The organism is Weissella muntiaci (genome assembly GCF_008107635.1).
Classification (GTDB): domain Bacteria; phylum Bacillota; class Bacilli; order Lactobacillales; family Lactobacillaceae; genus Weissella; species Weissella muntiaci.
The window spans coordinates 132799-237743 of sequence record NZ_SDGZ01000010.1 but is presented as its reverse complement, the minus strand read 5'-3'; the positions used below and the strand labels follow the sequence as shown (position 1 = coordinate 237743).

The following is a 104945-nucleotide window of genomic DNA, read 5'->3' as shown; positions in this document are numbered from 1 at the left end:
CCATGACGGAGCGTTGGTCGTACAACCAACTGATCCAACCAACGGAAGTTGGGCATTTACAGGCTGGTATAGCGATGCGGGCTTAACGACACTATGGAATTTCACGAGCGATACGGTTCCCGCTGGGTTAGCGAATAACACATTAGCGCTGTATGCAGGCTGGCAGACAAATGTGACCTACGATGCTAACGGTGGAACTGGAGCACCAACGGATACGGCTAACTATGCGCCGAATGCAACGGTGACTGTACCAACAACCGTACCAACGAAAGCAGGTTATGATTTCACGGGTTGGTTATTACCTGACGGTAGCACGGTAGTCCAACCGGGCGGTAGTTTTACAGCGACAACTGCTAATCCAATTTTGGAAGCGCAGTGGAAAATGAGTGCTGTAGTTCAGATTGTGGATGGCAATTCTAGTGAAAGGATTGTGAATAACACGACCAGCAACTCTGCTAACTTAGCAGAATCAGTGCATGTGGATGGGATTGAGACTAAAGCAAAAGTACTTCCTGAGACTGGTGAGGAGCAAGGTGAAACGCTTGTATTTGCAGGAGTCTTGACGTTAGTTAGTGCGATCTGGTTGATGCTCTTAGGTAAGGATGTTTCTGAAAAAGGGCGGGATTAAAATAATTTGAAAGACTGGCTTGATGAATCGGAGATCGGTTTATTAGGCCTTTTGATTTACTTGGGAGTATCAGAATTGACTGACAGAACTACAACGTTCATTGGATAAATGAAAGCGTTTCAGATGGCAGTAATCATGAATATCCTAAATATCGTACTTTTAGACCAAATCGCTATACCAATTTATAGAGTTGAAAAGTTGGACACATTTATGACAAAGGTTCTATCTTTTTGATATTTCAATATTATAAATGTTGAACAATATATTTGTTTTTATTCAATGTATTGAAAAGCAAAAATAATCCGAGCAAAATGTAATGATAATCTATATACATTACCAAAGTGAGGTTGTATAACTATTATGCTATTAATAGTTTCAAGCAAGGGACGCTTTGTTTAAAATTTCTGATATTTTGCATGAGAGCATTTAATAAAGAGGAAACAACTATGTTAGGCATTAATAAGCGAAGTAACAATCAGCGTGATTACTTAAGAGAAGTTTTAACAGGAGCGGATGAGAGCGCACTTGAACAAAAACGACGTAATAATGGTGCGAATTCAAATGATTTAATTGATACGAAATTAAACTATTTATTAGACTTAATCACTGATGAAATGGGCTTGGATATAGATAGTGAAGATTATGATCTAGCAGGTATTTTGATCACTAGTGATGAGGCGTTGGCTGTTATAAAAGATATTTTGACGATTAAAATTGCATATGCCAAAAGCACTGAGTTGGCTGGAATTAGCTGAATTTAGAAAGTGACTAAAATAATTGGATCAGTTTAAGCAAAACGTGTTGACAAATCCATGAGAAAATTCTAATATAATTTTAATGATTAGCAAATAAACGAGTAAGTAGGAGAGTAGCTAAGAAGAATTTCTAAAGCGAGCGAGATGTTTGGTGAGAATCTTGTGGAAGGGAACTTAGTGAAGATGGCCTACCTATTGGCTGGTACGAGCGATGAGTAAGTTCCGGACGGGTTTGGTCACCGTTATCAAGACACACGTATAGAACGCCGGCTTTTGTACGTTGTGAGGGGTGGTCAGTGATGACTGCTTTAAAGAGAATGGTACCGCGTTTAAACGCTTCTCTATGTTGTTGGGTTCAATAACATAGAGAAGCGTTTTTTTGTTAATGATAAATAAAAGAATTGAGAGGTTTGAAGAAATGGAAGTTTCGAAACTAGAACGAACAAAATTCTTGCTTGTTTTTATAAGTATGTTGGGGTTGCTCTTGATGCCGTTAGTTGCCCATGCGGACAGCGATACGGTTAAAGTCGGTTTGGTAGGAACGGCAGATCGGCCAGTTTGGAATCAAGTTGCCAAGGCGGTTAAGAGCAAATACGATATTAATGTTAAATTCACGACATTTACAGATTATAATCAACCGAATCAAGCGTTAGTGAAAGGTTCGATTGACTTAAATTCATTCCAAACATGGAACTTTTTTGCGGATCAGAATAAACAATTAGGCGACAAGTTGGTAGGTCTAGGGAAAACTTATATTACGCCGATTAAGTTGTATTCTAAAAAGTTAACTTCGATTAAAGAGTTAAAACATGGCAGCACGATTGTTGTACCAAATGATCCTTCGAATGAAGTTCGGGCATTGAAGGTTTTGGCAGACGCTGGGTTAATTAAATACGATCATAAGATTACGTATCCGACAGTCAAAAATATTACCGATAATCCAAAGGGCTTGAGTTTCAAAGAGGTTGCGGATGATCAAACGGTGGCTAGTTTAGCATCTGAAGATGCGGCAATTGTTAATACGAACTATGCGCTTGATGCGAAGTTATCACAGAAGGAGGTTCTATACACTGAGCCAGTTAATAAACAAACTGCAGGATATATTAACTGGATCGTTGCCAAAAAGGATGAGCAGCATAATAAAACGTACGCAAAGATTGTCAAAATGTATCAAACGGCTGCGACCAAGCGACAAATGAAACAACTTTATGGACAAAATGAAATTGCTGCATGGGATATTACTTTAAAGTAAGGAGTGGATTTGTAAGATGACAGAAAAGATAGCAATATTTGCTGGTGGTTGCTTTTGGTGTATGGTTGAGCCATTCGAGAATTTGCAGGGAGTTAGGTTGGTTCGGTCAGGTTATACTGGTGGACATAAAGATTATCCAACTTACGCCGAAGTGAAGGCACATTTGACGGGGCACACAGAGGCAGTCAAGATTTGGTTTGATGATGCGATTTTGACTTATGAAACTTTGCTTGATTTATATTGGCAGAGTGCTGATCCGACTGATGCGATGGGGCAGTTCCAAGATCGCGGTGATAATTATCGACCAGTGATTTTTGTCAATTCAGAGGAACAAAGGTTGTTAGCTGAAGCTTCAAAGGATGCTTTGGTACAGTCTCAACGTTTTGGAGATGCAAAAATTGTTACCAAAATTGAAGTTTCTCAACCTTTCTGGGAGGCTGAAGAAGAACATCAACAGTTTTATCAGAAGAATCCAACATTATATGCGCGTGAGCATGCAAGTCGAGAACGGTTTTTTAATGAACATTGGCAAGAAAAATAATGTCAGATTTAAGATGAGACGTCATAGATTTTCTATGGCGTTTTTTATATGGATTACTCTCAAAAAACACTAAGGGGAGAAATTTGTCCGGTACTTTGGATAAAGAAGCTCATTTTTTTGATTGGGTAGATAATAAATTTGCGTGGTGAAAACAAAACGCTTTATTTAGCAAGTAGAAAGTAGAGGTTAATATTTATTATGATGAATCTATGGTTTGATGGTGGTTATGGCAGATTTGATTCTTTAGGTAGTAACTTGACGCTCTTACTGTTTATAATAATTGGCGTGATCATCTACTTGATTTGGCGAGATAAACGGCATCATACGGATTCGCAACATCTGAATACAGTTTCAACGAAAGATCTTGAAGATGAGTTAAAACGGCGTCAGAGTAACGCGGATTTGGTACAACAGATTGTGGATTTGAAGGGGCAGTTGCAATCGCTAAAGGATCAACAAAAATGAGATTAGCTACCAAGATTATTCTGACGATTATTTTGGCGGTGATTGCGATTGGGCTTCTAATGGGACAGTTCTGGGATTTGCTATTTAGTCCGTTTGCTGCAGCGGAAAAAGGAGCGACGGACCCATATAATATTACAAAAGTACGACCGCAGTCGAAATATACAGTTAATATTATTAATACGAAGATGAAGTTCAACAGCCAAACGATTAATCGGTATGTTTATTCAAATAGCCAAAATGTAATTTATCCCGCTGGTCAACCGATCGTCCTTGCGGCTGGTAAGCGGGTCACTGTGAATGTTAAGAACGCATCTGGTACAGCGACTAATGTTCATTGGCATGGCTTGACGATACCAAATAATATGGACGGAGCACTCGATAAGATTGATAATGGCTCAAGCAAAACTTTCGTATTTACACCAACAGAGACGGGAACATATTGGTATCACTCGCATTATCGTCCTGTTGAGACGCAAGTTGGGAAGGGGATGTTTGGACCTTTAGTTGTTAAGTCGGCGGTCGATGATAAATACAATTTGGATGAGTTGTTAATCTTATCTGACTTGCCAAATGGTTATAGCGGAATGATGGGCAGTCATGCTGATACAAACTTGGTTAATGGTCAATTGGTACCACCAGCTTTGCAATTGAAAGGTGGTCAGCTTGGTCAACTTCGATTCATTAACGCTTCTGCGGATAATTCGAAGACAGTTAAATTACCATTTTCAGTTAAGGTTACGCATAAGGATGGTTATGCCTTGGCAAAGCCTTATTCAACTCATACTTTGAAGCTTTATCCAGGGCAAAGAATTGACGTTGAGGTTGCTTTGGCTGGAACGGAGAATCGGCACTATCAAATTCTGGACGGCTCAGTCAAGATTAGCCTAGATTATATTGGTAATCATATCAAAAAGGGAAAGTCCCTCTTTACCCCAGCTAAAGCGAGTCCAGTTGATCAAGCGTTACTTGAGAAAACGCCTGACTTTACACTAGCTTTAGCGGGTAATATGAATGGGTGGACGATTAATGGTCAAGTCTATCCAAATTTGCCAACAATGCAGGTGAAGGTGGGGCAAACGTATAAGGTTCGATTTACTAGTCCGGATGGAATGATGAGCTATGACCATCCGATGCACATCCATGGAGCACATTTTCAGGTGATTGCGGTGGATGGACGAGCAACCAACGACGAGACTTGGTATGACACTTATCCGATGAAGGCTGGTAAAACAACGGATATAGCTGTTAAGTTTGATTTGCCAGGAGTTTGGGTGGTACATTGTCATATTTTGGGGCATGAGGATGCGGGGATGATGACGAGTTTTACTGCTAATTAAAATGAAAAAACGATTTGGAAACTGTTAAAGTTTTTCCAAATCGTTTTTTTGATATAAAAGATTCGATTGTTGAATTAGAAGGTAATCATACCAGTGAATAAGCCAATTAGGCCGATAATCGCTAAGGCGATTACGATCAAGCTAGCACCCCACTCAATCCCAGTGAGGTGTTCGCGACGCTCGGCCTTTCCTTTGAAGAAGAAAGGAAGTCCAGCTGACCACACGATTGCGGCCAACAATAGGTAACGTAACCCAGCGCCATAAATCATGAAGATTACAAAGCTGACGGCAATACCAGCAAAGATTCCTTCACGAATCCGACCATGATTATCTTGATAGCCTTTGCCGGAAATGGCTGACTTAAGTGCATAAATTGAAGAAAATAGGTAGGGAATCAAAGCCAATGAAGTTGAAAATGATAGTAGAACGATATAACCCGCATTCCAAATTCCAGCGATGATCATTAAGACTTGGGTAATCCCAGTGGTGATCCATAATGAATTAATGGGTGCTTCGTGACGATTGAGACCGTTAATCCACTTAGTGGTAGAACCACCGCGACCTGATAGGCGGACCTCTTCAGCGCTGAGTGTAACCCAGGCGATTAATGCCCCTAGAACGGAAATGATCAATGAAATATTGATGAGCATTCCACCCCAAGGACCAACCATTGATGACATCAAGCCGGCCATTGAAGGATGGTGAAGTAAGGAAATTTTTGAGGGAGCCATTAATCCTAAAGCGAGGACCGTTGTACCAACTAGTAATGTAATTACAATTACGGCACCGATCATGGTTGCTTTTGCGACGTCGCTAAGTTTACGAGCACGCGTAGCGAAGATTGTACCAGATTCAACACCAATCAAAGTCCACATTGTTGCTAAGAGGACGGAACGGCTTTGCGTGAAAATTGATGCATGTCCATATTTGCCAGTGACTGGATCTAAAATTGTCGTTGAGCCAAATGTGTTTAAGAATGTGTGCACATTGAAATGAAAAATTGCCAAGATTATGAATAATGCGATTGGAATGACTTTAGCGACCGTTGTAATGTTGTTTACGGTTGTACTTGAACGAACACCGCGTAATACCAAGAAGTTGATTGTCCATAGGACAACCGAGGCAACGATCACGGCAGGCCAAGTCGTTCCTTCACCAAAGAATGAAAAGGCACCGAAAGCACCTAAGGCGGAGAAGATGACGACTAGATATGAAGCATTACCAATTGCGTCACCAGCGCCATGCCCAAAAGCACCAATGAAACCACCGAAGTGTCCAAAGGCACCTTTAGACCAACCATAAATTCCATCGTCAATATCTGGTTGGCGTAGGGTTAAATTACGATAAACGGAAACTAAGGACAGCATCCCCATTCCGACAATTAGCCAACCAATCAAGATTCCTTCAGCATTCGCACCAGCCGTTAGTGTGGCGGGCAAGGCGAAGATTCCAGATCCGATTGATGAACCCACGATTAAAGCAGTCAGCCCAAATAAGCCGACCTTACCATCTCTCTTTTCCATGTTAATCAATACTCCTATAAATCAGAAAAAAATATATGTTTAAGTTCAAATGAACTTGGATTGTAGTAGATTGAAGACTTGTTCTCTCAATAAAGACCTCAATTAACGTAAGCGCTTACATTCGTATCATACGCTTTTAAAAAAGTTTGTAAATGCTTTAACATATCATTGATATGTTTTTCATTTCTTAAGATTGTTAATTTTGAGACTTGAAATAGTATTTTCTCGTTTAGTGGTGTATCTTGGATTGTTTTAATTAATGATTAATCAAAGCGAAGCATAATAAGGATGATTTAACGCGGTGTCTCTTTGGCATATCAGACTGTTGCTGAATTTTTGTGAGATTAAATATATATTTATTAAATAAATTTTATGAAAAAGTGTGGTATTATTATTTCTATATATTGATTATTTATCTTGGACTGAATATCAGGAATTATGTGATCTACTACGATGAATATAAAATGCTCATAACGGGGGGCGAGGGTTCGCTCGTTTATGACGTGAAACATAGTTAAGAAGTTCGCATAAATTTCTCATTAGAGAATGTACATAGCGTTTTGCGTGTACTTAAAGAGCGAATGGTGTAAAAAAGCAGTATCAGGCATTAAAAGTGACTTCATGGGTCGATTGAATACGTACTGTTTTGTATAAGAGGGTATGAAAGATGCATTTAATAGGATTATCAAAAAAACGTTCAATTCAAGCACTTGGTGTGATTGGCTTTTCAAGCTTTATCATCTTTTTTAAGTCGGACGTTTTTGCTGATAGTGTATCGACTGGTAACATAGATGGACCGGTGGCTGTTGCGACAAGTGAGGGCGGAGCGCCAATTACAAGTACTGTAGTGTTAGCGAGCACCGCGTCAACCACGGTTGATTCATCAGTGGCAAGTTTGGATAGCGCTGATTCATTGAAAGCAGCTAGCTTGGTTGACGCATCAGCGGCCGCAAATACTAGTTCAATGGCAGTTAATGGAGTCGCTACCAGTCAAGCGTCTAGTACACAGAGTGCTGCTGGTGCACTTAGTTCAAGCGTAGACTCCATAAATGAATTATCTAATGTTGCGAGTGCGATTGATTCAAATTTGAGCACCGATGCCGTTGGGGTTCAGGCAAATGGTAATGTTACCGATGATTTTACGGATGTAACATCTTCGACAGCCAGTTTGGACTATTTAGTTGTTGGCGATACAAATGACGCAAATACGATTCAGCCAGTGACGGCGACTTTAACAGATCAAACAACTGGTCAGATTCTAGATACTGAAAATAGCACTGCGTTTGTTGATAATGCCGGAAACGCAAGTGGAACCATGGCATTTAAGTTTGCCACGCTGGCGATAGCAGAGGATGTTCTCACAGCGACCATGGCATTTGCAGACCCGATAACGCCGACGGGAACCGCCAGTACAGCTCTAGGTTTGAATAATACAGGTTCAACCGGCATGGTTGGTGGAAGTGCTGACCCAAATAATCCAGTCTTTAGCCCGGGTAACTTTATTCCAGCAACGGTGTTGGCAGGTACCAACACAACTGCACCAAGTACGTTGCCGAGTTTTACGCAAATTACTTATTATAATTTTCTAATGAGTAACATTTCTTCTGGTAGTACAAAGACGAGTGCTGTGACAAATGCCGCTTCAACATCCACTTTAGGCGCAATTACGCCGATTGTTAATGCACTGGTTTATGTTAAAGATCCAGCTCAAGCAAGTCCTATTGAATTCGAAGTGAACTATCTGACAGGTGTTGCGACGCCAGTTACGGCAGCTGTTGATGGTGGTGTCTTAACGATGTCAGTTCTTAATCCAGATGGAACAACGAGTTCGACGATTAATCCACTTGTGGCAGGGGCCTACCAAGTTACCTACACCTATCAACCTGCAACGGGAGCGAATGCAGGAATAGCAGTTTCAACAGCTCCAAGTAATGCTGTCCATTCGACCACTCCGCTAACGATTCACGTTGTTGCTTCGCAAATCCAGTTTCCGGCATCAGCAATAACATATACGCCGGCAAAACCAATCAATGTACCTGGCACAATCATGGATTGGACTGGGGTTTCTGGAGTGGGTCCGGCAGCAGTCGAAGCACCAGTAAGTATGCCGGCAGGAAACTATGGTACTGAGGTTGCAAATGGTTTTCCGACCGGTCCGGCAGCAACCTTGACAGTGCTTGATGCAAATGGCAATGTGATGCCGTTGACTGTGGCGGCCAATGGTGTAGCTTCCTTTGTTCCGGCGGCAGCGGGTGCAACTTCTTATACGATTAAATATTCTTATCAATCAATTCATGACCTCAATCCGATTACTGGAACGCAGGTCATAAACGTTGCGCCAAGTTTTATTTATTCAATTTCACAGACCACGAGCACGGGTACGTTGGTTAGTTTTAGTTCCGCAACCTCGGGACAAATTGACACGATACCAACTTTAGCGCTTCGACAATTCGTATCAACATGGGTGGTTGGTTATGGAGATGGTGGATTATTGCCATATCCGACAATTGTAGTTAATGACCCTTATAATGGTTCCGCAGCAGCAGTTTCTTACACGTTGACTGCGTATGCAACTGGTGGGGTTGTAGCGCCACCAGCTGGTTTTACACCGGCAGATGGTGGTGTTCTTTCAGTGACGATTGCAGGGCCGAACAATGCAACAACCTTTAACTCCAATATTGCTGGCGTCTACACTTATACTGCAACTTATTCCTATACTGATCCGATTACAGGTTTAGCTCAGCAACGGGTGGTTGGTTCGTGGCCAGTTACTGTTTACGGTTCGGCGATTTGGGCGCCACCTACCGCTACAGCAACTGAAGGAGTCCCGGTTAATCTAGCAACCTTGGCTGGTACGACAAGTATCACGCCAAGTACACCAGTTGTTGCAAATGGGCATGTTACTTTACCAGCTACTAGTCAACCAAGTATTCAAGATTTTACTAGTTCAACCAGTACAAATATGTATGGAACTACGCCGGTGGTTGGCAATTATGGTGTTGAGTATACGGACGGTCAAACGCCAATGGCGCATGGAACAGGTGCCGCGGCAACAATCACAGTGACTGATCCAACAGGGAGTTTGGTTACTGTGAATGCTGATGATACATTTACACCAACTTTGCCAGGAAGTTATACCGTAACATATAGTTACCAATCGACAGCTGATACAAAGCCACGGACGGCCGTGACAGTTATTAATGTGGGGATCGCAAATGAGACGATCGCTGCAACTACGACTGGATATATAACGACAACTGGGCCAACTTCACTGACTTTTGATGATACTGGAGCAAGTGTTGATACAACCTTCACCGGCACAGATATTACGACCGGGGCAACTGATACAGTTGTTTTAAGTAAAATTCACTCATTGGGTAATCAATTGACGGCAACGTATACTGTGCTCGATGCTAGTGGAAATCCAATGCTTGATGCGAATGGGGCGCCGTTAGCAGGTAGTGCGGTTGCTTTGCAGGATGCAAATGGAAACTGGAATTTTAATTTGATCTATGTTTCTGCAAGTGGTTATGATGCAGTTGGACCACGACCTTACACGGTTGATCCGACCGGTAATACAGTCACCTACACAGCAAGTAATGGTCATATTGTGACTGAAGATGTTAGTGGATTAAAGGTTGGGGTGCCAACGGTGGTTGGTTACCAAGACAACACAATCAACTTAGCGGTAGCGAATTTTGGATCAATCACGCCTGCCTTACAGAGCGTCGTTACGTTGAATGCGGATGGGAGTTATACCATCAATAACCTGCAGGCAACATATGAGGGTGGGAGTACTTTGTATCCGCTCGTCAACGCGGCGCAAGGGACAACTATTGATAGTACCGGTAAGTTACTTACCGGAGTTCTTTTGTTGGTTGATGCACCGAACCCGTTAGAACCAGGACAAAATCAGGCGACGATTCAGTTAGTAGGTACTGATGCAGGTGGGACGACAAATACCTTCCAAATTGTTCCGGCGGCGCGTATTCAAAGTACGACAAATTATCTTGGAGACCTAAGCCAACAGCCGAATGCGGCTGATCTGATTCCGTATCGGCCGACTAATTTCATTAGTTCAGACAGTTACATTAACGAAATTGATGGCGTTGATAATTTTGTTGCACAAAAGGGGATCTTTACCAATAATTCGATAATCACAACGATCAATAATGGTTACTTTACAATGAACACTGCTGAGTGGGGGATGCAGAATCTGAACAACAATGGTTGGTTGAACGGTGTATTCTTCATTTCATCGAGCACTTCAGCCAATGGGTCGCAGGCGTATGCAGTATCGAATAATACTAGTATGGTTGGTGGATTACAGTCGGGTCCGGGAAATGTGGCTGGAATTACTTATTTACGTGATAGTAACGGGAATATTACTGGAGCAGAGCCATTGTTGGTCAATTTGATTCCGCTTGCAGCTGGACCAGTCTCTAGTCCAAGTGCTGCTGGTTATACCTATAAACTAACGCAAAATATGGCTGCACCAGTTGTTCCGGCAATTGGAACTTTTAATGCGACAACTGGTGTTTGGAGTTTTACAGCAATTAATGACGGTGTATTGTTATCGCAACCAACGCTTGCTGGTACTGTTAGTTTAGATGCAACGGCCAATTTGACTTCGGAAAATGACGCAAACTATATCGTGACTTACGATGGTCAGACTTACCAGATTGTTAATTCAGCAACTAATGGATTTGTCCCAAGTTATACGACTGATAGTACTGGAAAGATTGTAACTGGTGTTGCTTCGGGAGCTTATATGACGCCGGTCACCGTGTCTTCAACTGAGAGTGCAGTGATTAATTTCACGGTTAGCTATTCAGCAGTCAGCGCGAGCGGAACGGTGCTGGGTACTGGAACACTTACATCGTTGCCGATTTCAGCTAATGTTGACGAACAGGGTAACTTGAGTGGTACTCTGACAGAAACGGCACCTTATGGTGTCCCAGGGACTCTAACGTGGACGGTTAGCGGTACAACAGCAGCGCCGATTGTGACAGCAACCGTTAACACGCAAGCTAGTGGTGGAAATACTTATCCAATGACTGCGGTCAATCCAGTCGCAACGGTAAGTCTGCAAAAGAATTATGCGGCCGCAACTGGACCGACTTATAATGTTTCAGCTAATTTTGATACAAATAACAATCAGTGGATCTTTTCATTAGTTCCAACTTTAACAACTAGCAATGGAACGGTTGATCAGGGAACGACGGTAAATGTTGGCGATTATGGAATGGTCAATGATTTGAATGATAGTTTAGCTGGCACGACTTTTGGTGTCCCTGATGTAAATGGTGGCTTGGTTACTATCTCATATCAGGGACCAGATGATAGTACAAGCACGATCTTGCCATCTGGGGTAAGTAGCTTTGTTGCGAGTGAGTCCGGTAACTATACAATTACCTATAACTATTCCAATGCAACGACCGGTCAGGTGGCAACAACTGCGACTGCAACGGTTAATGTGATAGCGGATCAAGCTCAAATTACTGCTAATGACAGTACGATTGATCAATATAGTACGTTCGATCCCTTAGCTGATGTGACGGTTTTGAATTCAGACGGATCGGCCTTTGCTGTTAATGGTCTGGTAGTATCAAGCTCTGTTGATACAACAACCCCTGGCGTCTATCCGGTGACTTATAGCTTTACAGATCTTTTTGGCAATTCGATTAGTAAGACGGTTAATGTAACGGTGGTAGCAGTTCCAGCTACTACTGATATAAGTTATTTGAACAATGACAGTGCAAGTTCTGCGGTGGTTGATAATCCGGCGACAGTTGTCGGAAATGTTGGCGATACCATTTCGGTACCAGACGCTCCTGTTGCAACGACGGTGGTGCCAGGTAACAGTGTTGTTACTGGTAAGTTAGTATCAATTACTTATAATGGTGTGCCAGTAACGGTTGGCGGTAAAATCGTGCTAACGCAAGGCGGCGCACTTATTTATAATTACAGTTTTAAAGAGCCAGCGACAACGAATGTAAGTTATCTAGCGAATGGTACAACGGATCAAGCAACGACGACGCAACCGGTAACGATTACAGGGGATGTCGGTGATACGGTTATAGTACCAACAGCGCCCAACGCGACAATGGTAGCGCCCGACGGAAATACCATGACGGGCGAGTTGGTGAGTGTAACGTATAATGGCGTGCCAGTAACGGTTGGTAATGGTATTGTGCTAACACAGGGTGGTGAGCTTGTTTATAACTATACCTTCAAGGAACCAGCGGCGACGAATATAAGTTATCTAGCAGATGGTACGACGAACCAAGCAGTGGCGACGCAACCGGTAACGATTACAGGGGATGTCGGCGATACAGTTATAGTGCCGACAGCGCCCAACGCGACAATGGTAGCGCCTGACGGAAATATCATGACGGGCGAGTTGGTGAGTGTAACGTATAATGGCGTGCCAATAACGGTTGGTAGTGAAATCGTGCTGACGCAAGGTGGCGAGCTTGTTTATAATTACAGTTTCAAAGAACCGGCGACAACGAATGTAAGTTATCTAGCGGATGGTAAGACGGATCAAGCAACGACGACGCAACCAGTGACAATCACCGGAAACGTCGGCGATACGATTACAGTACCAACAGCACCAAATGCGACGATGATAGCGCCTGATGGAAATGCCATGACGGGTGAGTTGGTGAGTGTAACGTATAATGGCGTGCCAGTAACGGTTGGTGCGGGAATCGTGCTAACGCAGGGTGGCGAGCTTGTTTATAATTACAACTTCAAGGAACCGGCGACAACGAATGTAAGTTATCTGGCTAATGGCACGACGGATCAAGCAACGACGGCGCAACCGGTAACGATTACAGGAAACGTTGGCGATACGATTACAGTACCAACGGCGCCTAATACAACGATGGTAGCGTCTGATGGAAATACCATGACGGGCGAGTTGATAGGTGTAACGTATAATGGCGTGTCAGTAACGGTTGGCAGTGAAATCGTGCTAACGCAGGGTGGTGAGCTTGTTTATAATTACAGCTTCAAGGAGCCAGCAACAACGAATGTAAGTTATCAAGCCAACGGTACGACGGATCAAGCAACGACGACACAACCAGTGACAATTACCGGAAACGTCGGCGATACGATTACAGTGCCAACAGCACCTAATACAACGATGGTGTCATACGATGGAAACATCATGACAGGTGAGTTAGTGGGTGTAACGTATAACGGCGTGCCGGTAACGGTTGGTAGTGAAATCGTGCTAACGCAGGGTGGTGAGCTTGTTTATAATTACAGCTTCAAGGAACCAGCGACAACGAATGTAAGTTATTTGGCCAACGGTACGACGAATCAAGCAACGACGACGCAACCAGTGACAATTACCGGAAACGTCGGCGATACGATTACAGTGCCAACGGCACCTGATGCGACGATGGTGTCATCCGACGGAAACATCATGACAGGTGAGTTAGTGGGTGTAACGTATAACGACGTGCCAGTATCGGTTGGTGCGGGAATTGTGTTAACTCAGGGTGGTGAGCTTGTTTATAATTACACCTTCAAGGAACCAGCGACAACGAATGTAAGTTATCTAGCCAACGGTACGACGAATCAAGCAACGACGACGCAACCAGTGACAATTACCGGAAACGTCGGCGATACGATTACAGTGCCAACGGCACCTGATGCGACGATGGTGTCATCCGACGGAAACATCATGACAGGTGAGTTAGTGGGTGTAACGTATAACGACGTGCCAGTATCGGTTGGTGCGGGAATTGTGTTAACGCAGGGTGGTGAGCTTGTTTATAATTACACCTTCAAGGAACCAGCGACAACGAATGTAAGTTATCTAGCCAACGGTACGACGAATCAAGCAACGACGACGCAACCAGTGACAATCACCGGAAATGTCGGCGATACGATTACAGTGCCAACGGCACCTAATACAACGATGGTGGCACCCGACGGGAATATCATGACAGGCGAGTTGGTGAGTGTAACTTATAATGGCGCACCAGTAACGGTGGGCAGTGAAATCGTGCTAACGCAGGGTGGCGAGCTTGTTTATAATTACAACTTTAAAGAACCGGCGACAACGAATGTGAGTTATCAAGCTAACGGTACGACGGATCAAGCAACGACGGCGCAACCGGTAACGATTACGGGGAATGTCGGTGATACGGTTACAGTGCCAATGGCACCTAATACAACGATGGTGGCGCCCGATGGGAATATCATGACAGGCGAGTTGGTGAGTGTAACGTATAATGGCGTGTCAGTAACGGTTGGTGCGGAAATCGTGTTAACGCAGGGTGGCGAGCTTGTTTATAATTACAGCTTTAAAGAACCGGCGACAACGAATGTGAGTTATCAAGCTAACGGTACGACGGATCAAGCAACGACGGCGCAACCGGTAACGATTACGGGGAATGTCGGTGATACGGTTACAGTGCCAACAGCGCCTAATGCAACGATGGTTGCTCCTGACGGAGATATCATGACAGGCGAGTTAGTGAGTGTGACGTATAACGGTGTACCAGTGACAAGTGGTGCGGACATTGTATTAACGCAGAATGGCGAACTTGTTTACAACTATAGTTTCAAAGAATCAGCGACGACCAATATCAGTTATATGGTTGATGGCACGAGTAGCTTGGCGAATGTAGGGCAACCGGTAACAATCACCGGGAATGTTGGCGACGTGATCACGGTGCCGATTGCACCTAAGGCAACAATGATAGGATTGTATGGCATTGAAATCGGTGGAGTGTTAGTTTCTGTGAGCTATAACGGTGTAGTGGTTGAGCCTGGCTCTACCATAGTTTTGGTTCAGAATGGTCGGTTGGTTTACAGTTACTATTTTGCGTCCGCAATTCTACCTACCCCGGGCGGTGTTGGTGATGCGATTAGTTCTACACCTAACTTGAGTTTATCTGAAAAAGAAGCTGATCATCAAAATATCGCAGCCGAGGTGCACCGACACCAAGAATCGTTTATCTTGCCGAAAACGGGTTCTACCTCGGGTAATCGGTTTGATGCGATTAGATTGCTCGGGCTTGTATCAGCAGTGATTGGCGGTCTCCTGAACTTTGATTTAATCAAGACCCGTAAGAATGACGATTGATCAGTGTGGATCTAATTTAATTGTTGCAAAACCACTTATCATGTCATATTTGTTAGTGATGGGCATGATGCGAATAAGAAAATAGTTATGCAAAGCTGAACTCTTAATTTGAGTTTGGCTTTTTGTTTAGAAGGGATTTAAATAAGTTCTATGGTGCTGTCTGATAAAACAGACTTGGTTAGTTATGATTCATAAGAGATTTACTGATTATGATATGAATAATGCTAATCGCGGAACTGGATGGAACCTTGGCTTAATACCAAAATTACCTAAGCCAATAGTCAGATAAGTAAATTCCTTCTGCATATCTATTGAAGACGTCTTGTTTGTTTTGATTGATATGGAATATAACTAGTATTTTTATGATAAAATACAACGTGAAGTAATTCGGAATTTAAAAGACTGAATAGAGTGATATACAAGTCAGATATTATTTCGGCCCAAAAGTAGAAGGTTTTTGTTGTTGATGGATTGAAAAGGAGCAATGGTTATGGAAGTTGATGAGCAGGTGATGGTGCCGGATGAGGTTAAAGGGTGGAATTGGGGTGCGTTCACTTTTAGTTGGATTTGGGGGATTGGTAATAAAACATATTTGCCTTTATTATCACTGATTCCATTCTTTGGTTTCGTTTGGATCTTCATCGTTGGCGCAAAGGGGAATGAATGGGCGTGGAAAAAAGGCGATTATCGAGATGTTGAGACGTTCAAGGCGGTGCAAAAAACGTGGAATCTAGCCGGCTTGGTTGAATTCTTTTTGATTATTGGTTTGATTGTGCTTGAAATTATTTTCTTTGCTGTTGTTGGTAGTTTGATGATGAATGCATATCGGCAAGGGTATTAACTTAAAATAGAAAAACTAGCCAAACTTCGAGTGAGAAGTTTGGCTTTTTTGAATAAAAGCTTAATTAAAGAGGTCTATAAGCAGATAAGTGGCATTGAAATGTATGCGTAATTATACTGAAAGTAACCGTAGTAATGGAGGTGGAATGATGTTAGAAGCGTGGGAGATTTGTGAGCGTCCAGAAGTTACAGTTGCGGCCTTGGCTGCCTTCGAAGAGGCGCGTGATGGGCTTGAAGGAGCGATCGGAGAGCCATTTGCACTGTTGGCACAGCGCCACAGTGCGGATAGTGATGAATATCGGATGTTGTTCAAAGCCCTTTACCGCAAAAGTAATAATGAAATGGTAATGCGCTACGAACTGGCGGAAGTTGTTAAACATGCAACTGGCAAGGCAAAGTTCAAGATGATTGCAGGGTTGGATGATGAGTATGCAGTCACAAGTGATAATCTGACGATTAATTAGGGGTGTCGTTATAGTCGCTCTTCTGATGGGAGGTCGGTATGCATAAATTTATAGCCGTTTTACCAAAAATCTTAAATTCATCAATTTCAATCTTTATTTTTATTTTTCTGTTTATCTATTTAGTTATTTTTGGCTTGATTGGCATGGTGTGGCCAGCCTTACAGCCAAGTGCTGATGTACAACTGGTCCTGGGAAATTATACAAATGTTACAAGCGCTCTAGGCGCGGCAATTGCGGCGGGTGCCTCAACGGCTTCGCACCGTGCGGCAAAGCAAATGCGTAAAAGACATGATGAGTTGCAAAAGTCTGTGGATTTACTTCATGAAAAAATTGACCGTTTGTAGCCTAAAGTGGATTCTTACATATAATTTTAGTTATATCTAGCAATTCGAATATAAATGACTTAGAAAAATAAGTGTTTTGCTTGTTTTCTGTCAATGACGACTTTCATGGTGGAGTTATAAAACTGATTTGTTAAATAAATCAGCTTTGAAAAGTAGGTTAGTTTGTGAAAATCTCGTGTTAATAAGTTCACACAAGTAGTGGAATGTGCTATCATAATGCTAAGTTGTGTTTTCACAATGGTTTAAATAGTTTGTGAATAATAATTGAGATAAAAAAGCAGGAGGCACTACATGGCAGAACATGAGATTCCACGAGCAACCGCTAAAAGATTGCCGATTTACTACCGTTATTTAAAGTTGTTACTTGATTCAGGTAAAACACGTGTTTCTTCAAATGAATTGGCTGAAGCAGTCAAATTTGATGCTGCAACAATTCGTCGTGATTTTTCGTATTTTGGTGCGTTAGGTAAGCGTGGATATGGATATGATGTAGAAGCATTAATGAATTTCTTTGGTGAGATTTTGGATCAAGATACACTTGAATCCGTAGCGTTGATTGGGGTTGGTAATCTTGGTCAAGCGCTATTGAATTTTAACTTCCACCAGAGCTCAAATGCACGTATTTCAGCCGCATTTGATGTTAATGAGGATATTATCAATTCGATTCAAGCGGGCGTTCCAGTCTATGCGATGGACGACTTAGAAGATCAGATTGCCGCGCAACGCATTGAAGTTGCAATCGTAACGGTGCCTTCGGCTGCTGCACAAGAGTTGGCTGACCGGCTTGCAAAGGCGGGAGTACGTGGGATTTTGAATTTCACGCCGCTTCGCTTGGATGTGCCGGCGGATGTTCGAGTACAAAACGTTGATCTAACGAACGAGCTACAAACGTTACTATACTTCATTAATAATGTTTCGTTGCCTGCTGACAAATAAACATAATTCACTAAAAAGCACCTCGAGTTGAGGTGCTTTTTTATTGGCTTTGTAATATTTGTAATTAAGAGTCTCACCTGCATTATAATTATTGATTACTTATTTTTAGTCTATAGATAGAATAAGTTTTTGTTAAATATTTAGTTATAATAGGCCCTTTGTGATCGTATATTAGTTTAAAATAACTTTAAATATTACAGTAACGTAGATTTGTGTTTGATTAATGCCGTTGTTTTAAAATACATTTGTAACATTGATTCGCTATTCTTACTACAGTGATTAAAGCAATTAGTAGTAGAAGGAAAATTAAAATGACTAAAAAAATGTACAAAGCTGGTAAAAACTGGGTTATTGCGACTGCTTTAGCAGTAGTTGCGGCTGCACCATTATTGAATATGACAACGGCATCAGCTAACAGCACAGCTAATAAAAGTGCTTGGAAGGCTAATTCAGTTGCCGATGTCAAAAATTCGATGAGTAGCACTGATGGAACATATATTGTTAAGAGTGGTGATACGGTCTCAGCAATTGCAAGTGCGCGGAATGTGTCAATTGATCAAATTGTGACAGCCAATAACTTGGCAGACGCAAACATGATTTCAATTGGAGAAACATTGAACTTTACGGCGTCGCAAACTGCTAATAATTCATCAGACGCCAACGTAACGGCTACTGAGTATACTGTGGCGCAAGGTGACACTTTGTCAACAATCGCTGGTGCTACAGGACTTACAGTTGATCAGTTGATGGCTTTTAATGGATTGACTAATGCGGATTACTTATCTGTTGGGCAAGTGTTGGAATTGACTGGTAACAGTCAGACAACTGATGACACAAGTGCTACAGCGACAGTTGATAATTCAACAGCGACGGAGACACCATCAACACCGGCAGCAACCCCGGTTGCTCAAGTTACGACACCATCAGTTGCGACTAGCACAGCTGATACAACTAGTTCAGCTGATGGAACGTTGAATGCTTTGAACGCCTTGCGTCAAGCTAACGGCTTAGCACCGCTTCAGTGGGATGCAGGATTAGCAGCGCGCGCAACTTCACGGGCGGCTCAGACAGCCGCTTCAGGTATTCCTGCAGATCACTGGCATACAGGTGGTGAAGTGATCGCAATCGGATTTGCTGCAGGTAATACAGTTGTAAACGCTTGGTTCAACGAAACAAATATGACAACTGCAACCGGTAGCGGACACCATGATTGGGAAATGAATAGTGGCTATACACATGTCGGCTTCGGTTATGTTAATGGAGTGATTGTGGGAGAAGCCTACTAAGCTTTTGATTATTTGACTAAAAAACGTTCTGATCCTTTGGACCAGGACGTTTTTACTTTGTTCGAGAAATCTTGTTACAATGAAAGGAGTTAAAAACGGAGAAATTTTATGATTATATTACAAGCAAGTGATGTTGCTCGCCGATTTTCGGGAGTAACTTTTTTTGAAAATATTTCCTTACAGGTGCAGGACAAGGCGCGGATCGCGCTTGTCGGCCGTAATGGTGCAGGAAAATCGACTCTTTTAAAGATGTTGATTGGTGAAGAACAACCGGATGAAGGGGTTGTTTCAATGAAGAAAGGCTTGCGGTTGGCATATTTGGCGCAGAATGCAGGCCTAGAAACCGATCGTAGTGTCTACAATGAAATGTTGGAAGCATTTAGTGAAGTGATCAAGATGGAAACGCGGATGCGTGCATTGGAGACTAAGATTGCTAATGCAACCGACTATGAAAGCGAGCAATATCAAAGCCTACTGAGTGAATACGATCAGGTTCAGTACGACTTTAATATGCGCAATGGGTACGGCTATGACGCGACGATTCGAGCGGTCTTGCATGGTTTCGGCTTTGATGAAACTTTTTATGATCAGAAGGTAACATCATTATCAGGTGGGCAGCGGACGCGCTTGGCAATTGCTAAGCAACTGCTTGAGACGCCTGATTTACTGATTTTAGATGAACCAACCAACCATCTTGATATGCAAACATTGGCATGGCTTGAGCAGTATCTACAGAATTATCAAGGGGCTTTGCTGATTGTCTCGCATGATCGTTATTTCTTAGATCGAGTGGTTACAGAAGTTTACGATATGCATACAGGGCAATTGGATCATTATAGTGGCAATTATTCCTCGTTTATGGAGCAGAAAGCTCAACGACTTCTGAATGAACAGAAGGCCTATGATAAGCAGCAGGAAGAAATTGCAAAGCTTGAGGATTTCGTGAATCGTAACATTGTCCGTGCCTCTACGACGAAGCGGGCACAATCGCGACGGAAGCAACTAGAGCGGATGGAGCGCATTGAAGCACCTAAGAATGAAAGTGGTGTCGCCCATATCACTTTTGCTGCCAATGAAGACAGTGGTAAGGAAGTTTTGCAGCTAGCGGATGTTCGATTAGGCTACGATCTCACACAGATTTTGGCTGAAAATGTTACCTTTAACGTTGATAAACAGCATGCTGTTGCGCTGGTTGGCCCAAATGGCGTTGGTAAATCAACGCTGATTAAGACCATTTTGGGGCAATTACCCGCACTGGGTGGAACAATCAAACTTGGTGCAAATGTCACGGTTGGTTACTATGACCAAGAGCAGGCCACACTGGATCCAAAGAAAAGTGTCTTGAACTCAGTTTGGGATGAACATCCAATGGTTTCAGAAAAAGATATTCGTTCAATTTTGGGCTCGTTTCTATTTACGGGTGAAGCGGTTGAGAAAAATGTTGCTTCGCTTTCAGGTGGCGAACGTGCGCGGTTATTGATGACTAAGCTGTCAATGCAGCATGATAATTTTTTGATTTTAGATGAGCCAACTAATCATTTGGATATTGATTCACGTGAGGTGCTGGAGACGGCATTAAATGAGTATAATGGGACGATTTTCTTTGTCTCGCATGATCGCTATTTCATCAATGCAGTGGCTACTGAAGTGATTGAGTTGTCGAAAACAGGTACACGCTTTTTTGATGGCGATTATAACTATTATTTGGAGAAGACCCAAGTCAAGTCGGATTCTGAATCAAGAGCGAAGGCTTCCTTTGAAGTCGATAAAGTGGTTGGTGAGCCGGTTAGCGTAGCAAGTTCGCAAAGTGATCTTAAAGAGCGACAGCGTGAACTAAGGCGTATCAATCGTGCGATTGCAGCGGCTGAAACTGAGATGGAAAAGTATGGCGAACAGCTTGGCTTGGTAGAAGCGCAACTAAATGATCCGGCAAATGGTTCCGATCTTGGTAAATTAACAGATTTGCAAAAAGAATTAGAAGAAACGCAGATGTTACTGGCGCATGCAGAAGAGACTTGGACTGAATTGAGCATTCAATTGGAAGCGTTTGAATAAAGTGCGTATTTTTAATCAAACCACTTGAAATTTGTGGTGGTTGCGGTACAATTATTATTGTTATTAGCACTTAGGTATTTAAAGTGCTAATTATCATAAATCAAAAAATTAACTATAATGCTGGAGGTTTCTTATGATTAAGCCATTAGGTGATCGTGTAGTGTTGCAGGTGAAGGAGTCAACTGAACAATCAGTTGGTGGGATCTTGTTGGCAGCGAATGCTAAAGAAAAGTCAACGGTCGCAACAGTCGTAGCTGTTTCAACTCAGTCAGTTGGTGATTTACAGGCACCGAGCCAACTTAAAGTTGGCGATGAAGTTATTTTTGATAAGTTTAGCGGTTCAGAGGTAACGATTGATGGTGACGATTATTTGATCGTGCATGAAAAAGATGTAATTGGTGTTTTTTAATTAATTTATCTAAGAAAGGAAATCTAAAATTATGGCAAAAGATTTGATGTTCGCCCAAGACGCACGTGCAAAGATGCAAGCAGGGGTTGATAAGTTAGCAAATACGGTTAAGACAACGATGGGTCCTAAGGGACGTAATGTTGTGATCGAACAAAGTTACGGTGCACCAACAATTACAAATGATGGTGTGACAATTGCTAAGGCAATTGAGCTTGAGGACCATTTTGAAGATATGGGTGCTAAGTTGGTTGCCGAGGTCGCATCTAAGACTAATGATATTGCTGGTGACGGTACGACAACGGCAACTGTTTTGGCACAAGCAATCGTTAATGAAGGCCTAAAAAATGTGACCGCGGGTGCTAACCCAGTTGGAGTACGTCGTGGAATCGAATTGGCAACTGATGCAGCCGTTGATGCTTTGCATAAGATGTCAAAGACAGTTTCAACAAAGGAAGAGATTGCACAAGTGGCATCAATTTCTGCAGCTAATCCAGAAGTCGGTGATTTGATTGCCGAAGCAATGGAGAAGGTCGGGAATGATGGTGTTATTACCATTGAGGAGTCAAAGGGGATTGAAACAACCCTTGATGTAGTTGAAGGAATGCAATTCGATCGTGGTTGGATGTCACAATACATGGTGACGGACACAGACAAGATGGAAGCTGCCTTGGACAATCCTTATATTTTGATCACTGATAAGAAAATTGGAAATATTCAAGATATTCTACCTGTTTTGCAGAGTGTTGTTGAGCAAGGACGAGCTTTGTTGATTATTGCTGATGATATTACTGGTGAAGCTTTGCCAACTCTTGTATTAAACAAGATGCGCGGAACATTTAATGTTGTCGCAGTGAAAGCACCTGGTTTCGGTGATCGTCGTAAGGCGATGCTTGAAGATATCGCAATCCTAACCAATGGAACTGTCATTACAGATGACCTTGGCTTGAATTTGAAGGATGCAACATTGGAGCAACTTGGTCAAGCTGGTAAGGTAACCATTGCTAAGGACAATACTACGATTGTCGAAGGTGCTGGAAGCAAGGACGTTATTGCTGAGCGGGTCGCTTTGATCAAGGGCCAAATCAGTGAAACAACTTCTGATTTTGATCGTGATAAGTTACAAGAACGTTTGGCAAAGTTGTCCGGTGGTGTGGCGGTTATTAATGTTGGTGCGGCTACTGAAACTGAACTAAAGGAACGTAAGTATCGAATTGAAGATGCTTTGAATGCTACTCGTGCAGCTGTCGAAGAAGGTTTCGTTGCTGGCGGTGGAACAGCCTTGGTCAATGTGATTCCAGCAGTTGCTGAACTTTCAGAACAAGGGGATGTTCAAACGGGTATTAACATCGTTTTGCGTTCGCTTGAAGAGCCGGTACGACAAATTGCTGAGAACGCTGGTCTTGAGGGTTCAGTGATCGTAAATCGTTTGAAGACTGAACAGGTCGGAATTGGTTATAACGCAGCTACTAATGAATGGGTAGACATGATTGCAGCAGGAATCGTTGATCCAACTAAGGTAACGCGTTCAGCTTTGCAAAATGCTGCTTCAGTTTCAGCTTTGTTATTAACAACCGAAGCCGTGATTGCTGAGCAACCTAAGGAAGAGATGCCAATGCCGGCAGCTCAACCAGGCATGGGTATGATGTAAATCTAAATTCAGAAAATCCCACTAGACACAAAGTCTAGTGGGATCTTTTTTGAACGACAGATTTAATCAGCACATTTGGTTTTAGGGACAAAACGTTTTCAGTGAAGTGCTTGCAGTGCAAGGTTGTGTGCACCACGATTTTGTTTATCAGGAATCCATTCCGTTAAAACTATGTGATACCGATCGATTAAGCGGGTTAGCTCCTGAAAGCTATCACTAAAGTTCTTAGCATATTGTTTACCCACTGCGTCGGCAACGATGCGAGAGTCAGTATAGAACATGATGGTATCATCAGCATGAGCATAGTGGGCTAGTTGCTGGAATCCCCAAATAGCAGCTTGGAATTCAGCTGCATGATTATTAGCCTGACCAAGCTTTGATTTAAGTTGAATTTGTTGTCCGGCGACTACAATAATTATGCCAGCGGCACTTGGACCAGGATTGCCTTGAGTGGCCGCATCAGTAAAAATTTTAATTAACATCAAGAACTTCCTTGTTTTTGGTATAATTTAATCTGACGGATAATAAAGAAAAGAGGTTGACCATGAAGGGGTACTATCAACCAGCAGGAATTGTCGGCTGGGTAAATTGGGCATGGGTCTGCATGTTAGCATTACTTGCATTAATTATGCAACTCGAAGTAACTAAGTTCAATGTTTGGACAGCAGGATTCTTGTTTGCATTTATCCTTGCGGCATGGATCATGATCAGACGTCGTAAGATGGAAATTATCGAAGATAATTCTGCGATCCGCATGAAGCAATTAGGTTCATTACATAATGTTTACATGCCGATCGCGGACATGAAGTATGTACAATTTACAAAGCGCGGTGTGCTATTTAGTTTTGAGGGCGAGAATTACAATCTTTGGTTGAATCGACGTTTTCACAGGCAATTAACAGATTTATTCAAGGAGAAATGATGGAAGAGCAACAGATAAAGATTGAACAACAAAGCGGACGACTGGACAAGGTCATCGCTGATGAATTTGCCGAATACACGCGAAGTCAGGTTGTTGAGTGGATTAAGGATGAGTTGGTTACAGTCAATGGCGCAATCAAAAAGGCCAAGTATTCTGTTAAGCCAGGTGATTTGATCAAATTCACCGTGCCAGAGGTAAAAGAGCTGGATTTGCAGGCTGAGAATATTCCACTTGATATTGTCTATGAAGATGATGATCTATTGGTTGTGAATAAGCCTCAAGGGATGGTTGTACATCCCTCAGCTGGCCATGAAGACGGTACGCTGGTGAACGCATTGATGTATCATACGCCACTTTCGACAATTAATGGGGTCTTCAGGCCTGGAATTGTTCATCGGATTGATAAAGATACGTCTGGTTTGCTGATGGTTGCGAAGAACGATCAGGCGCATGAGGCATTGTCGGCTCAATTGAAGGCTAAAAAGAATTTGCGACAATATATCGCATTAGTACATGGTGAATTCCAAGAGAACGAGGGAACCATTAAGGCTCCAATTGGTCGCTCAACAGCTGATCGGAAAAAGCAGGCGGTTATTAAGGACGGACGCGATGCTGTTACCCATTTCAAGGTCCTACAGCGCTACGTCGGTTATACCTTGTTGGCAGTTACTCTGGAGACTGGACGAACACATCAGATTCGGGTGCACATGCAATATATCGGTCATCCCGTTGCCGGAGATCCTTTGTACGGACCTAAGAAAACCTTGCCGGGTCAAGGTCAATATTTGCACGCGGCAACCCTTGGACTTACGCAACCTAAGACCCAGGCTGAATTGGTATTCGAAGCGCCATTACCAGCCAATTTTTCAGCAATCCTTGAACAACTTGAACCATATGCAGACACTAACGGAGACTAGGAGACGGTTATGACTAAAGAAATCGTAGACGCGATGGCAATGCAACGTGCATTAACGCGAATTACTTATGAAATAATTGAAAAGAATAAGGGTATTAACAATTTGGTGATTGTTGGTATAAAAACTCGTGGTGTTTTTATTGCGCAAAGAATCGCCGAGCGTTTGCAACAGTTGGAAGACGCTAATATCCCAGTTGCAGAACTCGATATTTCATCATATCGCGATGATCAACGGTTAATTGATCAAATCAAGGTCGATTTAGACTTGGAGTTAGATGGTAAGCGTGTAATTTTAGTTGATGATGTTCTTTATACTGGTCGGACGATTCGTGCTGCATTGGATGCTTTAATGGATAATGGACGTCCAGCTGTTGTTAACCTAGCTGTTTTAGTTGATCGCGGACACCGTGAATTACCAATTCGGGCCGACTTCGTTGGGAAGAACATTCCAACAGCAGCTTCAGAGCATATTAAAGTTAATGTTTCTGAAATTGATGGGCGCGATTCTGTCGAAATTAACTGACAATTAGAAACTTCCTTCAGTGAGAGGAAGATTAGGGAGGTCGCTCATGAGTAAGCGGTTCTTAATTTTACAGGATGGTACGGTTTTTAGTGGCGAGGCGTTTGGTGCGCCCGCAACAACTTTTGGCGAAATCGTTTTTTACACAGGAATGACTGGCTATCAAGAAGTGATCACCAATCCGATCTATCATAATCAATTTATTACTTTTACGACGCCGACAATTGGCGCCGCTGGGATCAATCATCGAGCGGATGAGTCAATCACGCCGGTTGTAAAGGGTGTTATCGCAAGAGAAATTGCTGAAGTTTCAACGAATCGTTTACAGCAAATGACGCTAGACGCTTATTTAAAGCGCCATAATATTCCCGGTGTGTCAAAAATTGATACGCGTGCTTTGGCGCGGCATTTGAGAAAGACTGGGACGCAAAAGGCATCGATTGTGGATGAACCTGATCAACATGCTTTCGACCAGCTATCTGCGATGGTGCTTACTACAAAACAAGTCCAACAAGTTGCGACGCCAAAGGCATATGCCAACCCTGGCCGTGGTGCTAACGTGGTTGTGATTGATTTTGGTCTTAAGAGTGGTCTTTTACGTGTTTTAAGTGATTTTGATGCAAATGTGACCGTGTTACCAGCAACGGCAACCATCGATGAGGTCGCCAACCTTGATCCAGATGGATTGGTACTATCATCGGGGCCTGGGGCGCCACAGAATGTTCCAGATGGAATTCTGACTTTAATTAGATATTATCAAGAACGCGTGCCTTTATTTGGGGTTGGACTTGGGCATGAACTGTTTGCACTTGCAAATGGGGCGAAGTTGAATAAGATCCCGGTTGAGCGTCATGGTATGAATCATCCAATTCGTGAACAAATCACTAATCGGGTGATCTTTGCCACCCAAGGACAAGGTTTTGGTGTTGATATTGCATCATTGGCCGAATTGCCCTTGTTAATCACCCATATTGATCTGACTGATAACTCTGTTCAGGGACTGAGACATCGAGATTTCCCGGCCTTTTCTGTGCAATTCTTTCCAGATGCTGCACCCGGTCCGTTAGAAGCAACTCAGGTTTTTGCTGAATTTATGGAAGTTGTCACGATGCGTAAGGAAGGAGCTGTTTAATGGTTGAGCGAATTCTATTAATTGGCGGATCGACAAATGACTTCGGTAAAGAGACTGAAGGTGATGCGGCAAGTTATCAAGTCGTGGATATGTTGTTAGCACGCAATCATGCTGTTTTCATTATTGATGATAATCCCTTCAGCCTGACCTTAGGGCGCAAGGATATTGTCACAATTCAAAAATCAGTAAACACAACTAATATCTTGCAAGCAATTGAAGATTTTAATATTACGGCAATTATTCCGACTGTTGGTGGACTAACTGCAATTCGACTGGCGGCGGAAGTGTTGGAGGTTTTGGAAGCTCAAGCGCCTAAAATTCTTGGAGTTAAGCCGGCTTTGATGGATGCTGTCCAAAATTCAAAAACACTACAAGAACGACTGTTACAACTGAAACAGCCAGCAATCAAAACCAAATTGGCTTCAAATATGAGTGAGGTTTTCGATGCCGCACGTGATTTTGAATTCCCAGTTGTTGTGCGACCGGTTGCACCGATTGGGCAAACTTTGCGCCTGCAAGTTGAGAGTGCAGATGATTTGGAGTTGGCGGCTGAACGTGCATTTGCTCGTTCATTGACGAAACAAGTTAACATCGATCAAAGCATTGCCGGTTATCAGGAAGTTTCATTGGTGGTTGTACGTGATCGTCGGGACACAATGTTGGTTGTTGGTGGAGTTGAGGATTTGGATCCAGTTGGAATTCATACTGCGGATTCGATTGCCATTACACCGATCCAAACAATACCTGATCCGCTATATCAAAGAATGCGTCAGACTGCCTTTATTTTGGCGCGTGGTTTTGAGGTGACGGGACTTTTGGAGGTTCGTTTTGCGGTTGCAAAGGATAGTGAACGATATGTAATTACCCGAGTGACTCCATATTATGACCGTGGATCAGCGTTAGTAACAACCGCAACTGGTTATCCTTTGGTGCCAATTATGACTGGTCTGATGTTGGGCGAAACATTGGCCGAAACCCAAATCCCTAAAAATTATCCCAAATATACTGCGCTTATGGAGCCGTCAATGGATCATATCGTAATGCGTTTTCCGGTCTTTCCGTTTGATGAGTTAGAAGATAATGGGGTGGCTGCACAACATCGTCTGGATACGGTTCAAAAATCAGTTGGTGCGACGATTGGTGTTGGACGCTCATTAGAAGAAGCCTTGGAAAAAGCTTTGCGGGCTGCGCACTTTTCGAATCGTTCATTTTCACCTACGATTATGAATGCACTTAGCGATAATGAGATTATTGAACAATTAATTCATCCACGAGATAATCGGATTTTGGTATTACTTGAGGCTCTTAAACGCGGTTATACGGTTGATGAATTGGCAGAATTGACCAAAATTGATACCTTTTATTTTTATAAGCTTCGAAAGATCATGGAACTCGAACGTGCAGTGAGTGAGCATCAATTTGATGCGGAAGTGCTACGCGAGGCTAAATATTATGGCTTATCAGATGGCTTAATTGCGCGTCTTTGGCATGACGATTATCCTAAGATTCGCCGTTACCGTTGGGATAATGGAATTTTGCCAACCTACAAGGCCTTCGAGCCGTCGGCGGGTGAGTTTGAAGAATCCGTTTCACAATTTTACTCGACCTTTGAGCAAGAAAATGAAACAAATCGTTTGGGCGAAGATTCCGCATTGGTTATTGGAGCGGGTGCTTTTCGTTTAGGTGATGGTGCGGCGGCTTCAAACGTAATGGCATCGGTTGCGGGGGAATTGATTAATAATGGCATTAAGACGATTATTATGAATAATAACCCCCATGATTTAACGGCCATCCCTGATTTGGCAGACAAGCATTATTTTGAACCATTAGAGATTTCAGATGTGATGAATGTGATTGAGGTTGAGCAGCCGACACGAGTGTTTGTACCAGGCAATCGTATAAAATTGATTACTTCTTTACGTGAAATGGGAATTCGTGTAAAAGTAATTGCTAAGGATAAGTATTTGCCAACCAGCATGGCGGGCGAAACCGAACAGACGCTCATTAATTACTTCTATGATGGTAAGGAGCTGCACATTATTGCGTTGGGACATCAGGATAATCTTGGAATTGTGTTGGATCGTGAAGCCCTGACAACTAGCTTGTTGGAAAGCCTACCTAGACCAAAGTTGAATATTGCAAGTCCAGGGATGTACCAGTTGGTTGTAGACCGTTTACCAATTGATGGTGAAATTACGGCGGCTGATATTCGTCCAATGCCATACACACATTTGAATTTCTTGGAGAAGGTAACTGGTGTGCAGTGGACTCGTCTGACAGTTCGCTTCATGATTGAGCGGGTTACGGACGCCGATCGATCATTGTTGGCCAATTGGTCAAACTACCAGTGGATTTTCAATACGGCTCAGTTACACTACGCCAGAGTTGATATGATTGGACATTTGAGAATTGCAGAAGAGCTGGATAATGGGCTCTTTGCAATGGGTGCAAGCTATCGAGAACTGACTAGCGACTAAGTTAATTATGTATGCTAAACTAGAAAGTTGAGTAGTGAAATATAGAATGAAAGAGGTTGATTTCCAATGTGGAAAAAAATAATCGCAGTTATTGTTGTTGTCGGAATTGCCGTTGGTTTGGCAATTTGGGGGTTAGGTGGCAGTAAGTCACTTGCCACTTCAAATGCCGGATCAATTACTGAAGCAGACTATGTAAGTAGTGTGAAGCAAACGTCCGCTGGACAACAAACAATGGCAAACATGATTATCCAGAAAGTCTTGGATAAGAATTACGGCAAGCAAGTAACTAATAAAGCTGTTAATGCATCATATTCATCAGTTGAGTCTGAATACGGTTCTTCTTTCTCAGCTCAATTGGCATCAAACGGTTTGACGGAGACTACTTTCCGTGATTCAATTCGTTTGCAGGCCTTGGAACGTGCGGCTGTGAAGGCTAATAAGAAGTTCTCAACAGCTGATCTAAAGGAAGCATACGCAAGCTATACACCAAATATGAATGTCTCTGTGATTGAGGTTGCTGACGAGAGTACTGCAAAGGATCTTATTAGTAAGCTTGATGACGGAAGTGATTTTGCAACACTTGCAAAAGACAATTCAACTGATAGTGAGACAAAGGATAATGGTGGTAAAATGCCTGCCTTCGACTCAACTAGTCAGACTGTTGACGCAAATGTTGTTAAGGCTGCTACTGAGTTGAAGAAGGGTGAGTATACTAAGACTGCGGTTAAGTCAACTAGTGGTGCATACTATATCATCAAGATGAACTCAATTGCTGAGAAGAAGTCATTCAAGTCACTTAAGTCTAAGATGGAAGAAATCAAGTTGGACGCTGCAATGCAAGATCAATCAACTGTTCAAGGAATTATTGGTCAAGAATTGGCAAAGGCTGATGTTTCAATCAAGGATTCTGACTTGAAGAACGTCTTGCAACAATATTCAACGGCAGCTGCTGCTATGAAGACAAGTTCGACATCAAGTTCTAGTTCGTCATCAAATTAACTTTTAAAATAATTAATCAATAAAAGCGATTATCCTAAATAAAGGATGATTGCTTTTTTGTTTAGAATGATCAACTATGAATTGTGCGTAAGGTAACATACTTGCGTAATAAAGATGATTGAAATCAGAAAACAAGCGATAAATAGATATAATTTTGGCTATCTTTAAGCTTTTTAGTACTATTTACAGGAAGCCCTCCATGAGTATAATAAAAGAAAAAATGTTATATTTTTCACTATGTTGAAAAATCTTTGGAGGATTAAGATGACAAAAGTAGCTTTCGTAACTGGTGCCGGTCAGGGAATTGGTGAAGCAATTGTGAAACGTTTGGCAGACGACGGTTTTAAGGTCGCAGTAGTTGGTCGAACATTGTCAAAATTGGAACGAGTGATTGAAGAAATTAACGCGGTTCATCCTGGTGCAGCATTGGCGATTGCCGCTGATGTGGCAAAGCGTGATGAAGTATTTGCGGGAGTAAATCAGACAGTTGAACATTTTGGTGACTTAACAGTCTTGATCAATAACGCGGGTGTTGCTCCAACAACGCCAATTATGGAAGTGGATGAAGCAACAATTGATTGGACTTTTGATATCAATATTAATGGTGTAATCTGGGGGACGCAGGCGGCTGTGAATGCATTTAAGCAACTTAATCATGGTGGCAAGATTATCAATGCGACTTCGCAAGCTGGCGTTGAAGGAAATCCTAACCTGACCGTTTATGGAGCTAGCAAATTTGCAATTCGTGGGATTACCCAGACGACTGCCAAGGAATTAGCACCACTCGGAATCACAGTTAACGCATTTGCACCTGGAATTGTTAAGACACCAATGATGTTTGACATTGCCCATGAGGTTGGCCAAAATGCTGGTGAGTCAGATGAATGGGGAATGGCACAGTTCTCAGAAGGAATCGCTTTAGGACGTTTATCTGAACCTGAGGAGGTAGCGAGTGGAGTTGCTTTCCTAGCTGGGGCTGACTCAAATTATATGACCGGGCAAACATTAGTTACGGATGGTGGAATGGTCTTCCATTAAGCTTAAATATATTAAGGAACTCACTCAGTTAAAAGAGTGAGTTTTTTGATTTTATTGATAAATTGCTGGGCAATGTACGTATTTTGCTGTAAAATTAACTTATCAAATGATTTAATATTCGTAATTTTAGGAGATGCAATGTTAGAACGTTATACGAGACCAGCGATGCAAGCGATTTGGTCGCTAGATAATCAGTACCGAACATGGCTAGATGTTGAAATTGCTGTCACAATTGGTTGGAATGTGGTTGGTTTGGTGCCAACAGCTGATTTGAATGCAATTCAAAAAAAGGCGAATTTCGATTCAGCGCGCATTGCCGAGCTTGAGCAAATCACGAAACATGATGTGGTAGCATTTACTCGGAATGTTTCTGAATATTTAGATGCCGAGAAAAAGTGGATTCATTATGGTTTAACATCGACTGATGTGGTCGATACGGCCCAGGCTTTGCGTTTAAGGCAGGCGAATGCTCTAATTAAAGCTGATTTGGATGTGCTGAAGGAAACCTTGGCAACTTTAGCGTTACGTTATAAAGATACGGTAATGATGGGGCGGACTCATGGCGTTCACGCAGAGCCGACAACTTTTGGATTAAAGTTAGCGCGTTTTTATGCCATGATTAATCGAGATATTGCGCGCTTTGAAAGAGTGGCTGAGGCAGTTGCGACTGGAAAACTTTCAGGTGCGGTTGGAACTTTTGCTAATATTCCACCAGAAGTAGAAGTTCGGGCAATGCAGGAATTAAGGTTAGAACCACAGATGATCGGCTCGCAGGTTTTGCCAAGAGATTTACATGCAGATTATTTGACGACCCTTGCTTTGATAGGGACCACTTTGGAGGAGCTTGCAACAGAGTTAAGATCTTTGCAACGCTCAGAGATTCATGAAGTGGAGGAAGGTTTCGGTGCAGGGCAGAAAGGTTCCTCGGCGATGCCACACAAACGTAATCCAATCTCTGCTGAAAATATAACAGGCCTGGCACGGGTCTTACGGGGCTATGTTGTGCCGGCATTGGAAGACGTATCTTTGTGGCATGAACGAGATATTTCGCATTCATCGGCTGAGCGGATTATGCTACCTGATGCAACCAGTCTATTGGATTACATGCTAAACCGGATGAATAATATTTTAACTGGGCTGCAGGTCTTTCCTGAGCAGATGTTGAAGAATATGGATCGAACCTATGGATTGATTTATTCGCAGCGGTTGTTGTTAAAGTTGATTGATCGCGGAATGTCACGTGAAGCGGCTTATGACACGGTTCAGCCCCTGACAGCACGGGCGTGGGATGAGCAAATTCAGTTTAGAACATTAGTAGAACAAGCACCTGCAATAACTGAACTTTTATCTGAGACTGAGATAGCGGATGCCTTTGATTATCATTGGCATTTGAAGCATATTGACGAAATCTTTCGACGTGTTGGTTTATTAAATTAAAAATACAAAGAATAAGAAGGACCTGATCTAACTGATAGATCAGGTCCTGTTTTTATATACACATGTTATGATGTTTGTCTAAAACAAGACAGTTGACAAGTAAATGTTCAAGAATTATGATTTGATTATCGATTATTTCGATGATCGAACTATTTTACGAAGAAAGGAGTAAAGTCCATTGGCAGTGTTAAATGCAACAGAGATTATGCAGTTAATTCCGAATCGTTATCCAATTCTCTATATGGATTACGTCGATGAAATGGTTCCTGGCGAAAGTTTGATTGCAACTAAGAATGTCACGATCAATGAGCAGTTCTTCCAAGGCCATTTTCCTGGAAATCCAGTGATGCCAGGAGTATTGATTATTGAAGCACTAGCGCAAGCGGCTTCAATTTTGATTCTGTCATCGCCACAGTTTAAAGGGAAAACAGCCTACATGACGGGGATTGATGATGCAAAGTTTAAGCAAATGGTGCGTCCGGGGGATGTTTTGAAGCTACATGTTGAATTTGGTAGTTTACGAGAAAACATGGGAACAGTAAAGGTCGAAGCCAAGGTTGCTGATAAAACGGCGACGAAGGCGGAGTTGATGTTTGTGGTTTCCCCCGATCAACAGTAACTAATGGAGCGTTAGGATTATGACTGAATCAGGAGAAATGACCTTTGAAGAAGCTAATGATGCCCTAGTTGATGTTTTTAATAATGTGATGTGGATTGAAGAGGCCTCACTGAGAGCCTCACAATTTAAGGATATTACGATTAAGGACATGCATATGATTGCGGCGATTTCGATGTATGAACGCAAGAGTGCTTCTCAAGTAGCAGAAAACGTTCATTTAAGCCCCAGTGCTACGACCAGTGCTATCGATAAGCTAGTAAAAAAGGGATACGTTGAGCGACACCGTGATGATCAAAATGATCGGCGCGTTGTATTTCTGTCATTAACCCACCGAGGGCGGACGGTCTATCGAGCACATGAAGCATTTCATCGAGCGTTAACCCATCAGTTACTTGATGGTACGTCAAAAGACGATGCTATATCAGCGAAGCGGATTATTACTAACTTACAGAGTTATCTCCATTCTTTGTATGATTCTAGTTTTTAGGTGGGCTATGGAAAGATTTGACATTACACATTCGGCAGTTGCAATCCCAGAACGGAGCGTTTCAAACGATGAATTAGCTACAATTATGGATACATCTGATGAATGGATCTACAGCCGAACTGGTATTCATCGACGACATGTTGTGACTGATGAAAATACTAGTGATTTGGCAATTGAGGTTGCTCAGAAGCTCCTGGCAAGCAGTGGCTTGAAGGCAAACGATTTGGACTTTATCATTGTTGCGACAATGTCGCCAGATAGTTTATCACCAAATACTGCTTCAATCGTCCAAGGTGCAATCGGCGCTAATAATGCATTTGCCTACGATATTTCAGCGGCTTGTTCTGGAATGGCCTTTGCCATCAGCACTGCAAGCGCCCTGTTGGCAACACGTTATCAGCAAGGACTAGTAATTGGTGCGGAAGTACTGTCAAAACTTGTTGATTGGCAGGATCGTTCGACAGCTGTTTTGTTTGGCGATGGTGCCGCAGGCGTTTTGATGAGACGGACAGATAAAGGGCAGGGTTTGCTTGGTGAAGATTTGGTTTCACTTGGTGACAAAGGAGCATTTTTGACGGCTGGCACGTTGGCGAATACAAATGCATTCACTAATGCCGAAGCAGTCGCAGATCCGTTTTTTAAAATGGATGGGCGCGAAGTTTATAATTTTGCCAGTCGTGAAGTTCCAATATCAATGCAACGCGCTTTGAAACGTGCGGAATTATCGGCTGATGAGATTGACGTGTATATTATGCACCAGGCAAATAGTCGAATTATAAAGGCAATTGCGAAACGTTTTGAGCAACCAATTGAAAAGTTTCCGATGAATATGGTGGAGTACGGTAATACTAGTGCTGCTAGTATTGGTATCCTACTGCATGAATTGAGAACAAGCGGTCAGGTGCAGTCAGGTCAAAAGATTGCGCTTGTTGGCTTCGGTGGCGGTTTGACGATTGGTACATTAATTATTCAATTATAAGATGCATTTATTTAAGCAATTATTTATTTTATTCAAATGAAAAGAGGAATTTTATCATGACAGACGTAGAGATTTTTGACAAAGTTAAGGAAATTTTGATTGACCAATTCGACTTAGAGGCTGATGAAGTTAAGTTGGAGACTAACATGGCTGAGGATATCGATGCTGATTCATTGGATTTATTTGAAGTTCTGAATCGCGTTGAAGACGATTTTGACATCAAGTTGGCGGTTGCTGAAGAGATTGCAACGGTGCAAGACTTGGTTAACAAAATTAAAGAACAAGTTGAAGCCAAGTAATTACCAAAAAGAAAGAGGAAGTAGATGAGCATCGAGCTGAATAATCCATTATTTGAAAAATTAGGAATGAAATACCCAATTATTCAGGGTGGAATGGCCTGGGCTGGAACTGGGCGCTTAGCAGGTGCCGTTTCTGAAGCTGGCGGTTTGGGAATTATTGGAACTGGTTATTGGCAGGCTGATAAAGTTCGCACAGAAATTCGTCGTGCACGTGAGATAACTGATAAGCCCTTTGGCGTTAACGTAATGCTGCTGTCCCGTCATATCCGCGAAGTCTTTGATGTCATTATTGAAGAGGGCGTACGAGTAGTTGCGACTGGTGCAGGTGATCCGTCACCGTTTATCGATGAATTACATGCGCACGGTATTCTAGTGATCCCGGTTATTCCATCAGTTGGCTTGGCTAAGATGATGGAGAAGAAGGGCGTGGATGCTGTTGTGGCAGAAGGGATGGAGTCGGGTGGTCATATCGGTATGTTGACAACCATGACGTTGGTGCCACAGGTGGTAGATGCTGTGGACATCCCAGTCATTGCTGCCGGTGGAATTGCTGATGGGCGTGGCGCTGCAGCCGCATTCATGTTGGGTGCCTCTGGTATTCAAATGGGCACGCGTTTTCTTGCTTCTGAAGAGTCTGAAGTGCACGCTGACTTTAAGGCCGCAGTTGTGAAAGCCAAGGATATTGATACCTTGGTGACTGGCGAATTAATGGGAAATCGCGCACGCGTTTTGAAAACGAAGATGTCAAAAAACTTTGTTAAACAAGAACGTTTTGAAATTCAGAAAGAGAAGCCGGATGCTCAAGCAATTGAGAATTTGGAAAACGGTGCATTGCGTCGAGCAGTCGTTGATGGCGATAAAGAGAACGGTGCATTTATGGCCGGTCAAATCTCAGGAATGATTCATGAATTGAAGCCAGTCGCACAAATTCTTGACGATGTTTGGACTGGTGCAACTGATTTGATGGGAATTGAAAAGTAGGTAATCATACAGTGGAAGTCCACGTTTAAAACCCTAGCTAATTGGCTAGGGTTTCTGAGGAATAAGATGAATATTGGAATTTTAATGAGTGGTCAAGGCGCACAAAAGGTCGGGATGGCAGCGGATTTATATGCCAATCTACCAGCATATCGTGCAACAATTGACCGTGCTTCTGCGGTTTTAGGCTATGATCTGCAAGCGACAGTTAACATGGACGAGGCACGCTTGAATCAAACTGCATATGCGCAGGCGGCGATTTTGGCAATGAGTGTTGGAATCTACAACACTCTGGCGGACATATTGCCAGAACCTAAAGCAACCTTGGGGTTGAGCTTGGGTGAGTATTCGGCACTAACGATTGCAGGAGTCTTTGATTTTGAACAAGCAATTGCGATCGTACGCGATCGAGGTGCCTACATGCAAAAGGCCGGGGAAGTTAATCCCGGTAAAATGGTTGCGGCGATGACCGAGGATCAAACAATGGTAGTTGATGTCTTAAGTGAACTAGCGGCAGCCGGTAAACGTGTTTATCCGGCGAACTATAACACCTTTAATCAACTTGTTTTTGGTGGTGTGGCGGCAGATGTTGATGTGGCAATGGAGGTCTTAGCGACAAACGGAGTCAAGCGTTTAATTGAACTGCCAGTTACCGGAGCCTTCCACACACCGCTTTTAACTTCAGCCGCTGAGAATTTAGCAAACCGCTTGGCAAGTGAATCATTTGGTGAGGCACATTACCCGGTCTATTCAAATACAACTGGACGAGCCTTTATTGATGTACATGCAACTTTATTAGAGCAGATCACTGCACCAACTTATTTTGCGCAAGCATTGCAGAATATGGTTAAGGATGTCAAAGTCGATACGCTAATCGAGTTTGGACCATCAGATACTCTAAGTAAATTTGCACGCAAGGTTGTTGATAAGACAGTGAATCGTTATAGCGTTTCAGATATGGCATCATACGAGAAACTGCGGAACATGCTAGAGACGCAAGTTTAAGGAGTGTTTATGAATTTAAAGGATAAGGTAGTTTTAGTAACCGGATCAACGCGTGGAATTGGTTTGGCAATTGCAAAGTTGTTTAACCAATTAGGTGCACGGGTGGTTCTGCATGGTCGAACGAGTGTTAGTCAAGATTTGTTAGCCGATTTTGACGAGGCGACATTGACGATGACCGCCGATTTAGCAGATCCGCAAAGTGTGAGCTCGGCAATTGAGGAGCTGTACACCGAGGTTGATGGAATTGACATTCTCGTAAATAATGCCGGTATTGTCGATGACAAACTTGCAATGGGCATGACACCTGCTGAATTTGCAAATGTTATTAATGTTAATCTCAATGGAACTTTTAATGTTAGCCAACCGATCTTCAAAAAGATGTTGCGGGCTCGGACGGGTGTGATTATCAACATGGCTTCAGTCGTTGGCGAGATGGGAAATGTTGGGCAAGTTAATTACGCAGCATCTAAGGCTGGTGTCATTGGAATGACTAAGAGTCTTGCCAAAGAAGGTGCCAAACGCGGAATCCGCGTAAACGCGATTGCGCCAGGAATGATTCAATCAGATATGACTGCAGGTCTTTCCGAGAAAATCCAAGCAGCGATGATTGATGCGATTCCTTTGCATCGCATGGGTGCAGCAACCGAAATTGCCCAAACGGCAGTCTTTTTGGCTCAAAACGAATATATTACTGGACAAGTCATCACTGTTGATGGTGGTTTGTATATCTAAGCGAACTAGTATTTTCTGCACTTATTCGATTTTTATTTTTTTACTAGTAAATTGGAGGAACAAACAACATGACAAGAGTAGTTGTAACTGGTCTAGGAGCACTAACCCCCGTTGGAAATACGGTCGATGAATTTTTGGATGGTATTTTTTCAGGTAAGGTGGGGATTGCACCAATCACAAAATTTGATGCCAGCGAAACCGGGATTACCGTTGCTGGTGAAGTGAAGGATTTTGATCCTGCCTTACGGGTTGGTAAACGTGAATCAAGGAAAATGGATTTGTTCTCACAGTATGCAGTTCATGCAGCTGGTGAGGCAATTGAAAATGCTGGCTTAACGGCTGGTTTTGATGATCCTGATCGGGTTGGCGTAATCATGGGAAACGGAATCGGTGGTTTAACAACGATTGAAGAGCAAGTTATCAAGATGCATGATAAGGGACCACAGCGTGTGAGCCCAATGTTTGTGCCGAATGCTATCCCCAACATGGTTTCTGGAAACGTATCAATGCGCTATGGAGCAAAAGGGATTAATTATACGCTTTCGACAGCCTGTGCTTCGGCAACCAATGCAATCGGTGAAGCCTTTTGGCGGATTCAATCAGGCAAATATGATGTGATGATTACAGGCGGTGCAGAAGCAACCGTTAATGCAATGGGAATCTCAGGCTTCGCGGCATTAACAGCGCTATCGACTGAGACGGATCCAAACGAGGCTTCAAAGCCTTTTGATACTAATCGTCACGGATTTGTTATGGGTGAGGGATCAGGCGTGCTAATTCTAGAGGCGCTTGAACACGCACAAACTCGCGGGGCAAATATTCTGGCGGAGATTGTTGGGTATGGAGCTAATTCGGATGCATATCATTTGACCAGCCCAACTCCTGATGGAAGCGGACCAGCTGGCTCTGTGAAATTGGCTTTAGCGGACGCAGGTGTTACTGCCGATGCAATTGACTATGTCAATGCGCACGGGACAGCAACGGGAGCCAATGACGCTGCAGAAGCTAAAGCCATGGAACTGGTTTTTGGCGATAATAATGTATACGTATCGTCGACTAAGGGAATGACTGGGCATCTTTTGGGTGCAGCCGGAGCAATTGAGGCGATTGCAGCAATTGGTGCTTTGACGCGTGAGGAGTTGCCAGTTAATGTCGGTTTGACGGAACAAGATCCAGCAACAGCTGGAGTTACTTTGGTCAGTGAAACAAATCGCCATGTTGCCCCAGAATATGTTCTATCAGCCAATTATGGTTTTGGTGGGCATAACGCAGCCATTATTTTCAAGAAGTGGGGGAAAGCTTAGAATGACGATGAGTTTGGAAGAAATTCGAGCTTTGATACAAGATTTGGAGCAGTCATCGCTGCGCGAGTTCGCACTTGAAGATGGTGATTTCTCACTTCACTTGAGCAAGAATGAATTAGCGCCAATTACGGCCGCACCAATTGCTATGGCAGCAGCTAATCCGGTTAGCGCCACAAGCGATTCAGTCGCGATTGCCGATCCTTTTGAGAAAACTGAGACGACTACGGTAACGATTAACTCGCCACTAGTCGGCACGGTCTATCTACGGGCAAATCCTGATGCGAAGCCGTTTAAACAAGTCGGTGAGCGGGTTGTTGTTGGTGAACAGGTTGCAATTGTTGAAGCAATGAAGTTAATGACGCCGGTTAAATCTGAGGTTGCTGGGGTTATCACCGAAATCTTGGTTGAAGAGGAACAGGTGGTTGATTTTGATAAACCGATGTTCCGTGTCGACCCCAAGGGTTAAGGAGAAATAAATGTCAGTTTTAAATATTCAGGAAATTCAAGCAATCTTGCCCCACCGTTATCCAATGTTGATGCTCGACTCAGTTGAAGAGCTCGAACCAGGTGTGCGGGCGGTTGCGCTGAAGAATGTGTCAGTTAATGAAGAGATTTTTCAAGGGCATTTTCCGGGTGATCCAACATTTCCAGGGGCTCTTTCAGTTGAAGCATTGGCACAAACTGGTGCAATTGCACTACTTTCAATGCCTGAATTCAAGGGGAAGACGGCTTATTTTGGTGGGATCAAAAAGGCTCGATATCGTCAAATGGTACGTCCGGGTGATCAAATTAAACTGGAAGTGACCTTAGATCGGATGCGCGGACCAATCGGAACTGGTAAGGGCGTCGCTAGTGTTAATGGTAAAAAAGTTGTTACTGCAGAGTTGACATTCATTGTTGGAGATTAATATGTTCAAAAAAGTGCTGGTTGCGAATCGCGGTGAAATTGCGGTTCGAATTATTCGCACGTTGAAGGAAATGGGCATTCAATCAGTTGCAATTTATTCTTCAGCGGATGCGGAAAGCCTCCATGTTAAATTAGCGGATGAGGCAATTAAAGTTGGTGGGCCACGTTCAAAGGATTCTTACCTTAATATGAAGAATATTGTTTCAGCAGCTCTGCTAACGGGTGCAGAAGCAATTCATCCCGGCTACGGTTTCCTAGCTGAGAATGAATTGTTTGTTGAAATGGTTGAAACAGTTGGTATCAAGTGGATTGGACCCAGTCCAAGAGTTATTGAATTGATGGGAAATAAGGCTAATGCGCGTGAGTCAATGCGTAAGGCTGGCGTTCCGGTGATTCCGGGCTCAGATGGGTTTATTAAGGATGCTGGTGAAGCGAAAGTTGTGGCAAGTCGGGTTGGCTATCCACTACTACTGAAGGCCGCTGCTGGTGGTGGCGGTAAAGGGATGCGCTTTGTCTATTCGGATGATGAGTTAGCTGATAAATTTGACGATGCCCAACGCGAGGCTGAGGCTGCCTTTGGCGATGGCCATATGTATGTTGAAAAGGTTATGCAAAATGTTCGGCATATTGAGATGCAAATTATGCGTGATCAATATGGGGCAACGGTTTACTTCCCTGAAAGAAATTGTTCTTTACAACGGAACAATCAAAAAGTTATGGAAGAAAGTCCAGCACTAAGTGTGACGCCGATAATGCGCAGTATGTTAGGTGAGATTGCGGTTAAGGCAGCCACGGCATTGGAATATGAAAATACTGGCACATTGGAATTCTTGCAGGATCATGAAGGTAATTTCTACTTTATGGAAATGAATACGAGAATTCAGGTTGAGCATCCAGTGACCGAGTTAGTTACAGGATTAGATTTGATCAAAATGCAGATTGAGGTTGCGGCAGGTGAACACTTGGCGATTCGACAAAGCGATGTGCAAATTATCGGGCATGCGTTGGAGATTCGATTGAATGCAGAACAACCTGAACGAAATTTTGCACCAAGTGCTGGAACGATTGACTTTGCATTCTTACCAACCGGCGGTCCTGGTGTACGGATTGATTCGGCCATTTATAACGGTGACAAAATTCAGCCGTTTTATGATTCAATGATCGGAAAATTTTTGACGCACGGTGCTGATCGTTCACAGGCGATTGTTAAGATGAAGCGTGTCTTAAATGAGTTAGTGATTCACGGTGTGAAAACTAATGCACCATTTCAAGCAGCATTATTGGAAGATCCAACGGTTTTGCGTGGATATTTTGATACGCGCTATTTGGAAAAGGAATTTATGCCACGCTGGGTTGCTAGTCAACCAACTGAGGAATAGGAGCTTGTAATGGATTTATTTGCAAAAAAAGCTGAACAGCCGAAGTTGTTTCGAGACAAGGAGCTTAATGATCGAATTCCGGATGATTTATTTTTAGCCTGTCCTTACTGCGGTGCGCAAAGCTATTCGAAGGCTTTGGGAACGTTCAGAGTTTGTGGTAATTGTGGCTATGGTTTTCGATTGCAAGCACGTGAGCGTGTTGCCTTAATGACGGATGAATTTACAGAGTTTGATGCTGATATCAAGGTGGATCCAACGGCCTTTCCAGGCTATGAACAAAAGCTAGAACGCGCTCAGCAGCAAACCGATCTGAATGACTCGGTTTTAACTGGATTGGCACGGATAGAAGATGTACCAACGGCATTGGCAGTTATGGACTCATATTTTATTATGGGATCACTTGGAACAATAACTGGTGAGAAAATTACCCGCCTTTTTGAACATGCAACAACTCATCAATTATCGGTTGTTTTATTTGCCGCTTCGGGTGGTGCACGAATGCAAGAAGGTATTATGTCGTTGATGCAAATGGCGAAGGTGTCAGCTGCCGTTGCAGAACATCAAGAAGCTGGATTAACGTACTTGGTGGTGTTAACTGATCCAACCATGGGTGGTGTTACGGCCTCTTTTGCTATGCAAGGTGACATCATCTTGGCGGAACCGCATGCATTAATTGGATTTGCTGGACGGCGAGTGATTGAACAAACAATTCATGAACAGTTGCCAAAAGAATTTCAACGAGCAGAGCAATTGCTGGAGCATGGTTTTGTTGATGCAATTGTGCAACGGGCGGATTTAACAGCAACAATCGCACACCTATTACGATTGCATCGTGTACCTGCGGAGGATTAAAGAATGGCTTTATTTAAACGTGAATTAACACCAGCGCAGGTTGTTAAGAAGGCTCGTGAGGACCGTTTTGCCGCTCGAGAATTGATTGATGGTATTTTTGATGGTTTTTTTGAACTACATGGTGACCGTTTCTATGGTGATGACGCCAGTGTAATTGGCGGTGTAGCAGAACTGGCTGGTCGACCTGTGACAGTGATTGCAATTGATAAAGGGATCGACTTAACGGATAAGCTGGCTAAGCGGAACGGATCGCCAGAACCGTATGGTTATCGAAAGGCTTTGCGTCTGATGGAGCAAGCTGCTAAGTTTCATCGGCCAATTATCACGTTAATTAACACCCCGGGAGCCTTTCCAGGGAAAACTGCGGAAGATCAAGGGCAGGGAGCTGCGATTGCAGAGAGTATTTTGGCGAGTTTTAAACTTCCTGTACCAATGATTGCAATTATTTATGGTGAAGGTGGATCCGGTGGCGCATTGGCATTGGCAACTTCTGATCAAGTGTGGATGTTCAAACACGCGACCTATTCAATTTTGTCACCAGAGGGCTTTGCATCAATCTTATGGAAAGACGCCAAACGTGCCGATGAAGCTGCTGGTGTGATGGGTCTGACGCCAAAGGATTTGCTAGAAAAACAAGTGATTGATCAAGTGATTCCAGAAGGGCGTAACCATGTGCGGGTCTTTGCGACCATTCAAAGTTTGCTGGTCAAAGAAGTTACCGCATTAGAACAATTGACACCACATGAGTTGTTGGCTCAACGACGAGCCCGTTTTCGTGCTTTTTAATTGATACAGAAAAGACCCCTGATTTCTAACTGCCTGATGTTCAAGGTATTTTAGAAAGCGGGGTCTTTTTATTCCTTAATAAAGATAAATTCGTTCGAACTGGAGCGGGCGGGATGAAAGTGGAACCCGCGAGAATCAAACTGCTTGAGGGCTTCGCCATCGGTAATTTGGTTTTCCGCCATAAAGCGGACCATTTCGCCACGAGCGATTTTTGCCTCAGTAGCTTTAATTTTCAGCTGCTTAGTGACTGGGTCAATTGAAGCAAAAGTACAAGTTAATAGCCGATCGGATTCCTCAAGATAAGGGATAATCGCTTTGCTATACTCCTTTGAGGCTAAATTGACAATTAATCCGTCATCATTTTGGTCAGTGACGTGTTGATAGATCAGTTTTTGCCAGAAGGGGTAAAGCTTGGTAAATCTCGTCCCATTATGGATGAAATCGACCTTGCTTTGTAACTCTAAGCGGTATGGAGTTACGCCATCGAATGGCCGGAGGCTACCATAGAAGCCAGAAAGAATGCGTAAGTGTTCCTGCAAGTAGCTTAAAGCTGGTTGGTCCAATAAACTTGGGGCCATATATTGATATTGGATGCCGTCGAAAGCCATCAAGGCAGGGGCGACATTCTCATATAAATTCATGGTTTGAAAACGCTGATAGTTTAAGGATGTAATTTGGTCATTGCTTTGCCAAAGTACCTGGGCTTGTTTGAAACTAAGTTGCTGAATGTAAGTTTGTAAAATCTGAGTATGTGCCAGGAGTGCTGGTTGATCAATTGCCGTGAAGTCGTCATTAGCAAGATTCATTTTTTGAGCAGGCGAAATAATTATACGCACAGTTTTGAGCTCCTTAAACATAGAAGTTTGTACGTTATTATAACACGGCCAAATTAGAGCGTATCACCATTCCAAATTGAATTTTTAACGATCACATAATCAACCTTGGTTAAGCCATTCAGGTCACGGCCACCAGCATAGGAAATTGCGCTTTGTAGATCCTCTTCCATTTCATTTAAAGTGTCCTGCAGAAGGCCTTTGTGTGGAAGAAAAATTTTCTTTCCTTCGATATTGCCACGGTGCCCTTTTTGGTCAGCACTAGCCGAGCCAAAATATTCTTTGTACAGGACACCATCACGTTCAACTGTAGCACCGGGTGATTCTTCATGTGCCGCAAAAAGTGAGCCAATCATTACCATGCTAGCGCCAAAGCGAATCGACTTAGCGATATCACCATTGGTGCGGATCCCACCGTCTGCAATGATTGGCTTTGAGGCGGCTTTTGCACACAGACGGACAGCGGCTAATTGCCAACCACCTGTGCCAAAGCCGGTCTTAACCTTAGTGATGCAGACTTTACCAGGCCCAATACCAACTTTAGTTGCGTCAGCTCCAGCATTTTCCAATTCGCGAACGCCTTCAGGTGTGCCAACATTGCCGGCGATCACAAATGTTTGGGGCATCAATTGTTTAATATGTTTGATCATGTTAATAACGGCATCAGAATGGCCGTGTGCAATATCAATGGTAATGTAATCAGGTTGACTGATCGGACGCCGGGCTAATTCGCGAATAAAGTCGTATTCGGCTGGCTTGACGCCGACGGAGATCGAAGCAATTAAGGATTGTTGATGCATTTTTTCAATAAATGGACGACGTTGCTCAGGTGTAAAGCGATGCATAATGTAAAAGTAGCCTTGCCTTGCAAGATATTCGGCAAGTTCTTCGTTGATAATTGTTTGCATATTAGCTGGAATTACGGGTAGTTTAAAGGTGTGCTGACCCAGAGTAACCGAGGTGTCGGCTTCGCGTCGGCTCTCAATGATACATTTATTAGGGATCAATTGGATATCTTCGTAGTCAAAAACGGGAATGTTCGTCATAATAAAATCCTTATCTGAAATAAATTCGTCTATTAGTCGCTTATGTAACTTATTCTAGCATAATCGTTCGTATGTTTGTTATTTAATTAGTTGCAATATCTTATTTTTCAATCAAATGACGAACTATGTGCGATTCGTTTATCGGCTTAAGGCGCTTAGGGATAATCAATTAGTGGATAAGATGTTGAGATAAAGTGGATAAATTATCCCTGATCGGAGTCAAAATGGCTTAATATGATACAATTAAGTCAAAATTCATAAAAAACAATGGAGACAAGTTAATGGCTTGGAAAGATATTTATCAGACATGGTTGAATGAAGCGAAGATGCCAACGGACCTAAAAAATGAGTTGGTCAATATGGATGAGGCAAGGCAAGAAGATGCCTTTTATCAGCCACTATCATTTGGTACCGCTGGTATGCGTGGCCTTTTGGGTGCTGGGATTAATCGGATGAATGTTTTTACAGTTCGGCAAGCAACAGAGGGGTTGGCGCGCTTGATGGACTTACAAGTAGAAACGGTTAAAGATCGCGGTGTTGCGATTTCATACGACTCACGTCATTTTTCGCGTGAATTTGCTTTTGTAGCAGCTGGTGTATTGGCAGCTCATGGGATCAAAGCCTATGTTTTTGAGAGTTTGCGGCCAACACCAGAGCTTTCTTTTGCGGTCCGGTATTTGAACGCTTATGCTGGAATTATGATTACAGCATCACATAATCCAAAAGAATATAACGGCTATAAGATTTATGGTGAAGACGGTGGTCAAATGCCACCAAAGGAGTCTGATATCGTAACTGCTTCGATTCGTGAAGCTGATATGTTTAATATTGCAATGCTTTCGATCGAAGAAATGCAAGCGCAAGGACTATTAGAGATTATTGGCGATGCAGTTGATCAAGCTTATCTAGCTGAGGTGAAGACTGTGACAATCAATCAAGAGTTGATTGATACAGTTGGTAAGGGTATGAAGCTAGTTTATTCGCCCCTACATGGTACAGGAGCTAAGATTGCCGGAGCTGCATTGAAGAATGCTGGCTTTGAAAATGTCTTAATTGTGCCAGAGCAAGCTGAACCGGATGGTGATTTTCCAACTGTTAAGTTACCAAACCCTGAGGATCATGCAGCACTTGCGATGGGGATTGAGCTTGCGAAAAAAGAAGATGCTGATGTTGTAATTGCTGTGGATCCAGATGCTGACCGAATGGGAACAGCTGTGCGGATGCCATCTGGTGAATATCAGTTGTTGACTGGAAACCAAATTGGTGCGATTTTACTTAACTACATTCTGACTGCTAAGCAAAATGCCGGGACTTTGCCTGCTAATGGGGCAATGGTTAAGTCGATTGTTTCGTCAGAATTTGCGGCTGATATTGCAAAGCATTTTGGAGTGACAACAGTTAATGTATTAACTGGCTTCAAGTACATCGCCGAACAAATTGAGCATTATGAGCAAACTAACGAGCACACCTTCCTCTTTGGCTTCGAAGAGTCATATGGTTACTTGGTAAAGGGCTTTGTCCGTGATAAGGATTCAGTTCAGGTAACAGTCTTGTTGGCCGAGGTTGCGGCATATTATAAGTCACTTGGTAAGACTTTATATGATGGGTTACAGGAACTCTTTGAAACATTTGGTTATTATGTTGAGAAGACGAATTCGCTAACCTTTGCTGGAATTGATGGTGCTGATAAGATTGCAGCTTTGATCGCTAAGTTCAGAGCTGAGACGCCAAACGAATTTGGCGGCGTTGCAGTTGTGAAGGTCGAGGATTTTGTTGCTCAGACTGAGACGGATTTGCAGACTAAGCAAATTACACCATTAACTTTACCAACTGCAAATGTTATTAAGTATTGGTTGAGTGATGGTTCTTGGGTTGCAGTTCGCCCATCAGGAACGGAGCCTAAGATTAAATTCTATATTGGTACAAAGGGTGCAACGGCCGAATTAGCTGATGCCGAATTGGCTGCAATTGAACAGTCAATCGAGCGTTATCTATAAGACATGAATATCTAATAAAGGAAGATCCAGGTATGTTAGGCATACAAGGATCTTTTTTATGCTTGTCAGACTGGTGTAAGGTCAAGAAAAGTTATAAAATACTGTTATTAAGTAAGGAAAAAAGGATTATGACACAGTATAAATTTTTAGAGTCATTTAAATTAGCGAATGGCGTAACAGTTAGAAATCGTGTGATCATGCCGCCAACGACTTTACGTTCCTCATATGCTACTGGTGCGGTTACCGATGCGGAATTACGATATTATCAACTAAGGTCCGGTGGTCCCGGAATGGTGATTACTGAGATGGCGTATGTGTCAGGACTTGGCAAAACATATGTTGGCCAAATAGGCGCAGATAGCGATCGTCAGATTACCAGTTTGCATAAACTGGCGCAGACGATTAAGGCTGAAGGGGCGCTGGCAGTTTTGCAATTATCGTTTGGCGGCCGAATTGCGCAACCAGCTGTTATGCCACATGAGGAAATTGTTGGTCCATCGGCGCTTCCAGGGCATCAACCAGGAATGCATACACCAAGAGCGATGACGGATGCAGAAATCCGGCAAAGTATTCTTGATTTTGGTCAGGCAACTAGGCGCGCGTATGAGGCCGGATTCGACGGAGTTGAGTTGCATGGCGCCAACATGTATTTGATGCAACAATTCTTTTCGGCCCATGCCAATCAGCGGACTGACGCCTGGGGTGGAAGTGAATCGGAACGAATGAATTACGGCTTGGCAGTTTTGGATGAAGTGATTCGGATACGGGACGAAATTACGGACGAACGGTTTATTATCGGTTACCGTCAATCATCAGAGGAGCCGACTGAAATTGGAATCCGCCATTCCGACGCTCTGCGGATGGCAAAAGAAATTGTTAAGCGACCAATTGCATATTTTCATTTATCATTAAAGGATGCTTTTCAGACGCCGTTCATGGATAAAACGGATCTTGAGCCATTGTATGTAAAATACCAACGTGTTTTGGGTGGGATACCTTTATTTGTGGCAGGATTGTTACGAACACCGACTCAAGTTGAGGAGTTGGTTCAGCATGGTGTAGCCGGCGCTGCAATTGGCCGTGAACTAATCGTTGATCCAAACTGGGTACAAAAGGTGCAAAATAGTGATGAAAAGGGGATTCGATATGCACTATCACCAAGTGATATGATGCTCCTTGGAATACCGGATCCTTTGGTACCATGGTTAATGACCCGCTTTAAAAAGGGCTTAGTTGTTTCAACTGATGAGGCATTTGATTTGACCGTGCCTTGGCAATATTATCGGTAATTACATTAGAAAAACAACAAAATATTCGCGAAAAGCTAGAAAACTCTGGTATCATCTTATAAAAGGGTTTTGAAAGGAGCACTTAACATGATGTTTTTGATAATTTTAGTAGTAGTGATCTTATTAGCCGTAATGTGGATTTCAATCTACAATGGTTTGGTTAAGTCACGAATGTATACAACTGAGGCTTGGAGCCAAATTGACGTGCAATTGAAGCGTCGAAATGATTTGATTCCAAATCTGTTAGAAACCGTTAAGGGCTATGCTCGTTTTGAGCAAGGAACTTTGGAAAAGGTGATTGCATTACGTAATCAGTTGGTAAACACGCCAACTGGCGCTGATCCACAAAAAACGATGGAAGTTTCAGATCAGTTGACAGCTGGATTGAAGTCAATCTTTGCGGTTGGTGAAGCATATCCCGACTTGAAGGCTTCACAACAATACAATAAGTTGATGGAAGAACTTTCAAACACCGAGAATAAAATTGCTTATTCAAGACAACTATTTAATACAGCAACAGCAAACTATAATATGAAACTACAAAGTTTCCCAAGTAATATAATTGCTGGAATTCACGGCTTTAAGCCTAGTGAGTTCTTGGCAACTCCTGAGACTGAAAAGAGTGTTCCAAACGTTTCATTTACTGACGAAGGTATGTAGAAATAAGGAGTAAGCGATGCTATTTGAACAGATTGCGCGTAATAAACGTAAAACTGTTGGATTATTTTTTGGCTTCTTTCTCTTTGTTGCCTTGGTTGGGGCTGCCTTAGGTTACTTTTTATGGCGGTCAATGCAGACTGGGATTGTGATTGCTTTGGTTGTGGGCTTGGTCTATGCAGTATATATGTTTAGTCAGTCGACTGAAGTAGTAATGGCAATGAATCATGCGCAGGAAATTACTTCGGCTGATCAGGCGCCTGAGCTATGGCATATCGTTGAGGATATGGCTTTAGTGGCACAGGTGCCAATGCCTAGAGTGTTCATCATTGATGATCCAAGTCCAAACGCATTTGCGACTGGTAACAATCCAGAACATGCAGCGGTTGCCGCAACGGCAGGTATTATTGAGCGGTTGAATCGTTCAGAGCTCGAAGCGGTAATGGCCCATGAAATGACCCACGTTCGAAATTATGATATTCGGTTACAAACGTTGGCGGTTGCCCTATCTTCGGCGATTGCGTTGTTAGCAAATCTAGGGACTAATTTCTGGTTCTTTGGTGGTTCAAATCGTAACAGTCGCAACAATAACGATAGCAATATCATTGGACTGATCTTTTCGTTATTGGTACTAGTTTTAGCACCTTTAGCAGCGACGATGGTTCAGATGGCGATTTCACGAAATCGTGAATATCTAGCTGATGCAGGAGCCGTTGAATTGACGCGAAATCCAGAAGCAATGATTGCTGCTTTGGAGAAGATATCGACTAGCGATCCGATGAAGGCAAGTAACGTTTCATCCGGCAGTGCTGCGCTTTATATCTCCAATCCATTGAAGGGTGAAGGGATGAGTTCTCTATTTGATAGTCACCCACCAATCGAGAAACGGATTGAAGCATTACGCAAGTTATAAATTTAAGAAGTTTGTTTAGGGGCATTATGATCGGGCTCTTGAACAAACTTTTTTACTGCTTCAAAAAATTAACAAGATGTTATAATTGTGTCAGAAAGTTAACAAGGGGAAGAGAAGATGGAGTATATTGTAAAATTCATGAAACGCGATGACGTTCAGATGTATGCCACATTATTTTTTTTGGTAGCGCTGATCTTCATCTTTCATGAAATGATTTCAATGGTGTTGCTGTTGATCATTTTTTCATATTTGGCAATTCAGGTCAGCGATCAAATTACGAGGCGAACTGGCATTCCGTACCCTTTGGCGGTGATTGCAACGTTTTTGTTGGCGATTGGTTTGCTGGTACTAGCAATTGATTACATCGTACCGGTTTTGTATAGTCAAGCTATATTAATTCCGGACGCGATTATTCAAGGCCTAAAGGAATATCCAGTCTTGGCGAACTATGCTAATGAGCTGATTAGCAAATTAGATATTGTGAAGCAAATCAGTACAAATTGGCAAAGTTGGGCAACCCAGACGTTACACACGGTTGGTTATGTGGGTGACACGGTCTTGATGGTCTTGTTATCAATTTTTATGTCGTTCATTTTTGCACTGACACGATTTAGAATTGATGCATTTGGTCGCCAGTTTTTAAATTCTAACCATCCAAAGTTCTTTGGCAATATTTACTACTTAAGTTCTAAATTTGTTGCACATCTTGGGGCGATTATTGAAGTTCAATTGAAGATTAGTATTATTAATACGATTCTAACGGTGATTGGTCTCCTATTTATTGGGATGCCCAGTCCATTTGTAATGGGAATGATTGTTCTGATTTTGGGATTAGTTCCAGTTGCAGGGGTATTGATCTCAATTATTCCACTCTCAATGATGGCGTTTGTTACTGGTGGAATTTGGATGTTTATTGAAGTGATTATTCTAATTGTAATCATTCATTCCTTTGAGTCTTACTTCTTGCATCCTCGTTTGATGGCTGGAAGAACCCATTTGCCAATCTTTGTAACCTTTGTGACCTTGATTGTGATGGAACGTTTATTAGGGGCGTGGGGCTTGATCGTCGGTGTGCCAATTGTCTCGTTCTTCCTAGACGTGTTTGGTGTCCAGACCATGCGCGTTAGAAAAACAATGTAGACCTGCCAAAAAGAAACGGGGAGTAGCCATGCTTGTAGAACAATATGATTTCCTGTCGGACAAAATTACACTCTTTTATTCTGAAAAAGGTTTGAAGTTTATTAGTTTAGCGGATGATCCAATTACTGAATACACGGCTTGGTTTGGGGCTAGTGATTTTAAATTCACGGATCAAAAGCGGTATGCAGGGGTGGTCTCGGCTTATTTGCAACATCGTGATTTACCAGCAATTTTAGTTGATTGGGAAGGAACAACTTTGCAAAAGCAAGTTTGGCAGTACCTTCAAACGATTCCACAAGGCGAAACGATCAACTACTCAGAGTTGGCGAACGCGGTCGGGGCAGCGCAAGCAGTCCGGGCGGTTGCATCAGCCGTTGGGAAGAATCCTTTGTTGGTCTTGGTTGGATGCCATCGGATCGTGCGGAAAGATGGCAGCGTCGGTGAATATCGTGCTGGCAAGGATTGGAAAACTAAGTTAATTGACTTTGAACAAAAGGTTGATTAAAAATAAAAAACTTGGATCAATTTCGATCCAAGTTTTTTTATAGAAAGAGCATTGAGAATAGCGAAATGTACATTAATGTAACACCACCTAGGACGAAGATATGCCAGAAGACATGGCCCATTGGAATCTTAGGGAATAGATATACTAATGCACCAAGTGAATAAGTGATTCCTCCGGCTAGCAGTGTATTAAAAGCGAACGGGGTGAGCGTTTGATGTAGTTGTGGAAATGCTAGCACAATTAGCCAACCCATCAGTAGATAGATGGCGGTAGATAACCAAGGCCATCGTCCAACGAAAAAGATGTCGTAGATAATTCCGGCGAAACTGAGAAAAGCGATGATTCCCCAGATAATCCAACCAATCCGCGTTGGCATAAAGAGCCAGGTGTAGGGCGTGTATGATCCTAAAATAACCAGATAGATGCCGGAATGATCTAAAAATTGAAATATTTTCGATGCACGTGTAAATACGAGGGCATGAAAAAGGGTTGAGGCGAGTAAGAAAGTAATGATTGAGGCGGAGTATAAACTGAGGGCGGTGATTGTTAATGGTGATTTATGCATGATCACTGCAAGGACAAGCATTAAGGTTGCCGCAGAAACAGCTACTAGGGTTCCGATTCCATGTGTGAGGCTATTTAAAATTTCATAGACTATTTGATAAGTACGACTTGAACGAAAATCTCTCTTGGGCATAATGGCTTTCATGATGACCTCCCTTGCATTTTTAATAATCATAACTCTAACAACTGGTTTTGTAAACTAGATGATTGAGAGTTGTGGTTTGAAACGCGATTAATTTAATGTTTGAGACTCAGCCTATTGCATTTAACTAAATTTAACCGTAAAATAATGCGTAGCATTGCATTAGAGAGTACCCTTAATTTGATTCTTCAGCGAGTACATGGTTGGTGGGAATGTACGGATGATTGAGGTGGAAGGTAGCTAATGGGCTGTGTTGGTGAATTGAGTAGCTACACCGTGTTGGACGCGTTAAGTTCACAATGAGATGAATATTTAATTATTCAATTCAGGTGGTACCGTGACTTTAGTCGCCCTGATTATCCAAGTGGATAATTGGGGCTTTTTTATTGTTTTTAGAAAGTAAAGAGGAAATAAAATGCGTGAAATTGAAATGCCGGGAAAGTATAACCCAGCGGCAGTTGAAGCTGGGCGTTATGATAAGTGGGTTCAAGAAGGACGCTTTAAGCCGTCAGGCAATGCTAAGGCTCGCCCGTATTCAATCGTCATTCCACCGCCAAATGTAACTGGAAAGCTGCACCTGGGGCATGCTTGGGATACCACTTTGCAAGATATGTTAATTCGACAAAAGCGTATGCAAGGATTTGATACAGTTTGGGTTCCAGGGATGGATCATGCTGGGATTGCGACGCAAGCTAAGGTTGAACAACGATTGGCTGAAGATGGAGTTTCACGATATGATCTTGGTCGTGAAAAATTTGTTGATCAGGTATGGGACTGGAAGAACGAATACGCCAGCACGATTAAATCACAATGGGGTAAGATGGGCTTGTCTTTGGATTATGACCGTGAGCGGTTTACTTTAGATGAAGGCTTGTCAGAAGCAGTCCGTAAGGTCTTCGTTAATTTGTATAATAAAGGGCTGATTTATCGGGGTGAGTATATTATCAATTGGGACCCCAAGGCTCGAACAGCCTTATCAGATATTGAAGTTATTTATAAAGATGTTGAAGGTGCTTTCTACCACGTTAAATATCCATTTACTGACGGAACAACCCTTGATGGCAAAGATTATATTGAAATTGCGACAACGCGACCTGAGACTATGTTCGGGGATGTGGCAGTGGCCGTTAACCCAAACGATCCTCGTTATCAAGGAATTATTGGGAAAACAATTAAGGTTCCGTTAGTTGAACGGGAAATTCCAGTGATTGCTGACGAATATGTCGAGATGGATTTTGGAACAGGAATGGTAAAGATCACGCCTGCCCACGACCCAAATGATTTTGAGGTTGGTAATCGCCATGACTTAGAGCGCATCAACACAATGAATGAAGATGGTTCAATGAACGAACGTGCTGGCAAGTATGTCGGCATGGATCGTGACGAAGCGCGTAAGGAAATTGTGGCGGATTTGACCGCAGCTGGTTGGATGCTAGAAGTTGAGCCATACACACACTCAGTTGGTCATTCAGAACGAACGGGTGTTGTGGTTGAGGCTCGTTTATCAACCCAGTGGTTTGTTAAGATGAAGCCATTGGCCGAGCAAGCCTTGGCAATGCAAAAGACTGATGATCGGGTTGATTTCTATCCAGCTCGTTTTGAGGATACCTTTACGCGCTGGATGGATAACATTCACGATTGGGTTATCTCGCGACAATTATGGTGGGGTCATCAGATTCCAGCTTGGTATCACAAGACAACTGGTGAAATGTATGTTGGTATGGAAGCACCAAGCGACCCTGAAAATTGGACTCAGGATAGTGATGTGCTTGATACATGGTTCTCATCGGCCCTTTGGCCTTTCTCAACAATGGGTTGGCCAGATGAAGATTCTGCCGACTTTAAGCGTTATTTCCCAACAAACACATTGGTAACTGGCTACGACATTATTTTCTTCTGGGTTGCCCGGATGATGTTCCAGTCAAAGGAATTTACTGGTCGTCGACCATTTAACAATGTGTTGATTCACGGTTTGATTCGTGACGAAGAAGGACGCAAGATGTCAAAGTCTTTGGGAAATGGAATCGATCCGATGGACGTAATTGAGAAGTATGGGGCTGATGCCTTGCGGTGGTTCTTAGCAACCGGTTCAACGCCAGGACTTGATGTGCGTTTCTCATATACAAAGATGGATGCTGCCTGGAACTTTATTAATAAGATTTGGAATGCGTCTCGTTATGTAATTATGAATTTGGACGACCAAACTGAAGTTACGCTACCAGATTTGATGCAGGCATCCTTAGCTGATAAGTGGATTTTGTCGCGTTTGACAGCGACAATTGAGGCGGTTAATAAGAATTTCGAAAAGTTTGAGTTTGGTGAAGCTGGCCGTGCATTGTATAACTTTATTTGGAACGATTTTGCTGATTGGTACATTGAAATGACCAAGGAAACTTTGAATGGTTCTGATGAACAAGCAAAACAGGCTGTTCAAAACGTATTAGCATACGTATTGGATCAGACCCTTCGGTTGCTCCATCCAATTATGCCGTTTGTTACTGAAGAAATATGGTTGACGATGCCACATCAGGGAGATTCATTGGTAACGGCAGCTTATCCTGAACCAGTGATGGACTTTATCAATCCGGCAGTTGAGGCTGATTTCCAAAGCTTGATTGACCTGATTAAGGCAGTCCGGTCAATTCGAACTGAGGCGAATGCGCCCATGTCGACGCTGATTGACGTCATGATCAAGACTGATGATGCTAAGCTACAACAAATCTTTAACGATAATGCTGATTATATTAATCGTTTTGTTAAGCCAAAGAACTTAGTGATTGCGGCAGAAATTGAAGCTCCTAAGCTAGCGATGACACAGGTTATTTCGGGCGCCGAAGTGATCGTACCATTGGCTGAGCTAATTGACTTGGATGAAGAGATTGACCGACTAGAAGGTGAGTTGAAGAAGTTCCAAGGTGAAGTTAAGCGTGGTCAAGGTAAATTGGGTAACGAAAAATTTGTTAATAACGCCCCAGAAGCGGTGGTTGCTGAAGAGCAGGCTAAACTAGCTGATTGGGAGGCTAAATTACAAGCTACACAGGCCCGTTTAGCTGAGTTACGAGCTGTTAAATAAAAAATATTGATTTAATCGCTGGAAAGAAATATTTCTAGCGATTTTTTCATCATTTCATCATCAAATACATATCATTTAAATCATTCTGTTTGATATTCTATAAAAGTAACCAAGTAGTTTGATTTAAACGAGAGGAGTTTGGCTGATGAAAAAGCAATTACTTTTAACAGGTGTACTAGCTGGTGGGCTATTGTTGATGCCTATGGGTGTTTTGGCGTCAACAACGGCAGACAGCACGGCAACGATTACTTACACACAACCGGATGGTGCACTAGCGTTGACGGCAGTTCCAGAGTTTGAATTTGGTTCATTTGTCCGCGATCCTGCTCTAGGAGCAAACCCAACTGCAAATAGTAGTGGGATTAGTGTTCGGGATGTCCGAGGATTAGAGGCGGACGATGCGACTGCTGGCTATTACGTGACAGCCCTTTTGAGTGGTCCATTTGTTACATCCGATAATAATTCAACCCTTCAGTTGGGTGGAATTAATTTGAATGTAGGCAACGGTGCTGATTTAGGTTCTGATAGCAATGCTGTTTTTGCCGGTACAGGCAGTCAAAATATTACCACTACAAATACAATTGCAGTTGGTAATTCTGAAGCGAGTGCTCTGAATTCAACTTTGACGACTGGCTCAACGAATTTGGCAATGAGTGTTCTTGGAACAACTGGTGCACTAAATAATTTCTGGAGTATTCTTACGCAGGAATACGTTGGAGAAGTCACGTATAACCTAGTGAGTGGTCCAACCGGATAGCAAAAAACCTTGTGACTTGGTCACAAGGTTTTTAATTTGGTCCGTCGACTAAATTCCATTGAATTGTTGCATTGTAGGTTCCCTTTTGTACGGCAGGCGAATCAAGCTGCAATTGAACTCCTTGATCAGCTTGGTATGATTTTCGGTAGGTAAAGGGTGCAAGTAGTTCGAGGGGGCTGTCTTGCGTGAAAATATTAAATGGAGTCGCGGATAGGGTGTTATTATTACCACTATCAAGCCAGTGGAGAGCCATTCCAGTTGGTAAATTGTCGCTAACAATACTAGCTTGAACTGAGAAGTTAGGCATCTCGGCCCGCGAGTCAGTAATCACGAAATCCATTGCATTGTTTGTGCCATTACGTGGAAGTAAACTACCACCGGGGCTAATCATATTAGTTTGATAGTTAAAGGTTAAGGCGGTATCAAGTGGCGTACTGGCAAATGTTAGCATCCCGACATTGCGCGTGAATTCGAGTGCAGGGGCACTTTGATATACTTGGACGCCGGTACTGGTCGGATATTGACCATCCGGACCAGTCGTCAGGCCACTTGCAAGGTTGCCAAGAGATGGGTAGAAACTGCCAACGACGCCAAAAGCAGCGTTGGTGCTGTTGGTTGTGCGCCCGATTAGTGGATTACCGTTGAGGGCGTAACCCGTAATGTCATAGCCCAAGGGACTGGTTGTTGAAATCGTAATTGGCATGCTAGTATTGCCACCGGTTGAACTGTTGCGGAAGACGGCTGATTGTCCAACCGGTGTGCCCGCATTTTGTGTGTTGAAGCGGACACGGTCCGCGTTTTTAATCGTAAATGAGTCGTTACTATCAGGGTTGTTATACCAGAAGGCATTTGTTAGTGAAGTATAGGTGAATTGAGCATGGTTATCGAAGAGCGTATTTACAGGGCTTGTTGTGGCATAGTTAAAGAGATTATTAGTGTTTATATTGGTTGAGCTAGTCGGACCAAATGTATAAGCAATCGGAGTATCAGTTGTGCCACTCATAAAGTTAGTGATACTTGCCAAGTTCATTTGTAAATTTCCCTGATTGATTAAACTGAAATTATGTCCGTTAGAATAAAAAAACGTACCAGTTTGGTTAGGGAGGTTAACGGTCAATTGAGCACCGGCATTTACGGAAATTCCCCCTACAGAACCGGCTGTACCGTTTGTAATAGGCACGTAGCTTGAATTGCCACTACCGGTAATTTGCGTTGTCCCATCCAAAACGGAAAAACCCTGACCCTCCATAAATTCTTGACGTCCAGCCGGGAAGTTGAAATAGTTATTACCTGAGAAATTGACCGGAAGTCCACGGGTATAGAATGGCTGCCCACCGCTGCCACCCCAGGTAGTGATTGAACCCAGATTCATTTGGACGTTTTGATAGGTCAATTTAGAGCCAGCAGAATAATTTTGATCCGCAGAATAGAAAAGACCGTAATAATAGTTATATCGGACGGAGCCATTCATAGTTCCATCGGGCTTGGGGACATTCGGATTATTAACCAGTTCGTTGTTATTTCCGGTTGCAGTCATCTGCATATTGGCTAATCGAATGGTTTGATTAGTACCAACGTGAAAGATGCTATCGTAACCGTAGCATGAATATAGAGCAAAATTATTCATATCAATCGTTAGGGTTAAACCATTTGGAATGGTCACCGGACTAGTCGGTAAGGTTAAATCACGACTGGCTCGAATATTCATTGGACTCGTTGCACTACTTGTTAGGAGGGTATTGAAATCATTTCCAGCGGTGATTACGTACCAGGTCACTCCGTTACCATCAGTTTCCTGGGTGATTGAGGCTTGACTGGATTGAATGAAGAAAAGGCTGGTTAGAGCCCAAGAAAGTAGTATGAGGAAAAATTTACGCATAGTTTGTCTCCATGTTAATTTCGTTTCGCCTTACGCTGCCGGTAGATTAGCCAAATAATTAGCAAGACTAATCCAAGAATCAAAACTCCTAATACAATCAGGCAGAACATGAGCGGATTTTTGATTTGCAAACCACTTCGAACCGTGTCGGTCTTTGAAACCGTAAAGGGTGCTTGAGTGCTGGTTTCATGCTGATCAATGGTGGTCGTGTATTTTAGATAATATTTGCCGGCTGGTAGAGCATCTTTCAAATTGACTAACGTGTTGGTAGTTGTTCGAGGCGCAATTGCTCGATGAACGTTTTCTTCGGTAAAAAGGACTTTTTGGTCCGCTCGTCGAAGAATCTCAGTTTTAATTTTCAAACCGCTACGGTATGCTTGGGCCGAATTAACGAGTGTACCATGGACTTGACTACCGCTTTTAGTAACCTGATATTTAGCTTTGGTCAGTTTAAGCTTCGGCTTGGTAGCCATTTGATCGCCTTGGCGCAGGATGACGGCGCTACTAAAAGAAAATTCGTTCTTAATTGACCCCGATACAGGTGCTTTCTTGTCACTAATCTTATTGATGTGAATGCCACCCATAACCTGACCTTCAAAGGGTACGTCGGGCATTTTGACCTTGAAATAGATGGTTTGATTGCTTTTAGCGGCAAGCTCAATGCTACCAGTCTTTTCACTGACCAGATCAGTAAAGTGCGGTCCTTCAACACGCTGTTGGCTAGTCGGGTGGCCAGCATAGTCAATAATAATGTTTTCGTTAGTAAATGCGTTTGTTGCCTGATATTTGAAAGTGGCTATTTGATCAGCATCATTACTGATCATTAGAGCAATCGTCGTTTCTGCACCAGGCTCAAGGGTTAAGTCGGAATAACCACTGCCAGCGTTTTGATACGGGTTTGGTAGGGTTTTTACCGAGAAAGCAGGCTCGGTCCGGCTCGTATTTGCAGATAGGGGTGTTGTCATTAGGGTGAGGCAGCTTAATATGGGGATGATAAAGCGTAAAATTATTTTCATTTGATACTCCTTGAGATTATTTATATATTAGATCAATTAAATTACATTTGAATTATCTCGCAATTTGTTGGATTAATTTCAGTTAATTTATGTCTTATTTTGGTATCCTTGATGAAAATATTGTTTTTGTAATACGCCGAACCGTTTTATGGCTAGATGATGGCGAATTACAGATTTTTAATATCACGCAGCGCTTGAAGCAGACGAATTGAAGTAAGTCCTTTTACTTAACTAGTAAAACTCGTATAATTATTTTTAATAGTATTAATCTAAGGAGGTAATCATGGTTGCACGTGGAGAAACATTTACAAATGAGCAATTTGGAAAGTTAATCGCTCAAAATACACATATTAAAGATGCCAATGCTAAATGGGTTAAAGATAGTTTGATTAAGACGTATCGACTTTTGCCAGATCAAGGACGCAAGTGGTCACAACAACGCGTTGAACGCTTTTTGTTCGAATTGGCCTTTGTAAAGCCAGACAAGATTGATTGGACAATGAAATAATGATCGAAACATATGCAGATGCGCTGGCATTCATTCATGGACGCCATAAGTGGAAAAAGACCGCTAGCTTTGAACGAATTGAATTGTTATTGGCGCGCCTTGGAAATCCACATTTGCAAAGTAAATATGTTCATATAACTGGTACAAATGGAAAAGGTTCAACGAGTAAAATGCTTGCCCAAATCTTACGGGCAACCGGCTTATCGGTGGGCCTTTTTACATCGCCATTTATCATGCGATTCAATGAAAGAATTCAAGATGATGCTGGTGAAATCAGTGATGAACGGTTATTACAGCTGATGCAAGAGATTGCACCAGTTGTCGAACAGCTTGACATTACCCTAGATGGTGGCGGACCCACGGAATTTGAAACATTGACCGCATTGATGTTTCTTTACTTTGCACGTTTTCCAGTTGATATCGTTGTGTTAGAAGTTGGAATTGGTGGGAGTTGGGATACGACTAATATCGTTCCTGCTCAACAGAAGCTCGCCACGGCTGTAACATCGGTTAGTTACGATCACATGGCCGTTCTAGGTGATACTTTAGCTAAGATTGCAGAGCAAAAGGCTGGGATTTTACGAGCAGGTGTACCAGTTGTGTTTGGTAAATTACCAGCTGAAGCGACAAGTGTTATGGCGTTGAATGTTGAACGTTTAGGACTGCAAGCGAGTTGGTTAGGCCAAGATTTCTCGGTACATGGAAGTAGCAGCTTGGACTCGCAAACGTACTTTGATTTTGACTCGGTGCATACGTTCGAGCAGGTTCCATTAAATTTGCGAGGACAATATCAACTAGGGAATGCAGGTGTGGCACTCCGCTTGGCGGAAATTGTTTTGGATAAGTTGGGGCGGTCACTAATCCGGCAAGATGTAGTGGAGGCGTTGGCGACGGTTACTTGGCCGGCTAGATTTGAAATGATTTCAAGCACTCCTGAAGTAATCATTGATGGGGCACATAATGTGGCTGGTGTGACACTTTTGGGACAAACAATTCGCCAGTATTTTCCACAACAACAGGTAAATGTGATTTTTGGCGCTTTGACGGACAAAAATTACATCGAAATGTTGGAGATCTTGGCAAGCATACCTAACGTGAAACTAACGGTGGCTGGATTCCAAGCACCAACAGCACGTCAGGCGATTGATCCCAGTGCTGTGGTGGCATCAATCTCCCGGACAAATGTTAGTGCCGCCCCAAATTGGCAAGTGGCCTTTGCGAAGTTATCAAGTGAACAGCCAATCATCATTACTGGGTCGCTTTATTTTGTCGCGGAGGTACGGGCGAGATTGCTAACGCAAATGAATTAATCATTCATGATATACTGTTAGAAGCATGGGCGTCGCAAAGCTCACAAAGGAGAAATTTATGAAGACGAAATCCCCAGTGGTAAAGAATCAAGAGTTTGAAGGCGAAGTTATCGATTTAACATACCAAGGTCTTGGTGTAGTGAAGATTGATGATTTTCCAGTGTTTGTTGTCAATGCGATTCCAGGTGAAATTGTAAAGGTTGGTATCACAAAAGCCCAAAAGAATTTTGCTTTTGGTCGTGTGATTAAGCGTCTAAAGGACTCACCAAACCGTAATCAAGATGTTGATCAAGATGCAATTACAACTGGAATTGCACCACTGGCTAATTTGAAATATGATGCACAGTTGGCTTATAAGCAGTCACAAATCGTGGAATTGTTTAAAAAAGTTCATGTTGATGCGAATGTAGCTGAGACGATTGGGATGGAGAATCCAGTCGGATATCGTAATAAAGCTCAAATTCCAGTTCGTGAGATTAAAGGCGAGTTAACAACTGGTTTCTATCGTCGTAATTCACATAATTTGGTTGCAATCGAGGATTATTATATTCAAGATCCTGAGATTGATAAGGCAATTGTCGTTGTCCGTGATATTTTGCGTAAGTATCACGTACCGGCCTATGATGAGTTTACCAACCAAGGTGTTATTCGGACGATTATGGTGCGCCGTGGTTATTACAGCCATGAAATGATGGTTGTGCTAGTGACTCGAACTAAGAAGCTTCAATTGGTTGATGAAATTGTTCGTGAAATTAGCGAGGCTTTGCCTGAAGTTAAGTCAATTATCCAAAATATTAATCCTGATAAGACTAATGTAATTATGGGACGGGAAAATAATGTTTTGTGGGGAGCAAAGATTATTAAGGACACGCTGTTTGATAAGCAGTTTGAAATTGGTCCACTATCTTTCTATCAAGTTAATCCACAAACAACGGAACGTCTTTACAGTTTGGCAGCTGATAAGGCCAATTTGCAAGGCGATGAATTAGTGATTGATGCTTATTCAGGAATTGGAACAATTTCGTTGACGATTGCTGATCGAGTTCGTGAAGTAATGGGTGTCGAGATTGTTGAAGGCGCGGTTGAAGATGCCAAACGGAATGCCAAAATTAATGGTATTAAGAATGTGCACTTTACATTGGGAAAAGCGGAAGAACAAATGGTTGCCTGGCAAGAAGCCGAGGTACAACCAGACGTAATCTTCGTTGATCCACCACGTAAGGGACTTACGCCTGAGCTGATTGACGCCGCGACTGCAATGGCACCAGCTAAGTTAATCTATATTAGTTGTAACCCAGCTACGCTAGCGCGTGATGCTGTTCAAATCTTGGCGAATGGTTATCACATTAGTGGTGATATTCAGCCAGTGGATCAATTCCCACAAACAACACATATTGAATCAGTTACGGTGTTTGAAAAAGACGTTTAGAGGAGGCTTTATATGACTTTGCAACTTGGAATAATTGGTACAAATTGGATTACAAAAATGTTTGTCGAAGCGGCACACATTACTGGTGATTATCAGCTAAAGGCTGTCTACTCACGCCGAATGGAGAGCGGGCAAACATTTGCTGATAATTTCTCTGGAGATATCGAAGTATATACCGATGTTAATGACATGCTAACCAGCGGGATTGATGTAGTGTACATTGCATCACCTAACAGTTTACATTTCATTCAAGCAGCCATTGCTATTCGCAATGGTGTGCATGTGATTGTTGAAAAGTCGGCAGTAGCCAATACAAACGAATTCGAACAACTTTATAGCTTGTTGCGTGAACATCCACAGGTGCGTTTCTTTGAAGCCGCCCGCCATATTCAACAAGATAACTTTAAGGCCTTGGAGACATGCGTTAATTCAATGGAGCATATTTCTGGAGCGACTTTTGTTTATGAAAAATATTCTTCACGTTTTGATGCTTACCTAGCTGGCGAGGAACCGAATGTTCTTAGTCCTAAGTTTGCTGCTGGGGCGCTAGCTGATCTCGGGGTTTATCCACTGTATGCGGCAATCAAATTGTTTGGTTTGCCAAATTCTCAACATTATTTTGCAACTAAATTGCGTAATGGTGGTGATGGCCGGGGTGTTGCGATTTTACGCTATCAAGACTTTGATGTGACGCTAATTTTCGGTAAAGGTGCTAATTCATATTTGCATTCTGAGGTCCTTGGATTACGGGATACAATCTTGATTTCTAACATTGCCGAGCTTGAAGAAGTTAAGTATAACGATGGGCAGGGGCAAGAAAAGGTGATTTCCAAGCCCGGTCCGGCAAATCCAATGGTTGATGAAGCAGCTACTTTTGCAAGGTTGATTAATCAGCCAAGTGAAACTGAAGCGGAGTATCAGGATTTGTTGTTATTGAGTCAGCGGGTCAATCATGTGTTGACTGCGTTGCGGATGGATGCGGGAATTGTTTTTCCAAACGATAAGAAGTAGTTAATTTGTAATAGTAAGGGTCAAACAAAACCAGCGATGGGGTTGTTTGACCCTTATTTTGTGTTTAGCAAGTTCGGGATTCAGGGATTAACAGTGTTGTTAGTGGTCCTTTTTTGTTATAGTGGTGGATAGTGATAATGAAAATGAGGATATAGATATATGGATGCTCGGTTTGAGACACATATGATTGAGGTGGGCATTACTCAGGCGACACCAATTCAGGTGGCTACTGCAGAAGCAATGGCAGCAGGAAAGTCGATTGATGCACTTGCGCCAACTGGAACAGGAAAGACTTTGGCTTTTACTTGGCCGATTTTGCCACGTTTGGTTGCGAACGATGCCGAACAAGTATTGATTTTGGCGCCTTCACAAGAGCTGGCAATGCAAACGACTCGAGTGATGCGTGAATGGGCCGCTTTGTTAGATTTGCGTGTGCTAGCATTAACGGGTGGGGCGAATGTTAAGAATCAATTGGATCGATTAAAGAAACATCCTGAGGTCTTAGTCGGAACCCCAGGCCGTGTTGCTGAATTAGTGGACAGTGGCAAGTTAAAACTGGGGCGTCTAAAGACTTTAATTTTAGACGAAGCAGATATTCTGTTGCAGGAAGAGACTGCTGATCAGATTGATCACATCTGGGATGCGATTGATAACCCGGAAGTACAAGTGGCGATGTTTGGTGCTACCGAGCTGAATCCAGCGATTGCTGCAGGCCTTTTTGATCGTGATTTTGAACGGATCGATCAAAGAGATGTACCAATGCCAACCAGTATTGCTCACGAATTTTGGTTGACGGCTACTGATCAACGCGCAAAACGTTTGCGACAATTAGCAGCGCAAAAGAAGTTCCAGGCGATGGTCTTTTTTAATACAACTAAGCAGTTGAAAATCACCGCTTCATATTTGGCGCATGAGCACGTTGCTATGGCGACGCTTGCTCGAGGGGATTCGTCCTCGACACGTCAAAAAGCATTGGAAGATTTCCGTAAAGGGAAGGCAAAATTCTTGCTAACAACCGATGTTGCCGCACGAGGATTGGATATTGCTGATTTGACGGCCGTAATTAACTTTGATTTACCAAGGGATGGTGAGACTTATACTCATCGAGCTGGTCGGACTGGTCGGATGGGTAAGGCAGGTCAAGTGATTTCCTTTGGAAATGACCACGATTTACGTGATCTGCGCCGGAAGGTCGCAGTTGAGATTAATCTAACTGGAAAACCAGGTATGGCTGCAAAACCAAAGGTAGCGCTTGAGGAACGTCAGCTAAAGGAGACTGAGGCGAAACCCTCTGCATCGCAAACAGCGGCAAATGACGTTCAACAAGTTGTGGTGGATAAAGTTGAGACGCAGGTTGTTGAACAAAGGAAGTCGAGCCCAAAGCCAGTGAAGAAGCCGGCTAAAAAGGTCCGTAAGAATGTTGAAACAGTTAGTCGGCAAGACCGATTTGCAAAGGAAAAGCAGGCTAAACGAAAGCATTCTAAGAACAAGGGTAAGCCAAAACGTTTTACGGGTGAATAAAGTCATTTTCGACGAGAAAATATTTTAAGTTAAATGTATGGACAATTGTGAGTTGCGGTCATACAATTAACCTGTGATTACTTAGTAAAATACTTTAGAAAATAAATCTACCTGGGTCAGTGACCTAGGTGTTTTTACATTAGGAGAGAAAAAATGTGGCGCTTTTTAAAGCGAGTTTTAATTGGAAAACCACTTAAAACCTTGGACGAAGGGGGACAACACTTGAATCGATTCAAGGCGTTGGCACTTCTATCCCCAGATGCTTTGTCATCAGTTGCATATGGACCGGAGCAAATTACGATTGCCCTGGTTGCAGTTAGTGCATTGACGCTATGGATGCAGATACCAATTGCGTTATTGGTTTTGGTTTTGTTGGCGGCAATTACTTTTTCCTATCAGCAGATCATTCATGCATATCCGGGTGGCGGAGGAGCCTACATGGTTTCCTCGGAAAACTGGGGTAAGCGAGCTGGACTTGTAGCCGGTGGGTCTTTGCTGGTTGACTACATGCTGACAGTTGCTGTTTCGGTTTCTTCAGGGATGGATGCGATCGCTGCGGCAATTCCTAGCTTACGACCATATTCAATTTTAATTTCAATTTTGATTGTACTAGGGTTGATGGCAATCAATCTGCGAGGGGTGCGGGAATCCGCAACCTTCTTGATGATTCCGGTCTATCTTTTCATTACAACGATTGCGATTATGTTGGTTGTCGGTCTTTATAACGTTGCTACGGGTGCGGTTCCATATATGGCGACTGCCCACATTGGTCAGTCGGCTGGTGGAATTTCGTTGGTATTATTCCTTCGTGCATTCTCAAGTGGTTCTTCATCTTTGACCGGTGTTGAAGCTATCTCAAATGCCGTGCCAAACTTTAAGGAACCTAAGTCGCGCAATGCAGCGGGAACCTTGTTGATGATGTCGGCAATTCTTGGCTTCTTCTTTGCTGGAATTACATTCTTGTCATATTACTATGGCATCATTCCTAAAAATGATACGACCGTCTTGGCTCAGATTACAGAAGTGACTTTTGGCGGTCGGGGCGTTGCGTTCTACATTATTCAACTTTCGACGGCGCTAATTCTGGCCGTGGCAGCGAATACTGGTTTCTCTGCCTTTCCACAGTTGGCCTTTAACATGGCTAAAGACAAGTTCATGCCACACAGTTACATGGATAAAGGGGATCGTTTAGGTTACTCAAATGGTATTATCTCACTTGCTTTGGGTGCAATTGTGCTGATTCTGATCTTTAAGGGTTCAGTTGAGCAATTGATTCCACTATATGCGGTGGGTGTGTTTACACCGTTTACATTGAGTCAGTCAGGTATGATTATTCATTGGTACCGTCTACGTGGACCACGCTGGATTTTCAAGTCGATGATCAACTTTATCGGCGCTGCGATTTCAGCAATTCTAGTGATCACCTTGTTCTGGTTGCACTTCGGTTCGGCATGGCCATATTTGATTTTGATGCCGATTATGGTCTTGATCTTTACCAAGATTAACCATCATTATAAGTTAGTCGCTAAGCAGCTACGTGTGATTTCGCAAGAGCCAATTAAGCGTCATCGTTATGATGGTGCGACTGTCGTTGTGCTAGTTTCTAATCTAACTAAAGTTACAGCGCAAGCGATTGATTACGCGCAATCAATTGGCGATCGCGTTTTGGCAATGCACGTGTCATTTGATTCAAATCCAGAGAAGGAACATCGTTTAGGTGTTGAATTCAAAAGTGAATTCCCAGATGTGCGTTATGTAGATATTCATTCATCATATCGTTCCATCACAGAACCAGCGATTCGATTCGTGGATGAAATTGCTAAGGGTGCCAAAGAACGTAATCATTCTTTGACGATCTTGATTCCACAATTTGTGCCTAAGCAAGGTTGGCAACATGCCTTGCATAATCAAAACTCGCTAAGGTTGCGGACGGCCTTGAGTAGCCGTGATGTGACAGTTTCTACTTATTACTTCCACTTAACCGAGTAATTGTTTCATAAGTAAGCGCGTGAGAGTTAGCGAACTCGCTTGGCTATATGAACTTTCTCGGGTAAGTATCATTAACTATTTTCAAGAATTTCGAGAGTGAGCCGTTATGGCCTACTCTTTTTCTTTTGGGAACAGGCATTCAGCTTGTATATCAGATCAAGTTAAGCCACAATGAATTGACGGTAGGACGTTGTTATTTACATTATTTTTGGTTAGCATAGATATAAACATTGAGATAGAGTGGAAGGAGCATTATGGATTATACATTAGAGGACTTTCGCCAAGCCTTACATGATCTTCGGCAGCGGGTTCATGATGGTGAATTATTTGACAGTTTAGGCAGTGAGATTGGTCGATTGCTTGATGAGATTGAGTATGATGAGCCAACGCCTGTAGCACAATTAAGTGGCACTGAAGTCGAAAGTTTGCAAAATCTGTTAACAGAAAAGCAAAGCCAATTGATGAACGATGAAGAAACTCAGGTTGAAGATGCGGACGTAATCGAAATCTTGAATGGTTTACGACAAACAGATCCAGCAATCCGTGATCAAGGGGTCTTCTTCTTCATCACGGATGCCTTGCAACATTCAATTTTCTCGCAGCGACAGTTGTTATTAATGACGCGCTATCTGTTACAAGATGATGTTTTGTTCTCGCATATTGATGAGAAATTAAATGATGGGATTTTTCTACGATCATTCTCAGTCTTTCTGCTTTCAATGCTTAATTACGCAAATCGCAATCAGGCTAACGATATTTTAGGTGATCAATTGCGCGAAACGTTGGTGGAACAATTTGCGCTCTATATTGCGCTTGAACACGATTATCGCGGTTTTGTGGGTGATAATGGTTGGGCGCATGCCTTTATGCATATTGGAAATTTGGCTGACGAATTGACGGCTGACAATAATATTCTGCGGGCCGATAAATTATTCATCCTGACTTTAGTTATCGAACGTATTAAGCGCCTCGATGGGCCGGTTGTAATGGGCGAGAATCGCCGTTTGATTGGGTACATTGCTCATATCGTGAATATGAATCCATTGTATGCAGATTACTTCTTAAAGCAGTTAAAGCAATGGCGTCAGGAATTTACCCGCCGGCCACAGCCAACTAATGAGCGCGAGTGGCATCGCTTCTACAATCAAAATCGTTTTTTACAAAATCTACTTTTGCGAAATGATCTGCCAGAGGAAATTCGTGAGTATCTGAATGAGGCTCGTAATTTCTTGGTTTAAAAGTAGGCTACAGAAGACGAATTATTTTTAAAGCATGATGCCTGTTCCTGGTAGGCAAGTATGGTATAATAGGGGCTTCAATAGGTACAGCTTGACAGGAGATGAAATGATGTCAAAAAAATTAAATATTGCTCTGTTCTTCGGAGGGAATTCATCAGAACATGATGTTTCAAAGCGCTCAGCACGTAATATCTATGAGGCAATGAATAAAGAACGTTACAATGTAACAGTTTTTCTGATTTCTAAGGCCGGTTATATTATGAATCAAACCATCTCGCAACAAGTCTTTGACGGTGCGGATGAGGATCCATTGGTTGCAGCAGCCATGGAAACAATCGATACTAGCAATCCACTAGCGCCAATTGCCGCTTTGGCGGAGATGCAAGATATTGACTTATTTTACCCAGTTGTACACGGTAACTTAGGAGAAGATGGCACATTGCAGGCTTTGTTTAGAATCTTGCAGAAACCATACATCGGTGCTGGGACTGCCGCATCAGCGATTGCATTTGACAAGGACTTGACAAAGCGAATTCTGAATCAAGCTGGAATTCGTAACACCAAGTATGTATTGTTGACTGACCAGAACCGAAATGAATATACTTACGAGATGCTGGTTGAACAACTAGGCACGGATGTGTTATTTGTCAAAGCCGCTAAGCAGGGATCTTCTGTCGGAATTCACCGAGTAACTAATGCATCTGAGTTCCAAGCAGGTCTAGATGATGCGTTCTTATACGATTACAAGGTCTTGGTCGAGGCTGGTTTGAATCAGCCACGCGAAGTCTTCGTGTCAATTCTGGGAAATGAGCAACCAGTTGCTTCACGAATTGGTGGAATTGTGCTGCCCGACAAGGACGGCTGGTATGATTACGAGAATAAATTCGTTGATGCCTCTGGAATGACTTTTGAGTTACCAGCAGTGATCAGTGACGAGCTGGCAACTGAGATTACAACGATGGCCTTAGATGCTTATCGTGCATTGGGCTTGGTTGGCTTAACACGGATGGACTTCATGGTCGATGCGTCTGGGGTGCCTTACTTGGGTGAGCCAAACACACTACCAGGTTTTACAAATATTTCATTGTATCCACAAATGTGGGAAGTATCTGGTTTGAGTTATACCAAGTTAATTGATGAAATTATCAATTTTGGAATTGCCGAATTCGAACGTAATGCAGAACTTTCATACGAGTTCGTTGCATTGGGTGAGGAAAAAGTTGGACATAAAGAGTACAACGCTGAACAAGCAAAATAAATAATATAGAACTACCACTTAAGATATTGTTTTTTTGAGATTGATCTGAAAGTGATTCAAGAGGATCAATCCGAAAATCGACCACATCTGACGCTTTGTCGCAAGACTCGTGACTTATAAACGTCCAACATGCTGGTCTGATATGAAAATATTCTAAGGGTAGTTTTTGTTTTGGATGCTATGACTTTGTGTTCAGCATATAAGTTGCGTATAATGTAAGAGACAAATTATAAAAGGAAGAGTGTGCATGACTGAAAAGTTTACACCAACTTGGATGGTCGATGCCATCTATAAGTTAACACCAGAACAACTAAGAAAACACGGAATCAAAGCGGTTTTAACGGATTTGGATAATACGTTGATTGCTTGGAACAATCCGGACGGAACGACTGAATTACATGAATGGCTACAAGCGATGCGTGAGGCTGACATCCCAGTCTTGATCGTATCGAATAATTCTTCAAAGCGGATTGCGCGCGTGGCCAGTCCTTTGAAACTAGCCTTTGTTGCACGGGCTTTAAAGCCAATGACCTTTGGCTTGGCAAGTGCAGTTAAAGAACTTAATTTGACAAAGGCAGACGTAGTCATGGTTGGCGATCAATTATTAACAGATGTATGGGCGGCCAACAACTATGGCGTGCGCTCAATTCTGGTAAAGCCTTTGATTGAAACAGATCAGTGGAATACCCAAATTAACCGTTTTTTTGAGAAGGGCGTAAAAAAGTCAATGTTGGCTGCAAACCCTGATTTAACATGGAGGAGTCACCTTGATTAGTGAAAATGATGTACAAAAATATCTTGATGAAGGACTACGTTGTGTGGGCTGCGGTTCTTTGATTCAAACGACTGATAAAAATGAAGCTGGTTATACGCCCATGTCAGCCTTAATTAAGGGCCTTGAAAATGGGGAAGTAATCGATCAACGTTGCTTCCGGCTACGGAATTATAATGAAATTCAACCAGTTTCATTGACAGATGATGATTTCCGTCGGATGCTTGATCAAATCTCTGGTACAAATTCGTTGGTTGTTTATGTCATGGATGTTTTTGACTTTTCAGGGTCATTGATTCCTGGACTACACCGCTTTGTCGGTGATAACCCGGTTCTTTTGGTTGGAAATAAAATTGATATTTTACCAAAGTCGCTAAAGCGTAGCAAGATTCGTGAATGGATCCGACAACAGGCAAACATGGCCGGTTTACGACCAGTCGATATTGCCCTGACTTCAGGGAAGAACGGCGACGATGTACCAGCTTTGTTAGATTTGATCGAAAAGTATCGTGAGGATCGTTCAGTTTATGTTGTCGGTGTAACAAACGTTGGTAAGTCAACTTTGATTAACCAAATTATCAAATACGTTACAGGTGAGAAAAAGGATGTTATCACAACATCACGTTTCCCCGGTACAACACTTGATCGGATTGAAATTCCGTTCGATGAAGATACGTCGATTATTGATACACCGGGAATTATTCACCAAGATCAAATTTCCCATTACTTAACGGCTAAGGATCTAAAGTACGCGGCACCGCAGAAAGAATTGAAGCCGCGGACATATCAACTGGACGCAGGTCAGACACTATTCTTTGGTGCCTTAGCTCGCTTTGATTACATTCAAGGCGATCATGCTGGAATCACAAACTATTTCGAAAACAATTTGATGATTCATCGGACCAAATTGGCGAAAGCTGATGAATTCTATGCAAAGCACGCGGGTGAATTGTTGGCACCACCAACGACTGAAAACTTAGCAGATTTGCCAGAATTGGTTCGACATGAATACAAGACGACAGAAAAGACCGACTTAGTGATCGATGGACTAGGTTGGATTACAGTACCGGCTAACTCTGTGATTGCAGGTTGGGCCCCAGCAGGTGTATCGGTACTTATCAGAAAGGCGATGATTTAATGATTACTTTACGAGGAAAACAAAAGCGTTTCTTGCGCGCTGAAGCGCATACGATGCGGCCACTTTTTAACATTGGTAAGCAAGGATTGACTGAAAACTGGTTGGATCAACTGGCAAGTGCAATTGATAAACGCGAGTTATTCAAGGTTGCAATCTTGCAGAATTCTGACGTTGAAGTCAGTGAAGCCAAGGAATTCATTGAGACTAATAGTGATATTCAAGTTGTTCAAACAATTGGACACACATTGGTATTGTTCGGTGAGTCTAGTGAGTTCGAAAATCGGAAAATTTCAGCCCAAGTACAGAATATCTAAGCTGGAGGGATAATATGGCGGGTTCGGTAATAACACAAGCACAGACAAAAGTTGAATTTGATTTTACTGGTGCTAAAAAGAAAGTTGGGATTTTGGGTGGGACATTTAATCCACCACATATCGGACATTTAGTGATTGCTGAACAGGTTGCGAATGTATTGGGCTTGGATTTAGTTATGTTCATGCCAAATGCAACACCGCCACATATTGATCCTAAGGGAGCCATTGCTGCAAAACATCGTGCAAGAATGGTGCAAGCGGCGATCGCTGGTAATAGTCATTTCGATATTGAATTGCTAGAAGTTCAACGTGGTGGAAAGAGTTATACTTTTAACACGATGCTTCAATTGCGGTTAGAACATCCAAATTATGAATACTATTTTATTATTGGTGCAGATGAAGTAAACTATCTACCAAAATGGTATCGGATTGACGAGTTGGTAAAATTAGTTAATTTTGTTGGTGTTAATCGACCAGGACAAAAGATTCGGACCAACTACCCTGTGACCTTTGTTGATGTCGTTGATGTTGATATTTCTTCAACGGATATTCGTCGGCGTTTGGCACAAGGGAAGAGCATTCGCTATTTGGTCCCTGATCCGGTTGCCGCTTATATCTTTGAAGAGGGGCTCTATTTAAATGACTGAAATTGATTATCAAATGCATATCTATGCTGCAAGTAGGGCTGGTTTATTAGAGAAAATTGCAGCCGCGATGTCAGCGAAACGTTTCGAACACGTATTGCGGGTCGAAGAAATGGCTTTAAGATTGGCTGAATGCTGGGGGGTGCCTGCAGAATTGGCATCACTTGCTGCGTTGGTTCATGACTATGCTAAGGAACGTCCTGACGCCGACTTTTTATTGGTAATTGAGCAGGAAGGACTTGATCCGACACTGCGCGATTGGGGGAATAATGTTTGGCATGGGGTCGTCGGTGCCGAACTGGTCAAAAGTGAATTGGGAATCATGCATGAAGAAATTCTTGATGCAATGCGCCAACACACGGTTGGCGCGGCTCACATGACGAAACTGAGCCAGATTCTTTATATGGCGGACTACATCGAGTTAGGACGAACATTTCCAGGTGTTGAGGAAGTTCGTGCATTGGCTTTTGATGATTTGGCTGCCAGTGTTGGTTGGCAAACACAACACACCTTAAAATATTTAATTGAAAAGAGTGTTCCGGTATATCCGGGAACACTGACAACATATAATGCTTGGAGCGTATAGATGACTTTAGAAGAAACCATAGAAATTGCCGTTAAGGCGGCTGATGCAAAACGTGCTGAAAACTTGATTGCTTTGGATATCCACGAGCAAAGTTTAGTAGCAGATACATTTTTGATTATGGAAGCCCCAACAAATCGTCAAGTAATTGCAATCGTTGACGAGATTGAGGACAAGTTGGCCGAAGCCGGCGTTACTTTGCGGCACCGTGAGGGTCGTGACGAAGCTGAATGGGTTCTCTTGGACTTTGGTGATTTGATGGTTCACGCCTTTAAGAGCGATGCCCGTCAATTCTATAACCTTGAGAAACTTTGGAGCGATGCCCCTGAAACAAGCATTGATCAGTGGCTAATAAAGGAAGAAATGTAATGAACTATACCACTTTTGCCAAGTTGTATGACGACTTGTTCGATGAAAGTGCTTATGAGGATTGGCTGGACTATACTAAGAAAACAGTGCGGATACCTCAAGCACCATTGTTAGAATTGGCAGGTGGCGCAGGTCGCTTGGCGATTATGTTAAAGCAAAATGGCTTTGCTGATGTAACGGTTTTTGATCTTTCTGAAGAAATGTTGGCTTTGGCGGCTCAGCATGCGCAGACTGCTAAGACTGATTTACCGTTAATAGCTGGCGATATGCGTGAATGGTCGGATTTTGACGCTAAGTTTGGAACAATTACATCCTTTGCAGATTCATTTAATTATTTGGCTGATCAAGAAGAGGTCTTAGCGGCTTTTAAGCAAGTTGCAGATCACCTAGTTGATCAAGGTCAGTTTGTTTTTGATGTAATCTCACCCTATCAGACTGATGTGGTTTATCCGGGTTATATGTATAACTGGCATGATGAAGAGACCGCCTTTATGTGGTCTTCATATGGTATTCAAGAACAGGCTCATACGGTTGAACATGAATTAACTTTTTTTGTCTATGAAGAAGCGATTGATGGTTTCCGACAATTACAAGAGATTCACACAGAGCGAACTTATGATCTAGCGACTTATCAGCAGCTATTGATCGAAGCTGGCTTTAAGGATATTGAAATTTCTGCGGATTTTGGTCGGTCGGCGGTTGATGAACAGACGACGCGTTGGTTCTTTAATGCAACTAAAGCATAAATGAGGTGGCTGGGATGAAGGCAGTTGGTTTAATAACTGAATATAATCCCTTACATAATGGGCACCTGTATCACCTGCAACAGGCGAAAGCACTAACTGGTGCAGATGTGGTTGTAACTGTCATGAGCGGTAATTTCGTCCAACGAGGTGAACCTGCGCTGGTTGATAAATGGCGCCGGGCACAGGCAGCCCTTAATAACGGCGTCGACGTTTTATTTGAATTACCCTTTTACTATGCAGTTCAACCAGCACATATCTTTGCTCGTGGAGCTATTCGACTATTGGCGGCCGCTGGGGTAGAAACAATTGTTTTTGGTGCGGAACATGCAGATTTAGATTTTCTTGGGCTAGCAGAACAAGCTAGCAAAGCACTGCAACAGGCAAGTCATTTCTCAGATTTCAATGAAACTTATGCTACCTCATTTAACCAAACAATTCTGGCAGCAACTGGTGTTCGTATAGAGGGGCCTAATGATATGTTAGGATTTGCATACGCAATGGCAATTGTGGAGTTGGATTTGGTTGGGCGGATAAATGTACAACCAATTCAAAGAATTCGGGCAGATTATCATAGTTTAACGATTACTGATCAGACGATTGCATCAGCGTCAGCGATTCGCGAGGCTTTACAATCCAAGGCAATCGTGGAACTCACGGACTATCTACCGGCCTCGATGGGGGCAGGCTTAGTGAACGGGATGCAAGTGCAGCCATGGGGGCTAGGATGGTTTGAGTTTTTACGCTATAAGGTTTTAACGACGCCGGTTGAAGAGTTGGCTAAAATTTATCAGTTAAACGATGGGCTAGCCTATCGGATTAAGAAAATAATGACGGTGACGATTGATTGGGCAACGTTTAAGGATGCCTTTAAAAGCAAGCGCTATACTTGGTCGCGGCTGCAACGGACATTACTATACGTGCTAATGAATGTGTCCGATATAGAGATGCGTGAGGCATGGGATGAACCTTATTTGAGGCTATTGGGTACTAGCGCTAATGGGCGTATGTATCTAAAGGCAATTCGTGATACGGTTGAATTACCAATTATTCATCGAGTCGCCAAAGCTGATGTGACGGGCCGGATGCAACTTGATGTGCGTGCCGGACGCCTTTACCAGCAGTTAAGTGAGCCAGCTGGCCAGGAAATTATGCAAGATTTTAAACGGCAACCCCTATTTTCAGAAGGAGACTAAATCGATGTTAAAGTGGCAATTTAATGAATTAGCGAAATATAAACAAGAAGCACTTCCTTTCTCAGAGACGGTTGATATTAAAGAGGCTTTGTTACGCGACTTTGGTGACTTAGTTTTGGATGTGACACCACTAGAAGTTAAGGGATTTGCGCAAGCTGATCAAGAGGACATCATCATTCATGCAAATGTAACAGGTGAATTAACGGTACCTTCTTCACGTTCACTAGCGCCTGTTAGTTTGCCACTTGATTTTGCAATTGATGAAGTATATCTACAGAACGTTGCACATGAGGAACGTTATGAATTGGAAGACTCAGTGATGCTTGTTGAGGATGGAATGGTGGACTTTTTGCAGGCAATCGTTGAATTCACAGTCCTGCAAGTTCCATTGCAAGTTTTGACTGAGGAAGAGGCATCAGCCCCAATGCCAACAGGTAGTGGTTGGGCCGTCCTAACAGAAGATGAATATGCGGATCAGCAAGTTGAAGAACCAGTGGCAGCGAATACTCCATTGGCCGGTCTGAAGGATTTATTTGATTCAGAGAAAAACTAGCCTTAATAGACGCTTACTGAATTCTTTTTCAGTGAGCGTCTTTATTTGTAAATATGAATTGCGGTGTATGTAGACGAAATGTTCCGGTATGGTCATAGCTTGATAATCCGCGATATAATACATACAAGAAGTAAGATGACTGACGATTTAAACAGAATTGAAAACAAACTTGTTAGTAACAAATGCTGGGAACTAGCTAATAAAAACTATGTGAGGAAGCAAATGGCAAAGACAAAAGAAACGCCAATGATGCAACAATATAATCAAATTAAGCAGAACTACCCGGATGCCTTTTTATTTTATCGGCTGGGTGACTTCTATGAGCTGTTCAATGATGACGCAATTCTAGGATCACAGCTATTAGAATTGACTTTGACACAACGAAATAAGAACGCTGACAACCCGATTCCAATGGCTGGTGTTCCCCATCATGCAGCTCAGAACTATATTGATATTCTGGTTGATAAAGGATATAAAGTCGCGGTTGTTGAACAGATGGAAAATCCCGCTGAGGCTGAGGGGATGGTTCGACGTGATGTTGTTCAATTGATTACACCTGGGACACGGATGAACACATCGGCGGATGAAGCCAAGGAAAACAATTATTTAGTTGCTTTGTATCATGCACCGGCTGGATCGTTTGGTTTAGCTTATTCAGATCTTTCAACTGGTGAATTGAAAACATCAACGGTTGCAAATGTAAATACGGTTTTGAATGAGCTTAGTCGACTGGAGACAAAAGAAATTGTGATACCAGCGCCTTTACCAGCCGACTTACAAGCAAATTTGACCACATTGGGAATTATGGTTTCGCATCAGACGACAACAACAGTCAATGCTGAGATATCTTATTTGCGTCAAGAAATTACAGCGGTTGAACAACTGACTGCCTTGGACACACTGTTGAGCTATTTATTTGCAACCCAAAAGCGATCGTTAGACCATTTGCAGATTGCAAAGGCTTATGCAGTTTCACAATATTTAAAATTAGATCGTAATTCACGGGCTAACTTGGAATTGACCGTAAATTTGAGAACCCAGAAGCGTTCAGGAACATTATTGTGGTTACTTGATCGAACAATGACGGCAATGGGTGGCCGAGCACTTAAACAGTGGCTTGAGCTACCATTGCTTGATCGGGCAACCTTAGAGCAAAGATACGATAAAATTGGTGAATTAAACACGGAATTCTTTGGGCGAGATGCTTTGCAGGAAGCTTTGAAACAAGTGTATGATTTGGAGCGACTGGTAGGTCGAGTGGCTTATGGAACTGCGAACGGACGTGATTTGCTTCAATTGAGAAATTCGTTGCGCCAGATTCCAGATATCATGGTTACGCTTGGTAATTTCGATCCAGCAATCTTCGGTGATTTATTGTCAAAGCTTGATCCGGTTACTGATATTGAAAAGTTAATTTCGCAAGCAATTGCTGAAGAACCACCAATCTCAGTAACTGATGGTAGCGTTATCCGTGACAGTTATAATTCACAACTGGACACCTATCGTGATGTAATGAAGAACGGTAAGCAATGGTTAGCCGAGATGGAGGCCAAGGAGCGGACTGCAACTGGGATTTCATCATTGAAGATTGGATTTAATAAAGTCTTCGGTTATTATATTGAGGTTACAAAGGCAAATATTGACCGGCTTGACCCAACGCGATATACGCGCAAGCAAACCTTGACCAATGCAGAACGGTTTATTACGCCAGAATTGAAAAGACGTGAAGAGCAAATTCTGGAAGCTGAGGCTAAATCGAGTGAGTTGGAATATCAACTTTTCACACAAGTACGTGATCGAATTAAGCAAAATATTGCGCGCCTACAAAAACTGGCGGCAACTTTGGCAGAACTTGATGTCTTACAATCATTGGCAACGGTTGCAGAAGAGCAACAATTCGTGCGGCCAACATTGGTTGAAGATCATCAACTCGCCATCACTGACGGACGACACCCGGTTGTTGAAAAGGTTTTAGGGCATCAAAGTTATGTTGCAAATGATGTTGATATGGCGGCCGATGATACAGTTATGTTAATTACGGGACCGAACATGTCGGGTAAGTCAACATATATGCGCCAATTGGCTTTGACAGTCGTAATGGCTCAAATTGGTTCTTATGTGCCAGCAACAGCAGCGAGCTTGCCAATATTCGACCAAATCTTTACTAGAATTGGAGCCGCTGATGATTTGATTTCAGGGAATTCGACCTTTATGGTTGAAATGGCAGAAGCCAACACGGCTTTGCAGCAAGCAACGGCAAATTCGTTGATTTTATTTGATGAGTTGGGGCGCGGAACGGCGACCTATGATGGAATGGCTTTAGCGCAGGCAATCATTGAGTATGTACATGACAATGTTCATGCAAAGACGCTTTTTTCAACGCATTATCATGAATTGACAGCGTTAGAGAGCGAATTGGAACAGCTAAAGAATGTCCATGTTGGTGCGACCGAGGAAAATGGAAACTTGGTCTTTTCCCATCGTGTATTACCTGGCCCAGCCGATCAAAGTTATGGAATTAATGTAGCGAAGTTAGCTGGATTGCCTAATCCACTAATTAAACGGGCTGCAACAATTTTGGCAAAATTGGAAGCGCAGGATGTCACATTGAGCGAGCAAGGATCGTCATTGGCAGAGCCAGCTGCAGTAGTGCCAAATCAGACGACGGAAGCGGGCGGGCAATTAGATTTGTTCGCAATTCCAGAACTTGATCCAAAGACGCAAGCAATCTTAGACGCAATTAAGAATTTAAATTTGGCAACAACGACGCCGTTGGATACTATGTTGAAAGTCCAAACGTGGCAAAGTGATTTACAAAAGTAAAGTGTGGAGGGAAGGAGTAATATGGCAGAAATTCATGAGTTATCAACGGTCTTAGCAAATCAAATTGCAGCCGGTGAAGTGATTGAGCGACCAGCGTCAGTGATTAAAGAACTTGTTGAGAATGCAATTGATGCTCAGGCAAGTAAAATTGATATCCTGGTTGAAGAAGCTGGCACAAAGTCGATTACAATCATTGATAATGGTGATGGAATTGCGCCGGAACAAGTGACGCGAGCCTTTTTGCGCCACGCGACTTCTAAGATTGTCGATCGAAATGATCTTTTTCGAGTGCATTCATTAGGCTTTCGTGGAGAAGCATTGCCATCAATTGCATCGGTCGCTGATGTTGTTTTAGAGACCGCAGTTGCTAGTGCAAAGCAGGGTAAAAAGGTTCATTATCGTGGTGGCGAACTGATTGAAGAGATTGGTACGAGTGCGCGTCAAGGAACCTCGGTTAAAGTGACTGATCTCTTTTTTAACACACCAGCACGCCTAAAGTATTTAAAATCGCAACATACTGAACTGGCACAGATTGTGGATATCATTAATCGTTTATCATTGAGCCATCCCGATATTGCTTTTAGGTTGACGCATAATGATCATGCAATTCTTACTTCAGTTGGGAATGGAAATGTTCAACAGGTTTTAGCGACTATTTATGGGGTCCAGCAAGCGCGAAAGATGGTCGCCTTGGAGGCTGAAAATGCTGATTTTAAATTAAAGGGTTACATTTCGCTACCTGAGTTGACTCGAGCAAGCCGTAATTATATCTCAATTTTAATTAACGGGCGTTATATTAAGAATTATCAGCTAACTAAGGCACTGGTCAAAGGTTATGGCTCAAAACTGATGGTGGGGCGTTTTCCATTGGCAGTTCTGGAAATCGACATGGATCCGTTGTTGGTTGACGTAAATGTGCATCCACAGAAGCATGAGGTACGCCTGTCCAAGGAAGAACAATTGATGAGTTTAATTGAGGAGGCGGTTGCCCAACGATTAGGATCTGAAAATTTGATTCCAAATGCCTATGATAATTATATGGGTGGTCGGAACGAAGAAGCTGGACCACAGGATAAAGATGCTTTGATCATGCAGTTGAATGAAAATTCGCGCGTTCATGAGGCGGTATCTCCAGAACCTGAGATGACAGGAATAATTAATCAGGCGGTTCAATTTGACACGGACGAGCCCAAAACGCTTGAAGTAAGGGTGAGTGATGATCTCACTAAGGAGCCAATGCAGGCCTTTGCGGCTCGTTACGCCCATCCTGAGACAATTACACCCTTTGATAACGTTGGTACGCCAGTGGCTGGAAAACAGGCTGAATTAGAGCTGACAGCTAATGCAGCTGTTGAAGATACCCAATTGCAAGGGCAACGTTTTCCAGAGCTGAGCTATATTGGACAAATGCATGGGACTTTCCTGTTTGCCCAAGCTGAAGATGGTCTGTATTTGATTGATCAACATGCTGCGCAAGAGCGAGTTAAATACGAGTACTATCGTGAAGAAATCGGTACACGTGGGCGAGAGTTGCAACAGTTGGTTGTGCCGATCATTTTAGAATATTCACAGGTCGACTTATTGAAAATTCAAGGGCACGCAGATCAATTAGCAGAGGTTGGGTTATTTTTGGAGCCTTTTGATACTAATTCAATGATTGTACGAGAACATCCAGGCTGGTTTATTCCCGGCCAAGAGGAGAGTACGATCCGTGAAATGGTTGATTGGATTTTGCGGGAGGGAAGTTTAACGGTCGCGGATTTCCGAGAGCGTACGGCGATCATGATGGCATGTAAACGTTCAATCAAGGCTAACCACGCCCTAAATGATTTCGAAGCACGGGGATTAATTACGCAATTAGCTAAGAGTGAAAATCCCTTTAATTGTCCACATGGTCGACCAGTGGTCGTAACCTTCTCCTTAACGGATATGGAAAAGATGTTTAAGCGAATCCAAGATTCACATGAGTCATGGATTGAATATGATAACCATCCTTTTTAGATGGTGATAGAGTGAGGAACGTTAATGAAAGCGCGCGTATTATTTGCAACAATAACTGGGAATAACGAAGATGTTGCTGACGAAATCATCAAGACCTTTCAGGCCAAAGATGTTGAAGTGACCAAGGAAGATATTTCTAACGTTGATCCCTTTGATATTAAGCCGGAAGAGACTGATATTTTAGTGGTCGTACCTTATACCTTTGATAAAGGATCTTTACCAGATGAGGCCCTCGATTTCTTTGAAGATCTCAGTGATGTCGATTTATCTGGAATTATTTTTGGAGTTGCTGGTTCTGGGGATACTTTTTATGGTAAGGATTTTGCTGTTGCCGTCGATAAATTTGAAACACAGTTACTGAAAACGGGAGCAATCAAAGGCGCCACAGGGGTTCATGTTAATTTGAGTCCAAATAAGAGTACAAAGTTACAATTGGCACAATTTACTGAGGCGTTAATTGCATCAGCAGTTAAATAATATAAAAAACACATAAAAACGGCTTCAAAAAAATCAAAAATTTAGCAGTATGAATACTGAATAATATAAGATTTTTGGGAAATTTTAATTAAGTTGCCCTAAAAGGTTGTATTTTTCTTGATAGTATTAGTATAATAGGGCTACAAACATGAAAGAGGTATTTAACATGAGTTTGTCAAAGGCAGAATTCGTTGCAAAAGTTTCAGACAAGACAGAATTGACTAAGAAAGATTCTGAAAAGGCAGTTAATGCTTTCTTGGAGACTATCCAAGAGACTATGGTTGCTGGTGATACAGTTTCATTCGTAGGTTTCGGTTCATTTGAAGTACGTGAGCGTGCTGCCCGTAAGGGACGCAACCCACAAACTGGTGAAGAAATCGAAATTGCTGCATCAAAGGTTCCAGCTTTCAAGCCTGGTAAGTCATTGAAGGACGCAGTTAACAAGTAAACTTTTGTTTACATTTTGGGCCGAGCCGTATTAGGTTGGGCCCTTTTTATTTGAGGAGCGATTTAGATGGCATTTGAACATTCTGTTAAGGTAGCTGGTGATTCGAGTACCTATACTTTTAATCCCCAGCTTAAGAAATATGCCCTAGGTGATACTGGCTTTGTACAGAACAATGCTGGTGCATATATCATGCAGCGGGCGTTGCAACCTGAAAAAGGCTTAGCAAAGTCAATCAAACTGAAAATAGTGATTAACAAAGAGTTGACAGGAATGAAAATTAAAACTGTTAACGCAAATGGGACTACTTTAGTTGATATCTTTAAGCTAGCCTCAAAGGAACCTGAGTTGATTGAGTTATATCGATTCTATTTAAACGAATTGGTTGAGCGTGAAATTATGACGGTTGATTAATTGAGCAAAAAAAACGGACGCCTGAGCGTCCGTTTTTTAGTTAGCCTGGGTGTATTCTTCAAGGCGTTGAACAAGTGCATTGAAGATACGCTCCACGTCCTGATCGGTACCCCGTAGTTCATAGTCACCAATCACGGGGGCATCGAAATAGTCACCATAACGCCGGGCCGTTAGAATATATTGAATATTGAAGTTCTTATTGCCTGAACCGACAATGCCAATCAATTGATCCCGGTTATTTTGATACTCAATTTGTTCAAAAAGTGGGTTGGTCATAATTTCTTTGACCCCATTATCGATTCCGTTGCCACCATCTAAGTAAGTTGGCACGAGCGCGAAAAACGGTGCTTGCTCCAGTTTGTCAAAACTCGCATCGGTAATCTCTTCAGCATCGATTTCGACGGTTGAATGAGTTTGAGCATAGGCCTGCATTTTTTTAATAAAGTGGTGGGTATTCCCTCCCAATGAAATATATAAAATCCGAACGATCATCTGAAACCCCATTAAATATTAAGTATGTCACTAAGTTGAATAAGTAGTTTCAACGTTACGCTATTTAATTTGGCTTTTCAATACCCTTGAAACAATAAATACAGAACAAAATATCCACTTTTTTTATCAAGCGGGCGTGAAAGCAATCGTGGTGCGGGTTGATCTGATCTTTGCTAACGGAAAGTTATGTTGGATGAAAAATATTCCTCCGATAAACCGGCTTAATTGCCGGTCTATCAAGGTTTTGCTTTGAAGATTAATAATTTGCATTCTGTTATGTTGGCTGGTAAACTCTAAAGCAAGGAAATGGAATTGAAAATAAAAAAGACGTTAAAGGAGTATGGGATTATGCCAGAAATAACAGTATTTACAAAGGATAACTGCATTCAATGCAAAATGACGAAAAAGACCTTGGAACAATATGGGGTAACTTTCAAGGAACGGAATGTATCGGCTGATGAAAGTGCCTTGGCTTATTTGAAAGAGCAAGGTTATCAATCAGTTCCAGTGGTTATGTCGAAGCTTTTCGAACCAATCAATGGTTTTCGACCAGATTTACTAGCAAATCTTGCCCAGGCGATGTAGGTAATTTAAATCTTATTCCTAGAAAGTCGGTGCAATTTTCGTGGAATTCCGCTCAACCTTAGGAATAGAAATTGAGGAAATTATGGCTTTATCAACACTCGATACAAATAAAGTGACTTATTTTGATTTGAACAATCAAGTGAACATCCCACTTAACAATAGCATCCAATTGCAAAAAGACGCTGAAGCCCTGACAGCATTCATGGCAGAAAACGTCGGTCCAAATACTAAGCGTTTTGCGACTTTGCGTGAACGGTTTGATTATATGGTCGAAAACGATTTTTGGGATGCTAATGTGATCAACCAGTATGACTTTGGCTTCATTGAGCGTCTTTATGATTTTTTAGCTGAGACGAACTTTACTTTCAAATCGTTTATGGCGGCGTATAAATTCTATGCTCAATATGCTCTCAAAACTAATGATGGTGAATGGTACTTAGAGGGTTACGCCGATCGGGTAGCGATTAATGCACTTTTTTATGCTGGTGGCGATGAAGAGTTAGCACTACAGCTCGCGGATGAAATGCTTCATCAACGGTATCAACCAGCAACCCCTTCATTTTTGAATGCTGGTCGGACGCGACGCGGAGAATTAGTTTCTTGTTTTATCTTGCAGGCAACTGATGATATGAATTCGATTGGTCGGACGATTAATTCAGCTTTGCAACTTTCAAAAATTGGTGGCGGTGTAGGAATTAATCTATCAAACTTGCGGGAAGCAGGTTCAACGATTAAGGGGATTGCCAATGCAGCATCTGGTGTGGTTCCAGTGATGAAGTTATTGGAAGATTCTTTTTCATATTCAAACCAAATGGGACAACGAAATGGAGCTGGAGTTGCTTATTTGTCGATTTTTCATCCAGACATCATGGAATTTTTTGCAACAAAAAAGGAAAATGCGGATGAAAAGATTCGTGTTAAAACTTTGTCTTTGGGAATAACGGTTCCTGATAAGTTTTATGAACTATCAAAGTTAAATGCTGATATGTTCCTTTTCTCGCCATATGATGTTGAGCGAGAATATGGTACGCCATTTAATTACGTTGATATAACTGCGGAATATGACAACATGGTTGCAAATCAAAATATTCGTAAGAAGAAAGTACGCGCCAGAGATGTTGAAAATGAAATTTCAAAGTTGCAGCAAGAATCTGGCTATCCTTACGTCATCAATATTGACACTGTTAATGCAGCTAATCCAATTGCCGGTAAAGTGATTTCGTCGAATTTGTGTTCAGAAATTCTACAGGTACAACGCCCATCACTTGTAAATAATCGTCAAGAGTATGATGTAATGGGAACCGATGTTTCTTGTAATCTAGGTTCGACGAATATCGTTAATTTGATGGAGACTCCTGATTTTGAACAATCAATCAATGCGATGGTAAAGGCTTTAACATTTGTGTCCAATAATTCGCAGTTGGATATTGTGCCAAGTGTTCAAAAAGGGAATAACGAATTACATGCGATTGGGTTAGGCGCAATGGGACTGCACGCCTTTTTTGCCAAGAATAAAATGATGTACGGTGATGAAGAGGCGCTAGACTTTACGAATGCTTATTTCTTAATGTTAAACTACTATACACTCAAGGCGTCTAATCAATTGGCGATCGAACGTGGTGAGAGCTTTGTTGGGTTTAAGGACTCAAGTTACGCCTCAGGTCAATATTTTGATAAGTACCTTAGCCAAGATTGGCAACCCAAGACAGCGAAGGTACAAGCCTTATTTGCTCGGCATAACTTCCCAAGTCAAGAAGATTGGGCAGCCTTAAAGGCTTCAGTGATGGAGCATGGAATTTATAATGCGTATCGTTTAGCGGTGGCTCCGACTGGTTCGATTTCATACATCAATGATGCAACAGCATCGTTGCAACCAATTGTTAATCGGATTGAGGAACGTCAAGAAAAGAAGATCGGTAAGATTTATTATCCGGCACCATACTTAAGTAATGAAACGTTACCATACTACGAGTCTGCTTATGATATTGATATGCGTCGCGTTGTCGATGTCTATGCGACGGCTCAGGAGCACATTGATCAAGGGATGGCGATGACGTTCTTTATGCGGTCAACCTTGCCAGAAGGATTGTATGAGTGGAAAAATGGTCGAACCAATAAGATGACAACGCGTGACTTAAACATCTTGCGGTTGTATGCTTATAACAAGGGTGTGAAATCGGTTTATTATGTACGGACGTATACGGATGATATGGAAGAGTTTGGTGTTAACGAATGTGAATCATGCTCAATTTAATCGTTTTGCCGTGCAATAAATTAAGATGAGCATTTGAATAACTCGCTTTTAGTAATGGTCGTTGTCGATTGTTAATTAAAGCGAGTTATTCGGGATAGGATAGAGTTGGTCGTTTAAGTAAGCAGAGGGAGCACAAATGAGTGATAATTACATTGCAATTAACTGGAATGCAATTGAAGATGCCATTGATAAGGCAACGTGGGAGAAATTAACTGAGCAATTCTGGCTTGATACCAGAATACCGCTATCGAATGATTTGGACGATTGGCGGACGTTGAGTAAGCCAGAAAAGGATTTGGTTGGGCGCGTGTTTGGTGGATTGACCCTACTTGATACACTCCAATCACAGGATGGAATGGCGTCATTAAAGGCTTCAGTCAGAACGCAACACGAGGAAGCTGTTCTTAACAACATTGAGTTTATGGAATCGGTTCATGCCAAGTCATACTCTTCGATTTTTGAAACTTTGAATCAACCAGCAGAAATTGAAGAGATCTTTGCTTGGACGAATACAAATGAGTTCTTGCAGTATAAGGCGCAAAGAATTCAACAAATTTATGCAGAAGGATCTGCCTTGCAGAAGAAGATTGCATCGGTCTTTCTCGAAACATTCTTATTTTATTCTGGTTTTTATACGCCATTATATTATCTTGGACACAATAAGTTGAATAATGTTGCCGAAATCATTAAATTGATCTTACGCGATGAATCTGTCCATGGAACGTACATTGGTTATAAATTCCAACGTGGTCTGGTTGAATTACCAGAGCACGAGCAAGATGAGTTAAAGATGTGGATGTATGATTTGCTAATGGATTTGTACAGTAATGAAGAGCGTTATACACATGCAATTTACGATGAAGTTGGCTGGGCGGATTCCGTTTTGACCTTCTTACGCTACAATGCAAACAAGGCTTTAATGAATTTGGGGCAAGACCCACTTTTCCCTGATACAGCTGATGACGTTAATCCAGTTGTGATGAATGGAATTTCGACAACCACTTCTAATCATGATTTCTTTTCACAGGTTGGTAATGGATACCGTCTGGGAGAATTAGAAACCATGGAAGATGATGACTATAATTATGGATTGAATAAGTAATTTTTTTAAAATAGTTGACAAGGGCTAAACGAGGATATATGATTTAGACCATAGATATTATTACTAAAGATTAATCGAGGAGAAACTTATGATTAAGCAATTTTCACAATCAAATAGTTGGTGGCGCCGTTAACACGGCCGGACTGTGAAAAAACAGATTCGGTACGTGCTCTTTTTAGAGCTCGCATATCGAATCTGTGCTGACATTAGGATTTCCTTGAGGGGTCTGCACGGAATGCGTGCAGACCTTTTTATTTTGTCTGCATGCTAGTTTATAACTTAGGAGAAGAGAGACATGGACAAGCGTATTGTAGGAACTTTATCAGTAATTGCAGCAGTATTAATTGGGGCCGGAATTTATTCCGGTGTGCAAACCCAGAAGGCGAAAGTGCCGACGGTAGGGGTTTTGCAATTTATGTCACATCCCGCATTGGATCAAATCTATAGCGGAATCAAAGAAGGTCTAAATGATTCTGGGTACAAGGTTGGCAAGAATGTTAAGATTGATTTCCAAAATGCCCAAGCAGATCAGAGTAATTTGAAAACAATGTCAACCAAGTTTGCAAATGAAAAGGCTGATGTATCGGTTGGTATTGCAACGCCTGCGGCAATTGCAGTTGCAAACACAGTTACAAGCAAACCAGTTGTTTTCTCTGCATCAACTAATCCAATTGGCGCGAAGTTAGTTAAGTCATATAGCCATCCTGGCGGTAATGTGACAGGGGTTTCAGATCAAGCTCCGTTGGCTTCGCAATTAAAGATGATGCAAGCCTTTATGCCAAATCTTAAGACGTTGGGTATTATCTATACTTCGTCAGATGATTCAGCAACCACTGAGGCTAAGAAGATGGCAACTTTGGCCAAAGCGGCTGGGATTGAAGTTAAGGAATATACAATTGCCTCGTCAAACGACTTGAATCAAACATCTCTGCAAATGGTAAACAATAATAATGTACAGGCGGTATTTGTACCGACCGATAACACAATTGCTGGTGCCTTTACGACGTTGATTAAGAATACGGATAATGCAAATGTGCCAGTCTTCCCAACCGTTGATACGATGGTTGAGCAAGGTGGGGTAGCCGCAGAGTCAATTAATCAAAAGGAAATTGGAATCAAAACAGGAAAGATGATTGCCCAAGTTTTGAAGGGCAAGAAGCCAGCTGATTTGCCAGTACAATTTATGAAGAGCGGTAATTTAATTATTAATAAGGCTAAGGCGGATAAGTTTGGTTTGACAATTCCAAGTGCTTATAGCAAAGCTAAGATCGTAGGAGAATAGGATGCAATTAATTATTTCGGCAATTGGTCAGGGATTACTATGGGCAACTTTAGGAATTGGCTTATTTCTTACCTTTAGAATTTTGGACTTTCCAGATATGACTGTTGAAGGTACCTTTCCATTAGGAGCCGCCACGGGAGTAACCTTGATCGCCCAAGGTATGAATCCATTATTAGCGAGTTTGATTGCGGCTTTAGCGGGTGCCTTAGCCGGTTTGGTAACTGGATTGCTTTATACAAAAGGACGTGTGCCAATCTTATTAGCTGGTATTTTAACGATGACGGCGATTTACTCAGTTAATCTCCGGATTATGGGGCAGGCGAATCGTTCATTGCTTGGTGTAACAACGATTTTTTCTGGAATGGGTCTGAATAAGTTATCAGCCAATATGTCGGCAGTGTTGGTGGGGATGATTGTGATAGCGATCATTACAGGAATGATTGCTATCTTCCTACAGACTGAATTAGGCCAGGCATTTATCGTTACTGGCGATAATGAAACTATGGCACGATCGTTAGGGATTAATACAGATCGCATGACAATCTTAGGATTGATGTTGTCAAACGCGCTGATTGCTTTTGGTGGCTCACTAGTGGCACAAAATAATGGTTTTGCGGACGTCAATATGGGAATTGGGATTATCGTGGTTGCATTGGCATCAATTATTATTGGTGAGGTAAGTTATGGTGGTGAACTTTCGCTAACCAATCGGCTGGTGACCATTATTATTGGATCGATCTTATACCGCTTTGTCCTAGTTATTGTTTTGGCAATCGGATTCTCGGCAAACGATTTAAATCTATTTAGTGCTGTGATCCTAGGACTTGCATTAATTTCGCCACAATTACGACGTTCGTTACATTTGGAAAAAGTGATCAAGAAGGGGGTTGCAAGTCATGACTAAAACGGCGGTACGGCTAGTTGATGCTACAGTGACAGTCAATGCTGGCAGTTCAAATGAAAAGAATATTTTAGATCACGTTTCACTTGAACTCCAACCGGGTGATTTTGTAACTGTATTAGGTTCAAATGGTGCTGGTAAGTCAACGCTCTTTAACGTGATTGCAGGATCGTTGGCTTTGACTTCGGGGCAAATCTACTTAGGTGAGCTTGATGTTACCCATATGTCTGAAATAGACCGAACGAAGTATCTATCACGAGTGTTCCAAGATCCGAAACTCGGTACTGCTCCCAGAATGACGGTTGCAGAAAATTTACTGTTAGCTGAGCGACGTGGAAAGTCACGACGACTCCGTAATCGAAATTTAACCAAAACCAAAATGGCTGAGTTTGCAACTTTGGCCGCCAAGATGGGGAATGGTTTAGATAGTCGTTTGGAGATGGCAACCGGGGATTTATCTGGTGGGCAACGACAGGCATTATCATTTTTAATGGCTACACAAAGCCAGCCAGAGTTGTTGTTATTAGATGAACATACGGCTGCACTTGATCCGAAGACATCTGCCCAGTTGATGGCAGTGACTGACCAAAGTATCAAGGCGGAAAAGCTAACTGCATTAATGATTACGCACAATTTGGAAGATGCGCTTGAGTTTGGTGATCGATTGATCATAATTGATGCAGGTAAGATTGCACTCGATGTACAAGGCGCTACAAAGCAGGCGTTGACAATCACTGAGTTGCTAACGTATTTTAACCGATATTAAAACATAGTAGAGATTGGTGCTGTTGGTACCAATCTCTTTTATTTTGATCAATGAGAATGATCATCACAAATAGGCGATGTTGATAATTTGACCAAAAAGGTTTTCCTTGAAGTGCTTTTATGTAGTTCTTAGTAATTCTGTCAGGGCGCCCAGCAATAAATGACAATATTAGATTGGAGTACATTCATTGAGATAGCTATTGCAATAAGTATACCGGGGGGTATATTATCGAAAATGTATCAAATTTCTTGGGAAAATGTAAATTAACAGATTAGGATGGCAGCAAGTATATGCGATATTGGCAGCGAATCATAGCAGTCGGTTTTGGAGGCTTTTTTGGGGGCGCACTGCGCGAGGCAATTGAATTATGGCTAGCAGGACCGTTTCCGTGGGGAACAATTGTAATTAACTTGCTGGGAACTTTTATTTCCGCATTCTTGGTGGTGTTATTTGCGCGTAAACTTAATTTAAAGCAGACGACGGCTGATTTTATCATGGTTGGAATATTGGGTGCGTTCACAACCTTCTCAACGGCAGTATTGGATATGGTTAAATTAGGTCAAATCTGGCCGGCTTTGTTATACTTTTCTATAACCTTAATCGGCGGGGTCATGGTTGTATTCTTGGCGCGTTGGTTGGCCAAAAGGACGGTAGCATAGATGATGTTGATTTTATTAGCCGGTTTTGGCGCGATCTTTGGATCGATTTTACGTTTTCTAATGCTTGAATTAGCCAATCGTTGGTTTGCTGATATTGCAATTTGGATGGTTATGATCATCAATTTAAGTGCGTCCTTGTTAATTGGAATTGCGTTTGGGATGCACTTACAAGCAGGAGTCAACGTCTTTTGGGCGACCGGGATTTTAGGAGGATATTCAACCTTCTCAGCTCCGATTGTGGAACTAGCGGATGCGCTTGAAAAGAACGATCGAAGCCAACGAAATTTAGTTGAGCTTAAAACAATCATTGCTTTTGTTGGGGGGATTGGAATGCTTCTTTTAGGAGTTGCATTAACGAAGTTATTTTAATTGATAATTAGGAGATATGGGGATATGACGAAAATAGCGGTTCTGACGAATAGTTCAAGCTATCTGACAGCTGAGGAATTGAAAGCTCTAAATATAACAACTTTGAATGATCCAATCATGATGGGATCAAAACAATTTTTTGAGGGCGTGAGTTGGGCAAGCCAAGCTGAATTTTATCAGTTCCAGAAAGAGGCTGATCCTGCATTGACAACGTCACAGATCGCGCCAGGGGTGATTGAGCAGAAATTGACTGATCTAGCCGAGGCTGGGTATACAGATGTAATTTTTGTGGCAATTTCGTCGGGAATCTCGGGCTTGGTTTCAACATTGACGGCGATGGCGGACGCGGCCCCTGTTAAATTGCATGTATGGGACTCTAAAATTGCAGCAAAGGCAGCCGGAAACCAAGCTAAATTAGCAGCAATCTTAGTGCAGGCGGGTAAAAGTGTGTCTGAAATCTGGGAGCAACTGACAATTTTGCGAACTAGCACCGATGTACGCTTTGTAGTCGACGACGTACGCCATTTACAAAGAACGGGTCGCTTATCAAACGGTGCGGCACTGGTGGGATCACTTTTGAATATTAAGCCCATGTTGACATTTAATGAAGAAGCTAAAATTGTGGCGATCGGCAAAGAACGTCAGATGAAGCGAGCTTGGAATAATATTCAAAAGGTCTTGGCCGAAGAATTAGCGCGAGTAACATATCCAATTCGAGTGACAATCGTTGACGGTAATAATCCTGCCTTAGCTGATGCTTGGGCCAAAGAACTTGCGGCTAGTCAGCCTAGTTTGATTGTTGAACGTTCAATCATTGGGCCGTACATTGGAGTTCATACGGGTGAAAAGGCGATGGGCGTTATTTGGGCGCGTGATTATGAGTCATTATTGTAAATAAAAAAGAGTTGCGACCATTTATTTAACGGTTACAACTCTTTTATTTGTTAGCAATGACTTCGATATGGTTACCCTCAAAATCATCCAAATGAAAAATAATATGGCGTCCATCAGGCGTTTCACTGATTGGTGCAACTTGTTCGACATAGTAGTTGATCAAATGATTTTCAACAGTCGCTTGATGATCACGAACAACAACAGTTACAGTAATTGGTTCGGCATCAACTTCATCAAATACAATGGCCTCTTGGTCAAAGAAAAGATGACGGTCCTCATGCTCGCCAAATTCTGTCGGTAAATCAAAGACTTCACGGTAGAAGCGAACGGCTCGAGCAACATTCTTGCTTGGAATATAATTAGGACTAAATTTGCGGACACGCATAGTTTGGAACCTTCTTTCAAAAAAATACTTCTTCAAGTATAACGCGTTTAACACTTTTGATTAAATAGCACGTCCTATTAATTTAGAGGAACGTTTAATATGGAGCGAGTTAAATCGGTTAAGGAACTTGGTGAGACGCTAATTGTTGCGATGGGTAGTGCACTTCAGGAGGAGTGTTGGGTGATCGGCTTGTCGACACAAATGCAAGTATTATTGATGAAGCGAGTTGCACTGGGAACGGTTGATGGGGTTAGTGTGCATCCACGCGATATATTTAGAGATTTGGTGGCGGTAAACGCTTATGGTTTTGTACTAGCACATAATCATCCGAGTGGAATTCTGACGCTATCTGAGAGCGACGAACGCTTTAAAGTTCAGCTCGAAATCTGTAGTAAGTTGATGCAATATCATTTTCTTGACTTCATAGTCGTAACAAAGCAGTCCTTTTTGAGTCAACGTGCCCTGGGGAAAATGCCGAAGGTTAGTTTAACGGATGTTTTCAAACCGTACTTGAGTTCGAATAAATTCAAGCCTCCTAACACCAGAATATGACCTAGAAGCAAGGTTAGATGAATTTTGCCCGTGAATAATCAAGGATTCATAATATTTTAATATTTCAACGGCCAAAAAAAGTTATAATTGATTAATTCCACCAGAAAGCTTGATGGATCCGCAAAAAAATCATAATTGAACCAATGATTTGCTAAATGATTGGTTGACGATCCGTAAGACTGAGCAAAACAGATTAGGGGTAAAAGATTTCCTGATTTTGATGTCTTTCAGCCATTTACGGACGTATTAAAGCTGTGCTAGAATAGGTAGAATATGTATTTTAGACAGTGTGTAAAACTGTTTACAATTTTGGCATGAGATAAAAAGAAGGAAAAGGGATATATACCGTGTTTTCATTTGGGACTCGAAATGTGGGTATCGACTTAGGTACCGCAAATACGCTTGTTTATATTGAAGGAAAAGGAATAGTATTACGAGAGCCATCTGTTGTGGCTCGTAATACACGCACTGATGAAGTTGTTGCTGTCGGAGCGGCTGCCAAGGAGATGCTTGGACGTACTCCGGGCTCAATTAAGGCGATCCGTCCAATGCGCGACGGTGTAATTGCTGACTATGAGACAACGGTAGCAATGTTGAAATATTATCTAAATAAGGCACTTGGCAACGGAAAGACGAACCCTAAGGTAGTAATCGGTGTACCTTCTGGTGTTACGGCAGTTGAGCGCCGAGCAGTTACGGATGCAGCTCGTGTCGCTGGTGCTCGCGATGCCTTTGTGATCGAGGAACCATTTGCCGCCGCTGTTGGAGCTGGCCTGCCCGTGATGGAGCCGACCGGATCAATGGTTGTTGATATGGGTGGTGGAACGACTGACGTTGCAACCATTTCTTTGGGTGGAATCGTGTCATCACGTTCAATTCGGATGGCGGGTGACCGTTTAGACGACGCAATTATGACGTACATTCGTCAAAATTATTCAGTATTGATCGGTGAGCAATCAGCCGAGCGTCTAAAGATGGAGATTGGCTCAGCTGATGTTGAGAAGGCAGCTGATATGGATGGTACAACAATCCGTGGGCGCGACCTAGTAACCGGTCTACCAAAGACGATTGAGGTCTCAGCGGTTGATGTTGCTGAGGCAATTAAGGATGTAATTGCTGAAATTATTGTAGCAATTAAGGAAACGCTTGAAGAGACGTCACCAGAAATAGCTGCGGATGTCATCGATCATGGAATTATTTTGACCGGTGGTGGCGCTATGCTGCACCATATTGACGAAGTTATCGCAGATGCAACTAAGGTACCTGTGCTTATTGCACCAGAACCATTAGATGCAGTTGTCTTGGGGACAGGCGAAATTTTGAAGTCAATCGACGTTCTGAACAATAATTAAGTTTGATGGAGCATCACATTTTCGGTGTGGTGCTTTTTTAGATAAATGACTAGAATGTTTGATGATTTCTAGTTAGTAATTAATTGATTAGTTCGGACGGACGAAGGGAGTAATAATGAAAAACCCATTTTCTTCACGGCGTTTGGTAATTGCAGTGGTAATCGCAATTCTGACTATTGCAATTATTACAGTAAGTTCCAATGCGCGTAGCTCGCAATCTGAACCATCATTACCAAGCCGTGTGTTATCAGATATCACGGGGTGGACGGCTCAGGTTGTTGGTACGCCGGTGCGAGCAATTGCTAATAGTACACAGTCGATTCAGCAACTGCTGAGTACGTATCAAGAAAACGAGAAATTAACAACCCGTGTTGATGAGTTGGCACAGGCAAAGGTACAGTTACAGACTTTGCAAGCAGAAAACAAGGCGTTAAAGAGCCAGTTAGAGCTAGATAGCACCTTAACTGACTTCAAGGTGGTTAATGCAGTCGTTATCTCACGTTCACCTTCTAATTGGCAGTCTCAGATTATTATTAATAAGGGAACTGATGCTGGGTTGAAGAAGAACATGTCTGTCATGGGCTCAGGTGGCTTAGTTGGTCGGATTGTGCAAGTTAATACGACAAATGCCAAGGTTGAATTGATTTCTGATAATAGCCAGACAGCTGACCGCTTTGCAATTCGAGTTACGGCAAGCAACGGCGATGTTGTTGACGGAATTATTTCTGGCTTTAACCAAACAAAGAATCAAATTATTATGAGCAACATCACTTCACAGACTGATGTTAAGAAGGGTGATTTGGTTACGACGTCTGGTCTGGGTGGTGTAACGCCGTCTGGTCTTTACGTTGGTAAGGTTGAGTCAGTTACGAAGGATGATAGTGGTGCGTCAAAGCAAATTTTGATTGAACCAGCAACTGATTTCAATAATATCCCGGTTGTATCTGTAGCGATTCCACAGTCATAAGTAAATAGACGACTCCTCCAGACGAGGTGGTCGTTTTTTTGTCGGGTTGGTAGGTAGATAACAGGAGTTGATGTATAATGTTTATATAAAGTAAGAGGCAAAACGGGGGTATGAATGATATGACAACAGTTAAAGTCAACGATCCATATGAGATTGTGCACACCGGTATCTTGAGTCGTAAAATTGTAACAGTCGGTGATGCTGCTGAAAAAACAGGATTGAGTCGTGAGCAAATTATTAATTTCGTTAAACAGAATGATTATTTACGAATCTATGATGAGATGAATACAGAATGGTTTAACGAAGACACAAATGGTCATTGCTAGCTAAGTAAAAGTGCAACTGGATGGTTGCTCTTTGATTGAAGGGTGAAAGAGGGGCATATATGCGAGTTTTAGTAATTGGTGCAACTGGACGTGTTGGAACAGAATTGGTGCCAAATTTGCTGGCTGCAGGTCATACGGTCATTGCGACATCGAGAAAGGGCAATGATCAATTTGGAACACAAGTTGAACATTTGGCCTTTGATCTTGAAGCATTGACCAGCGAAATGATGGTCGAACAATTGCGTTCTTTGAAGATTGACGCGATTTACAACGTGAGTGGCGCTCGTGGCGGTAACCTTATTCAGATTGACTTGTTTGGCTTTGTAAAGTTACAAGAAGCTGCCGAACAAGCCGGCATTACCCGCTTCATTCAATTAAGTACGGTCTTTGCTTTGAAACCTGAGCGTTGGACGACACCTGGATTTAAGGCTTTGGCAGATTATTATGTGGTCAAGCATTTTGCAGATCACTATCTGGTGCATAACACTGATTTAAACTACACTGTTTTGCAACCGGGTTATTTGACCGAAGATCCTGGAACTGGTGAAATTGGGGTCAACGATGAGATTTCGGCACCAGCGACAATTCAAGACGTTGCGCTGACCTTGACTGATTTATTGGCCAATGAGGCGACCTATCGAAAGGTCATTACGATGCATACAGGCGGACAACCGATTGTTGAAGCCTTGGCTACTTTAGTTGACTAAAAAAACTGGAACATGATTATGTTCCAGTTTTTTTTATGGGCGATATAAAATTGGTCGATCATTGACGGCCTGTAAATCTCGATTATTTTTCGGCATTAAGGTTTGTAAAAAGCTCAATTGCTCTGAACTCAAAGTCACGGGCTCTTTAATAATGTACCATTCAACATTTTCGGTTAATGGTGGTGTTGTCAATGATCCCAGATAATGATAATAGGCCGGATCGGCTGGAATGAAATCGGTCAGCTTAATTGCAAATTGGCCCGGTTTGGACCAATGTTGCATGATTGAATCAATGACAGGATCAGGTGCGCCGAGTTCGAAAAAAACGCCAATGACGGCTTTAGTACCATTCAAGGCTTGATGTACGAAATGTACTTCAGCGGCAAAGGTATGCTGATTGAGCTGATGTTCGCTCGGTGTGTGAACGTGGAATTGAAGTAAATTAAATTTGCGGTAATTGAGAATGGCAGTTCCATTAACTAGCACTTCCAGACCATTGCCTGAATTGTGCGCTTCACTAACTTGATTTTGATAGTCAATTTCGATGGCGGAACCACGTTGCCAGTCGATTACGGATTGATCATCAATATTAATTGGTGATTGATGCTGACCACTTTCAAAGTGCCAATTCTGTTGATGTGAATAGTCAAGTTGCATAGCAAACACTCCTATTTTTTTGTTCTTGGGTTGATTTAATGATAAACTAGTTTTTATAACTAAACTAGTTAAAAAAACAAAGATTTTATGATGATTTCTTTGACCGGAGTGATTCAAATGAAGTATATTCCAACCAAGTGGCTACATTTCTTTGTTGTATTCGTTGCAATGCTTTTAGATGGGAGCATTGCACTTAATGCAGCCCCTGTATTATACCATCAACCAATGTTTGCGAGTCCCTTCTTGACCTTGATTGTTTTACTAATTCCAATTATTGGTGGGATGCAAAATCAATTTTCTTTGCGTGTTTTATACGGCACCGCTGCCGGCGCGGGCTTATTGTTTGACTTGTTTTATAATGGAATCGTCGGGATTGCCATGATTGGCTTCCCGTTAGCCGTTTGGATTGCCTTAGTAGTCAAAAAATATTTTGAGACTAATTTTGGTTCGGCAGTGTTGACTTGGTTCATTTCTTTGAGCTTTTACTTGGTATTTGACTACCTAGCTTTTGGAATTATTAATCTTGCGAACGCAAATATCACTGATTTTATTCTATTTCATTTATTTCCAACGCTTCTTGTAAACCTATTAATGTTGTTAGTTGTATATCAGTTCCTAGTCTGGCTTTATGGTAAAACCATCCATAAAGCTGTTGGCGATTATACAATGAACGAGAAGAGCCTTGATGATCGGTTGCCATTGAATCGCAAATAGGCTATTGACATTTGGTATAGATGATCGTAGAGTTAACCATAATATAAATAAAGATAGATTGGACGAGTAGTTTAGTAGGTTTGCCCAGAGAGTCGCGCAGAAGTTGTGAAGCGATCAAGCCACTAAATGAACCACACCCATGATATTCGACTTATGTAACGTAAGTCCGGTTAGCAACCGTTAACAGCTGGTCTTTTAGATAAGATCGTGAGAGCCAGTTGGTAACGATTGGCGAAAACTGAGGTGGAACCGCGAATGAACTCGCCCTCAAGTAAGTTAGAAACTTACTTGAGGGCGTTTTTTTTTTTTGATAAAGAGAGCATGAGGTAGCGAAGATGGAATATATTTTAACAATTTTGCCCAGCCTATTGGATGGCTTAAAGATGACCTTTGGAGTCTTTATTTTAACGCTGATTGGTGCGATTCCTCTGGGAATTATTATTTCAACAATTTTAAAAACTGATATTTACTTACTTCGTTGGTTAATTAATGGCTATGTATGGATTATGCGTGGAACCCCCTTGATGTTGCAAATTGTGTTTGTCTACTATGGGTTGAGTTTGGCACATATTGCGACCTTGCCACGTTTTGAGGCCGCGGTTGTGACATTTATTTTGAATTACGCAGCCTATTTTGCCGAAATCTTCCGCGGAGGTTTACAATCAATCCCAGAAGGGCAGTACGATGGGGCGAAGGTTTTAGGATTCACTCGTTGGCAAACTTTGCGTAAGATTGTCTTACCACAGGTTACGAAAATTGTGATGCCTTCAGTTGGAAACGAAGTTATTAATCTAGTTAAAGATACCTCATTGGTATATGTCATCGGATTGGGCGACTTGATGCGTGCTGGAAGTATTGCAGCAGCGCGGGACGTTACCTTGCTTCCTTACCTTTTGGTAGGATTATTGTATTTGATCTTAACTGCCGTTGCTACAATTGTGATGCGCAGAATCGAAAGTAAATTGAATTTTTACCGTTAAAGAGAAATGAGGCAGTTATGTTAGAAATCAAGAATTTATCTAAGAAATATGCAGAGCAGACGATTTTTAAGAATTTGAACTTAACAATTGCCGATGGTGAGGTATTGACGATTGTTGGTCCTTCTGGAATTGGTAAAACAACATTTCTACGAATAGTGGCGGGCTTATTGGCAGCTGATACTGGTGAGATGCAATTAAATGGTCAGGATTTAGATCTGTCAGGCGAACGAACTGGTGCTGATGTTGGGGTAATCTTTCAGGATTTTAATCTATTTCCACAATTTACAGTGAAAGAAAACATTACTTTGGCACCTATAATGGTAAATAAGGCTGCTAAAAATGATGCAAATGATTTAGCTGATCAATTAATCGATCAATTAGGTTTAGCCGATCAAAGCAATCAATATCCGTTTCAACTGTCTGGTGGGCAGAAGCAACGAGTGGCAATCGCACGGGCCTTGGCGATGAAGCCAGGTATTTTGGCTTATGATGAGCCAACCTCGGGCTTAGACGAAGAGTCAACTGATCGGGTGATCGGGGTTATTCAGCAACTTAAGAGTCAAGGTGTTACACAGTTGATCGTAACGCATGATTTACAGTTTGCGCAGGCAATCGCTGATAAGACATTTGATTTTGGAACTGACGTTGAACGTTAAGGTGAATAAGATGAAGAAGAAGATAAATTGGAAGCGTCAACTGTGGGGAAATGGAATTACTTTAGCGATTGTCTTATTAATAATTGGGGGAATTTGGTACCGTGTTAATCATCAAAATGATACATGGAAGCAGGTGACAGCTGATAAGACAGTCGTGATTGGTTTAGATGATACATACGTGCCAATGGGCTTTCGTGATAAGTCTGGGAAGTTAGTTGGTTATGATGTTGATCTAGCACGTGAAACATTCAAACGCTTAGGATTGAAAGTCAAATTCCAGCCAATTGACTGGTCGATGAACGTAACAGAGCTCGATACGGGACACATTGATATGATCTGGAATGGTTTTACAATTACACCGCAACGTGCGAAGCAAGTTGCCTTCTCAGTGCCATATCACTTTGACACGCAAGTATTGGTAACGATGACCAGTAATGGCATTGATCAGGTGGATCAGATGAAGGGACAAACTTTGGGAGTCCAAAGTGGTTCATCAGGCTTCACAGAATTTACGCAATACCCAAAGCTTTTGAAGAATAAAATGGGACAAAGTGGTAGCGTCGTGCAATATGATACTTTTGATAAGGCTTTGAATGATCTGCAGGTTGGTCGAGTTAAGGCTGTTTTGATCGATAGCGATTACGCGCGGTACTTTGTGGCTCACGAGAAAAATCCGGCTGATTTTAAAATTGTTAAAACAGATTTTCCAAAGGATCAATATGGTGTTGGTTTCCGAAAGGGTGATGCGACATTAAGAAAAGAAGTTAATTCAGAACTATTGAAAATGAAAAAAGATGGTACAATTGATCAAATTTCAGAGAAATACTTTGGAACACCCAATGCGCAATAGAAATTTTAATTAAATTATGTAGGTTAGTTGTCGAGAATGTTGGCAGCTAACCTTTTTCGTTGTAAATGGAAGTTGCACGAATGATTAGTTGGTCTGACTATTTTTGAAAGATACTTTGTTACAAGTTGGATTCACAGAGTACAATTAATAGAGACATTAACAGATAGGTGCTCATTTTTGGTAAACTTATCGTTAAAAGCTCATTTGGGATGAGGTGAAACGATGTATAAAATAAAATTGAATAACATGCAGTTTTCAGGGCATATTGGTGTTTTGCCAGAGGAGAAAGTTGTTGGTCAAAAGATTGAAGTTGATCTAATTGTAGAAACGGCTTTTGATTTTAATGGTGGTGATAACATCGATGATAGTTTAAGCTATGTGCCATTCTACGAAGTAACCGAGAAGATTGTCAGTGGTTCACGAGTTAATCTAATTGAGAAACTTGCATATGACATTATTCAAGTGGTTAGGGCACTCGACAGCGAACGGATTGCGGCAGTCGAAGTCCATGTGCGAAAGATTGCGGTACCAATTGATGGTATCTTTGATCATACGGAGATTGAAATGAGAGGTTAGGCGATGGAAAAAGTTTATTTGAGTTTAGGGAGTAATATTGGTGATCGTCAGCGCTATTTGGATGAGGCAGTTCAAAAATTAACCGAACACGCGGAAATCCTCCTATTAAAGAAATCGAGTTACTATGAAACGTCACCGGTTGGTGGAATTGTGCAGGACGATTTTATTAATATGGCGGTTGAAATTGCGACAACCCTGACGGTTCCACAATTACTTGATGTTATTCATACAGTTGAACATGCATTGAATCGGCAACGTAAGATTCATTGGGGACCAAGAACCATTGATATTGATATCATCTTCTATGGTGAGCAGGAATTTGACCAAGATGATGTACATGTTCCGCATAAAGAGGCTTTTAATCGTTACTTTGTATTGCGACCAATTGCGGAATTGATTGTTGATGAGTCGCCGTTGCGTAAGCGCGTACAGGCTGGAATCCAGGCGCTTGAACAACAGGCGACGGGGCAAACCTTACGAAAGATTACGACGGGAATTCAAATTCTGGGAGATGGTAGCCTTAATATGGTTATTACCGAGTCAAATCCGATGCAACATTCCTTGCAGGCAATTGGAATTCAATTTGACGAAGTTTCAGGTACAGTACGTGAGCGCTTGGAGGAACTTCTCAGGCATAATTTAAGTGTGACCGAGATTGGACAAACGGCCTTGTTGGCCTTTATGACTGTTTTTGAGTTACGAAATTTAATTGCGGCCTGGCCATTTCTTGCGGGTAAAGAACAATTATCGAAGATCTTGGAACGTAATCGGGTGATATGGTCTGGCAAAAAGTTCACTTTTGACTTAACTTTTCAGCCGATTGTATATTCAATTATTAATATTACGCCGGATTCATTTTATGATGGTGCACCACAAAATCTAACGCTAGAATATATTGAACAACGTGTTCGTGATGATTTAGATGCTGGTGCGGATGTAATTGAATTTGGCGGCAAGTCCTCGCGACCGGGCTATGAAGACATTAGTCCAGAGGTTGAATGGCAACGCCTTGCAGAGCCCCTCCGGGCAATTAGAGCAACCTTCCCAGCGGCTGTGATCGCAATTGACACAGATGAAGCGTATGTTATGGAACAGGCTTTGCTGGCTGGAGCGGATATTATTAATGATATTGATGGATTTGATACCGAAGCGAAACTGGCGGTCTTGGCAAAGTATCATCCAGCTGTGGTGGTTATGAACAACGGCCGAGCTGGCTTTACTCATGCAGATAATGTCTATGATGAATTGCCAGTATTTTTTGCGGAAAAGCAAGCGGAATTGTTGGCGCACGGTTTGCAGGCAGAGCAGATTGTAGTCGATCCAGGCGTGGGCTTCTTTGACAAAAGAAATGGGATGGATTCTGTTGAACGGATGAAGACAACCGGATTATTGACCAAACTTGGTTTGCCAGTGATGATTGCAATCTCGAGAAAATCATTTATGTCGAAAGTCTTTAATTTACCAGTTGCAGAACGCCTATATTCGACATTGATCTTTGAGCAAATGTTGTTATCTGCGGGTGGGCGTATAATTCGTGCGCATGACACTCGCGCAACGCGTTTATTAGTTGATGGTTATGTTGAATATCAGGAGCATTAGCAGATGGAAAATCAAGATTTAATTGCTTTAATTGATCAAATTAAGCATCCAATTGATATTGACCAACAGAAGATGATTCGCGAACAATTAATGAATTGGTCGAAGGAATTGCGTGGTCGAGTCAATCCGGATTTACAAATATCAGCTAGTGCGGTTGTTTTTAAGGATACGAGTATCTTTTTCATTAAACATCCGTATTTAAAGACATGGTTATTACCAGCTGGTCATGTTGAACTTGGAGAAACACCACTCGAAACTGCTCAGCGCGAATTTTTTGAAGAGACCGGTCTAACTGTTAAGGGTGGGCAAATTATTGACGTAAACGTAATTGAAATTCCAGCCAACCCAATTAAAGAGCAAGGTGCACATCAACACGTTGACTTTCGGTTCTTGTTTGAATTGACGGATGAAGTCGCGCATACGGCAGAATTACCAGTTAGGTTGATGACAAAGGATGAAGTCACAGCAGAATTTAAACCATATTTTAGTATGTGACGGAAAAGAGACGTAATGAAGAATGAAGCAGCATGGGCTTGGCTGAATGGTCGAGCAAAATTCAACATTCGACCGGGGCTTGATCGAATTCAAGCACTCCTAGATTCATTAGGTCATCCAGAGCAAATGACACCGATGATTCATATTGCAGGCACGAATGGAAAGGGATCTACGATTGCTTTTGCCCGTGAAATACTACAGGCACAAGGATTAACAGTGGGAACTTTTACCAGTCCGGCAATTGAAAAATTTACCGAACAAATTGCGATTAATGGGACTGCAATACCAGACGACTTACTTATCGGTTATCTCGAGCGATTAAGACCTTTGGTTGAGACGTTGGATCAGGATGAACTAACAGCTGGGACGACTGTTTTTGAGCTGACAACTGCAATCGCATTTTTGTATTTTGCGGAGAGCAAGTTGGATGTTGCAATTATTGAGGTTGGGCTTGGTGGATTAGAGGACAGTACTAATGTAATTACACCATTGTTAGCAGTCATCACCACTATTGGTCTCGATCATGTTAATATTTTGGGAAACTCATTGGCGGAGATTGCTCATCACAAGGCGGGGATTATCAAGCCAGGAGTACCAGTTGTAGCTGGCCGAATTGAGCCTGTCGCTATGGCTGTGATTGCAGCTAAGTCGGCTCAGGAGGGCGCAACTTTATATCAGTGGCAGAGCGATTATCAGGTGACCGTCATGGCTAATGAGCATTTTGCTTTCAGTGATGATGGGAATACCTTCCCAGACTTATATAAGGGATTAGTTGGTGTTCATCAAATTGATAATGCAGCCGTCGCAATCGAACTTGTGTTAGTTTATGCAAAGCTGACGGGCATTACAATTACTAGCGATATCATCCAGCGTGGATTAGCTAATGTGAGTTGGCCTGCTCGAATGGAGAAGGTCCAGATTAATCCGCTGGTTATACTGGATGGGGCGCACAATGTACCGGCAATTAGTCGCCTAGTTGAAAATATTCAAACACGTTACGCAACGCGACCAATCACAATCATATTTTCAGCGATTGTGACTAAGGATATCGAAACCATGTTAACGATGCTAGCAAGCCTGCCTAATGTAAATTTGATTCTAACAAGCTTTGATGATAACCGTGCAATGAAATTGACAGATTATCGGGGTTGGGAAGGCGCACATGTCCATTTGGATGCAGACTGGCCAAGGTTGATTGAAGCTTTATTACAAGCCAAATCGACTGATGAGGTTACAATCATCACAGGGTCTTTATATTTTATAAGTCAAGTTCGTCAACGCTTTTATGTGAATGGCACAGTGAATGTGAAGGAGGAGTAGGATGAAGACAGATATTGAAATTGCTCAAGCAGCCGAGCTATGGCCGATTAACAAAGTTGCAGCAACCGTTGGAATTACGGAAACAGAGCTTGAACCGTATGGTTACGATAAAGCCAAAATTGTGCTTGACGAAGCAAAGGCGACATCAACCAAGCTGGGGAAATTAATTCTTGTTACCTCAATTAACCCAACAGTTGCCGGCGAAGGAAAGTCAACGGTAACCGTGGGATTGGCCGATGCGCTCGCCAAAATTGGCCAAAAGGCAATGGTTGCCTTACGTGAACCTTCGATGGGACCAGTGATGGGGATGAAGGGGGGCGCAACTGGTGGTGGAATGGCACAAGTCGTGCCAATGGCCGACATTAATTTGCACTTCACCGGTGATTTTCATGCCCTTACAAGTGCCCATAACACTCTGGCAGCGGTAATTGATAATTCACTACAGCAGGGGAATCCTCTAAACCTAGACCCACGCCGGATTATCTGGAAACGGGCCCTAGACGTAAATGATCGGGCGTTACGTCACATCACGATTGGCCTAGGCGGTCCTACAAGTGGTGTTCCACGTGAGGATGGCTTTGATATTACAGTCGCTTCAGAGCTAATGGCGATTTTGACATTGGCGCACGATTTAATGGATCTAAAAGCACGAATTAAGCGAATTGTAATTGGCTATAACTATGATAAAGAGCCAGTCACGGTTGCCGATCTGGGTGTTGCTGGGGCACTGACGGTTATGTTGAAAGATGCAATTAAGCCAAATCTAGTCCAAACTTTGGCCCATACACCGGTCTTGATTCACGGTGGACCGTTTGCAAATATTGCTCAAGGGACTAATTCAATTAAAGCGACCAAAACAGCACTGCAACTTGCTGATTATGTTGTGACCGAAGCGGGCTTTGGTGCGGATTTAGGTGGCGAGAAGTTTCTTGATTTTAAAGTGCCATTATTAGGCAAGACTCCAGATACGATTGTGATTGTGGCGACAGTCCGGGCCTTGAAATTGAATGGTGGTGCCGATAAGAACTCATTAAAGAATGAGGATTTGCCGGCCTTGGAAAAGGGCTTGGCCAATCTTGGGCAGCATTTGAGAAGTATGGCTCGCTATGGTGTACCGGTTGTGGTGGCAATCAATCGCTTCACAACGGACACTGATGCAGAGTTGGCGTCAATTGAACATTATGTTGTGGAGCACGGTCATGCAGCATATCCAGTGACTGTATGGGCTGACGGTGGAGCTGGCGCTGAAAATCTTGCGCAGGCATTGGTAGAAACGACCCAGCAAGCTCACGTATTTAATCCTCTCTACGATTTTTCTGAGCCGGCGCTTGATAAGCTTAACAAAATTGTTCAAGAAATTTATGGCGGCGCAGGTGTTGAATTATCATCGAAGGCGGAACAACAGCTACGAACTTACGCTAAGTTGGGGTGGGATCGACTGCCTATTATTATGGCCAAGACTCAGTATTCACTGTCGGACGATGCGAAATTATTGGGAGCACCACGTGACTTTAAAATTCATATTCGTGAATTTGTGCCTAAGTTAGGAGCGGGATTCTTAGTTGCTCTGACTGGTACGATTTTAACCATGCCTGGATTGC

At 42.4% G+C, this 104945-nt stretch carries 99 protein-coding genes and 1 other annotated feature (1 of these 100 running past the window's edge); of the genes, 89 read left to right on the top strand and 10 right to left on the bottom strand.

Going from position 1 to position 104945, the window contains the following annotated elements; genetic code table 11:
- From ESZ50_RS04060 to ESZ50_RS04035, 6 genes are all read left to right on the top strand, one after another.
- Nucleotides 1-628, top strand: a 628-nt coding sequence (locus ESZ50_RS04060; protein ID WP_148622319.1) for an InlB B-repeat-containing protein, incomplete at its 5' end; no start/stop codon positions are given.
- Nucleotides 629-1074: 446 nt separating this feature from the next.
- Entirely contained in the window at nt 1075-1383 is a 309-nt protein-coding gene (locus ESZ50_RS04055; RefSeq protein ID WP_148622318.1) for a hypothetical protein, read from the top strand.
- A 418-nt stretch (nt 1384-1801) separates the two neighbouring features.
- The gene (locus ESZ50_RS04050) at nt 1802-2635 is read left to right on the top strand and encodes a MetQ/NlpA family ABC transporter substrate-binding protein (RefSeq protein ID WP_246111507.1); all 834 of its coding nucleotides are present in this window, start codon (nt 1802-1804) and stop codon (nt 2633-2635) included.
- Between the two features lie 16 nt (nt 2636-2651).
- Entirely contained in the window at nt 2652-3176 is a 525-nt protein-coding gene (gene msrA / locus ESZ50_RS04045) for a peptide-methionine (S)-S-oxide reductase MsrA (RefSeq protein WP_148622317.1), read from the top strand.
- Between the two features lie 198 nt (nt 3177-3374).
- On the top strand, nt 3375-3641 hold the full coding sequence (locus ESZ50_RS04040) for a hypothetical protein (protein ID WP_148622316.1): 267 nt from the start codon (nt 3375-3377) through the stop codon (nt 3639-3641).
- Complete coding sequence (locus ESZ50_RS04035) at nt 3638-4978, top strand: multicopper oxidase family protein (protein WP_148622315.1); 1341 nt, start codon at nt 3638-3640, stop codon at nt 4976-4978. The genes ESZ50_RS04040 and ESZ50_RS04035 overlap by 4 nt, the downstream gene beginning before the upstream one ends.
- Nucleotides 4979-5052: 74 nt before the next feature.
- Here ESZ50_RS04035 and ESZ50_RS04030 read toward each other — a convergent pair whose 3' ends face one another.
- The gene (locus tag ESZ50_RS04030) at nt 5053-6501 is read right to left on the bottom strand and encodes an amino acid permease (RefSeq protein WP_148622314.1); all 1449 of its coding nucleotides are present in this window, start codon (nt 6499-6501) and stop codon (nt 5053-5055) included.
- A 667-nt stretch (nt 6502-7168) separates the two neighbouring features.
- Here ESZ50_RS04030 and ESZ50_RS04025 point away from each other — a divergent pair.
- The 9 genes from ESZ50_RS04025 to groL all read left to right on the top strand — a co-directional run bounded on the left by ESZ50_RS04025 (nt 7169) and on the right by groL (nt 23589).
- Nucleotides 7169-15607: a hypothetical protein gene (locus ESZ50_RS04025; RefSeq protein ID WP_148622313.1), complete on the top strand. Its 8439-nt coding sequence runs from the start codon at nt 7169-7171 to the stop codon at nt 15605-15607.
- A gap of 490 nt (nt 15608-16097) precedes the next feature.
- Nucleotides 16098-16448 carry a ribonuclease G gene (locus ESZ50_RS04020; protein ID WP_148622312.1) on the top strand — a complete coding sequence of 117 codons (351 nt, stop codon included), beginning with the start codon at nt 16098-16100 and terminating at the stop codon, nt 16446-16448.
- 145 nt (nt 16449-16593) lie between these two features.
- Nucleotides 16594-16911, top strand: a complete 318-nt coding sequence (locus tag ESZ50_RS04015; protein ID WP_222860789.1) for a hypothetical protein — start codon at nt 16594-16596, stop codon at nt 16909-16911.
- Nucleotides 16912-16949: 38 nt separating this feature from the next.
- A complete protein-coding gene (locus ESZ50_RS04010; protein ID WP_148622310.1) occupies nt 16950-17255 on the top strand; it encodes a hypothetical protein in 306 nt (101 codons plus the stop codon).
- A gap of 291 nt (nt 17256-17546) precedes the next feature.
- Nucleotides 17547-18191: a redox-sensing transcriptional repressor Rex gene (locus ESZ50_RS04005; protein WP_148622309.1), complete on the top strand. Its 645-nt coding sequence runs from the start codon at nt 17547-17549 to the stop codon at nt 18189-18191.
- Between the two features lie 311 nt (nt 18192-18502).
- On the top strand, nt 18503-19477 hold the full coding sequence (locus tag ESZ50_RS04000) for a LysM peptidoglycan-binding domain-containing protein (RefSeq protein WP_148622308.1): 975 nt from the start codon (nt 18503-18505) through the stop codon (nt 19475-19477).
- Between the two features lie 108 nt (nt 19478-19585).
- The gene (locus ESZ50_RS03995) at nt 19586-21532 is read left to right on the top strand and encodes an ABC-F family ATP-binding cassette domain-containing protein (protein WP_148622307.1); all 1947 of its coding nucleotides are present in this window, start codon (nt 19586-19588) and stop codon (nt 21530-21532) included.
- A gap of 133 nt (nt 21533-21665) precedes the next feature.
- On the top strand, nt 21666-21941 hold the full coding sequence (locus tag ESZ50_RS03990) for a co-chaperone GroES (protein ID WP_148622306.1): 276 nt from the start codon (nt 21666-21668) through the stop codon (nt 21939-21941).
- A gap of 31 nt (nt 21942-21972) precedes the next feature.
- On the top strand, nt 21973-23589 hold the full coding sequence (groL, locus tag ESZ50_RS03985; RefSeq protein ID WP_148622305.1) for a chaperonin GroEL: 1617 nt from the start codon (nt 21973-21975) through the stop codon (nt 23587-23589).
- A 98-nt stretch (nt 23590-23687) separates the two neighbouring features.
- Here the strand turns inward: groL and ESZ50_RS03980 are convergent, their stop codons facing one another.
- Nucleotides 23688-24071 (bottom strand): ribonuclease HI family protein, encoded by a 384-nt coding sequence (locus tag ESZ50_RS03980; RefSeq protein ID WP_148622304.1) that lies wholly within the window; start codon nt 24069-24071, stop codon nt 23688-23690.
- A gap of 62 nt (nt 24072-24133) precedes the next feature.
- Between ESZ50_RS03980 and ESZ50_RS03975 the strand changes: the two genes are divergently transcribed.
- The 21 genes from ESZ50_RS03975 (at nt 24134) to accA (ending at nt 43357) form a co-directional block, all read left to right on the top strand.
- Nucleotides 24134-24511 (top strand): EbsA family protein, encoded by a 378-nt coding sequence (locus tag ESZ50_RS03975; protein ID WP_148622303.1) that lies wholly within the window; start codon nt 24134-24136, stop codon nt 24509-24511.
- Nucleotides 24511-25428, top strand: a complete 918-nt coding sequence (locus ESZ50_RS03970) for an RluA family pseudouridine synthase (protein ID WP_148622302.1) — start codon at nt 24511-24513, stop codon at nt 25426-25428. The genes ESZ50_RS03975 and ESZ50_RS03970 overlap by 1 nt, the downstream gene beginning before the upstream one ends.
- Nucleotides 25429-25437: 9 nt before the next feature.
- The gene (gene pyrR, locus ESZ50_RS03965; protein WP_148622301.1) at nt 25438-25950 is read left to right on the top strand and encodes a bifunctional pyr operon transcriptional regulator/uracil phosphoribosyltransferase PyrR; all 513 of its coding nucleotides are present in this window, start codon (nt 25438-25440) and stop codon (nt 25948-25950) included.
- Nucleotides 25951-25996: 46 nt separating this feature from the next.
- Entirely contained in the window at nt 25997-27079 is a 1083-nt protein-coding gene (locus tag ESZ50_RS03960) for a carbamoyl phosphate synthase small subunit (protein WP_148622300.1), read from the top strand.
- Entirely contained in the window at nt 27079-29556 is a 2478-nt protein-coding gene (locus ESZ50_RS03955) for an ATP-binding protein (RefSeq protein ID WP_148622299.1), read from the top strand. The genes ESZ50_RS03960 and ESZ50_RS03955 overlap by 1 nt, the downstream gene beginning before the upstream one ends.
- A 66-nt stretch (nt 29557-29622) precedes the next feature.
- Complete coding sequence (locus ESZ50_RS03950; protein WP_148622298.1) at nt 29623-30555, top strand: peptidylprolyl isomerase; 933 nt, start codon at nt 29623-29625, stop codon at nt 30553-30555.
- A gap of 264 nt (nt 30556-30819) precedes the next feature.
- Complete coding sequence (locus ESZ50_RS03945) at nt 30820-31593, top strand: (S)-acetoin forming diacetyl reductase (protein WP_148622297.1); 774 nt, start codon at nt 30820-30822, stop codon at nt 31591-31593.
- A 138-nt stretch (nt 31594-31731) separates the two neighbouring features.
- Nucleotides 31732-33030, top strand: coding sequence for an adenylosuccinate lyase (gene purB / locus ESZ50_RS03940; protein ID WP_148622296.1), 1299 nt, complete (start codon nt 31732-31734; stop codon nt 33028-33030).
- Nucleotides 33031-33208: 178 nt separating this feature from the next.
- The gene (gene fabZ / locus ESZ50_RS03935) at nt 33209-33649 is read left to right on the top strand and encodes a 3-hydroxyacyl-ACP dehydratase FabZ (RefSeq protein WP_148622295.1); all 441 of its coding nucleotides are present in this window, start codon (nt 33209-33211) and stop codon (nt 33647-33649) included.
- 19 nt (nt 33650-33668) lie between these two features.
- The gene (locus tag ESZ50_RS03930) at nt 33669-34136 is read left to right on the top strand and encodes a MarR family winged helix-turn-helix transcriptional regulator (RefSeq protein ID WP_148622294.1); all 468 of its coding nucleotides are present in this window, start codon (nt 33669-33671) and stop codon (nt 34134-34136) included.
- Between the two features lie 7 nt (nt 34137-34143).
- Nucleotides 34144-35115, top strand: coding sequence for a beta-ketoacyl-ACP synthase III (locus ESZ50_RS03925; RefSeq protein ID WP_148622293.1), 972 nt, complete (start codon nt 34144-34146; stop codon nt 35113-35115).
- A 56-nt stretch (nt 35116-35171) separates the two neighbouring features.
- Nucleotides 35172-35414 carry an acyl carrier protein gene (locus ESZ50_RS03920; RefSeq protein ID WP_148622292.1) on the top strand — a complete coding sequence of 81 codons (243 nt, stop codon included), beginning with the start codon at nt 35172-35174 and terminating at the stop codon, nt 35412-35414.
- A gap of 24 nt (nt 35415-35438) precedes the next feature.
- The gene (locus ESZ50_RS03915; RefSeq protein ID WP_148622291.1) at nt 35439-36395 is read left to right on the top strand and encodes a DUF561 domain-containing protein; all 957 of its coding nucleotides are present in this window, start codon (nt 35439-35441) and stop codon (nt 36393-36395) included.
- A 66-nt stretch (nt 36396-36461) separates the two neighbouring features.
- On the top strand, nt 36462-37397 hold the full coding sequence (locus tag ESZ50_RS03910; RefSeq protein ID WP_148622290.1) for an ACP S-malonyltransferase: 936 nt from the start codon (nt 36462-36464) through the stop codon (nt 37395-37397).
- A 9-nt stretch (nt 37398-37406) separates the two neighbouring features.
- Nucleotides 37407-38129 carry a 3-oxoacyl-ACP reductase FabG gene (gene fabG / locus ESZ50_RS03905; protein WP_148622289.1) on the top strand — a complete coding sequence of 241 codons (723 nt, stop codon included), beginning with the start codon at nt 37407-37409 and terminating at the stop codon, nt 38127-38129.
- Between the two features lie 68 nt (nt 38130-38197).
- Nucleotides 38198-39433, top strand: a complete 1236-nt coding sequence (fabF, locus tag ESZ50_RS03900) for a beta-ketoacyl-ACP synthase II (RefSeq protein WP_148622288.1) — start codon at nt 38198-38200, stop codon at nt 39431-39433.
- Between the two features lies 1 nt (nt 39434).
- Nucleotides 39435-39899, top strand: coding sequence for an acetyl-CoA carboxylase biotin carboxyl carrier protein (accB, locus tag ESZ50_RS03895; RefSeq protein WP_148622287.1), 465 nt, complete (start codon nt 39435-39437; stop codon nt 39897-39899).
- Nucleotides 39900-39909: 10 nt separating this feature from the next.
- Nucleotides 39910-40341, top strand: coding sequence for a 3-hydroxyacyl-ACP dehydratase FabZ (fabZ, locus tag ESZ50_RS03890; protein WP_148622286.1), 432 nt, complete (start codon nt 39910-39912; stop codon nt 40339-40341).
- A 1-nt stretch (nt 40342) separates the two neighbouring features.
- On the top strand, nt 40343-41719 hold the full coding sequence (gene accC / locus ESZ50_RS03885; RefSeq protein WP_148622285.1) for an acetyl-CoA carboxylase biotin carboxylase subunit: 1377 nt from the start codon (nt 40343-40345) through the stop codon (nt 41717-41719).
- A 9-nt stretch (nt 41720-41728) separates the two neighbouring features.
- Nucleotides 41729-42571, top strand: coding sequence for an acetyl-CoA carboxylase, carboxyltransferase subunit beta (accD, locus tag ESZ50_RS03880; RefSeq protein ID WP_148622284.1), 843 nt, complete (start codon nt 41729-41731; stop codon nt 42569-42571).
- Nucleotides 42572-42574: 3 nt separating this feature from the next.
- Nucleotides 42575-43357 (top strand): carboxyltransferase subunit alpha, encoded by a 783-nt coding sequence (gene accA / locus ESZ50_RS03875; protein ID WP_148622283.1) that lies wholly within the window; start codon nt 42575-42577, stop codon nt 43355-43357.
- A gap of 68 nt (nt 43358-43425) precedes the next feature.
- Here the strand turns inward: accA and yaaA are convergent, their stop codons facing one another.
- Nucleotides 43426-44193 carry a peroxide stress protein YaaA gene (gene yaaA / locus ESZ50_RS03870; protein ID WP_148622282.1) on the bottom strand — a complete coding sequence of 256 codons (768 nt, stop codon included), beginning with the start codon at nt 44191-44193 and terminating at the stop codon, nt 43426-43428.
- A 53-nt stretch (nt 44194-44246) separates the two neighbouring features.
- Nucleotides 44247-45236, bottom strand: coding sequence for a GMP reductase (guaC, locus tag ESZ50_RS03865; RefSeq protein ID WP_148622281.1), 990 nt, complete (start codon nt 45234-45236; stop codon nt 44247-44249).
- 281 nt (nt 45237-45517) lie between these two features.
- On the opposite strand from guaC, the gene ESZ50_RS03860 reads away from it, so the two are divergent.
- From ESZ50_RS03860 to ESZ50_RS03835, 6 genes are all read left to right on the top strand, one after another.
- On the top strand, nt 45518-47233 hold the full coding sequence (locus ESZ50_RS03860) for a phospho-sugar mutase (protein ID WP_148622280.1): 1716 nt from the start codon (nt 45518-45520) through the stop codon (nt 47231-47233).
- A gap of 128 nt (nt 47234-47361) precedes the next feature.
- A complete protein-coding gene (locus ESZ50_RS03855) occupies nt 47362-48522 on the top strand; it encodes an oxidoreductase (protein WP_148622279.1) in 1161 nt (386 codons plus the stop codon).
- Nucleotides 48523-48609: 87 nt separating this feature from the next.
- Nucleotides 48610-49182 (top strand): LemA family protein, encoded by a 573-nt coding sequence (locus tag ESZ50_RS03850; RefSeq protein ID WP_148622278.1) that lies wholly within the window; start codon nt 48610-48612, stop codon nt 49180-49182.
- A 16-nt stretch (nt 49183-49198) separates the two neighbouring features.
- Nucleotides 49199-50092, top strand: a complete 894-nt coding sequence (gene htpX / locus ESZ50_RS03845) for a zinc metalloprotease HtpX (protein WP_148622277.1) — start codon at nt 49199-49201, stop codon at nt 50090-50092.
- 117 nt (nt 50093-50209) lie between these two features.
- Complete coding sequence (locus ESZ50_RS03840; RefSeq protein ID WP_148622276.1) at nt 50210-51232, top strand: AI-2E family transporter; 1023 nt, start codon at nt 50210-50212, stop codon at nt 51230-51232.
- Between the two features lie 28 nt (nt 51233-51260).
- Complete coding sequence (locus ESZ50_RS03835) at nt 51261-51737, top strand: methylated-DNA--[protein]-cysteine S-methyltransferase (protein WP_148622275.1); 477 nt, start codon at nt 51261-51263, stop codon at nt 51735-51737.
- A 37-nt stretch (nt 51738-51774) separates the two neighbouring features.
- Here the strand turns inward: ESZ50_RS03835 and trhA are convergent, their stop codons facing one another.
- On the bottom strand, nt 51775-52434 hold the full coding sequence (trhA, locus tag ESZ50_RS03830) for a PAQR family membrane homeostasis protein TrhA (protein WP_148622274.1): 660 nt from the start codon (nt 52432-52434) through the stop codon (nt 51775-51777).
- A 157-nt stretch (nt 52435-52591) separates the two neighbouring features.
- Nucleotides 52592-52801 (top strand) — a binding site (T-box leader).
- A gap of 57 nt (nt 52802-52858) precedes the next feature.
- Here trhA and ESZ50_RS03825 point away from each other — a divergent pair.
- Nucleotides 52859-55516 (top strand): valine--tRNA ligase, encoded by a 2658-nt coding sequence (locus ESZ50_RS03825; RefSeq protein ID WP_148622273.1) that lies wholly within the window; start codon nt 52859-52861, stop codon nt 55514-55516.
- 145 nt (nt 55517-55661) lie between these two features.
- Complete coding sequence (locus ESZ50_RS03820; protein ID WP_148622272.1) at nt 55662-56273, top strand: hypothetical protein; 612 nt, start codon at nt 55662-55664, stop codon at nt 56271-56273.
- Nucleotides 56274-56304: 31 nt separating this feature from the next.
- Here ESZ50_RS03820 and ESZ50_RS03815 read toward each other — a convergent pair whose 3' ends face one another.
- Entirely contained in the window at nt 56305-58152 is a 1848-nt protein-coding gene (locus tag ESZ50_RS03815; protein ID WP_148622271.1) for a hypothetical protein, read from the bottom strand.
- A gap of 14 nt (nt 58153-58166) precedes the next feature.
- Complete coding sequence (locus ESZ50_RS03810; RefSeq protein WP_222860788.1) at nt 58167-59117, bottom strand: DUF916 domain-containing protein; 951 nt, start codon at nt 59115-59117, stop codon at nt 58167-58169.
- A gap of 334 nt (nt 59118-59451) precedes the next feature.
- Here ESZ50_RS03810 and ESZ50_RS03805 point away from each other — a divergent pair, with 334 nt between their 5' ends.
- From ESZ50_RS03805 to ESZ50_RS03700, 22 genes are all read left to right on the top strand, one after another.
- Nucleotides 59452-59676, top strand: a complete 225-nt coding sequence (locus ESZ50_RS03805; protein WP_148622269.1) for a hypothetical protein — start codon at nt 59452-59454, stop codon at nt 59674-59676.
- Complete coding sequence (locus tag ESZ50_RS03800) at nt 59676-60986, top strand: bifunctional folylpolyglutamate synthase/dihydrofolate synthase (protein ID WP_148622268.1); 1311 nt, start codon at nt 59676-59678, stop codon at nt 60984-60986. Before ESZ50_RS03805 ends, ESZ50_RS03800 begins: the two co-directional genes overlap by 1 nt.
- A 58-nt stretch (nt 60987-61044) precedes the next feature.
- Complete coding sequence (gene rlmD / locus ESZ50_RS03795; RefSeq protein ID WP_148622267.1) at nt 61045-62415, top strand: 23S rRNA (uracil(1939)-C(5))-methyltransferase RlmD; 1371 nt, start codon at nt 61045-61047, stop codon at nt 62413-62415.
- 12 nt (nt 62416-62427) lie between these two features.
- On the top strand, nt 62428-63426 hold the full coding sequence (locus ESZ50_RS03790; protein WP_148622266.1) for a Gfo/Idh/MocA family protein: 999 nt from the start codon (nt 62428-62430) through the stop codon (nt 63424-63426).
- 159 nt (nt 63427-63585) lie between these two features.
- Nucleotides 63586-64947, top strand: a complete 1362-nt coding sequence (locus tag ESZ50_RS03785; protein WP_148622265.1) for a DEAD/DEAH box helicase — start codon at nt 63586-63588, stop codon at nt 64945-64947.
- Between the two features lie 153 nt (nt 64948-65100).
- Nucleotides 65101-66936: an APC family permease gene (locus tag ESZ50_RS03780; protein ID WP_148622264.1), complete on the top strand. Its 1836-nt coding sequence runs from the start codon at nt 65101-65103 to the stop codon at nt 66934-66936.
- Nucleotides 66937-67190: 254 nt separating this feature from the next.
- The gene (locus ESZ50_RS03775) at nt 67191-68174 is read left to right on the top strand and encodes a DUF2785 domain-containing protein (protein WP_148622263.1); all 984 of its coding nucleotides are present in this window, start codon (nt 67191-67193) and stop codon (nt 68172-68174) included.
- 109 nt (nt 68175-68283) lie between these two features.
- Nucleotides 68284-69432 (top strand): D-alanine--D-alanine ligase family protein, encoded by a 1149-nt coding sequence (locus tag ESZ50_RS03770; protein ID WP_148622262.1) that lies wholly within the window; start codon nt 68284-68286, stop codon nt 69430-69432.
- Between the two features lie 247 nt (nt 69433-69679).
- On the top strand, nt 69680-70207 hold the full coding sequence (locus ESZ50_RS03765) for a YqeG family HAD IIIA-type phosphatase (RefSeq protein ID WP_148622261.1): 528 nt from the start codon (nt 69680-69682) through the stop codon (nt 70205-70207).
- The gene (gene yqeH / locus ESZ50_RS03760) at nt 70200-71342 is read left to right on the top strand and encodes a ribosome biogenesis GTPase YqeH (protein ID WP_148622260.1); all 1143 of its coding nucleotides are present in this window, start codon (nt 70200-70202) and stop codon (nt 71340-71342) included. The genes ESZ50_RS03765 and yqeH overlap by 8 nt, the downstream gene beginning before the upstream one ends.
- Nucleotides 71342-71656, top strand: a complete 315-nt coding sequence (yhbY, locus tag ESZ50_RS03755) for a ribosome assembly RNA-binding protein YhbY (RefSeq protein WP_148622259.1) — start codon at nt 71342-71344, stop codon at nt 71654-71656. The genes yqeH and yhbY overlap by 1 nt, the downstream gene beginning before the upstream one ends.
- A gap of 14 nt (nt 71657-71670) precedes the next feature.
- Nucleotides 71671-72303 carry a nicotinate-nucleotide adenylyltransferase gene (locus tag ESZ50_RS03750; protein WP_148622258.1) on the top strand — a complete coding sequence of 211 codons (633 nt, stop codon included), beginning with the start codon at nt 71671-71673 and terminating at the stop codon, nt 72301-72303.
- A gap of 13 nt (nt 72304-72316) precedes the next feature.
- A complete protein-coding gene (yqeK, locus tag ESZ50_RS03745; RefSeq protein ID WP_425473110.1) occupies nt 72317-72886 on the top strand; it encodes a bis(5'-nucleosyl)-tetraphosphatase (symmetrical) YqeK in 570 nt (189 codons plus the stop codon).
- The gene (gene rsfS, locus ESZ50_RS03740; protein ID WP_148622256.1) at nt 72887-73252 is read left to right on the top strand and encodes a ribosome silencing factor; all 366 of its coding nucleotides are present in this window, start codon (nt 72887-72889) and stop codon (nt 73250-73252) included.
- Complete coding sequence (locus ESZ50_RS03735; RefSeq protein ID WP_148622255.1) at nt 73252-73998, top strand: class I SAM-dependent DNA methyltransferase; 747 nt, start codon at nt 73252-73254, stop codon at nt 73996-73998. The genes rsfS and ESZ50_RS03735 overlap by 1 nt, the downstream gene beginning before the upstream one ends.
- A 14-nt stretch (nt 73999-74012) precedes the next feature.
- Nucleotides 74013-75191, top strand: coding sequence for a nucleotidyltransferase (locus ESZ50_RS03730; protein ID WP_148622254.1), 1179 nt, complete (start codon nt 74013-74015; stop codon nt 75189-75191).
- A 4-nt stretch (nt 75192-75195) separates the two neighbouring features.
- Nucleotides 75196-75744, top strand: coding sequence for a YceD family protein (locus ESZ50_RS03725; protein WP_148622253.1), 549 nt, complete (start codon nt 75196-75198; stop codon nt 75742-75744).
- 222 nt (nt 75745-75966) lie between these two features.
- Complete coding sequence (gene mutS / locus ESZ50_RS03720) at nt 75967-78567, top strand: DNA mismatch repair protein MutS (protein ID WP_148622252.1); 2601 nt, start codon at nt 75967-75969, stop codon at nt 78565-78567.
- A 21-nt stretch (nt 78568-78588) separates the two neighbouring features.
- Nucleotides 78589-80568: a DNA mismatch repair endonuclease MutL gene (gene mutL / locus ESZ50_RS03715; protein ID WP_148622251.1), complete on the top strand. Its 1980-nt coding sequence runs from the start codon at nt 78589-78591 to the stop codon at nt 80566-80568.
- Between the two features lie 24 nt (nt 80569-80592).
- Nucleotides 80593-81045: a flavodoxin domain-containing protein gene (locus ESZ50_RS03710; protein ID WP_148622250.1), complete on the top strand. Its 453-nt coding sequence runs from the start codon at nt 80593-80595 to the stop codon at nt 81043-81045.
- 166 nt (nt 81046-81211) lie between these two features.
- Entirely contained in the window at nt 81212-81493 is a 282-nt protein-coding gene (locus tag ESZ50_RS03705; RefSeq protein WP_281282878.1) for an HU family DNA-binding protein, read from the top strand.
- Between the two features lie 66 nt (nt 81494-81559).
- Entirely contained in the window at nt 81560-81904 is a 345-nt protein-coding gene (locus ESZ50_RS03700) for a cysteine desulfurase (RefSeq protein WP_148622249.1), read from the top strand.
- Between the two features lie 36 nt (nt 81905-81940).
- Here the strand turns inward: ESZ50_RS03700 and ESZ50_RS03695 are convergent, their stop codons facing one another.
- Nucleotides 81941-82396 (bottom strand): class Ib ribonucleoside-diphosphate reductase assembly flavoprotein NrdI, encoded by a 456-nt coding sequence (locus tag ESZ50_RS03695; RefSeq protein ID WP_148622248.1) that lies wholly within the window; start codon nt 82394-82396, stop codon nt 81941-81943.
- A gap of 348 nt (nt 82397-82744) precedes the next feature.
- Here ESZ50_RS03695 and nrdH point away from each other — a divergent pair, with 348 nt between their 5' ends.
- From nrdH to ESZ50_RS03650, 9 genes are all read left to right on the top strand, one after another.
- Complete coding sequence (gene nrdH / locus ESZ50_RS03690) at nt 82745-82981, top strand: glutaredoxin-like protein NrdH (RefSeq protein ID WP_148622247.1); 237 nt, start codon at nt 82745-82747, stop codon at nt 82979-82981.
- 82 nt (nt 82982-83063) lie between these two features.
- Nucleotides 83064-85235 carry a class 1b ribonucleoside-diphosphate reductase subunit alpha gene (gene nrdE / locus ESZ50_RS03685; protein WP_148622246.1) on the top strand — a complete coding sequence of 724 codons (2172 nt, stop codon included), beginning with the start codon at nt 83064-83066 and terminating at the stop codon, nt 85233-85235.
- Between the two features lie 136 nt (nt 85236-85371).
- A complete protein-coding gene (gene nrdF, locus ESZ50_RS03680; RefSeq protein WP_148622245.1) occupies nt 85372-86337 on the top strand; it encodes a class 1b ribonucleoside-diphosphate reductase subunit beta in 966 nt (321 codons plus the stop codon).
- A 295-nt stretch (nt 86338-86632) separates the two neighbouring features.
- Nucleotides 86633-87619, top strand: coding sequence for a tryptophan ABC transporter substrate-binding protein (gene trpX, locus ESZ50_RS03675; protein ID WP_148622244.1), 987 nt, complete (start codon nt 86633-86635; stop codon nt 87617-87619).
- A 1-nt stretch (nt 87620) separates the two neighbouring features.
- Entirely contained in the window at nt 87621-88523 is a 903-nt protein-coding gene (locus tag ESZ50_RS03670; RefSeq protein WP_148622243.1) for an ABC transporter permease, read from the top strand.
- On the top strand, nt 88516-89286 hold the full coding sequence (locus ESZ50_RS03665) for an ABC transporter ATP-binding protein (protein WP_148622242.1): 771 nt from the start codon (nt 88516-88518) through the stop codon (nt 89284-89286). Before ESZ50_RS03670 ends, ESZ50_RS03665 begins: the two co-directional genes overlap by 8 nt.
- 290 nt (nt 89287-89576) lie before the next feature.
- Nucleotides 89577-89945 carry a fluoride efflux transporter FluC gene (locus tag ESZ50_RS03660; protein WP_148622241.1) on the top strand — a complete coding sequence of 123 codons (369 nt, stop codon included), beginning with the start codon at nt 89577-89579 and terminating at the stop codon, nt 89943-89945.
- Nucleotides 89946-90314, top strand: coding sequence for a fluoride efflux transporter FluC (locus tag ESZ50_RS03655; protein ID WP_148622240.1), 369 nt, complete (start codon nt 89946-89948; stop codon nt 90312-90314). It begins immediately after the preceding gene.
- Between the two features lie 24 nt (nt 90315-90338).
- Nucleotides 90339-91208, top strand: coding sequence for a DegV family protein (locus tag ESZ50_RS03650; protein ID WP_148622239.1), 870 nt, complete (start codon nt 90339-90341; stop codon nt 91206-91208).
- A 43-nt stretch (nt 91209-91251) separates the two neighbouring features.
- Here ESZ50_RS03650 and ESZ50_RS03645 read toward each other — a convergent pair whose 3' ends face one another.
- Nucleotides 91252-91593 carry a VOC family protein gene (locus ESZ50_RS03645; protein WP_148622238.1) on the bottom strand — a complete coding sequence of 114 codons (342 nt, stop codon included), beginning with the start codon at nt 91591-91593 and terminating at the stop codon, nt 91252-91254.
- A gap of 99 nt (nt 91594-91692) precedes the next feature.
- On the opposite strand from ESZ50_RS03645, the gene ESZ50_RS03640 reads away from it, so the two are divergent.
- From ESZ50_RS03640 to ESZ50_RS03620, 5 genes are all read left to right on the top strand, one after another.
- The gene (locus tag ESZ50_RS03640; RefSeq protein ID WP_148622237.1) at nt 91693-92145 is read left to right on the top strand and encodes a JAB domain-containing protein; all 453 of its coding nucleotides are present in this window, start codon (nt 91693-91695) and stop codon (nt 92143-92145) included.
- Between the two features lie 347 nt (nt 92146-92492).
- The gene (locus ESZ50_RS03635) at nt 92493-93497 is read left to right on the top strand and encodes a rod shape-determining protein (RefSeq protein ID WP_148622236.1); all 1005 of its coding nucleotides are present in this window, start codon (nt 92493-92495) and stop codon (nt 93495-93497) included.
- Nucleotides 93498-93612: 115 nt separating this feature from the next.
- Complete coding sequence (gene mreC, locus ESZ50_RS03630; RefSeq protein WP_148622235.1) at nt 93613-94464, top strand: rod shape-determining protein MreC; 852 nt, start codon at nt 93613-93615, stop codon at nt 94462-94464.
- A 119-nt stretch (nt 94465-94583) separates the two neighbouring features.
- Nucleotides 94584-94790: a hypothetical protein gene (locus ESZ50_RS03625; protein ID WP_148622234.1), complete on the top strand. Its 207-nt coding sequence runs from the start codon at nt 94584-94586 to the stop codon at nt 94788-94790.
- A 59-nt stretch (nt 94791-94849) separates the two neighbouring features.
- A complete protein-coding gene (locus ESZ50_RS03620) occupies nt 94850-95497 on the top strand; it encodes an NAD(P)H-binding protein (protein ID WP_148622233.1) in 648 nt (215 codons plus the stop codon).
- A 33-nt stretch (nt 95498-95530) separates the two neighbouring features.
- On the opposite strand, the gene ESZ50_RS03615 is transcribed toward ESZ50_RS03620, so the two are convergent.
- Nucleotides 95531-96154 carry a carbonic anhydrase family protein gene (locus ESZ50_RS03615; protein WP_148622232.1) on the bottom strand — a complete coding sequence of 208 codons (624 nt, stop codon included), beginning with the start codon at nt 96152-96154 and terminating at the stop codon, nt 95531-95533.
- A 117-nt stretch (nt 96155-96271) separates the two neighbouring features.
- On the opposite strand from ESZ50_RS03615, the gene mreD reads away from it, so the two are divergent.
- The 9 genes from mreD to ESZ50_RS03565 all read left to right on the top strand — a co-directional run.
- Nucleotides 96272-96868, top strand: coding sequence for a rod shape-determining protein MreD (gene mreD, locus ESZ50_RS03610; protein ID WP_148622231.1), 597 nt, complete (start codon nt 96272-96274; stop codon nt 96866-96868).
- Between the two features lie 335 nt (nt 96869-97203).
- Entirely contained in the window at nt 97204-97848 is a 645-nt protein-coding gene (locus tag ESZ50_RS03605) for an amino acid ABC transporter permease (RefSeq protein WP_148622230.1), read from the top strand.
- A gap of 17 nt (nt 97849-97865) precedes the next feature.
- A complete protein-coding gene (locus tag ESZ50_RS03600) occupies nt 97866-98504 on the top strand; it encodes an amino acid ABC transporter ATP-binding protein (RefSeq protein ID WP_148622229.1) in 639 nt (212 codons plus the stop codon).
- A gap of 10 nt (nt 98505-98514) precedes the next feature.
- Nucleotides 98515-99354, top strand: a complete 840-nt coding sequence (locus tag ESZ50_RS03595) for an amino acid ABC transporter substrate-binding protein (RefSeq protein WP_148622228.1) — start codon at nt 98515-98517, stop codon at nt 99352-99354.
- 222 nt (nt 99355-99576) lie between these two features.
- Nucleotides 99577-99930, top strand: a complete 354-nt coding sequence (gene folB / locus ESZ50_RS03590; RefSeq protein WP_148622227.1) for a dihydroneopterin aldolase — start codon at nt 99577-99579, stop codon at nt 99928-99930.
- 3 nt (nt 99931-99933) lie between these two features.
- A complete protein-coding gene (gene folP / locus ESZ50_RS03580) occupies nt 99934-101529 on the top strand; it encodes a dihydropteroate synthase (RefSeq protein WP_246111506.1) in 1596 nt (531 codons plus the stop codon).
- A 3-nt stretch (nt 101530-101532) separates the two neighbouring features.
- On the top strand, nt 101533-102024 hold the full coding sequence (locus ESZ50_RS03575) for an NUDIX hydrolase (protein ID WP_148622226.1): 492 nt from the start codon (nt 101533-101535) through the stop codon (nt 102022-102024).
- A 15-nt stretch (nt 102025-102039) separates the two neighbouring features.
- Nucleotides 102040-103344, top strand: a complete 1305-nt coding sequence (locus ESZ50_RS03570) for a bifunctional folylpolyglutamate synthase/dihydrofolate synthase (RefSeq protein ID WP_148622225.1) — start codon at nt 102040-102042, stop codon at nt 103342-103344.
- A 1-nt stretch (nt 103345) separates the two neighbouring features.
- Nucleotides 103346-104945 carry the 5' portion of a formate--tetrahydrofolate ligase gene (locus ESZ50_RS03565; RefSeq protein ID WP_148622224.1) on the top strand. Its footprint extends 65 nt past the window's final position, so 1600 of the gene's 1665 nt are visible here — the first part of the coding sequence; it begins with the start codon at nt 103346-103348; its stop codon lies off the right edge, out of view.

Coding starts and splice junctions, on each gene's coding strand:
- ESZ50_RS04055 (WP_148622318.1), top strand. CDS start 1,075: ATGTTAGGCATTAATAAGCGAAGTAACAATCAGCGTGATTACTTAAGA.
- ESZ50_RS04050 (WP_246111507.1), top strand. CDS start 1,802: ATGGAAGTTTCGAAACTAGAACGAACAAAATTCTTGCTTGTTTTTATA.
- msrA (WP_148622317.1), top strand. CDS start 2,652: ATGACAGAAAAGATAGCAATATTTGCTGGTGGTTGCTTTTGGTGTATG.
- ESZ50_RS04040 (WP_148622316.1), top strand. CDS start 3,375: ATGATGAATCTATGGTTTGATGGTGGTTATGGCAGATTTGATTCTTTA.
- ESZ50_RS04035 (WP_148622315.1), top strand. CDS start 3,638: ATGAGATTAGCTACCAAGATTATTCTGACGATTATTTTGGCGGTGATT.
- ESZ50_RS04030 (WP_148622314.1), bottom strand. CDS start 6,501: ATGGAAAAGAGAGATGGTAAGGTCGGCTTATTTGGGCTGACTGCTTTA.
- ESZ50_RS04025 (WP_148622313.1), top strand. CDS start 7,169: ATGCATTTAATAGGATTATCAAAAAAACGTTCAATTCAAGCACTTGGT.
- ESZ50_RS04020 (WP_148622312.1), top strand. CDS start 16,098: ATGGAAGTTGATGAGCAGGTGATGGTGCCGGATGAGGTTAAAGGGTGG.
- ESZ50_RS04015 (WP_222860789.1), top strand. CDS start 16,594: ATGATGTTAGAAGCGTGGGAGATTTGTGAGCGTCCAGAAGTTACAGTT.
- ESZ50_RS04010 (WP_148622310.1), top strand. CDS start 16,950: ATGCATAAATTTATAGCCGTTTTACCAAAAATCTTAAATTCATCAATT.
- ESZ50_RS04005 (WP_148622309.1), top strand. CDS start 17,547: ATGGCAGAACATGAGATTCCACGAGCAACCGCTAAAAGATTGCCGATT.
- ESZ50_RS04000 (WP_148622308.1), top strand. CDS start 18,503: ATGACTAAAAAAATGTACAAAGCTGGTAAAAACTGGGTTATTGCGACT.
- ESZ50_RS03995 (WP_148622307.1), top strand. CDS start 19,586: ATGATTATATTACAAGCAAGTGATGTTGCTCGCCGATTTTCGGGAGTA.
- ESZ50_RS03990 (WP_148622306.1), top strand. CDS start 21,666: ATGATTAAGCCATTAGGTGATCGTGTAGTGTTGCAGGTGAAGGAGTCA.
- groL (WP_148622305.1), top strand. CDS start 21,973: ATGGCAAAAGATTTGATGTTCGCCCAAGACGCACGTGCAAAGATGCAA.
- ESZ50_RS03980 (WP_148622304.1), bottom strand. CDS start 24,071: ATGTTAATTAAAATTTTTACTGATGCGGCCACTCAAGGCAATCCTGGT.
- ESZ50_RS03975 (WP_148622303.1), top strand. CDS start 24,134: ATGAAGGGGTACTATCAACCAGCAGGAATTGTCGGCTGGGTAAATTGG.
- ESZ50_RS03970 (WP_148622302.1), top strand. CDS start 24,511: ATGGAAGAGCAACAGATAAAGATTGAACAACAAAGCGGACGACTGGAC.
- pyrR (WP_148622301.1), top strand. CDS start 25,438: ATGACTAAAGAAATCGTAGACGCGATGGCAATGCAACGTGCATTAACG.
- ESZ50_RS03960 (WP_148622300.1), top strand. CDS start 25,997: ATGAGTAAGCGGTTCTTAATTTTACAGGATGGTACGGTTTTTAGTGGC.
- ESZ50_RS03955 (WP_148622299.1), top strand. CDS start 27,079: ATGGTTGAGCGAATTCTATTAATTGGCGGATCGACAAATGACTTCGGT.
- ESZ50_RS03950 (WP_148622298.1), top strand. CDS start 29,623: ATGTGGAAAAAAATAATCGCAGTTATTGTTGTTGTCGGAATTGCCGTT.
- ESZ50_RS03945 (WP_148622297.1), top strand. CDS start 30,820: ATGACAAAAGTAGCTTTCGTAACTGGTGCCGGTCAGGGAATTGGTGAA.
- purB (WP_148622296.1), top strand. CDS start 31,732: ATGTTAGAACGTTATACGAGACCAGCGATGCAAGCGATTTGGTCGCTA.
- ESZ50_RS03930 (WP_148622294.1), top strand. CDS start 33,669: ATGACTGAATCAGGAGAAATGACCTTTGAAGAAGCTAATGATGCCCTA.
- ESZ50_RS03925 (WP_148622293.1), top strand. CDS start 34,144: ATGGAAAGATTTGACATTACACATTCGGCAGTTGCAATCCCAGAACGG.
- ESZ50_RS03920 (WP_148622292.1), top strand. CDS start 35,172: ATGACAGACGTAGAGATTTTTGACAAAGTTAAGGAAATTTTGATTGAC.
- ESZ50_RS03915 (WP_148622291.1), top strand. CDS start 35,439: ATGAGCATCGAGCTGAATAATCCATTATTTGAAAAATTAGGAATGAAA.
- ESZ50_RS03910 (WP_148622290.1), top strand. CDS start 36,462: ATGAATATTGGAATTTTAATGAGTGGTCAAGGCGCACAAAAGGTCGGG.
- fabG (WP_148622289.1), top strand. CDS start 37,407: ATGAATTTAAAGGATAAGGTAGTTTTAGTAACCGGATCAACGCGTGGA.
- fabF (WP_148622288.1), top strand. CDS start 38,198: ATGACAAGAGTAGTTGTAACTGGTCTAGGAGCACTAACCCCCGTTGGA.
- accB (WP_148622287.1), top strand. CDS start 39,435: ATGACGATGAGTTTGGAAGAAATTCGAGCTTTGATACAAGATTTGGAG.
- fabZ (WP_148622286.1), top strand. CDS start 39,910: ATGTCAGTTTTAAATATTCAGGAAATTCAAGCAATCTTGCCCCACCGT.
- accC (WP_148622285.1), top strand. CDS start 40,343: ATGTTCAAAAAAGTGCTGGTTGCGAATCGCGGTGAAATTGCGGTTCGA.
- accD (WP_148622284.1), top strand. CDS start 41,729: ATGGATTTATTTGCAAAAAAAGCTGAACAGCCGAAGTTGTTTCGAGAC.
- accA (WP_148622283.1), top strand. CDS start 42,575: ATGGCTTTATTTAAACGTGAATTAACACCAGCGCAGGTTGTTAAGAAG.
- guaC (WP_148622281.1), bottom strand. CDS start 45,236: ATGACGAACATTCCCGTTTTTGACTACGAAGATATCCAATTGATCCCT.
- ESZ50_RS03860 (WP_148622280.1), top strand. CDS start 45,518: ATGGCTTGGAAAGATATTTATCAGACATGGTTGAATGAAGCGAAGATG.
- ESZ50_RS03855 (WP_148622279.1), top strand. CDS start 47,362: ATGACACAGTATAAATTTTTAGAGTCATTTAAATTAGCGAATGGCGTA.
- ESZ50_RS03850 (WP_148622278.1), top strand. CDS start 48,610: ATGATGTTTTTGATAATTTTAGTAGTAGTGATCTTATTAGCCGTAATG.
- htpX (WP_148622277.1), top strand. CDS start 49,199: ATGCTATTTGAACAGATTGCGCGTAATAAACGTAAAACTGTTGGATTA.
- ESZ50_RS03840 (WP_148622276.1), top strand. CDS start 50,210: ATGGAGTATATTGTAAAATTCATGAAACGCGATGACGTTCAGATGTAT.
- ESZ50_RS03835 (WP_148622275.1), top strand. CDS start 51,261: ATGCTTGTAGAACAATATGATTTCCTGTCGGACAAAATTACACTCTTT.
- trhA (WP_148622274.1), bottom strand. CDS start 52,434: ATGCCCAAGAGAGATTTTCGTTCAAGTCGTACTTATCAAATAGTCTAT.
- ESZ50_RS03825 (WP_148622273.1), top strand. CDS start 52,859: ATGCGTGAAATTGAAATGCCGGGAAAGTATAACCCAGCGGCAGTTGAA.
- ESZ50_RS03820 (WP_148622272.1), top strand. CDS start 55,662: ATGAAAAAGCAATTACTTTTAACAGGTGTACTAGCTGGTGGGCTATTG.
- ESZ50_RS03815 (WP_148622271.1), bottom strand. CDS start 58,152: ATGCGTAAATTTTTCCTCATACTACTTTCTTGGGCTCTAACCAGCCTT.
- ESZ50_RS03810 (WP_222860788.1), bottom strand. CDS start 59,117: ATGACAACACCCCTATCTGCAAATACGAGCCGGACCGAGCCTGCTTTC.
- ESZ50_RS03805 (WP_148622269.1), top strand. CDS start 59,452: ATGGTTGCACGTGGAGAAACATTTACAAATGAGCAATTTGGAAAGTTA.
- ESZ50_RS03800 (WP_148622268.1), top strand. CDS start 59,676: ATGATCGAAACATATGCAGATGCGCTGGCATTCATTCATGGACGCCAT.
- rlmD (WP_148622267.1), top strand. CDS start 61,045: ATGAAGACGAAATCCCCAGTGGTAAAGAATCAAGAGTTTGAAGGCGAA.
- ESZ50_RS03790 (WP_148622266.1), top strand. CDS start 62,428: ATGACTTTGCAACTTGGAATAATTGGTACAAATTGGATTACAAAAATG.
- ESZ50_RS03785 (WP_148622265.1), top strand. CDS start 63,586: ATGGATGCTCGGTTTGAGACACATATGATTGAGGTGGGCATTACTCAG.
- ESZ50_RS03780 (WP_148622264.1), top strand. CDS start 65,101: ATGTGGCGCTTTTTAAAGCGAGTTTTAATTGGAAAACCACTTAAAACC.
- ESZ50_RS03775 (WP_148622263.1), top strand. CDS start 67,191: ATGGATTATACATTAGAGGACTTTCGCCAAGCCTTACATGATCTTCGG.
- ESZ50_RS03770 (WP_148622262.1), top strand. CDS start 68,284: ATGTCAAAAAAATTAAATATTGCTCTGTTCTTCGGAGGGAATTCATCA.
- ESZ50_RS03765 (WP_148622261.1), top strand. CDS start 69,680: ATGACTGAAAAGTTTACACCAACTTGGATGGTCGATGCCATCTATAAG.
- yhbY (WP_148622259.1), top strand. CDS start 71,342: ATGATTACTTTACGAGGAAAACAAAAGCGTTTCTTGCGCGCTGAAGCG.
- ESZ50_RS03750 (WP_148622258.1), top strand. CDS start 71,671: ATGGCGGGTTCGGTAATAACACAAGCACAGACAAAAGTTGAATTTGAT.
- yqeK (WP_425473110.1), top strand. CDS start 72,317: ATGCATATCTATGCTGCAAGTAGGGCTGGTTTATTAGAGAAAATTGCA.
- rsfS (WP_148622256.1), top strand. CDS start 72,887: ATGACTTTAGAAGAAACCATAGAAATTGCCGTTAAGGCGGCTGATGCA.
- ESZ50_RS03735 (WP_148622255.1), top strand. CDS start 73,252: ATGAACTATACCACTTTTGCCAAGTTGTATGACGACTTGTTCGATGAA.
- ESZ50_RS03730 (WP_148622254.1), top strand. CDS start 74,013: ATGAAGGCAGTTGGTTTAATAACTGAATATAATCCCTTACATAATGGG.
- ESZ50_RS03725 (WP_148622253.1), top strand. CDS start 75,196: ATGTTAAAGTGGCAATTTAATGAATTAGCGAAATATAAACAAGAAGCA.
- mutS (WP_148622252.1), top strand. CDS start 75,967: ATGGCAAAGACAAAAGAAACGCCAATGATGCAACAATATAATCAAATT.
- mutL (WP_148622251.1), top strand. CDS start 78,589: ATGGCAGAAATTCATGAGTTATCAACGGTCTTAGCAAATCAAATTGCA.
- ESZ50_RS03710 (WP_148622250.1), top strand. CDS start 80,593: ATGAAAGCGCGCGTATTATTTGCAACAATAACTGGGAATAACGAAGAT.
- ESZ50_RS03705 (WP_281282878.1), top strand. CDS start 81,212: ATGAGTTTGTCAAAGGCAGAATTCGTTGCAAAAGTTTCAGACAAGACA.
- ESZ50_RS03700 (WP_148622249.1), top strand. CDS start 81,560: ATGGCATTTGAACATTCTGTTAAGGTAGCTGGTGATTCGAGTACCTAT.
- ESZ50_RS03695 (WP_148622248.1), bottom strand. CDS start 82,396: ATGATCGTTCGGATTTTATATATTTCATTGGGAGGGAATACCCACCAC.
- nrdH (WP_148622247.1), top strand. CDS start 82,745: ATGCCAGAAATAACAGTATTTACAAAGGATAACTGCATTCAATGCAAA.
- nrdE (WP_148622246.1), top strand. CDS start 83,064: ATGGCTTTATCAACACTCGATACAAATAAAGTGACTTATTTTGATTTG.
- nrdF (WP_148622245.1), top strand. CDS start 85,372: ATGAGTGATAATTACATTGCAATTAACTGGAATGCAATTGAAGATGCC.
- trpX (WP_148622244.1), top strand. CDS start 86,633: ATGGACAAGCGTATTGTAGGAACTTTATCAGTAATTGCAGCAGTATTA.
- ESZ50_RS03670 (WP_148622243.1), top strand. CDS start 87,621: ATGCAATTAATTATTTCGGCAATTGGTCAGGGATTACTATGGGCAACT.
- ESZ50_RS03665 (WP_148622242.1), top strand. CDS start 88,516: ATGACTAAAACGGCGGTACGGCTAGTTGATGCTACAGTGACAGTCAAT.
- ESZ50_RS03660 (WP_148622241.1), top strand. CDS start 89,577: ATGCGATATTGGCAGCGAATCATAGCAGTCGGTTTTGGAGGCTTTTTT.
- ESZ50_RS03655 (WP_148622240.1), top strand. CDS start 89,946: ATGATGTTGATTTTATTAGCCGGTTTTGGCGCGATCTTTGGATCGATT.
- ESZ50_RS03650 (WP_148622239.1), top strand. CDS start 90,339: ATGACGAAAATAGCGGTTCTGACGAATAGTTCAAGCTATCTGACAGCT.
- ESZ50_RS03645 (WP_148622238.1), bottom strand. CDS start 91,593: ATGCGTGTCCGCAAATTTAGTCCTAATTATATTCCAAGCAAGAATGTT.
- ESZ50_RS03640 (WP_148622237.1), top strand. CDS start 91,693: ATGGAGCGAGTTAAATCGGTTAAGGAACTTGGTGAGACGCTAATTGTT.
- mreC (WP_148622235.1), top strand. CDS start 93,613: ATGAAAAACCCATTTTCTTCACGGCGTTTGGTAATTGCAGTGGTAATC.
- ESZ50_RS03625 (WP_148622234.1), top strand. CDS start 94,584: ATGACAACAGTTAAAGTCAACGATCCATATGAGATTGTGCACACCGGT.
- ESZ50_RS03620 (WP_148622233.1), top strand. CDS start 94,850: ATGCGAGTTTTAGTAATTGGTGCAACTGGACGTGTTGGAACAGAATTG.
- ESZ50_RS03615 (WP_148622232.1), bottom strand. CDS start 96,154: ATGCAACTTGACTATTCACATCAACAGAATTGGCACTTTGAAAGTGGT.
- mreD (WP_148622231.1), top strand. CDS start 96,272: ATGAAGTATATTCCAACCAAGTGGCTACATTTCTTTGTTGTATTCGTT.
- ESZ50_RS03605 (WP_148622230.1), top strand. CDS start 97,204: ATGGAATATATTTTAACAATTTTGCCCAGCCTATTGGATGGCTTAAAG.
- ESZ50_RS03600 (WP_148622229.1), top strand. CDS start 97,866: ATGTTAGAAATCAAGAATTTATCTAAGAAATATGCAGAGCAGACGATT.
- ESZ50_RS03595 (WP_148622228.1), top strand. CDS start 98,515: ATGAAGAAGAAGATAAATTGGAAGCGTCAACTGTGGGGAAATGGAATT.
- folB (WP_148622227.1), top strand. CDS start 99,577: ATGTATAAAATAAAATTGAATAACATGCAGTTTTCAGGGCATATTGGT.
- folP (WP_246111506.1), top strand. CDS start 99,934: ATGGAAAAAGTTTATTTGAGTTTAGGGAGTAATATTGGTGATCGTCAG.
- ESZ50_RS03575 (WP_148622226.1), top strand. CDS start 101,533: ATGGAAAATCAAGATTTAATTGCTTTAATTGATCAAATTAAGCATCCA.
- ESZ50_RS03570 (WP_148622225.1), top strand. CDS start 102,040: ATGAAGAATGAAGCAGCATGGGCTTGGCTGAATGGTCGAGCAAAATTC.